This window comes from Pedobacter miscanthi (assembly GCF_003315595.1).
In the GTDB taxonomy this organism is placed as follows: Bacteria; Bacteroidota; Bacteroidia; order Sphingobacteriales; family Sphingobacteriaceae; genus Pedobacter; species Pedobacter miscanthi.
The window spans coordinates 1-98,938 of the sequence record NZ_QNQU01000024.1; the positions used below are offsets into that span (position 1 = coordinate 1).

At 38.9% G+C, this 98,938-nt stretch carries 81 protein-coding genes, 1 other RNA gene and 2 riboswitches; of the genes, 33 read left to right on the forward strand and 49 right to left on the reverse strand.

Features of this window, described 5'->3' with window-relative positions; genetic code table 11:
- The 3 genes from DRW42_RS29115 to ffs all read right to left on the reverse strand — a co-directional run.
- Positions 1-275, reverse strand: a 275-nt coding sequence (locus tag DRW42_RS29115; RefSeq protein ID WP_208643615.1) for a hypothetical protein, incomplete at its 3' end; no start/stop codon positions are given.
- A 91-nt stretch (positions 276-366) separates the two neighbouring features.
- Complete coding sequence (gene fsa / locus DRW42_RS22560) at positions 367-1,026, reverse strand: fructose-6-phosphate aldolase (protein WP_086546195.1); 660 nt, start codon at positions 1,024-1,026, stop codon at positions 367-369.
- A 93-nt stretch (positions 1,027-1,119) separates the two neighbouring features.
- Positions 1,120-1,219: signal recognition particle sRNA small type (gene ffs, locus DRW42_RS22565), an RNA gene on the reverse strand.
- Between the two features lie 421 nt (positions 1,220-1,640).
- Between ffs and gltB the strand changes: the two genes are divergently transcribed.
- Entirely contained in the window at positions 1,641-6,140 is a 4,500-nt protein-coding gene (gene gltB / locus DRW42_RS22570; protein ID WP_113951137.1) for a glutamate synthase large subunit, read from the forward strand.
- Between the two features lie 3 nt (positions 6,141-6,143).
- The gene (locus DRW42_RS22575; RefSeq protein ID WP_113951138.1) at positions 6,144-7,610 is read left to right on the forward strand and encodes a glutamate synthase subunit beta; all 1,467 of its coding nucleotides are present in this window, start codon (positions 6,144-6,146) and stop codon (positions 7,608-7,610) included.
- Positions 7,611-8,251: 641 nt separating this feature from the next.
- Here DRW42_RS22575 and DRW42_RS22580 read toward each other — a convergent pair.
- Positions 8,252-10,369 carry an FUSC family protein gene (locus tag DRW42_RS22580; RefSeq protein ID WP_244215353.1) on the reverse strand — a complete coding sequence of 706 codons (2,118 nt, stop codon included), beginning with the start codon at positions 10,367-10,369 and terminating at the stop codon, positions 8,252-8,254.
- A 783-nt stretch (positions 10,370-11,152) separates the two neighbouring features.
- On the opposite strand from DRW42_RS22580, the gene DRW42_RS22585 reads away from it, so the two are divergent.
- The 3 genes from DRW42_RS22585 to DRW42_RS22595 all read left to right on the forward strand — a co-directional run bounded on the left by DRW42_RS22585 (position 11,153) and on the right by DRW42_RS22595 (position 13,074).
- On the forward strand, positions 11,153-11,374 hold the full coding sequence (locus DRW42_RS22585) for a hypothetical protein (RefSeq protein ID WP_113951140.1): 222 nt from the start codon (positions 11,153-11,155) through the stop codon (positions 11,372-11,374).
- A complete protein-coding gene (locus DRW42_RS22590) occupies positions 11,374-11,655 on the forward strand; it encodes a type II toxin-antitoxin system YafQ family toxin (RefSeq protein ID WP_113951141.1) in 282 nt (93 codons plus the stop codon). Before DRW42_RS22585 ends, DRW42_RS22590 begins: the two co-directional genes overlap by 1 nt.
- A 66-nt stretch (positions 11,656-11,721) precedes the next feature.
- Complete coding sequence (locus DRW42_RS22595) at positions 11,722-13,074, forward strand: PhoH family protein (RefSeq protein ID WP_113951142.1); 1,353 nt, start codon at positions 11,722-11,724, stop codon at positions 13,072-13,074.
- 248 nt (positions 13,075-13,322) lie between these two features.
- Here the strand turns inward: DRW42_RS22595 and DRW42_RS22600 are convergent, their stop codons facing one another.
- Positions 13,323-15,617, reverse strand: coding sequence for a M60 family metallopeptidase (locus tag DRW42_RS22600; protein WP_113951143.1), 2,295 nt, complete (start codon positions 15,615-15,617; stop codon positions 13,323-13,325).
- A 109-nt stretch (positions 15,618-15,726) separates the two neighbouring features.
- Positions 15,727-16,938 carry a TCR/Tet family MFS transporter gene (locus tag DRW42_RS22605; RefSeq protein ID WP_113951144.1) on the reverse strand — a complete coding sequence of 404 codons (1,212 nt, stop codon included), beginning with the start codon at positions 16,936-16,938 and terminating at the stop codon, positions 15,727-15,729.
- A gap of 477 nt (positions 16,939-17,415) precedes the next feature.
- Between DRW42_RS22605 and gyrA the strand changes: the two genes are divergently transcribed.
- From gyrA to DRW42_RS22625, 4 genes are all read left to right on the forward strand, one after another.
- A complete protein-coding gene (gene gyrA / locus DRW42_RS22610; RefSeq protein WP_113951145.1) occupies positions 17,416-20,007 on the forward strand; it encodes a DNA gyrase subunit A in 2,592 nt (863 codons plus the stop codon).
- A 26-nt stretch (positions 20,008-20,033) separates the two neighbouring features.
- A complete protein-coding gene (locus DRW42_RS22615) occupies positions 20,034-21,122 on the forward strand; it encodes a tetratricopeptide repeat protein (RefSeq protein ID WP_113951146.1) in 1,089 nt (362 codons plus the stop codon).
- A gap of 100 nt (positions 21,123-21,222) precedes the next feature.
- Entirely contained in the window at positions 21,223-22,368 is a 1,146-nt protein-coding gene (locus tag DRW42_RS22620) for a tetratricopeptide repeat protein (protein ID WP_113951147.1), read from the forward strand.
- A 114-nt stretch (positions 22,369-22,482) separates the two neighbouring features.
- Positions 22,483-23,181, forward strand: a complete 699-nt coding sequence (locus DRW42_RS22625) for an endonuclease V (protein WP_113951148.1) — start codon at positions 22,483-22,485, stop codon at positions 23,179-23,181.
- Positions 23,182-23,315: 134 nt separating this feature from the next.
- Here the strand turns inward: DRW42_RS22625 and hemF are convergent, their stop codons facing one another.
- From hemF to DRW42_RS22645, 3 genes are all read right to left on the reverse strand, one after another.
- Positions 23,316-24,209, reverse strand: a complete 894-nt coding sequence (gene hemF, locus DRW42_RS22630; protein ID WP_113951149.1) for an oxygen-dependent coproporphyrinogen oxidase — start codon at positions 24,207-24,209, stop codon at positions 23,316-23,318.
- Positions 24,210-24,339: 130 nt separating this feature from the next.
- Positions 24,340-25,569, reverse strand: coding sequence for an MFS transporter (locus tag DRW42_RS22635; RefSeq protein WP_113951150.1), 1,230 nt, complete (start codon positions 25,567-25,569; stop codon positions 24,340-24,342).
- 435 nt (positions 25,570-26,004) lie between these two features.
- Positions 26,005-26,313: a phosphoribosylpyrophosphate synthetase gene (locus DRW42_RS22645; RefSeq protein ID WP_113951152.1), complete on the reverse strand. Its 309-nt coding sequence runs from the start codon at positions 26,311-26,313 to the stop codon at positions 26,005-26,007.
- A gap of 78 nt (positions 26,314-26,391) precedes the next feature.
- On the opposite strand from DRW42_RS22645, the gene DRW42_RS22650 reads away from it, so the two are divergent.
- From DRW42_RS22650 to DRW42_RS22660, 3 genes are all read left to right on the forward strand, one after another.
- On the forward strand, positions 26,392-26,877 hold the full coding sequence (locus DRW42_RS22650; protein WP_113951153.1) for a DUF4442 domain-containing protein: 486 nt from the start codon (positions 26,392-26,394) through the stop codon (positions 26,875-26,877).
- A gap of 9 nt (positions 26,878-26,886) precedes the next feature.
- Positions 26,887-27,516, forward strand: a complete 630-nt coding sequence (locus DRW42_RS22655) for an AlbA family DNA-binding domain-containing protein (RefSeq protein ID WP_113951154.1) — start codon at positions 26,887-26,889, stop codon at positions 27,514-27,516.
- A 179-nt stretch (positions 27,517-27,695) separates the two neighbouring features.
- Positions 27,696-29,066, forward strand: coding sequence for an MATE family efflux transporter (locus DRW42_RS22660; RefSeq protein WP_113951155.1), 1,371 nt, complete (start codon positions 27,696-27,698; stop codon positions 29,064-29,066).
- Positions 29,067-29,258: 192 nt separating this feature from the next.
- On the opposite strand, the gene DRW42_RS22665 is transcribed toward DRW42_RS22660, so the two are convergent.
- The 8 genes from DRW42_RS22665 to DRW42_RS22700 all read right to left on the reverse strand — a co-directional run bounded on the left by DRW42_RS22665 (position 29,259) and on the right by DRW42_RS22700 (position 35,527).
- Positions 29,259-29,993: a hypothetical protein gene (locus DRW42_RS22665; RefSeq protein ID WP_113951156.1), complete on the reverse strand. Its 735-nt coding sequence runs from the start codon at positions 29,991-29,993 to the stop codon at positions 29,259-29,261.
- Between the two features lie 38 nt (positions 29,994-30,031).
- Complete coding sequence (locus DRW42_RS22670) at positions 30,032-30,715, reverse strand: pseudouridine synthase (RefSeq protein ID WP_113951157.1); 684 nt, start codon at positions 30,713-30,715, stop codon at positions 30,032-30,034.
- Between the two features lie 42 nt (positions 30,716-30,757).
- Positions 30,758-31,660 (reverse strand): histone deacetylase family protein, encoded by a 903-nt coding sequence (locus tag DRW42_RS22675; protein WP_113951158.1) that lies wholly within the window; start codon positions 31,658-31,660, stop codon positions 30,758-30,760.
- On the reverse strand, positions 31,660-32,520 hold the full coding sequence (locus DRW42_RS22680; RefSeq protein ID WP_113951159.1) for a bestrophin family protein: 861 nt from the start codon (positions 32,518-32,520) through the stop codon (positions 31,660-31,662). Before DRW42_RS22680 ends, DRW42_RS22675 begins: the two co-directional genes overlap by 1 nt.
- Positions 32,517-33,821 (reverse strand): kynureninase, encoded by a 1,305-nt coding sequence (gene kynU / locus DRW42_RS22685; RefSeq protein ID WP_113951160.1) that lies wholly within the window; start codon positions 33,819-33,821, stop codon positions 32,517-32,519. Before kynU ends, DRW42_RS22680 begins: the two co-directional genes overlap by 4 nt.
- Positions 33,822-33,886: 65 nt before the next feature.
- Complete coding sequence (locus DRW42_RS22690; RefSeq protein WP_113951161.1) at positions 33,887-34,375, reverse strand: pyridoxamine 5'-phosphate oxidase family protein; 489 nt, start codon at positions 34,373-34,375, stop codon at positions 33,887-33,889.
- Positions 34,376-34,429: 54 nt separating this feature from the next.
- Positions 34,430-35,035, reverse strand: coding sequence for a DNA-3-methyladenine glycosylase (locus DRW42_RS22695; RefSeq protein ID WP_113951162.1), 606 nt, complete (start codon positions 35,033-35,035; stop codon positions 34,430-34,432).
- Positions 35,036-35,047: 12 nt separating this feature from the next.
- Positions 35,048-35,527 carry a GAF domain-containing protein gene (locus DRW42_RS22700; protein ID WP_113951212.1) on the reverse strand — a complete coding sequence of 160 codons (480 nt, stop codon included), beginning with the start codon at positions 35,525-35,527 and terminating at the stop codon, positions 35,048-35,050.
- Positions 35,528-35,655: 128 nt separating this feature from the next.
- On the opposite strand from DRW42_RS22700, the gene DRW42_RS22705 reads away from it, so the two are divergent.
- Positions 35,656-36,354 carry a DUF3291 domain-containing protein gene (locus DRW42_RS22705; protein ID WP_113951163.1) on the forward strand — a complete coding sequence of 233 codons (699 nt, stop codon included), beginning with the start codon at positions 35,656-35,658 and terminating at the stop codon, positions 36,352-36,354.
- A gap of 10 nt (positions 36,355-36,364) precedes the next feature.
- Positions 36,365-36,616, forward strand: coding sequence for a hypothetical protein (locus DRW42_RS22710; RefSeq protein ID WP_113951213.1), 252 nt, complete (start codon positions 36,365-36,367; stop codon positions 36,614-36,616).
- A 791-nt stretch (positions 36,617-37,407) separates the two neighbouring features.
- On the opposite strand, the gene DRW42_RS22715 is transcribed toward DRW42_RS22710, so the two are convergent.
- From DRW42_RS22715 to DRW42_RS22780, 14 genes are all read right to left on the reverse strand, one after another.
- Complete coding sequence (locus tag DRW42_RS22715; protein WP_113951214.1) at positions 37,408-37,737, reverse strand: Dabb family protein; 330 nt, start codon at positions 37,735-37,737, stop codon at positions 37,408-37,410.
- 95 nt (positions 37,738-37,832) lie between these two features.
- Positions 37,833-38,339, reverse strand: coding sequence for a YMGG-like glycine zipper-containing protein (locus tag DRW42_RS22720; RefSeq protein WP_113951164.1), 507 nt, complete (start codon positions 38,337-38,339; stop codon positions 37,833-37,835).
- A gap of 130 nt (positions 38,340-38,469) precedes the next feature.
- Positions 38,470-39,195 carry a Dph6-related ATP pyrophosphatase gene (locus tag DRW42_RS22725; protein ID WP_113951165.1) on the reverse strand — a complete coding sequence of 242 codons (726 nt, stop codon included), beginning with the start codon at positions 39,193-39,195 and terminating at the stop codon, positions 38,470-38,472.
- Entirely contained in the window at positions 39,185-39,877 is a 693-nt protein-coding gene (locus DRW42_RS22730) for an SIR2 family NAD-dependent protein deacylase (protein WP_113951166.1), read from the reverse strand. Before DRW42_RS22730 ends, DRW42_RS22725 begins: the two co-directional genes overlap by 11 nt.
- Positions 39,877-40,467, reverse strand: coding sequence for a hypothetical protein (locus DRW42_RS22735; protein WP_113951167.1), 591 nt, complete (start codon positions 40,465-40,467; stop codon positions 39,877-39,879). The genes DRW42_RS22730 and DRW42_RS22735 overlap by 1 nt, the downstream gene beginning before the upstream one ends.
- Positions 40,468-40,469: 2 nt before the next feature.
- Positions 40,470-41,405: an ABC transporter substrate-binding protein gene (locus tag DRW42_RS22740; RefSeq protein WP_113951168.1), complete on the reverse strand. Its 936-nt coding sequence runs from the start codon at positions 41,403-41,405 to the stop codon at positions 40,470-40,472.
- A 338-nt stretch (positions 41,406-41,743) separates the two neighbouring features.
- Complete coding sequence (locus DRW42_RS22745; protein WP_113951169.1) at positions 41,744-42,334, reverse strand: DUF6580 family putative transport protein; 591 nt, start codon at positions 42,332-42,334, stop codon at positions 41,744-41,746.
- A gap of 40 nt (positions 42,335-42,374) precedes the next feature.
- A complete protein-coding gene (locus DRW42_RS22750) occupies positions 42,375-44,243 on the reverse strand; it encodes a TonB-dependent receptor plug domain-containing protein (RefSeq protein WP_113951170.1) in 1,869 nt (622 codons plus the stop codon).
- Between the two features lie 98 nt (positions 44,244-44,341).
- A riboswitch (cobalamin riboswitch) is annotated at positions 44,342-44,535 on the reverse strand.
- Positions 44,536-45,779: 1,244 nt separating this feature from the next.
- On the reverse strand, positions 45,780-46,886 hold the full coding sequence (locus tag DRW42_RS22755; RefSeq protein WP_113951171.1) for a DUF5074 domain-containing protein: 1,107 nt from the start codon (positions 46,884-46,886) through the stop codon (positions 45,780-45,782).
- A gap of 9 nt (positions 46,887-46,895) precedes the next feature.
- A complete protein-coding gene (locus DRW42_RS22760) occupies positions 46,896-47,828 on the reverse strand; it encodes a PKD domain-containing protein (RefSeq protein WP_113951172.1) in 933 nt (310 codons plus the stop codon).
- Positions 47,829-47,880: 52 nt separating this feature from the next.
- A complete protein-coding gene (locus DRW42_RS22765; protein WP_113951173.1) occupies positions 47,881-49,014 on the reverse strand; it encodes a PKD domain-containing protein in 1,134 nt (377 codons plus the stop codon).
- Between the two features lie 26 nt (positions 49,015-49,040).
- Complete coding sequence (locus DRW42_RS22770; protein WP_113951174.1) at positions 49,041-50,162, reverse strand: YncE family protein; 1,122 nt, start codon at positions 50,160-50,162, stop codon at positions 49,041-49,043.
- Positions 50,163-50,181: 19 nt separating this feature from the next.
- On the reverse strand, positions 50,182-51,321 hold the full coding sequence (locus DRW42_RS22775) for a YncE family protein (RefSeq protein ID WP_113951175.1): 1,140 nt from the start codon (positions 51,319-51,321) through the stop codon (positions 50,182-50,184).
- Positions 51,318-53,357: a TonB-dependent receptor plug domain-containing protein gene (locus DRW42_RS22780; RefSeq protein ID WP_113951176.1), complete on the reverse strand. Its 2,040-nt coding sequence runs from the start codon at positions 53,355-53,357 to the stop codon at positions 51,318-51,320. The genes DRW42_RS22775 and DRW42_RS22780 overlap by 4 nt, the downstream gene beginning before the upstream one ends.
- A 96-nt stretch (positions 53,358-53,453) precedes the next feature.
- A riboswitch (cobalamin riboswitch) is annotated at positions 53,454-53,649 on the reverse strand.
- An 84-nt stretch (positions 53,650-53,733) separates the two neighbouring features.
- Here DRW42_RS22780 and DRW42_RS22785 point away from each other — a divergent pair.
- Positions 53,734-54,981: a serine hydrolase gene (locus DRW42_RS22785; protein ID WP_113951177.1), complete on the forward strand. Its 1,248-nt coding sequence runs from the start codon at positions 53,734-53,736 to the stop codon at positions 54,979-54,981.
- A gap of 105 nt (positions 54,982-55,086) precedes the next feature.
- Entirely contained in the window at positions 55,087-56,490 is a 1,404-nt protein-coding gene (locus tag DRW42_RS22790) for a sigma-54-dependent transcriptional regulator (protein WP_113951178.1), read from the forward strand.
- A gap of 68 nt (positions 56,491-56,558) precedes the next feature.
- On the opposite strand, the gene DRW42_RS22795 is transcribed toward DRW42_RS22790, so the two are convergent.
- The 6 genes from DRW42_RS22795 to DRW42_RS22820 form a co-directional block, all read right to left on the reverse strand.
- Positions 56,559-58,349: a chloride channel protein gene (locus DRW42_RS22795; protein WP_113951179.1), complete on the reverse strand. Its 1,791-nt coding sequence runs from the start codon at positions 58,347-58,349 to the stop codon at positions 56,559-56,561.
- 75 nt (positions 58,350-58,424) lie between these two features.
- Positions 58,425-59,147, reverse strand: coding sequence for an RluA family pseudouridine synthase (locus DRW42_RS22800; protein ID WP_113951180.1), 723 nt, complete (start codon positions 59,145-59,147; stop codon positions 58,425-58,427).
- Between the two features lie 188 nt (positions 59,148-59,335).
- Positions 59,336-60,025 (reverse strand): response regulator transcription factor, encoded by a 690-nt coding sequence (locus DRW42_RS22805; protein ID WP_113951181.1) that lies wholly within the window; start codon positions 60,023-60,025, stop codon positions 59,336-59,338.
- Between the two features lie 103 nt (positions 60,026-60,128).
- A complete protein-coding gene (locus DRW42_RS22810) occupies positions 60,129-61,241 on the reverse strand; it encodes a TlpA disulfide reductase family protein (RefSeq protein WP_113951182.1) in 1,113 nt (370 codons plus the stop codon).
- Positions 61,241-62,704 (reverse strand): Asp-tRNA(Asn)/Glu-tRNA(Gln) amidotransferase subunit GatB, encoded by a 1,464-nt coding sequence (gene gatB, locus DRW42_RS22815; RefSeq protein ID WP_113951183.1) that lies wholly within the window; start codon positions 62,702-62,704, stop codon positions 61,241-61,243. The genes DRW42_RS22810 and gatB overlap by 1 nt, the downstream gene beginning before the upstream one ends.
- A 96-nt stretch (positions 62,705-62,800) precedes the next feature.
- A complete protein-coding gene (locus tag DRW42_RS22820; RefSeq protein WP_113951184.1) occupies positions 62,801-63,988 on the reverse strand; it encodes an ATP-binding protein in 1,188 nt (395 codons plus the stop codon).
- Between the two features lie 319 nt (positions 63,989-64,307).
- Between DRW42_RS22820 and DRW42_RS22825 the strand changes: the two genes are divergently transcribed.
- Both DRW42_RS22825 and DRW42_RS22830 read left to right on the forward strand, forming a co-directional pair.
- Positions 64,308-64,895 (forward strand): hypothetical protein, encoded by a 588-nt coding sequence (locus DRW42_RS22825; protein ID WP_113951185.1) that lies wholly within the window; start codon positions 64,308-64,310, stop codon positions 64,893-64,895.
- A 125-nt stretch (positions 64,896-65,020) separates the two neighbouring features.
- Positions 65,021-65,521 carry a hypothetical protein gene (locus tag DRW42_RS22830; protein WP_113951186.1) on the forward strand — a complete coding sequence of 167 codons (501 nt, stop codon included), beginning with the start codon at positions 65,021-65,023 and terminating at the stop codon, positions 65,519-65,521.
- An 83-nt stretch (positions 65,522-65,604) separates the two neighbouring features.
- Here DRW42_RS22830 and alaS read toward each other — a convergent pair whose 3' ends face one another.
- Entirely contained in the window at positions 65,605-68,223 is a 2,619-nt protein-coding gene (gene alaS / locus DRW42_RS22835; RefSeq protein ID WP_113951187.1) for an alanine--tRNA ligase, read from the reverse strand.
- 116 nt (positions 68,224-68,339) lie between these two features.
- Here alaS and DRW42_RS22840 point away from each other — a divergent pair, with 116 nt between their 5' ends.
- The 7 genes from DRW42_RS22840 to DRW42_RS22865 all read left to right on the forward strand — a co-directional run bounded on the left by DRW42_RS22840 (position 68,340) and on the right by DRW42_RS22865 (position 76,840).
- On the forward strand, positions 68,340-68,675 hold the full coding sequence (locus DRW42_RS22840) for a MerR family transcriptional regulator (RefSeq protein ID WP_113951188.1): 336 nt from the start codon (positions 68,340-68,342) through the stop codon (positions 68,673-68,675).
- 147 nt (positions 68,676-68,822) lie between these two features.
- Complete coding sequence (locus DRW42_RS28870) at positions 68,823-68,978, forward strand: hypothetical protein (protein ID WP_158544385.1); 156 nt, start codon at positions 68,823-68,825, stop codon at positions 68,976-68,978.
- A complete protein-coding gene (locus tag DRW42_RS22845; protein ID WP_113951189.1) occupies positions 68,968-70,998 on the forward strand; it encodes a helix-hairpin-helix domain-containing protein in 2,031 nt (676 codons plus the stop codon). The genes DRW42_RS28870 and DRW42_RS22845 overlap by 11 nt, the downstream gene beginning before the upstream one ends.
- A 117-nt stretch (positions 70,999-71,115) precedes the next feature.
- Complete coding sequence (locus DRW42_RS22850; RefSeq protein ID WP_158544386.1) at positions 71,116-73,089, forward strand: ComEC/Rec2 family competence protein; 1,974 nt, start codon at positions 71,116-71,118, stop codon at positions 73,087-73,089.
- A gap of 1 nt (position 73,090) precedes the next feature.
- Complete coding sequence (locus DRW42_RS22855; RefSeq protein WP_113951191.1) at positions 73,091-73,867, forward strand: enoyl-CoA hydratase/isomerase family protein; 777 nt, start codon at positions 73,091-73,093, stop codon at positions 73,865-73,867.
- Positions 73,868-73,890: 23 nt separating this feature from the next.
- Positions 73,891-74,574: a DUF4412 domain-containing protein gene (locus tag DRW42_RS22860; protein WP_113951192.1), complete on the forward strand. Its 684-nt coding sequence runs from the start codon at positions 73,891-73,893 to the stop codon at positions 74,572-74,574.
- A 97-nt stretch (positions 74,575-74,671) separates the two neighbouring features.
- Positions 74,672-76,840 (forward strand): S9 family peptidase, encoded by a 2,169-nt coding sequence (locus tag DRW42_RS22865; RefSeq protein ID WP_113951193.1) that lies wholly within the window; start codon positions 74,672-74,674, stop codon positions 76,838-76,840.
- A gap of 33 nt (positions 76,841-76,873) precedes the next feature.
- Here DRW42_RS22865 and DRW42_RS22870 read toward each other — a convergent pair whose 3' ends face one another.
- Entirely contained in the window at positions 76,874-77,584 is a 711-nt protein-coding gene (locus DRW42_RS22870; protein WP_113951194.1) for a DUF3307 domain-containing protein, read from the reverse strand.
- Positions 77,584-78,195 carry a SatD family protein gene (locus DRW42_RS22875; RefSeq protein ID WP_113951195.1) on the reverse strand — a complete coding sequence of 204 codons (612 nt, stop codon included), beginning with the start codon at positions 78,193-78,195 and terminating at the stop codon, positions 77,584-77,586. The genes DRW42_RS22870 and DRW42_RS22875 overlap by 1 nt, the downstream gene beginning before the upstream one ends.
- Positions 78,196-78,350: 155 nt before the next feature.
- Between DRW42_RS22875 and DRW42_RS22880 the strand changes: the two genes are divergently transcribed.
- From DRW42_RS22880 to pdeM, 4 genes are all read left to right on the forward strand, one after another.
- Positions 78,351-79,379: a ligase-associated DNA damage response exonuclease gene (locus DRW42_RS22880; RefSeq protein WP_113951196.1), complete on the forward strand. Its 1,029-nt coding sequence runs from the start codon at positions 78,351-78,353 to the stop codon at positions 79,377-79,379.
- A 2-nt stretch (positions 79,380-79,381) separates the two neighbouring features.
- Positions 79,382-80,971, forward strand: coding sequence for an ATP-dependent DNA ligase (locus DRW42_RS22885; RefSeq protein WP_113951197.1), 1,590 nt, complete (start codon positions 79,382-79,384; stop codon positions 80,969-80,971).
- Positions 80,972-81,059: 88 nt separating this feature from the next.
- Complete coding sequence (locus tag DRW42_RS22890; protein ID WP_113951198.1) at positions 81,060-83,534, forward strand: ligase-associated DNA damage response DEXH box helicase; 2,475 nt, start codon at positions 81,060-81,062, stop codon at positions 83,532-83,534.
- A 73-nt stretch (positions 83,535-83,607) separates the two neighbouring features.
- Positions 83,608-84,246, forward strand: coding sequence for a ligase-associated DNA damage response endonuclease PdeM (pdeM, locus tag DRW42_RS22895; RefSeq protein ID WP_113951199.1), 639 nt, complete (start codon positions 83,608-83,610; stop codon positions 84,244-84,246).
- Positions 84,247-84,248: 2 nt separating this feature from the next.
- Here pdeM and trxA read toward each other — a convergent pair whose 3' ends face one another.
- The 5 genes from trxA to DRW42_RS22920 form a co-directional block, all read right to left on the reverse strand.
- Complete coding sequence (trxA, locus tag DRW42_RS22900) at positions 84,249-84,545, reverse strand: thioredoxin (RefSeq protein ID WP_113951200.1); 297 nt, start codon at positions 84,543-84,545, stop codon at positions 84,249-84,251.
- Between the two features lie 111 nt (positions 84,546-84,656).
- On the reverse strand, positions 84,657-85,271 hold the full coding sequence (locus DRW42_RS22905; RefSeq protein WP_113951201.1) for a hypothetical protein: 615 nt from the start codon (positions 85,269-85,271) through the stop codon (positions 84,657-84,659).
- A 71-nt stretch (positions 85,272-85,342) separates the two neighbouring features.
- A complete protein-coding gene (locus DRW42_RS22910; RefSeq protein WP_113951202.1) occupies positions 85,343-86,695 on the reverse strand; it encodes a dihydrolipoamide acetyltransferase family protein in 1,353 nt (450 codons plus the stop codon).
- A gap of 56 nt (positions 86,696-86,751) precedes the next feature.
- Positions 86,752-87,996, reverse strand: coding sequence for a competence/damage-inducible protein A (locus DRW42_RS22915; RefSeq protein ID WP_113951203.1), 1,245 nt, complete (start codon positions 87,994-87,996; stop codon positions 86,752-86,754).
- A gap of 4 nt (positions 87,997-88,000) precedes the next feature.
- Complete coding sequence (locus DRW42_RS22920; RefSeq protein WP_244215354.1) at positions 88,001-90,571, reverse strand: putative LPS assembly protein LptD; 2,571 nt, start codon at positions 90,569-90,571, stop codon at positions 88,001-88,003.
- Between the two features lie 164 nt (positions 90,572-90,735).
- Here DRW42_RS22920 and DRW42_RS22925 point away from each other — a divergent pair, with 164 nt between their 5' ends.
- The 3 genes from DRW42_RS22925 to DRW42_RS22935 all read left to right on the forward strand — a co-directional run bounded on the left by DRW42_RS22925 (position 90,736) and on the right by DRW42_RS22935 (position 93,515).
- Entirely contained in the window at positions 90,736-91,599 is an 864-nt protein-coding gene (locus DRW42_RS22925) for an N-acetylmuramoyl-L-alanine amidase family protein (RefSeq protein ID WP_113951215.1), read from the forward strand.
- Between the two features lie 10 nt (positions 91,600-91,609).
- The gene (locus DRW42_RS22930) at positions 91,610-92,386 is read left to right on the forward strand and encodes an N-acetylmuramoyl-L-alanine amidase family protein (protein WP_113951205.1); all 777 of its coding nucleotides are present in this window, start codon (positions 91,610-91,612) and stop codon (positions 92,384-92,386) included.
- Positions 92,387-92,561: 175 nt separating this feature from the next.
- Positions 92,562-93,515: an MlaD family protein gene (locus DRW42_RS22935; RefSeq protein ID WP_113951206.1), complete on the forward strand. Its 954-nt coding sequence runs from the start codon at positions 92,562-92,564 to the stop codon at positions 93,513-93,515.
- Positions 93,516-94,411: 896 nt separating this feature from the next.
- Here the strand turns inward: DRW42_RS22935 and DRW42_RS22940 are convergent.
- The 4 genes from DRW42_RS22940 to DRW42_RS22955 form a co-directional block, all read right to left on the reverse strand.
- A complete protein-coding gene (locus DRW42_RS22940) occupies positions 94,412-95,317 on the reverse strand; it encodes a ribonuclease Z (RefSeq protein ID WP_113951207.1) in 906 nt (301 codons plus the stop codon).
- A gap of 70 nt (positions 95,318-95,387) precedes the next feature.
- The gene (locus DRW42_RS22945) at positions 95,388-95,765 is read right to left on the reverse strand and encodes an STAS domain-containing protein (RefSeq protein WP_113951208.1); all 378 of its coding nucleotides are present in this window, start codon (positions 95,763-95,765) and stop codon (positions 95,388-95,390) included.
- Positions 95,766-95,809: 44 nt separating this feature from the next.
- Positions 95,810-96,754 carry a phosphoribosylaminoimidazolesuccinocarboxamide synthase gene (locus DRW42_RS22950; RefSeq protein ID WP_113951209.1) on the reverse strand — a complete coding sequence of 315 codons (945 nt, stop codon included), beginning with the start codon at positions 96,752-96,754 and terminating at the stop codon, positions 95,810-95,812.
- Between the two features lie 184 nt (positions 96,755-96,938).
- Complete coding sequence (locus DRW42_RS22955; RefSeq protein ID WP_113951210.1) at positions 96,939-97,898, reverse strand: PhoH family protein; 960 nt, start codon at positions 97,896-97,898, stop codon at positions 96,939-96,941.
- A gap of 103 nt (positions 97,899-98,001) precedes the next feature.
- On the opposite strand from DRW42_RS22955, the gene DRW42_RS22960 reads away from it, so the two are divergent.
- Positions 98,002-98,781 carry an SAM hydrolase/SAM-dependent halogenase family protein gene (locus DRW42_RS22960; RefSeq protein WP_113951211.1) on the forward strand — a complete coding sequence of 260 codons (780 nt, stop codon included), beginning with the start codon at positions 98,002-98,004 and terminating at the stop codon, positions 98,779-98,781.
- The last annotated feature ends 157 nt before the right edge of the window (positions 98,782-98,938 follow it).

Genomic DNA, 98,938 nt, shown 5'->3' on the forward strand with positions numbered 1-98,938 from the left:
CGGAAAATGTATGATGAATGAGGTATCTGCAATTTGCCCATCATCCATTTTACATCCAACATTATCCATAAAACACAGCCACTGCCACCTAGACCTGATTGAAATGGCATTCCGGTATCACTAACTATTGGTTTGCACTGAACAACCACCGGAATATAATGTAAAGCAGGACTGTTGTAACCGATAAGCACTGTAACTGCTCTCCAAAAAAAATGGAAAATGTGAAAGGGAAAACGACAGATGCAGCCTGCGACTTGCCCATCATCCATTTCCATGATGCTCCATCTTCCGTAAAACAAAAAATCCTAAGTCTTAAACGGGAAACCCGACTCAAGACTTAGGACTAAAGACTCTCGACTTTAAATATTACTTACCCGCTGCCTTAGCATGATCTGCTAAGAAAGTAGCCAAACCGCTATCGGTTAAAGGATGTTTCAATAATCCAACAATTGCAGCCAAAGGAGCAGTGATTACATCAGCACCCAATTTAGCACAGTTTACAATGTGTAATGGTCCGCGGATTGATGCAGCTAAGATCTGTGTTTCGTAACCGTAATTATCGAAAATAGTTCTGATATCTTCGATCAATACCAAACCATCACTCGAAATATCATCTAAACGACCTAAAAACGGAGAAACATAAGTAGCTCCGGCTTTTGCAGCCAGTAAAGCCTGTCCGGCAGAGAAAATTAAAGTACAGTTGGTTTTGATTCCTTTTGATGAAAAATATTTAATGGCTTTAACACCATCTTTAATCATCGGAACTTTAACCACAATTTTAGGGTTTAAAGCAGCTAAAGCTTCACCTTCCTTAACAATCTCGTCGAAAGTGGTCGAAATTACTTCTGCACTTACGTTATCATCAACGATATCGCAGATTGCTTTATAGTGGTTAATTACATTTTCATCGCCGGTAATACCTTCTTTAGCCATTAAGCTAGGGTTGGTGGTTACACCATCTAAAATGCCAAGATCTTGCGCCTCTTTGATTTGATCAAGATTTGCTGTGTCAATAAAAAATTTCATGCTTATAAATTCTTAAAATGATTATTAGGTTCTGTTGCTAGAACCCCTGAAGAATTTAATATCCCCCCTTCAGGGGGTTAGGGGGTAAAAAAAAAAGGGCAAGCACCTTCTATCGCACCGCTACAACCTTCTACCCTTGCTATGTTCCCATCCTGGGGGAGTTCAAAGGGAGCTGGTCGTAAAAGACTTGCCCGGCCACAAAGGTAGAAAAAGAAGTTGTTTCACAAAACCCAATTATCTATTTTTTTTGTCATTTAAGCTATGTTGCTGATTAGTAAATTAATAAATTTTAATTGTGTATTTTTAGAAAGGTAAAAAATCATTAAATAATCTCAACACCTGCCAAAACATTCATTTATAAACAAATAATTCATATATAAATGAATAAATAAAACGTTTTAGCCTTAATTTTGATTAAAAAAGCCTCATTATTGTACGATATTACCATTACGGATTTAATAATTAATAATATATTTATTTAAAAATATTTTAATTTTAACACTTTAAATTACATAAGAACTAAAATTTTTCCAAAAAACATATCAACTCTGTAATTTTAAATTTGTTTTTCGTATCTTAGTGTTTCCTATACACTAACAACTAACGAGCAAAGAATGGAACCAAACAGTGGATTGTACGATGCGCAATTTGAACACGATGCCTGCGGTATTGGGTTCGTTGCACATGTGAAAGGGCGAAAATCGCATCAAATCATCTCTGATGCACTTACTATTTTAGAAAACCTGGATCATAGAGGGGCAAGCGGGGCAGAACCGAATACCGGCGATGGTGCAGGTATCATGATTCAGATTCCGCACGAATTTTTTTATGACGAATGTTTAAAAGCTGGCTTTAGCTTACCAGAAACCAATAATTATGGTGTTGGTATGTTATTTATGCCAAAGGATATCAGATCCAGGGAAGAGTGCAGAGAATTGATTTACCGCGCTGCCGAAAAATTAGGCCTTGAAATATTAGGTTTCAGAAAGGTTGATGTGGACACCACCGATATCGGTAGCATGGCCCTTTCGGTTGAACCGGAAATTGAGCAGGTATTTATTGCCCGCCCTTATGCAGTGGCGCCTGGTGCCGATTTCGAACGCAAACTCTACATTTTCAAAAACTACCTGATTAAACTGATTGTGAATACCGTTCACGGCGGTAAAGATTTTTATATCGTTTCGCTTTCTGCGCAAACCATTATATATAAAGGTCAGCTTACTTCATTACAGGTACGTACATATTTTAACGACCTTACCGATAAACGCGTGGTTTCTGCGCTGGGTTTGGTACACTCACGTTTCGCAACCAATACTTTCCCGTCATGGAGATTGGCCCAGCCATTCCGCTTTATTGCGCACAATGGTGAAATCAATACCTTACAGGGAAATTTAAACTGGTTCAGGGCAGGTGTTAAATCTTTTGCCTCGGCATATTTTACACCAGAAGAACTGGATATGTTATTGCCGGTAATCGACGAAACGAACTCTGATTCTGGCTGTCTGGATAACGTAATCGAATTATTGCTTCATGCAGGCCGAACTTTGCCTCACGTATTGATGATGCTGGTTCCGGAAGCATGGGATGGTAACGAAGATATGGATCCTGTTAAAAAAGCTTTCTACGAATTCCACGCTACTTTAATGGAGCCCTGGGATGGACCTGCAGCCATTGCTTTTACCGACGGTAAATTAATCGGTGCAACTTTAGATCGTAACGGACTGCGTCCTTCGCGTTATGCCATAACTTCTGATGACCGCGTAATTATGGGCTCTGAAGCTGGTGCATTAGCCATTGATCAGAGTACGGTGATCGAAAAAGGCCGTTTAACCCCGGGCAAAATGTTTGTAGTGGATATGGAGCAGGGCAGAATCATCAGCGACAACGAAATTAAACAACAGGTTTGTGGCAAAAGTCCTTATGCCGACTGGATCAACCAATACCAGATCCGTTTGGAAGAACTGCCTGAGCCACGTGTAATGTTCACAGGCCTGTCAGAAGAATCTATTTTTAAATACCAGCAGGTTTTTGGTTACAGCAGGGAAGATGTAGATCTTTTGCTTAAACCAATGGCCATCGAAGCCAAAGAGCCAATCGGTTCAATGGGTACTGATACCCCTCTAGCTATATTATCAAAACGTCCTCAACATTTATCTTCTTATTTTAAACAGTTATTTGCACAGGTAACCAACCCGCCAATTGATCCGATCCGCGAGAAAGTGGTGATGAGTTTGGCCAGTTTTATGGGCAGCATGGGTAACCTGCTAGATGAAACACCAAAACAGGCGCACTGTGTAGCCATCAAACACCCGATTTTAACCAATCAGGAACTCGAAAAATTAAGAAGTATTGATACCGGGGTTTTCCAGGCAAAAACTTTACAGACTTATTTCAGGGCTAATGGTAAACCTGGTGCTATGGCAAAAGCTTTAGACCGTTTGTGCCGTTATGCCGTTGATGCTGTTGAGGATGGTTTCCAGGTAATTGTATTAACAGATAGGGCAATCGACTCTGAACACGCTGCAATGCCTTCGTTATTGGCTGTTTCGGCAGTACATCATCACTTAATCCGCAAAGGTTACCGTGGTGCAGTAGGTATTGTAATCGAAGCAGGTGATATCTGGGAAGTACATCACTTTGCCACTTTATTAGGCTTCGGTGTTACCGCAATCAATCCTTATCTGGCTTTAGAAACCATTAACGGTTTCCAGGCAGAATCGGGTTTATCAGCAGAGCAGTTAACCAAAAACTACATCTATGCGGTAAATAGTGGTTTGCTTAAAATTTTCTCTAAAATGGGAATCTCAACCCTGCAATCATATCAGGGTGCGCAGATTTTCGAAATTTTAGGTCTGAACAAAAAAGTGGTGAATACCTATTTCACAGGTGCGGTTTCGCGTATTGGTGGTTTAGGTTTGGATGAAATTGCAAAGGAAACCTTAATTAAACATCACCGCAGTTTTGGTCCGTTAACACAGACAGAAAACTTATTGCCTGCCGGAGGAACTTACAAATTCCGTCGTAAAGGTGAAGCGCATCTGTTTAATCCGCAAACCATTCACTTATTGCAGAATGCTACGCGTAAAAACGATTACAACATTTTTAAACAATACTCTAAACTGGTTAATGAGCAAACACAACAGGCTTATACCATCCGTGGATTATTTGAATTTAATTATAGCCGTCCGTCTGTTCCTTTAAATGAGGTAGAATCTACCGAGGCAATCTTAAAAAGATTTGCAACAGGGGCAATGTCGTTTGGTTCCATTTCGCATGAGGCACACTCAACCCTGGCCATTGCCATGAACCGCATTGGCGGAAAAAGCAATACCGGAGAGGGTGGTGAAGACGAGATGCGTTATACTAAACTGCCAAACGGCGATAGTATGCGCTCGGCCATTAAACAGGTAGCTTCTGCACGTTTTGGTGTAACCAGTTACTATTTAACCAATGCCGACGAGTTACAGATTAAAATGGCCCAAGGTGCTAAACCAGGAGAAGGTGGCCAGTTACCAGGGCATAAAGTAGACGACTGGATTGCAAAAGTGCGTCACTCTACACCAGGTGTGGGTTTAATTTCTCCGCCACCTCACCACGATATTTATTCGATCGAGGATTTGGCCCAGTTAATTTACGACCTTAAAAATGCCAACCGTTCAGCCAGGATCAATGTGAAGTTGGTTTCAAAAGCAGGCGTGGGTACCATTGCTGCAGGTGTGGCTAAAGCACACGCTGATGTAATTCTGGTATCTGGTTTTGATGGTGGTACAGGAGCTTCTCCATTAACCTCTATTCAACATGCCGGTTTACCTTGGGAACTTGGTTTGGCAGAGGCACACCAGACTTTGGTGAAAAACAAATTGCGTAACCGTATCGTTCTTCAAACTGATGGCCAGCTAAAAACTGGTCGGGATATCGCTATCGCAGCTTTATTAGGTGCTGAAGAATGGGGCGTTGCTACTGCAGCTTTAGTAACATCCGGCTGTATCATGATGCGTAAATGCCATTTAAATACTTGTCCGGTAGGTGTGGCTACGCAAGATCCGGAATTAAGGAAATTATTTACCGGTGATGCTGATCACGTAGTAAACCTATTTCATTTCCTTGCTGAAGAATTGCGTGAGATTATGGCTGAATTAGGTTTCAGAACCATCCACGAAATGATAGGTCAGGCAGATATCTTAAAAGTACGCGAATTGCCAGCTGAAGACTGGAAATTACAACACCTTGATTTATCAGGTATTTTATTTAAAGCAGAAGAAAATGGTCTTCCTTTATTTAATACAGAAAGTCAGGATCATGGTTTAGATCACGTTTTAGATCATAAATTAATTGCGGCAGCACAACCTGCTATTGACAACAACGAACCTGTTTTTGCAAGTTTCGAAGTTAAAAATACCGACCGTGCACTGGGTACCATGTTATCAAACGAGATTTCGAAAGTACATTTGGGTGCGGGTTTACCTCCGGATACCATCAACTTTAAATTTGTGGGTTCGGCCGGACAAAGTTTCGGGGCCTTTAATACGCGTGGTGTAACCTTATCGTTAGAAGGTGAAGCCAATGACTATGTGGGTAAAGGATTATCGGGAGCAAGATTGGCCATTTATCCTTTTGCAAACTCAACTTTTATCCCTGAACAGAATATTATTATCGGTAACGTAGCACTTTATGGTGCAACTTCTGGTGAGTTATTTGCCCGAGGTAAGGCTGGTGAGCGTTTCGCAGTACGTAACTCCGGAGCAACTGCGGTTGTAGAAGGTGTGGGCGATCACGGTTGCGAATACATGACAGGTGGCGAAGTGCTGATCCTTGGCGATACCGGAAGCAATTTTGCGGCAGGTATGAGTGGTGGTGTGGCCTGGATTTATGATGCCAACAAAACTTTTGCACGCAAGTGTAATAAAGAAATGGTTGATCTGGATCCGCTACAGGCTGAAGATGAAGAGCGTATTTTAGCTTTACTTAAAACGCATATCCGCTTAACGGATAGTAAAGTAGCTGAGTTCATTTTAAGCGATTGGAAAACACAATCCGCTCATTTTGTAAAAGTATTCCCTAAAGAATACAAAGCAGTTTTAAGCAAAAGTAATCAACAAGTAAAAACACACTAAGCCATGGGAAAAGTAACAGGATTTCAGGAATACGATAGAGTTGCGCCCACAAGAGAAGAGGCTGCAACGCGTGTAAAACATTATGGGGAATTTTTAAATGAATTGCCCGCAACAGAATTAAACAACCAAGCTGCCCGCTGTATGGATTGTGGCGTACCTTTCTGTCAATCAGGTTGTCCGCTGGGCAATGTGATCCCCGAATTTAACGACGCCGTTTATCAGGGAAAATGGGAATTAGCTGCAAATATTTTATTAAGTACTAATAACTTCCCCGAGTTTACGGGCAGGATCTGTCCGGCACCATGCGAATCTGCATGTGTATTGGGCATTAACCGTCCTCCGGTTTCTATCGAAGAGATCGAAAAGCACATCATCGAAATTGCTTTCGAAAAAGGTTTTATCAAAGCAAAAGCACCATTAATCAGAACCGGAAAAAAAGTAGCCGTAATTGGTTCAGGTCCGGCAGGTTTAGCGGCTGCTGCTCAATTAAATAAAGTAGGGCATGAAGTTACCGTTTTCGAACGTGATGATGCTCCCGGAGGCTTATTGAGATATGGTATTCCTGATTTTAAACTACAGAAAAATGTAGTGGATAGGCGTATCGATTTAATGAAAGAAGAAGGCATTATTTTTAAATGCAATGCCAATGTTGGCGAGAATGTAGAAATCGGTACTTTATTAAGGGATTTCAGTGCAATTGTACTGGCTGGAGGTTCTACTATTCCACGCGATTTACCAATAGACGGTCGTGCTGCCAAAGGTGTTCATTTTGCAATGGATTTCTTAAAGCAACAGAATAAACGTGTTGCCAACAGAGCCGTTGAAGTGGAAGATATTTTGGCTACAGGTAAAAATGTAATTGTAATCGGTGGTGGTGATACCGGATCAGACTGTATTGGTACTTCTAACCGTCATGGTGCGAAATCGGTTACACAATTTGAAATTATGCCAATGCCACCACAGGCACGCAATGAACACATGCCATGGCCAAATTACCCGATGTTGCTTAAAAATACTTCATCACATGAAGAAGGTGCACAAAGGGCATGGTCGGTAAATACCAAAAACTTTATTGCTGATGAAAATGGAAAACTTAAAGCATTAAAAGTAGTTGATGTAGAATGGGAAATCGACGCAAACGGACGTCCGGTTACTTTTAAAGAAGTTGCTGGTACCGAAAGGGATCTTCCTTGCGAACTGGTACTTTTAGCAATGGGTTTCTTACATCCGCAAAAAGAAGGATTAATTGAGAAGTTGGGCGTGGAGCTGGATAACCGCGGAAATGTTAAAGCTTCTGAACATACTTATCAAACCAATATTGCAAAGATTTTTGCTGCAGGTGATGTACGCCGCGGACAATCGTTAGTGGTTTGGGCGATTTCAGAAGGTAGGGAAGCTGCCCGCAAGGTGGATGAATACCTGATGGGTGCCACTCAGCTGACATCAAAAGATGCAGTTGCTTACGCTTAAATAAGTTTACAGTTCTATATTTTTAGGGTCGTGGTGTTAAGCCACGACCTTTTTTGGTTTAAAAAGTCTGTCATCACTCGTGCATTCCGTCATCCTTCCCGCGTTCCGTCATCCTGAATTTATTTCAGGATCCATCATGCTAAGATAAACAGCTATTTTAAGCAATCTAACACTCGTCTTAGCGTCCCGCTAAGACTTACTTCATCATCATTGTTTTTAGCCACAGAGACACTGAAAACACGGAGAGTCGAAGTTAAAATGAGAACTAAATCCGTCATCCTGAATTTATTTCAGGATCCATCATGCTAAGATAAATAGCTATTTTTAAGCAATCTAATACTCGTCTTGGCGTCGCGCTAAGACCTAGTCATTCGTTTTTTTGCCACGTAGACACAGAAACACAGAGGAATTATTACAAAAAGGATCCTGAAATAAATCCGATAGCTATCGGATCAGGATGACGACTTCCTAAAAAAAGCCGTCATTTCGATCGCAACGCAACCTGTACCGATTTTTTATCGGTAGTGAAGTGGATAGATCGACCTCGAGATAGATTTAGCTTCGCTGAGCACTATGTGGTTTTCGACTTCGTTGCACTCCGCTCGAAATGACGATCATCTTGATAGAGGTATCGAATCGGACTAAAGCTTAATCTTTACCGATAACTTATAAATATCATAAGCTACCTTCTGAATCAGGTCAAATTGTTCTGGCACTAAATCTTCGCCTTTTTTAATGGCTAAACCTGTATCGTTAAGCCTGATTAATGGAACATTATCTATGGTGCTTGTTCCCTGTACCAGGTTTTCGATTGCCGTATCCAATAAATAATTGGTGTTATTCGCAATTGGTTTTAATGCATCAAAACTTTCAAAAATAAATTCATGCTCTTTATTGTACAGCGAAAGTGTGGCCACATAAGAAGACAGTAAATGGCTCAACGCCGTAAACTGGTGCACTTCTTTAATAAATAACTGTTTGCTTTTGGGTTCGGAGAACATGCGCTGGAATAACGAAGCTAAATTTGCGGTACTTACATAAACTTCTTTACGGGCAAGTTTATATTCAGTGCGATTATAGTTTTTTTCAAAATATAGTTTAATTACCTGTTCATAATATGCCTTATTTGCTTTCAGGATATCGAGCATAGCCTCTTTCAGTTTCTCGTGCTCCCAGGTTGGAAATAGTGAATAGCTTGCCAACAAAGCAATTCCGGAGCCGATAAAAGTATCATAAATCCTTTCGCGTGCCAGGGCGATAGATCCCATACCCAGAAAATCAAAAAGGATCAGGATGTAGGGGGTCATAAAAAGTACACTTACTACGTAATTTTTCCTTTGGAAACTATAACAACCGATCATACAGATCAATAGAATAACAAAAAGTGTATTTTTATCATCAATATAAGTTACCACGCCCATACCAATAAATGCACCTATGGTAGTGCCGATTAAACGCTGGTAATTACGCTCTTTGGTTAAACTAAAACCTGGTTTTGAAATCACCAGAATGGTTAGCAAGATCCAGTAACTGTGCGAAAAATTGAGGAGCTGCGATACCACAAAACCCAAAAGCATCACCACAGTAACCCTTAGCGAATGCCTGAAAGTTGATGAACTGTAAGTTAAATTCTCAGTAAATAATTTAAAATCGAATTTCTGCCGGGTAATAAATTTCTCGGTATCTACTTCAGCCTGGCGAATATCTTTACTGTTCCTCACCTTAAAATAACTGAAAATGGTTTTCACCCTGGCCAGTATATTCTCAATATTGACCTCAATGTTTTTCAGCGCAATAATTCCCAACGTATTATATTCCTGATTTTGATTGTTTTTCTCCAGGTTATTGATTTTAATTTTCAAACGCTCGATTTCGATTAGCAAACGTTTCGAAACCACAGGCGTTCCACCACTTTTTAAAGCAAAAGCAATATCATCAAGGGCATAAGAAATCCGTTTAATCGCCATTTCATAATCCGATAAAATGCCTGCTTTATCAAACTGATCGTGAAGCTGCTGGTAATTGTAATAGGTAGACATTACCTGCTCAAACAGGTCTACCATATCCACAAACACCAATAAAAGAAAACGGCCCTCCGGTGTAGAATCCCTAACAATTTCGCGTGTCCTGAACAATAATTCCCTTACCGCATCCTGCTTTTCGTGAACAGAGACCTGAAGCTGTAATAGATCGGAATAGGTTTTATCATAATTATTGTTCTGGTGGTAAAACTTCGCTTTCTCGCGTAGAAACTCTGCAACTTCTATGATCGAATCACTCAGTGATTGCTGTACCAGGCGGAAGGGACGTAAACGGTAAACAAAATAACTCAAACCGGTGTACCAAAGGCTTCCTGCAAGTACCATAACGGCATGTAGCAATACTTCCTGCCATGGCCTGATGTCATCAATACTTAATACCATGATTAACAGCACTGCAGTACCTACGGATGCTGCCCTAATGCCATATATGTAAAACATCGAAAAAACAAAGCTCGATATGGCAAGTAAAAAGCCGATAAAATAATGGCTTTTATTGGTTAAACCGGTTAGTATGGAAAAGGTAAAGATTAAAGCTGTAGTAATTAGCATGGCATTTCTGCGGTGCACCATTGGGCCTGGGCTATCTACCACGCTCACACATAAAGCTCCCAGCGATAAGGTCATCCCGTACTTTAGCATACCGAATTGCGCAAGAATTAGAGAGGGGAGCAGCACACCAATGGTAATACGGAGACCGTCGGCAAAATACGTACTCAATAAAAAGTCTTGTATATTCCTTATGGGTTGCCTGATCTGCATGTTACAAAAATAACATAATAGAGAAGTTTTTTGTTGTGATTAAAATTAAGTTTTTTGTTTTTTTTAAACTTTTAAGCAGAAATCCGTTAAACGATTGGTTAATAAAACTATAGCAAATGTTTATAAGTAGAAGTGGCTACAATGTTAATAACATTACTAAAAGTGAACATTGATGCTAAAAACGATGGTCTAAACGAATTAATGTGTTGATAAACAGCAATTTTAGGTTAATAACTTTGTTTATAAAAACGTTAACTTTTCTCTTGACAAATGAAGCTATTCGCATTAAATTAGATCATATCAAATACGAAGTACTTTGAATTCTGACAAAACAATCCAAAAGAGATAAAAAACCGAAAGGGAAATTATTTCGGTTTTGTTTACAGGGAAAACGATTGATTTCAGAAAGGGTTAAACCGAGTAAGAATATACATCTCCACCGCAAGGTTGGAAGATAAGAAAATCGAACAGACCCAAACAGAGCTTATGGAAAACTCAGAAGTTTACGGACGGAAGAGTTGGAAATAAATTTTCACGGATCGCAAAAGTTGCAAAACCTAACGAAAACGGAAAAATCAAAGTAACAAGAATTAGGTGCTTTAAAATACAATTACGGTTGTTTTTAAAGTTAAAACGGGGAACTTAATCGAAAGAAGAAAGTCCCCGTTTTTATTTTGACCAAAATTTTCAACTCCCATAAAATATATAAAAAATGTATATTTGTATATAATTACATTTATCATGGAAAGCTTTGTAATACACATACCTACTAAAAAAGCCGGTTTAGTTAAGGAGCTTTTAAAGGAACTTGGGGTTACTTTTGATAAAGTGGACACGGATTTAGGGAATTGTAATAAAAATCATGTCCCAAATGCGGAAACCATAAAGGCAATGAACGAAGTTAAAGAGGGTAAGGGAGTCAAATTTGCTAGTGCCGACGATTTATTTGCCAGTATCAAGTAATGTATCAGATTGTTGCTTCCAACAAATTCCTTAAAGATTTAAAGTTGCTCAAGAAAAGGTCGTTAAAAGATTTTGCATTGCTGCAAGATATTGTAACTATATTAACTGAAAAAGGCCACCTTGGGTTAAGCAAAAAACATCATCCTCATAAATTAACGGGAAATTTCAGCGGTTACTGGGAATGTCACGTAAAGCCGGATTTACTGTTAATCTGGGATGAAAATGATGCAATAAAGTTAATAGAGTTAATCCGTACTGGTACCCACTCAGATTTATTTTAGACATTCAGGCCAAAAAAGAATAGCCAATTCTTCTGCTAATTATCCCTAAAATATTAAATTTACCAAATGGCCACAAAAGGTAAATCAATCTCCAATCTGTCAAAAAAGATCTTCGTTTTAGATACCTCGGTTATTTTATACGATCATGATGCGGTAAATAACTTTCATGAACACGATGTTGCCATCCCGATTCAGGTTTTAGAAGAATTAGACAATTTTAAAAGCGGCAATGATACACGTAATTTTGAAGCCAGGAGTTTTATCCGACTGATTGATGAAACCTCTAAACAAAAACTGATCAGCGACTGGATTTCATTAAAAAGCCCTGATTCGGGTAAATTCAGAGTGGTATTGAACGAAAAGCCATTAAGGGTTGATGCCGAAGAAGTGTATGGAAAAGGCAAAACGGACCACAAAATTTTAAATGCTGCATTAAGTTTAAAAGAAGAACATCCCGACAAAAAAGTAGTGCTGGTATCAAAAGATATCTGCCTTCGGTTAAAAGCAAAAGCGCTTAACTTAAATGCCGAAGATTACGAAACCGGTAAAATTAAAAACGTAGATGAACTTTACGCCGGAAAAACCGAAATCGCGAATTTTCCTGTTGAAATTATTGAAAAAGTAAAAAAAGAAACTTTTATTGATACAACTGAACTTACATTACCACCGAAAAATGGTAACCATTTCTATGTGCTTAAAAATAAAAGAAAAACAGCCAATGTATTTTACAATAACAGCCTGAAAACCATTTCTTCTGTTTCTACAGACGCGATTTTTAAAATCAAACCAAAAAACATCGAACAGGCTTTTGCCATTCATGCGCTTTTGGATCCTGAAATTAAACTGGTAAGCATACAAGGTAACGCCGGAACCGGAAAAACCTTGCTGGCGCTGGCCAGTGCTTTGGAGCAGCGCAAAAACTTCAGGCAGATTTACGTAACCCGGCCGATTGTTTCGTTAAGCAATAAGGATATCGGTTTCCTTCCTGGAGACGCAAAAGCGAAAACGGATCCGTTTATGGCCCCGATATGGGATAACCTCCGCTTTATTAAAGAACAGTTTATAGGCGATGATAAGATGTCGGAAAAAATTGACGAACTCATCAATACCGAGAAAATTGCCATAGCACCACTGGCTTTTATCCGCGGGAGAACCCTCACCAAAATCTTCTTTATCATTGATGAAGCCCAAAATCTTACACCACACGAAGTTAAAACCATTATTTCGAGGGCAGGAGAGCACACTAAAATTGTATTTACAGGCGATATTTACCAGATTGACACGCCATACCTCGATTCAGAAAGCAATGGGTTGTCGTATTTAATCGAAAACGCTAAAAATCATCCTTTGTATGCACACATTACGCTTCAGAAAGGAGAGCGGAGTGAGCTGGCCAATTTGGCTAATGAATTATTATAAGGGATTTCTATTTCCTACAACAAGTCGTCATTGCGAGAAGGCTTTTTCAGCCGACGAAGCAATCTTTCTTGCAGAAATCGCCAGCAGGAAAGATTGCTTCATAGTAGCTCCTTACAATAACGAGTTTTCGATTGTAGTCTTTCAATAGTAACGGACCGGTTAGCTATCAGGTATAACGAAATCGAAAAGCATGTAGTGCTCAGTGAAGTTAAATCTCTCATTTCACTGCGCTTCAGTCGAGATGACGATCATTTTTTAGGTTTAAACTCCTCCAATTCTTCTGGCAACCACACCGGATATTGTTTTGCCTTTTGTTTTGCTTCTACAGAAACCGGTAATTTCCAGATATCGAAAAAAGTTCCCAAATCTGACTTTGTAGCCATACAAATAGTATTAAACCATAGATCAATTTTTTGTTCGTTTGTTTTAGGGTAATCGCTTTTTGGCAGGTCTGCGTAAGTTTTATTCGCAGCTTTGATGGCATTCCAGCCAAACTGTTCAATAATTTCGATATACATGCTCAATGCTATCCAGGGATCCTTTTTAAACTTATCATAGCTCGGACTCATTCGCATATAATTTTTAATATTCTTGATTACGCCTTCTTTGCTCGGAATATTATCCTTATTCTGATATTTTTCGAGGTGTAGTACCTCTTCATAAACATACATGCTGTACAGGTTTACGGTAACTTCACGCAAACCATCAAAATCGAGTTCGAAAAATTGGTGGCGGTGGCCAAGTTCATGAAAAGTACCCCACGAACCTTTAATCTCAAGCGAGTCGGTATTCAGCATCACCCTGCAATAATCATCATCATCCGGACCTACAATTTTATTCGGCAAAGCAAATAATGCCCCGGCCATAACCTGCTGATCCAAAATAATCCGTTCTGTATGCACTCTTTTTCTGTCGATTATTCTTAAGTCGGCATCAGCATCCATCACCTTATCATAAAACCGCATAAGGGCCTCTGGATCTTTTAACTCCCGGATCCGGTAAGACGGCACCGTGAGGATGATATTATCTGTTGCCAGTTCGGCCCAAGGCGCAGGGTAATTTTTAATGTTATTGTTCCATTCATTATTGCTGGTTTCTCCTAATTTGAAATAAGGTGCATTTACAGCCCCGGAAACTTTAAGTTCAATCGATTTTAATGTTGTGCTGTCTGAAATATTGATCAAAAGCAGACCGCCATAAGGAGAAAAAACATCAGTAGTATCTTTCGTCAGTTCAAATGTCTTAGTCAGGTTTACACCAATCCGTGTTAAAAAATCCAGGTGATCAATCAGGTTATCATCGTGCACACCGATCTGAACCTTTAACTTTTGTGACAGATATTTTTTATCGATAATCACCTTTACTTTTTCGCCGGCAGGAACGTACAAACCCATGGTATGCGGCCTGTAATATGGTGAAGGCATGTCGTTTAAGCCTTGTTTACCTACTTTTACAGGCACCACCACGTTTTTGGTAATCCGCTCCGCACTATCGGGTACTTTACCAGGGAAAAGCTCATAACCGGCAGCTTTTCTTTTATAACCCAGTTCGTTATCTTCCCTTTTGCCGGACAATTTTTCGGCCAAACGGTAAGCTGTTTTTTTCTCATTGGTAGAAATATCCAAAGGATGGGCTTTTGAGGGCACCCATACCGTATCTGGAATATGATAGAAGGCTTTGATCTTTGCGATTAATAGAGATTTCAATCCATTAGTTTCACAAACAAGATCGAGTGTTGGATTGATATAAAACGCTGAAATATAGTAAGATTTAACATCATTTACCTGATTTGAAGCATAGGACTTTAAGGTATTAATATGCAGATAATCAGGAATAGAATCGGTGTAGGCTTGATTATACTTTTTATTGGGATAGAAGATGGCATTTGCATTAAAAATACCTGCTTTGATCAGCAAATCGTTGATTTTAAGGGTTAGGTTTCCTGATTTTGACTTATCCCATGATTTTAGGAGCGATACATAAGGCGATCCAAAAACAAGCGTACCTCCGTTTTTTACGAAAGCAGTTACTTTATCTACCTCCGCCTGATCTTTAAGATCATCCGCTATAAATAAGGTTCCTGCACTGGTTTTTTTATTAAGTTTTTCCAAAAATTCCGCTTTTATTTTTTCGGACTTAAAAAAATCAATAAGATCTTTGCCTGCTGGGCCATAAACCGCAACTTTACCTTTTGGATTTAAATTACGGGCATTTAGCAAAAGCTGTTTAACCGCCGTGTTTTTGAATAGATTTTTTCCAAAATAACTGTTGGAGCCAAAGGCAACAACATTCCCCTTGCCATATTTTGAAGCAAATATGATGGTACCCTTTAACTGTATTTCAGGAGCAATATCAGCTATTGCAATAATTTCAGGACTTTCATTTGTAGTATAAAACAGTGAAATGGCATCGGTAGTATCAGTAAGCGGAATCTGTCCTACATTATTCAACAGAACCTTTTTTAAAGGTTGCTGAGCAAATAACGGATAAACAGAAAGCAATAACAGACAGCAAAGAGCCGAAAGAACTTTGAGATTGAACATAGGTAAAGGGCGATTAGATTTTTATTAAAGTAAATAAATTAATCGCACATTATCCCAGCCTACTAAAAGGATTAACCAATTTTAACACTTGGCAGGAGCAGGGCAAACATTAATGGTATTTCCTTAACGACCTTAGGGCAATAAATAACCCAATCAACGTTAACACAGCGCTCAATATAAACGGCGCCCCGGGAAAATAAACAGGCGCTTTACCTTCGATAAAATAAGCAAAGATGTGTGTCATTACCCATGGTGCGAAGATGGCAGCCAAACTCTGTAAACCCGTTAAAACACCCTGCATTTCGCCCTGTGCGTTTGCCGGAATCTGGTTCGAAATTAAACCCTGCATGGCTGGTCCGCCGATACCCGCCAAACCATAAGGAAGCATAAAAGCAAACATCATCCAGCCTTTTGTAGCAAAGGCAAAAGCTACAAAACCAACTACGTATAAGATTAACCCGAAATAAACGGCTTTTTTATCGCCGATTTTTGGTAAAATAATCCTGATCAATCCTCCCTGAACTATACCTATAACCAAACCCACAAAACCTAATGAGTAACCTACCCATGATGCATCCCAGTTGAATTTCTCCATGGTATAAAACGTCCAGTTTGACTGAACCGAGTGACTGGCAAAGTACAACAGGAATAAGGTAACCATTAAGCCCAACAAAGCCGGGTATTTTCCGATACTACGCAACGAACCGATGGGATTTGCCCTTTTCCAGTCAAAAGCCCTGCGTTTTTCTACCGGTAAAGATTCGGGCAATATAAAATACCCATATAACCAGTTAATCAATGACAATCCTGCGGCCACCATAAAAGGAACCCGCGTACCAAAATGACTAAAGGCACCACCTAAAACCGGACCTAAAATAAACCCCACGCCAAAAGCGGCCCCAACCAAACCGAAATTCTGTGCTCTTTTCTCAGGTGCTGATACATCGGCAATATAAGCCTGCGCGGTGGTAAAACTGGCGCCGGTAATTCCTGCGATAATCCGCCCTACAAATAACCAGATAATAGAGGGGGCAAAGGCCAGAAAAATATAATCGATGCCTAAACCGAAAAGTGAACTCAACAGAACGGGCCTTCTACCGTACCTATCGCTCAATGCACCAATAATTGGCGAAAATATAAACTGAACGGATGCATAAGCAAGTGTGAGCCAGCCACCATATTCTGCTGCCAAACCAAAACCGCCACCGGTAAAATCCTGAATGAGTTTTGGTAAAACCGGAATGATGATCCCAAAACCTGTAAAATCGATCAGGAGGGTGACCATAATAAAACTCATTGCAGATTTTTTTTCGTTTGCCATTATCTATAAGGTTGGAAAACAAAAGTATCAGAATTACTTAAGTTCTACAAACCTCGCAGTTTTTTGAACGGCGCAGCCCTCAATGAGGCCATTAAAGATAAATATACAACACAGAATTAAACCTACGAGGTTTTAAATTAGTGTTAAATACAGATCCTTTGTTTATAAACCTGATATAGCGAAAAGCCCGCATCCCGATTTTTCATCGGGGAGGACTTGCAGCGGTAGCAGGACTGCTGCCCGCCATTAACACAGAACCCTACATTTCCAAAAAAACATACCATTCCAATTTATCAGTACCGTAGCGGAATGCGTTAAACTGGCCTTCAGCAAATTAAAACCGCACCGGGAATAAAAAACCTATAACAAAGGTCAAAACTTTTCCACAATGCCTTAATTCGGCATAATTTTGTTAAATTCGCAAGGTTATAGTAATACCTTTTTTAATATCGTTTTAAGTAACGAGAATAATAATTTATGGCAGAAGATTTAGAGAATCAACAGAACGACAAAATCATTCAAATTAACATAGAAGAGCAGATGAAATCGGCCTACATTGATTATTCAATGTCGGTAATCGTATCAAGGGCTTTGCCTGATGTACGCGATGGATTAAAACCAGTACACCGCCGTGTGCTCTACGGCATGTTGGGTTTGGGTGTTACCAGTGGTAAGCCTTATAAAAAATCAGCCCGTATTGTGGGTGAGGTTTTAGGTAAATATCACCCACATGGTGATGCATCTGTATATTTTACCATGGTGCGTATGGCCCAGGACTGGAGTTTGCGTTATCCAATGGTAGACGGGCAGGGAAACTTTGGCCACATTGATGGCGATTCGCCGGCTGCAATGCGTTATACCGAGGCACGTTTTAGTAAACTTGCCGAAGAAATGGTTGCTGATATCAATAAAGATACAGTTGATTTTCAATTAAACTTTGATGATACCGAGCAGGAGCCAACAGTATTACCTGCAAAAATACCTAACCTTTTAGTTAACGGTTCTTCGGGTATTGCGGTAGGTATGGCCACTAATATGGCCCCACACAATTTAACAGAAGTAATTGATGGTGTGGTAAATTATATCGACAACAGGGATATTACCATCGAGGAATTAATGAAGTTTGTAAAAGCTCCCGATTTCCCTACAGGTGGTATTATTTATGGTTATACAGGCGTTAAAGAAGCTTTCGAAACCGGCCGCGGACGTATTGTAATGCGTGCAAAAGCAGAAATCGAGAACCTTAAAGAGCGTGAGGTAATTATTGTTACCGAAATCCCATACCAGGTTAACAAAGCACAGATGATTGAGCGTACGGCTGAATTAGTGGGCGAGAAAAAACTGGAAGGTATTTCGAATATTAAAGATGAATCGAATAAAGATGGTATCCGTATCGTTTACGAAATTAAACGTGATGCAAATGCTTCTATCGTTTTAAACAACCTTTATAAATACACGGCCTTACAAACATCATTCAGTGTAAATAACATTGCATTGGTTAAAGGACGTCCGCAAATGCTGAATCTTAAAGATTTAATCGTGCACTTCGTGGATCACCGCCATGACGTGATTGTTCGCCGTACCAAATATGAACTGGCAGAAGCAGAAAAACGTGCACACATTTTAGAAGGTTATTTAATTGCACTGGATCATTTAGATGAGGTAATTAAATTAATCCGTGCTTCCGAAACACCTGAAGAGGCCCGTTTGGGATTGATGGAAAACTTCAATCTGAGCGATTTACAGGCACGTGCCATTCTGGATATGACGCTTCGTCGTTTAACAGGACTAGAGCGTGATAAGATCAAGGAAGAATATGCCGAGTTGATGAAAACCATCGAATATTTGAAATCTGTTTTGGCTGACGAAGGATTAAGGATGCAGATTATTAAAGATGAGCTGGAAGAAGTGAAACAGAAATTCGGGGATGAACGTAAAACCACCATTGTTCATTCGGCTGAAGATATGAGCATGGAAGATTTCATCGATGATGAAGAAGTTGTAATCACTATTTCGCACGAAGGATATGTTAAACGTACGCCTGCAAGCGAATTTAAAGCGCAGGGAAGGGGTGGAAAAGGATCGAAAGGCAGTACCTCAAGAAATGAAGATTTTATTGAGCACATGCTGGTTGCCACCAACCACAATTATATGCTGTTCTTTACCGAAGCCGGAAGGTGTTTCTGGTTAAGGGTATACGAAATTCCTGAAGGTTCGCGAACCAGTAAGGGAAGGGCTATTCAGAACATCATCAATATTCCGAAAGAAGAGAAAATCAAAGCCTACATTAAGGTTAAAAACCTTAAAGACCAGGAATACTTAGAGAACAATTTTATTATCATGTGTACTAAAAAAGGTACCATCAAAAAAACTTCTCTGGAGGCTTATTCACGTCCGCGTGTAAATGGTATCAATGCCATTAACATTAACGAGGGAGATATTTTATTAGAAGCCTGTTTAACTAACGGACAAAGCGAAATTGTAATGGCCTTACGCTCAGGCAGGGCTATCCGTTTCAACGAAAGTACAGTTCGCCCGATGGGTAGAACAGCTACCGGTGTACGCGGTGTTAGGCTTGCTCACGATCAGGATGAAGTTGTTGGCATGATTGCTGTTAACAATCCTGAAGTTACCGTGTTGGTGGTATCAGAAAAAGGTTACGGAAAACGTACCGATATTGAAGATTACCGCGTAACCAACCGTGGCGGAAAAGGGGTAAAAACCATTAACGTTACTGAAAAAACAGGACAATTGGTTTCCATTAAAGACGTTACTGATAGCGAAGATCTGATGATCATTAACCGTTCAGGTATTGTAATCAGGATTCCGGTATCGGCTTTAAGGGTAATGGGACGTGCCACACAGGGCGTTCGTTTGATCTCGTTAAAAGGTGATGATGAAATTGCATCAGTAACCAAAATCGATCACGAAGAAGACGAAGAGGAAACAGTTGATTTAACAGATGTAGTAGTTACAGATGGTGAAGAAATAGAAGCAGATACTACTCCGGAAGCTGATGATACTGAAGAAGAAGGCGAATCAGATAACGAAACGGAAGAAGAAAATTAACTAAAATAAAGATTAGAATAAAAATTATGAAAAGAGTATTTCTAAGTATATTTCTAGCAGGTGCGGTAAGCGCTGCTTTTGCTCAGAAAAGTGAAGTTACCGCGGCTAAAAACGACTGGGGTTTGTTCCAGCTAACTTCTTCAAGCGCAACCACACCGTTGGCAAAAAAGCTCGAATCGTTGGCAAAAGGTCTGGCCCATACTGATAAAGCCATTGCTGATGAGAAATCGAAAGTAATGCCTGAAGCATGGTCTTATCGCGCTTTATTTGCATCTTCTGCAGCTATTTTAGATTCAACCAGCACCGCAAATGCTGATGCAAACCTTAAAATTGCCCAGGATGCCATTGCTGAAGCTAAAAAACTGGATACTAAAGGCAGCGAAAAAGACAACATCAATTTAGCTGAAACCAATGTAATTAACGCAGTTAGAAACGGTGGTGTAATTGCTTATAACAAAAAGGATTACAAAACTGCTTACGAGAAATTCGTTGCAGCAACTGTGATCAATCCTCAGGATACATCAATGTATTTAAATGCTGGTATTGCAGCAAGAAACATCGAAAATTATCCGGATATGATTACCCAGTTCAAAAAAGTAATTTCTTTAAATTCACCACAATCTAAAGATTTATATTCTGAGATTATCAATGCGGCTTTGAGCAAACAAAAGGATACTACAGCTGCGTTGGCCGTGATCAAAGAAGCTACTGCCAAATTCCCTGAAAATACCGACTGGATCAAAACTGAAACCCAGATTTATATTGATAGGGGTGATGCCGCAAAATCGGAGCAAATGTTAACTGCTTTAGCTGCAAAAGAGCCAAACAATCCTAATTACCAGGTTTTATTGGGAAATATCTATTTCAGTCAGGCTTTAAAATTACAGAACGACAGAAACAAGATCGATGCTAAAAAAGTAAAAGAATTTAACGAAGTAACTGCTAAAATGAATGCTTTGTTGGATAAATCGCTTCCTTATTATAAAAAAGCTTTAGAAGTTGATGCAAAAAATCAAGGTGCACTAGAAACTTTAAAAACCATTTACGGTTTCAGAAACGACACCAAAAACTACGAGGATATAAAGAAACGTTTAGAGGCTTTGCCTAAACAATAATAACCCGTAGATCTAAAAAAAGAGCCCTGAAATTTCGGGGCTCTTTTTTTTATGTTTATTTTTATGGTTTATTACGGTTTTACCTCATTACATCATTTATATGCAGAACTGCCTTAAACTATCATTAACCGCTTTAATTTTTGTCTCTTTTAACGCTGTGGCCCAAAAAAGCCAGATCCTGATTGCCAGAAATGCCGTAGGCAAGTTACAAGCCTCAATTGCCAATAAAGAAGATGAGAAAAAGCAGTTGTCTATTATTACAGAAGGCTTAAAATCAATAGAATCTGCAGAAAAAGACAATAAAACAAAAAACTGGACAGAAACCTGGTCGATAAAATCATACCTCACGTCATTCGCATCGCTTACTGATACGGATCCGAATAACGCCAATAAGTTTTACGATAGTGCAGTAGAGGCGGTGGCCAAAGCAAAATCTTTAGACCGTTACAATGATAATGGCGGGATGATCAAGGCCTCGAGCCATAATATCCTGATAAAAAAGCAGGAGAAAGGCAACGAATCATTTTTCAACAACGAATTCAAAGAAGCATTTGCTTACCTGAAAGAAGTTTCGGATAATTTTCCTGCTGATACCACGCTAGCTTTGAATACGGCAATTTGTGCATTAAATATCCAATCTTACGACGAATCTCTAACTTACTTTAAGCGCGCCAAAGATAACGGAATCAAAAATCCATCAGTTTTTCAAAAAATGGCGCAAATGTATGTGGTGAAATCAGAAAATGAAACTGCAATCAGAACACTGGAAGATGGTTTGGTTTTAAATCCGTTTAACCGTTTTTTAACAAATGATTACATTAATCTTTTGCTGGATACCGAAAATTACAGCAAAGCCCAGGGATTGATTGAAAATAATTTAAAAGTTGAGAAAGGAAATAAACTGCTTTATTTTTTATACGGTTACCTGCAGCAGGTTGGCGGAAATAATTCTACAGCAATTTTAGCCTACGACAAAGCGCTGTCTACCGATCAGAATTATTTTGATGCATTATACCAACTGAGTTTAGCTTACATCAATACGGCCAACGAAACTTTGCGCAAAAGCGATGCAGACAAAACTGAAAAATATAAAGGTTTAATTAACCGTGCACAATTTGCTTTACAGCGTGCCAATGAAATTAATCCGAACGATAAAAAAACGGTACAGCTGCTGATCGATATCTACAACAAAAAAGGCGCAACCAACAAGGTACAGGAACTTAACCGAAAACTTCAGGAATTATAATTTAAGCATATCATTGAGAGGATAGGATAGTATTAGAGAAAACAACTTAACATAATATTAATTATAAGACAAATATATTAAAACAATTCTCTACCTTAATTTGTCATAAATCCTATGTACGATCATTACAGTTTCGAAGATGCTACGGCTTATCAGATAGAACTCGCCAAACAAATAAAGTTTCAGCCACTGGATAAAATTGAAAGCATTGCCGGTGCAGATATCTCTTTCAATAAAGATAGTTCTACCATGTATGCCGGAATTGTGATATTAAGTTATCCCGGTATGGTTTTGAAATCTTTTGCTTTAGCCACCTACGAAACAAATTTCCCATATAAACCCGGATTTTTAGGTTTTAAAGAAGTGCCGGCTTTATTAAAAGTTTGGGAACTCATTAATAATAAACCTGATGTTGTAGTGCTTGACGGGAATGGAATTCTGCATCCACGTCGTATGGGCGTTGCTTCGCATTTTGGAATTTTAGCCCATCAGTCAACTATTGGCTGTGCGAAAAGCCTTTTATATGGCGAAAACCATGTTCCGGAAAATAAGAAATTCAGCTTTACCGAAATCAATAGTCATGGCGAAATACTGGGTTTTGCTTTGCGTACAAAGATCAATTGCGCGCCGGTTTATGCATCTGCTGGTCATTTAATTACAGCAGAACAAAGCCTTGATATTCTTAAAAATTGTGTAGGAAACTACCGTATTCCTGAACCCACTCGCATGGCACACAACATTGTCAATGATTTTAGGATTGGCAAATTAAAAGCAGGTTTTCATGAAGTACAGGCACCGCTGACTTTGTTTTGATTCCTCAAGAATTAACCGTCATTTCGAGCGAAGCACAACGAAGTCGGGATCCATGTGAGTGCTCAGCAAAGCTAAATCTGTATCGAGATAGATCTCTCCATTACACTGCGTTCCAGTCGAGATGACGAAAATTACTAAATCCAGTTAATCCCTTTTTTAAGCAACTGAACACTTTTATACTCTTCCGAACCTTCTTCAGGCTGAACATTGTAACCCCAGTTGGCCTGTGGTGGCAAACTCATTAAAATAGATTCGATCCGGCCATTGGTTTCCAGTCCGAATTTTGTTCCCGAATCGTACACCAGGTTAAATTCAACATAACGGCTACGGCGCTGATATTGCCATTCCTTATGTGCTTCGGTAAATTCTTTATCACGGTTACGGTCAATCAGTTCTGAATAAATTGGTAAAAATGTTTCACCGATATTGATAGAGAAATCCAAAATCTGCTCCCATGATAAATTGGTGTTTTCAGGTTTTAAGCGATCGTAAAAAATACCACCGATACCACGGGTTTCTTCACGGTGTTTGATGAAAAAATAATCATCCGCATGTGCTTTAAATTTTGGGTAGAAATCACTGCTGAAATCATCACAAGCCTGTTTTAATTTATGGTGAAAAAAACGGGCATCGTTTTCAAACACATAGTGCGGTGTTAAATCGATACCGCCACCAAACCAGCGTGTTTCTTCATTAAGCTCAAAATAGCGGATATTCATGTGGATAATCGGAACCAAAGGATGATTTGGATGGATTACAATAGAAACACCGGTTGCAAAAAAATCATCTTCAGTTACTTTAAAAGCCTTTTTTACGGCTTCAGGTAATTTTCCATGTACCGCAGAAAAGTTTACTCCGCCTTTTTCAATAATGCCTCCGTTTTGCATAATCCGCGTACGGCCGCCTCCCCCACCATCTCTTTGCCAAAGTTCTTCTTCAAATTTTCCTTTGCCATCGGCAATTTCCAATCCACGGCAGATTTCATCCTGAATCTGCTTATATCGCTCTGCTACTTCTTCTTTAAACATGACGGCTCTTTCTAATTCCATACAAATTTAAAGCTATTAAAGCAGCAAAGCTGATTTATATTGATATAGTACATTTTATTGACATTGGTGTTAGTGAAAAGCCCCTAGTCTTCAGGCTGAAGTCCTAAAATTAATTCTCTAAATAATTAAGGTCTTTATTAAAACTTTCTTTCAAATAAGACACCGAAATCATGGCAATTACCGTTACTATGCCCATTACAATGAAACCGGCTGACACAATATTGTAACGGTGTACAAAAAACTCAAAAACAAGTGTGATCGGGATTAAAGCGCCACGCACGAAATTTGGTGCCGTGGTGGTTACTGTTGAGCGGATATTCGTACCAAACTGCTCGGCAGCAATAGTTACAAATGTAGCCCAGTAACCAACTGCAAAACCCATAAACAAACAAATAAGAATAAAAGTGCTTTCGGTTAAACCTGTACTCGTTAAATAAACAATTACGGTAATAACCGATAAACTTTGAAAAATAAGAACCGTTTTTTTACGTGACTTTAAAACCTGCGCCAAGAAACCGCATACCACATCGCCAATGGCAATACCAAAATAGGTATACATAATTCCGGTACCTGCATTTAATAAATCTTTTGCGCCGAGTGCTTTACCGATTTCGGGCGATTGGGTAACCAAAATTCCTACAATAAACCAAAGCGGAAGTCCTAAACAAATACAGGCTAAATATTTTAAAAATCGCTTACGATCAGAAAAAAGCATAATGAAATTACCCTTAGATACTTCTTTACTTTGCTCAGCATGTTTAAACATACCCGATTCGAAAGTTCCCACACGCAAAAGTAACAGCAATAATCCCATGCCACCACCTACAAAATAAGAAGTTTGCCAGGTAAAATGTTTTCCGATTGTAGCTGCAGCTGCCGCACCTAATAAACCTATTCCGGCCACCACCATCGTGCCGTAGCCGCGTTTTTCTTTATCCATGGTTTCGGTAACCAGTGTAATCCCTGCGCCCAGCTCTCCTGCCAAACCAATACCTGCAATAAACCTGATAATGGCATAAGTGTGTACATCGGTAGCAAAACCGTTGGCAATATTGGCTAACGAATACATTAATATTGAGCCGAACAATACCTTGATACGGCCAAATTTATCACCGATGATGCCCCAAAGCAAGCCTCCAAGCAACAAACCAAACATTTGCATATTAATTACATACTCGCCTTCGGTACGCATGTGATCTGCAGAAACACCGATATCGGTAAAACTTTTTACCCTTACAACAGAAAATAAAACGAGATCGTAAATGTCGACGAAATAGCCTAGTGCGGCTAGAATGACTAAGAAAATGACGCTACGGTTAGCTTTTGCCTTGTTGTCCATTTAATTTATTTGGTTTAAGCGCTGAAAGTACGCAATAACACAAATATTTAAAATAGATTTTAAAAATAAAAGCCACCCTATATTTAGAGTGGCTTTTAAGAATCTACATAGGTGGATTCTTTTTTGTAGTATCAGGCGGCATCTTGGTTGTGGTATCAGGCATCTTTTTAGATGTTGTATCCATTGGCGCCGTTGTGGTCGAATCCGTCTTCGTACTGTCTGAAGAGCCAGCCATATTTTTTGACGAATTGCATGCTGATGTGGCTATCATAAGAGAGCCTGCAAAAGCAAGACTTAAGATTATTTTTTTCATAGTTTTTATTGTTATCTATCAAACTAACAACCTTTTAATCATTTGGTTTTATTTTTTTATTTAAACCATGTATTTTTTATTTTATGAATCTGATTATTAGCGATTTGCATACATGAAATACCTTATTCATGATGGATTTTCAATTTGTTTAACAACTCTGGCGACACATTTTCTGCATAAACGCCATAGCCATCAACAAGAACACCTTTTAAATTGCCTACGTTTGATGAAATCGCATAAACCACCGAACTATCAGCCGGGTCAGTCATCCCCTCGAAACGATAAACTTCTTCAATCTCAAATTCTTCAGGCATCAGGAACAGATCGATAGATTTGCATTCCAACCCCTCTGCGGTTAAATTGAAATCTAAATTGTAGCCTCGACGATCTAAATCTGTTAAAGCGCCGCTAATTGTATCGTAAACATGCATTACCTAATTTACGGAAATATTATAAAACAACAGGGCCAAAACTTTAAAAGGTGATAAAACTTTCTGATATTAGTAAATATGATTATTTCTCAAAACACCCTGAAATGGGTAATGCGCTTTTACCCTCCTTTGTTTTTCCAGCGCATTTGGGTTCAGAAATTTGAAAATGAATTTAAAAGCTGTACAGTTAAACTAAGTAAGAGTTTCCTGAATAAAAATTACAATGGTTCTATTTTCGGCGGTACCATTTACGCCGCAACCGATCCTTTTTATGCCTTATTATTTGATCAGCTAATGCAACGCCGTGGTTTCACAGTACGTGTATGGTTAAAAAGTGCCTCTATACAATATTTAAAACCCGGACGTTCTACTTTATATTTCACCATAACAGTTACTGATGAGATGTTAAATGAGGCCGAACATGCTTTAAAAACCATTGGAAAGTTTGTAAAAGCCTATCCGATGGAGATTACCAACAAAAACGGTGAGCTTTGTGCTACCGTAATGAATGAAGTATATATCCGAAACCTGCACCAGGGCGAAACACCCAGGGTTGCTTACTAATTTAAGATTATGCCGAGTATTAAGAGTTTAATTTTGCAGGGTGAGGGTGTGATGCTCGATTTTAAAAAAACCATTACCAGTACCGAAAAAATAGCTAAAAGTTTGGTTGCTTTTGCCAATAATAAAGGTGGAAAACTGCTAATTGGTGTAGCTGACGATGGCTCAATTAAAGGGGTAAAATCAGAAGAAGAAGAAAAATATATGATTTTAACTTCGGCACATCAGTTTTGTAAACCTGCTATTGAACCTTATTTTGAAGAAATTTATGTTGATGATAAATTGGTTTTGGTGGTTAACATCCCGGAAAGCGACACCAAACCACATTATGCCCTCGATGACCAGAAAAAATGGTGGGCTTATATCCGCATTGATGATAAAAGTGTGTTGGCCAGCAGGATTATCCTCGAAGTACTAAAACAGGAATATAAAAATGACGGGGTGCTTATCTCCTATTCTGATAACGAAAAAAAACTCCTCGAATACCTGGAGCAGAATGAAAAAATTACCTTAAAAGAATTTAGTAAACTGCTCCGCAGTTCTTACAGGAAAGCCCAAAAAGTATTGGTGAATTTAATTTTAACCAATGTAATTAAATCGCACACTACCGAAAAGGAAGAGTATTTTACAGCAGTGAGGTAGTTCCCTGGATATCTGTCAACTCTGAATTCGTTTCAGGGCCTAAACAAATGAATTTCTTTTACAATAGATGCTGATCCCGATGAATCGGGACAGCATGACGATCGCGTATATTAAAATCGAACATTAACTTTTCTACATCCCTGTTTTTTGAGCTTTAAAAACCCGACCTTTGCAAACCTATGTTTTCTAAAATTTACACCAGATATAAACCTTATTACAAAGAAAACCTTCATTTGGCACTGCCAATTGTGGGTTCGCAGGTTGGGCATACACTGGTACACATGGCCGATAGTATTATTGTGGGCCACTTTACCGATACCATTCAACTGGCAGCTGTTTCGCTGGTAAACAGTATTTTTATGCTCATTTTGGTAATCGGCCTGGGTATTTCTTACGGTTTAACACCATTGATTGCTCAGGAAAACGGTCGCCAGAATTATGATGAATGCGGAAAACTCCTGTCGAACAGTTTAATTATCAATATCTGTGTAGGTGTATTCCTGTACATACTGGTTCAGTTGGGGATATTTTTTGTAATCGATCACCTCGAGCAAACACCAGAAGTGGTGCGTTATGCCAAACCTTATCTTAATCTTTTATCGGTTTCCATTATTCCATTATTAATTTTTCAGACGTTTAAGCAGTTTGCTGAAGGTTTGGGCTTTACCAAACAGGCTATGTTTGTTTCGATCTGGGGAAATGCACTTAACATTATCCTGGGGATTATTTTTGTAAAGGGAATGTTCGGCCTCAAATCGATGGGTGTGAGCGGCGTGGGTTTAAGTACCCTGATAGACAGGATCCTGATGGCTACCGTAATGTCGTTTTACGTATTGCGTTCGCAACATTTCAAAAAATACCTGATCAGTTTTAAAGCTACATTCTTTGATAAACTGAGGGCCATTAAAATTGCAAAGATCGGAATGCCTGTTGCCATGCAATATTCTTTCGAAATCAGTGCTTTTAGCGGCGCTGCTGTTTTGATTGGCACCATTGGAGCGGTAGAACAGGCCGCGCACCAGATTGCAATAAGCCTGGCAGCCATAACCTACATGATTGCTAGTGGTGTGGCCTCTGCGGCCACCATTAAAACCGGGAATAATTTTGGCAAAAATAATTTCGATGATCTTCGTAAATCGGCCATTGCCAGTTATCATGTGATCTTGCTATTTATGTCGTGTACAGCGGTTATTTTTGTACTGGCGAACAATATTATGCCATTTATCTATACCGAAGATCTGGCCGTAATCCCAATTGCTGCTAAATTATTAATTATTGCAGGATTTTTTCAGCTATTTGATGGCACACAAGTAGTTGGATTAGGCGTTTTGCGTGGTATGGGCGATGTCAATATCCCTACCCTTATTACCTTTCTGGCTTACTGGGTAGTTGGTATTCCTATCGGTTATTTATTAGGCTTCCATTTGGGTTTAGGCGTTAACGGGATCTGGTATGGATTAACGTTAGGTTTGTTAACAGCCTCGATCCTATTATTTATGCGTTTTCAGAATAAGACAAGGAGCTTGAAAAAAGCGCAATCTTCGCCATAAAGAGGCCTTCATTTCGACCGAAGTGGAGAAATCTGTTGTTATAAAAAGTGTCGTCATCTCGACTGAAACGCAGTGAAATGGAGAGATCTATCTCGAAACAGATTTAGCTACGCTGAGCACTTAAGTGGTTCTCGGCTGTACACTCCCGCTCGAAATGACGATAACCCTGAGGATAGAATGACGAAAAACTAGTTACTTCCCTCCCACATTAACCACCACACCAATGGTGAAGATAGAATTGCCAGCAGACATGTATTTGCGTTTTTTTAAGCCAATATTACTGCTGGTGGTATATTGCAGCTGAAAGGTTTTACTGAGCGCCATACGGGTAAAAAACACAGGTTCAAAGAATATATTATCCTCTTTAGGCTGTACCACACCATTTATAAAGAAACGGTCCATTTTGATATGGCTGATTCTTAAAGCAGTTCCATAATTAATTGGAAAATCAGTCCCGAATAAATGAAGGTTGTTTTTCTTTTTCGAACTGTAATTCACCTGCAGAAATGTTTTCCTGTAATCTACATCCTGCACCTCATTACTAATAAGGATATCATCCTTAAAATCTCGAAGGGTAATATCACTCCAACCCTTACCTACACCTGCATAAACTTCTATAATCCGGTTATTTTCAGGTCCGAAGGTATCAAAGTAGCCTCCACCAATCTCAATTAATTTATGTCCGAAGTCTTTGGTTTTCCTTTCGCTGTTCATCCTCGAACCGCTAAAAAGCAGTCCAACATGATCTGAAACGGCGTAGGCACCATTCACGCTGGCATTGCCTTTTAAAGAAATGTGTGCGCCCCCGCTAAATTCGCCTTGTTTGCTTAACATGGGCGTATTAGGTACGTTTGGCATATAAACAGAAGAACAACTGGCTGCAAAAAGCGCTAAAACTGGGAGTGTAAATCGTAGGTATTTAATCATAGATGCTATATAAACAGATTTTGAGGATAAAAATTGTGCTAATGTTCCATTTTCATGAAATCCATTACCCTTTTAAATTCATCATGTAAACCGGCTTTTAAATGTATTTTTTCATTTGTAACTGGATGGATAAACCCAAGTTCGGAGGCGTGCAGCAACATCGTGGTCATATCCCACTGCTCCTTGAAGAATTTGTTCTGCTTATTACAGCCATGTGTACGATCGCCGATGATGGGATGAAGGATATGACTGAAATGCCTCCTTAACTGGTGCATTCTGCCCGTTTTTGGTGTAGCCTCAACCAGCGAATATCTTGAAGTTGGATGTTTGCCAAATGCCACCTCAACTTCTGCCCTCTGTAAGGTTCGGAAAGAAGTAAAAGCATCCTGCATGGTTCCGTTTTCTTTGGCCAATGGATAATCGATATCCATTGCATCAGGTGTAAAACCCCGTAAAATTGCAAGGTATTTTTTATCCGTTTCAGCATTCATAAACTGCTGATGCATAGCAATTTCAGATACTTTATCAAAAGCAAATAATAAAACACCACTAGTCTTTCTATCGAGCCTATGCACCGGACTAACATGTTTTCCCACCTGATCCCTAAGCATTTGTAATGCAAATTCAGTGGCATCCCTGGCAATCGACGACTGGTGCACCAAAAGACCATGCGGTTTGTTAATTGCAACTAAATGCTCATCCTGGTAAATTATCTCCAACATATTGCCGCGAAGATAAGGATATTATGTTTTTAGAGGAATTGCCTACGCAAATAAATCAAAAGCAAGGCGAAAAGTATTGCAATGGGCATCTACAATATCTTTGATATCAACGGAATAGCCACCACCCATACTTACCTGAAGTGGCAAATTTTTATCTTTACAGGCTTGAAGTACCATTCTGTCGCGTTCTTTGCAGGCCGCTTTACTTAATGCCAGCTTACCTAATTTATCTGTAGAAAGCACATCAACCCCGGAAAGGTAGAATACAAAATCCGGTTTTGACCGCTCGAATGCCTTTTTCAAATTGGTATTTAAAGTTGACAAATAAGCTTCATCCTCCAGGCCATCATCCAATGGAATATCCAAACTTGAATTTTCCTTTCTAAAAGGGAAATTTTTATCACCATGCATTGAAAAAGTGAAAACCCTAGGTTCTTTCTGAAAGATTTCGGCAGTTCCATTTCCCTGATGAACATCTAAATCAACAATTAAGATGCGTTTTGCTAAATTATTGTTTAACAGATAATTAGTCGCAATAGCCTGATCATTTAATAAGCAAAAACCTTCTCCCCAGTTACTGCCTGCGTGATGGGTTCCACCAGCCACATTAAAAGCAATGCCATTAGTCATAGCGAAATGCGCGCCGTTAATGGTGCCCTGCGCAATCCTTAATTCGCGCTCTACCAATTGTGCATCGAGGGGAAAACCAATACGCCGCTGATCTTTGGCTGAAAGGCTTAAATCCTTTAATTGTTTCCAGTAATCTTTCTGATGCGTGAGCAATACAATTTCTTCACTTACCGGTTCGGGATTAAATAAATTATCCTGTTCAATGGTACCTTCGTGCAAAAGTTGCCCAGGGATCAACTCATACTTGATCATCGGGAAGCGATGACCTTCGGGCAATGGATGCGCATATATGGGATGCCAGGCAATCTTAATCATTAGCCTAAAATCTCTCCTACATGTTTTTCAATATTGGTACAGATCTGATCAACAGGAAGATCATTTGCATCATAACCAAACGGATTTTCTATTTCTTCAGCTATCAGCTCTAAACTCGCTAATACATAGAGGATAAAGGGAACGATGGGCACTACAAAATAACCCAGACTGAACACCCAGCCAAATGGCAAAGTAACCACATAAATAAAGATAAATTTTTTAATAAATGCGCTGTAAGAAAAAGGGATCGGCGTATTTTTAATTCTTTCGCAAGCGCCACAAATATCGGTAAACTGATTAAAATCGTTGGAAAGAACGATAAATTGTTCCTGCGAGATCTGCCCTTTCTTTAGCAAACCGTAAAACCTGTTAATCAGGCTTCCTGCAATCTGGTTGGGGATGTGTTTTCCTTCTTCAACTTCGATTAAAAGACTGTTTTTGCCAAAATACAGTTTCTCGCGCAGGTGTTCTTTTAAGGCAAAAGCATATTTAGGAATGCCGTACTCGAAAAAACGAACATCTTCTTCATCCAGTTTAAGCGCTTTAATTTTCATGGCCAGGTTACGGCTTACATTGGTTAGGGAACCTAAAAGTTTTCTTCCTTCCCACCACCTGTCGTAAGCGGTGTTGGTTCTGAACACCAACAACAACGATAAAACAAAGCCCAGTAAACTGTGCATCATCCCCACATTGGTTACATAACTGCTTTTTGAAAGCTGAAAGAAATTCAGTTCGGCAAAAGCTACCATGCCCGAAAAAGCCGCCACTGCAAGCATTAAAGGCCAGAGTTTTCTAAAAGTATCGCTCTTGTGGATATGAAAAATAAAAGTACTCCAGTTTTTAGGATTATAGTTGATCATATTGATTGCGTTTTTTGTAAAATATCTTTACTCACTTTTAAAAGTGCCTGTCCGGTGAGGTAAACATCTTCATAAGAATTATAAAGTGGTACCGCACTTAAACGGATTACATCAGGTTCGCGCCAGTCGCCAAGGATATGGTTCGCCATTAAACCATCAAAAATCCGCTTGCCATGATGTTGCGCGATAATGGAAAGCTGAGCCCCGCGATCTTCCTGATTTTTAGGAGTGATGATTTTATACTGCCCCACTCCTAAACTTTTATTTACTTCATTTATAATAAATTCAAGATATTGAGTTAAAGTAATACTTTTAATCCTTAAGGGCTCAATAAAACCGGCTTGTTCGAAAATCTGAAGCGATGCGTGGTACAAAGCCATCGGCATTACCTGCGTACAGCTTACCTGCCAGCCATCAGCTCCACCCTCGGCAATAAAGCCTTTTTCCATTTTAAAACGCTTGCTTTCCTGATAGCCCCACCATCCGGCAAAGCGGTTTAAATCGGTATTACCAAAATGTTTTTCGTGTACAAATATTCCGCTAATGCCTCCAGGACCAGAATTCTGATATTTATACGAGCACCAGCAGGCAAAATCAACACCCCAATCGTGAAGTTTAACAGGCACATTTCCCGCTGCGTGTGCAAGATCCCAGCCAACTATAGCACCAATTTCGTGTCCGGCTTTGGTAATGGTTTTCATATCGTACCATTGGCCCGTGTAATAATTAATTCCACCAAACAATACCAATGCAATTTCCCCCGCATTTTCTTTGATCTGAGATACGATATCTTCCGTACGGAGTATTTCCTCGCCTTCTCTGGGAAAAACCTCTATAATCGCTTCTTTTAAATCGAAACCATGAAACTTTACCTGGCTTTCTATAGCATACTGATCTGACGGGAATGCACCACCCTCCATGATGATTTTAAAACGTTTTCCTTTCGGCTGGTAAAAACTCACCATCAACAGGTGCAAATTTATGGTCAGGGTATTCATCGGACAAACCTCTGCCGGCGATGCACCAACTATCGGAGCCATTAGCTTTTTAAGCGCTTTATGATAGAACATCCAGGGTTCTTCTCCGTCAAACCAACCCTCTACTGCAAAGTTTGCCCAGTTATCAAGTTGCTTTTTTAAAACTTCACCTGCTGCTTTAGGTTGCAACCCTAAAGAATTACCACACAGATAAATATAATCTTTACCGTTGTGATTTGGAAATAAAAACTGTGATCTGAAATGGCGAAGCTGATCAGCCTCATCCAGTGCTTTGGCAAATGAAAGGGTATTTTCGAAATTCATTGCGTCAATATTACAAAAAAAGCAGGTATTGTTTCCAATCCTGCTTTTCAATTTGCTATATTTTGTTAAAATTTCATGGTATCGTGTTTACCTAAATCAGGTGTATCGCCGGTAACCACAGCCTTTAACATACTGAACAGCACCACTATTTTCGAAGAGGATGCATCCCAGTACTCTGCTTCTTCAGGCGTAACTTTTATCAGGATTAATCTCGGATCTTCAATTCCATCAGGGAACCAGGCCTTAATAAAAGGCGAAAAATAAGCTTCCTTGCGTACTTTATCGTCTACAAGTTCAGCCTTACCCTTAACGGTTAAATAGGTATTTTTAGATGGATCGCTGTAGGCCAGCAACACATTATTTTCTTTTGAAATTTCTTTGGATTTTGGCGAATACTCGTTGGTGTAAAACCATAAACTGCCGTCGTCTTCTATTTTGGCAGTCCCCATCGGCCTGCTTCCAAACTCATCACCTGAAGAAAATGTAGTAAACATACAAGTACGCACACTTTCTGCCATTTCTTTAAGGATTGCTATATTTTTCTCGTTTTTCATGATTTTTTAGTATATGAATGAAAAACAGGAAGAAGGCTAAAAGGTTTTCATGAATTAAACCTTATTTGGCTTACTGACGTATTTATTACCTTTTACAAAAAAACGCCATGGCAGTAATGCATGCTCCTTGGCATAAGCAATCCCTACCCGTGGTGTAGCCGCAATATCTTCTTCCTTATATTGAATTCCGTGATCCTCAATCCAGATTTCCTCCCCAGTAAGATATTTGGTATTAAATGTCCTGTCGATCCCTAAAGCTTTAGCAGCAGAACCTGGTCCGGCAGAGATAGCACCTTTAGTATAGGGCATATTTCTTCTTTCTTCCATGATCTCGATACCTACCAGCGGCTCAATACCCCTGATTAATACTGCATGGGGATCGTTTTCGACCGAGGTAACAACATTAAAAAGGTTATGCATGCCATAACAGAGATAAACATAAGAAATTCCGCCAGGGCCGTACATAATTTCGGTACGGTTGGTGCGGCGGCCGCCATAAGCATGCGAAGCTTTATCTTTGATCCCGAAATAGGCTTCCGTTTCAACAATGATACCGGCAGTGATTTCATCACCTATTTTAGTATACAACACCTTACCCAGCAGATCTTTGGCAAGACCAACTACATCCTCATTGAGGTAATATTCGGGTTTTAATTTCAATACCGATGTAAATTATCTATTTAATAAAATAGCTATAACCTGCTCTAAATAAACCTGATCCGTATTATCAAATTTATCCAGAACTTCACTATCCACATCAAGCACACCGATCACTTCACCATTTACTATCAAAGGCAAAACAATCTCTGATTTTGAGGCCGATGCACAGGCAATATGTCCGGGAAATTCTTCCACATCAGGAACAATAATGGTCTTCGCTTCTGCCCACGATGTTCCGCAAACCCCTTTGCCTTTTTTAATCCTCGTACAGGCAACAGGCCCCTGGAAAGGACCAAGCACGAGTTCGTCCTGTTTAACAAGGTAAAAACCTACCCAAAACCAGTTAAACTGTTCTTTAAGTGCTGCAGCAACATTGGCGAGATTGGCGATAAAATCTGTTTCACCATAAAGCAGGGCTTCAATCTGCGGAATGATCGACTGATATTGCTCCTCTTTGGTGCTATTGCGGGTTATAATTAAATCTTCTGCCATTTTATTTTTCTGTAAACCAAAGTTAATCATGATTTATGAGATGTAATGCTGATTTGCTTTTAATGACGAAAATTTGAATGATAAGCTATGTTTAAAATCCTTAGTTTTGGCAAATTAACCATTACACAATGATTGTCGCTTTAACCATTACCAAATTCCGCGGTATCACCATTCCTTTTGCATTTATAGGGATGGCGGTTTTAAGGATTCCTTTATGGTTAAATAAACGCTGCAGATTCTGGAAATTAATGGGCAGCGGAAAAGGTGCCCAGGTAGATTTAGCCCCGGATTTTAAACACTGGGCAGTACTAACCACCTGGGAAAACCAGCAGGATTGCGATACTTTTTATCAAAATTCATTCGTGATAAAATGGTTCAATTTCTTTGGAACAGAAAGCTTTACCATCTTATTAAATCCTTTATCAAGCCATGGGTTATGGTCTAAAAAAGAACCATTTAAGATTGAAAAATCACATAAAAATCATACTGGGAAAGTCGCGGTAATTACCAGGGCTGCGATCAGATTTAACAAACTTAAAGAGTTTAAACAGAACATTAAAAGAGCTGCAGATGCCATGCGTAATGCACCTGGTTTTATCCTGTCGGCTGGCATTGGCGAAAATCCATTTTTCGACCAGGCTACATTTTCAATATGGGAGGATGCAGAAAGCATGAAAGCTTATGCGTACAAATCTTTCGATCATTCAGACATAATTAAACTAACCAGGGAACGCGAATGGTACAAAGAAGAACTATTTGCCCGTTTTGAAATTATAGACAGCTGGGGAACGCTAAATGGCGCTTCAATTAACAATACAAACGAATAAACACAATAACATGAGAGTAGTAGCAGAACTTCCGCACCCGGAGTGTAAGATCACCATTTTTTCGATGAACCAAAAATTCATCATCAAATTTGAACAGGGCACTTTTGAGCAGAGTTATAAATTAGCCGAACTCGACCTGAGTGGAGGAGGCGTAAATGATGTATTCGAAATACTGGATGAAGAATTTATCCAAACGGTTATAGAAAAATTTAAAGTGATGCGTGCAGACTTCACTGCGGCTTATAAGAGGCATCAATATTAGAAATAAGGAATATAACTTATTGATATATAGAATATTTTATATTGTATCAGAATTATATTCTGAATTTTATGCAATTTTAAAATAATAAAACAATAGACAGAAAGAGTATTTATTCAGATGGAACACATTAACCATCTGATATAAAGAATTTTAATGATGTTGACAAAATATAATTCTGAGTATTGATTTTGCCAAATAAATGGGAGGTTTGTTAGTTTATTGGTCATTTTCCGTTGGTTTATTAATTAGCGAAGCGCAGGTGACAATGCTCAAATTCAAAACGTCATCTCGACTAAAAGCAGTGGAATGCCCGCCTGCTTCGGGCAGGGAGAGATCTATTCTTAAAGTTTAAATTATATAGATTTCTCTGCTACGGTCGAAATGACGGATTGCGGGAAGATTCCGTGCTGCGCCCAGGATGACAGAAAAAGAAAGATGCGCAAAAATAAATCTGTGTTTATCTGTACGCATCTGTGGTTAATATAATAAAGAGACCCTGACACAAGTTCAAGGGTGGCGCCACTCCTTAATTACAACCTGAAATAGATTTCTCCACTCCCGTCGAAATGACGGATTGCGGGAAGATTCCGTGTTGCGCTCAGGATGACAGAAAAAGAAAGATGCGCAAAAATAATTCTGTGTTTATCTGTGCGCATCTGTTGTTAAATATAATAAAGAGACCCTGAAACAAAGTCAGGGTGACGGCACTCCTTAATTACAACCTGAAATAGATTTCTCCACTACGGTCGAAATGACGGATTTCGCAAAGGAGTCGAAATGACGGAATGAGGTTATAAAATAACCGTATCGTGCACCACTACCCTGTACCAGTTCTTAGAGAACTTTTCTACCGCATCTAAATGGGTTTTATCTTCCTGGTAGGCATTATGATCAGCGATATTTGCAAAAGTAATGGTAAGCGAGTAGGTAAAAGAATTATCGGTAACCGGGCGCACCGGTGTATTTGCTGCCAAACCATAACTCAATGTTTTGATATATTTAATTGGTTTCAGGCTTTCGAAAAAGTTGGCAAATTCTGCGATTTCTGCTTTAGTTAACTGTGGTTTTAACCAGAACATTACAAAATGCTGGATCTGGCCTTTATCTGCGGTATCGGTCATGGGTTCTTTTTTTGCTAAATATATTAAACCTTTTTTATCGGGCATAAAAAAAGTCCCGATATAAACCGGGACTTTCAATGTATATTTAAACTTTATTAGTTTTTAGGTTGTACACGACCAGATTTTCTGTCTTCGCCTCTACCGATCAAATAACCGCCACCGGCTCCAACTAAACCACCGATAATGGCACCTCTACCTTTTTTCTTATCGATTAAAGCACCACCTACAGCACCACCAACACCACCAATTACAGCACCTTTGGCAGCATCACTCCAACCTTTTTTCTTAGCAGTTGGCTGGGTACCACCATAAGCACCGCTTGAACTACCACCAGAACCTGAACTTGCATAAGATCTTGACGATGCTGCCCCTGCTCTTCTGGCTGCTGCCAACTCGGCCTGGTGTTTAGCTTCTTTTTCCTGTTCTATTTTCGCCGCTGCAGCTTTATTAAAGCTATCTAACCTTAAGCTATCTTTTACAGCTTTAATGGCCAATTGTTTTTCTGCTTCTTGTTGTTTTAAAGCAGCTTCTTCTTTTGCTTTGTTATTACATGCAAACAAAACAGAAGTACTTAATGCGATTACTACCAATATCTTTTTCATGACTTTAAATTTTTAATGTTCTTATTTAGCTACCTAACCTTGCCAAAAAGATTTCATTTTGGGATGTGCGATTTAGTTAATTATAACTACTAAAGAAAAAATGATGCCAAAATGTTTTGAAAATGAAAAATTATGGCAATAAATCGTTATACCAGAATCCGGAAAGTACTGTAGATGAACAGGGTGAATCCTCATTTGCGTCGATTTTAGCTGGCGCATTGTATGTACGGAATACCCGTTCTCCGATGGTGAATGGTATTTTATTCCTGAAAATTGGCCCCTCAAACGCAAAGGTATGAAACTCTCCGTTTTCACCACAGGGATCGATTTCTGCGGGTAGATTATTGATTAAATCCTGACTGATTACTTTTCCACAAATGTTTTCCAAATTTTGCTGAACACAAACTATGACGGTTTTATAGCCCATATTTAAAAAATCACCGATTAATTGACTGGTATCCTTCTGCCATAACGGGAAAATGGCCTGGAGACCGATTTCGGCAAGTTTGTTTTCCCGGTATAAACGGAGGTCTTCCAGAAAAATATCTCCAAAAATAGAATGGGTAATGCCTTCTTGTTTAAATTTAGTAAGATGCATTTTCATGGTGCTGTCGTAAGTTTCCATATCGGGCATTTCACCCAAACGGATCTGGTACAACGGAATGCCAATACTCTCGGCCTGTTTAATCAACAAAGCTTCCCTTACGCCGTGCATGGAAACGCGGTTATACTTTTCAGTAACCGTTGTAATCAGGTATCGGATTTCTAAAGTCGGATCCTGCAAGGCATAATGGAGTGCCAGCGTACTGTCTTTACCCCCGCTCCAGTTAAAAATGCAGATCTTTTTATCGGGCATTGGCTAAAATTGCTTTAAGTTCTGCCATGCCTTCTACCGCATTTTTTTCGATGTTGATGACGTTTTTATAACGTTTTACATCAGGTGTTTTTGGATCGATAATGTACTTATCTACAACTGATGGAACAAAATCGATTAATCCTGCTGCGGGATAAACAGCCAGTGAAGTACCGATCAGTACAAATATATCTGCCTGTTTGCACAGTATGGCGGCCACTTCAATCATGGGAACGGCTTCGCCAAACCATACCACATGCGGCCGCAATTGCGAACCCAACTCGCACAGTTCGCCCATTTTAATTTCTGAACCCTCAATTGGATAGGTTAAATTTGACCTTAAATCAGATTGCGACCTGGTAATTACACCATGAAGGTGGGTAACTTTGCTAGAACCTGCTCTTTCGTGCAGGTCGTCGATATTTTGGGTGATGATTTCGACATCAAAATCCTTTTCGAGTTCGGCGAGGATCTGATGTGCCTGGTTAGGTTGTGCAGCCAAAACCTGTTTTCTTCTTTCGTTATAAAACTCCTGTACCAGTTCAGGGTTTCTTTCCCAGGCTTCGGGTGTGGCCACATCGTAAACGTTATAACCTTCCCATAGTCCATCAGAATCCCTAAATGTTTTTAACCCACTTTCGGCACTGATCCCTGCTCCTGTTAAAACAATCAGCTTTGATTTCATTATTTTAAATTTTTAATCCCTGCCAGCCTGAAAAGCCTGGCAAGAAGTTCGTATTTCCCAAAACAGGTATCCCATAACGTTGGACCATGCGTACCCTTGTAACTCCTGCTTACCCAAACATTGTATCCAGTTCCTGAGAAACAGATATTCAACGCAGCTATTGGTTTATTATTTTCGTCGAGATAAACAATTGCATTTTCCGGAATACTGCAATCGAAAACCAAAATTTTTAACGGTGTGCCCTTATATTTATAGTTAAATAGTGTTTTATTTAACGAGTCGATCTCTGAACTGGAAAGAAAATATTTTTCTTTGATTACATCATCATCCAGAAATCCGTTTTTTAAATAAGGCGTTTGGTTGGCAGGATTAGTATTATTAAAAGATATGTACAGAATTTTCCTGGCATATTTATAAAAATCCGTTTTTCTGATGCGTTCATAATCAGTAGCTTTTCCATCATGTGATTTTATGACACATTTACAGGCTTCTATATATTCGGCAACAGCAGAATCTGTATATTTTTTATCTTGCGCATTGCCATAAAAATAAACGAAAATACAAGTGAGCGTTAAAAAGAGACACTTCATATTTAAGATTGATAATGTTTTATGGTATCAAGTTTTATGAACTTTTTCGCAATGTTTTCATCTGCTTTAAAAATCTCCGGATGGAACATGCAAGCCAAAGCTTCTATACCTTCTACCAAAGTGCCAACGCTTGGCTGTGTAAACATATCAAAGTCGGCAATGTACACCTGATTATTTTTTACAGCTTCAAGGCTATCCCAACCAGGTTTTGAAGTTAATAACTCCATTTCTTCCAGACTTCTCTGTTGATCAAAACCACATGGTGCAATTACCAGTACCTCGGGATTGTATTTCTGGATTTTATCCCATTGGTTAACAATAGAATCTCCGGCAGGGTTCGATAACATGTCTACTCCACCTGCGGCGGCAATCTGAAAGGGAATCCAGTGTCCACAATTATAAATGGGTTCGATCCATTCCATCAGCATCACGCGCTTTAAAGGAGCGCGGTTTGCCCTTAACTGATCTAAAATATGATCTGTTTTTCTTTGTAAACCAGCCAGGTAATTTAAAGCCACTTCTTCTTTTCCCAAAGCCCTGGCAATGGTGATGGCGCATTCAAAAACATCCTGAAGGTTATTCGGCGATAAAGGAACCAGCGTTGGTTGTTTGCTCAACTTCATTACCGCAGTTTCGGTACATACGGTATCGATATTGCATACTTCGCAGATATCCTGTGTGAAAACGACGTCAGGCGAAATGCTTTCTAAAAGTGCATCATCAACCCAGTACAAACTTTTACCCTGTGCTTTGGAAGCCGAAAATATCCGGTCGATTTCGATACTCGAATAGTTTTTACCTTCGAGTATACAGCGTACCACTTTTGGCTGATCTGCAGCTTCTTTGGGGCATTCGAATGTTACGCCATACAGGTATTCCTGCAGGCCCATATCGTAGATCATTTTGGTTGCGGCTGGTAAAAAGGAAACGACTTTCATTTGATGGAAAATGTAAAAGGTAAAATGTAATTGATGTTCTAAGTTAAAAAAAATCCTTTTCTGAATAGCTTAAAAAAGGGTTTTTATTTATTTTCAAGTGGTGTAATATCGATGTATTCAATTCTTTTTTAACCAAGTAAGGCATTTAAGGATCATATAAGCTTACGTGCTCCTATATTCAGTGGCAAATTAACAGCTAAGTCTTTATTTTTTATGACCACCTTAGACTCCTTAGCTCACCTGAGTTTTTAGAAGCCATAAAAAATCCCCTTTTGAATTTAATCAAAAGAGGATTTCTGTTTATTTTTCTGGTCGATAGTGAGCCACCAACCAGGTATTTATAATTTTTGTGTTTGCAGTTTTAATACCGGGTATTTTGCTTTCAAGATTTCGAAAGCGCCGAAAAGCAATGCACCGTAGATTACTGTTCCTTCGAGGAACCTGATTTCGAATGGAATTGCTTTTACCAAACAAGCCCAAAAACCTGCTAAATCCTGGGTATAAGCCGGGTTATTATACCAAACACCAATATCGCTCACAATCCAGTGGATTAAAACAATAGTCAAAGTTGAGGCCAGTAAACTTATCACATTTACTTTTTTAAGCAACAATCTTCCTGCTAATACCATTAATGCAAAAGCAATATAAGTCCAGTACCAGCCTTCGTATAAAAAACCGCTGCTGTACTTACTGAATATGGTAATCGATAAAATGAAATCGCTTAAAAACAAACTTAATAAAGGAAAGGCGAATGCTTTAAGATGATCTTTAAAATATGCTCCACCAAATAAGGCTACTGCTCCTATCGATGAGAAATTGGCAAACTTTAATTCATCAGAGTTGAATGTTACCAGCAAACGGAAGCCCGTAATTGCGAGAATCATCAGCAACAAAATTAAAGTGCGTGGATTGAATTTTAAATGAGACATTTTATTTTGGTTAATATGTATACTGCAAAGTTAAATTTTATTAGTGTATATTAAAAATAACGCCGGTATTAAAGTTAAAGCCTGGCGTACTGTAGCCAATAATTTCGCTATACTTTTCGTTCAGGATGTTTTTGGCGTCAAAAAATATCTTTACGCGTTTTTTTGCCAATGCATATTCGGCATAAGCACTCAACAGTTTATATGATGGTAAAAGCTCATCGATAGATTTGGTGGTGAAGTAAGTATCGTAGCGGTTTCCGAAATAACGGAAGTTAGCGCTCACATATAAATTTTTCGTTGCCTGTGCACCTGCATTAAGGCCAAAAGTGTGCTTTGGTCTGCGGATTAAATAATTGGTGGTTCCGGTATTCCCTTCTACATAAGCATAGTAACCGTTAATGTTAAATACACTAAACTTTGCTGCGGGTTCTACTTCAAAACCTTTAAATTTCTGGCTAGCCTGGTTGATGTAGCCTGTAGTATAAACAATGGCGTCAGTTAAATCGCGTTTGAAAGCAGCTACGCGTAACGTAAACGCTTCATCAGCAATATTTAAGTTTACACCGGCTTCATAATTTTGCGATTTTTCAGGTTTCAAATCCAGATTGGCACCATATTGACCAAACAACATATTCAAAGTAGGAATTTTGAATGCAGTAGAAACTGTTCCAAATAATTTCACTTCTTTGATGATATTGATGCTGGGGGTAACGGAGTAAGTATAGTTTTCGCCATATTGATCATGTTTATTATAACGTCCGCCAACTTCGAGATTAAAAACACTTAAATCATGTAAGAACAATGATCCGTAAGCGGCGAAAATATTGGTAGTAGGATTTTTAGTATCGGTAATCAATTTCATTTTTCTATTATCAATACCCACCAATAAGTCCAGTTTATTGCCCAGTTTCTGGTTGTAAAATAAATCGACCACATTAAGTTTACCGAAGTTTAAAAATTTACTTTCGAAACCTGCATAACTGGAGTTTACATCATTCGAGTTACTCTCGTGGCTATAGTTAAGTGTTATTTTACCGGTATTGAATTTATATTCTGAGTTAAAACCTGCACTAAACTGTTTTAAAATAGAATTATTGCTTGGTAAGCCATCAGTAAACGCACCTTCATCTATTTTATAATCGCCATAGAAATAACGCAGGAACGGATTAACGGAAAAATGTTTATCTAGTTTGATTCCGAAATTAGCATTTAAACCATCGGTTTTAAAGCCGTCTTTGTCAAATGCAGCGGTACTACCGGCAGGATTAGCAGCTTCAGAAATTCCATCAGTTTTAAAATGGGTATAATTGATATTGTAAGAAAAACCTTCAACACCGCCATTTAAGCCAATGGTTCCTTTATAAGTTTCGTAAGTACCGGCACTGGCCACGCCATAAATGGTATTGCCTTTTGGTCCGCCTTTTTTGGTTACAATGTTGATTACACCAGCAACAGCATCCGATCCGTAAATGGTAGACTGACCACCTTTTAAAATTTCGATATGATCGATCTGATCGATCGTAAACAGGCGTAAATCGAATGTACCACTCACACTCGCCGGATCATTCTGTACAATACCATCAATTAATACCAATGTATAACCACTGCCCGATCCCCTGAAAAAAATACTTTTATCTTTCCCCTGGTTACTGTTTCCACCGCTGATGATGATACCAGCCTGCTCGTTCAATAAATCGGGCAATGATTTACCATTGCTGCGCTCCAGTACTTCGCGACTGATAATGGTAACCACTTTACCTGTTTGTGATTGTTTCTGATCGTTCTTGGTTGCAGAAATTACAACATCTTTGAGTTGTAAACTGTCCTGGTTTTGAGCATTAGCCAGCTGGCTAATCATTAACTGTGCTAAGCCAAGGCCTGCTACAGTTAGCATACTTTTTTTGTTCATTTGATTGTGAGTTTTGCCCACAGCCAACAGATTAGAAAAGGAAATGAAAATACGAACAACGTTAATATCTCAATCCTAGCTTCAATCCCCGAAAGCTATGAAATTAAACGCTAAAGGCAGGTCTTCTGACTTGCTCCCGGTTTTCTGTCTTCCCACCCGGCAGTTAATCGGGCAGTGACTTATAGATTGAAAAACGTTACAGAGCTTACAGCTGCGGGACAGTTACAGATTTACACTGTATTCCCTTTTAATCCCGGATGTAAAACCGGGAACCAAAAGCAGCGCAAATGTAATAAAAAGAGTGGAGAGTTAAAGACACAGCAAAGAGTGCCGCCTTTGTACTTAAAAACATCATGATTTAAGCCCGGAGCTCAATCGCTACACCTAAAAGCATCATGATTTAAGCTTAGCTCCTAATCATTAGCATCCGGAGCTCAATCGCTGCACCTAAATGCATCATGATTTAAGCTTAGCTCCTAATCATTAGCATCCGGAGCTCAATCGCTGCACCTAAATGCATCATGATTTAAGCTTAGCTCCTAATCATTAGCACCCGGAGCTCAATCGTTGCACCTAAAAGCGTCATGATTTAAGCTTAGCCCCTAATCATTAGCGTCCGGAGCTCAATCGTTGCACCTAAAAGCATCATGATTTAAACTTAGCCCCTAATCATTAGCGCCCGGAGCTCAATCGTTGTACCTAAAAGCATCATGATTTAAGCTTAGCTCCTAATCGTTAGCGCCCGGAGCTCAATCGTTGCACCTAAAAGCATTATGATTTAAGCTTAACTCCTAATCATTAGCGCCAGGTGCTCAATCGTTGCACCTAAAAGCATCATGATTTAAGCTTAGCTCCTAATCATTAGCGCCCGGAGCTCAATCGTTGCACCTAAAAGCACGGGCTGTTCAATAAATTGTGATTGATTAAATCAATGGCGAGCGTTTGGGAAACGGGGCAGCTATCTTCTGTGTTCTCTGTGCTTCCGTGGCAAAAATTAAATTGGGTATAAGTAATCGGGATAGCGGAAAGTGTGTATTGAAGAGCAGAATAATTTAGGTATTTTCAAATTCGCACATTGTAAAAAGATGGAAATCAGTTTTTTAATTTGAAAATGGAAATCAGTAACGTTTCGGAAACAGCAGTCCCGTTGTCCGCTGTAGCTCCGATGAAAAATCGGAGGCTGCCGCTACTACCGGGTTTATAAATGAGGGCTTGTTGTAAATCAAACTTCATAAAAAAGGCCTGCAATGATGATAATCGGGATAGCAGAAAGTGTGTATTGAAGAGCAGAATAGTTTAGGTATTTTCAAATTCGCACATTGTAAAAAGATGAAAATCAGTTTTTTTAATTTGAAAATGGACATCAGTAACGCTTCGGGAACAGCAGTCCCGTTATCCGCTGTAGCTCCGATGAAAAATCGGAGGCTGCCGCTACTACCGGGTTTATAAATGAGGGCTTGTCGTAAATCAAACTTCATAAAAAAGGCCTGCAATGATGATTTTGCAGACCTTTAACATTTGAGGCATTATAATATTTTAATGGAAGATGGCTAAATCGTTAAAAAATATCTTTGTAAAATCGGTGGTCACTCCGTCGCCACCATACTTAATTCTTTTAACCAAGGCACCGGTTGATGCATTATAAATCAGCAAATAGTTCACTGTTGAAGCCGCACCATATCCTTGAATGCCGTTTACCACAATATAATCTTTGTTTTTATCATAACGGATAGCACCGTAAACCATAAATGGGTCTTCGGCAATGGTAATAAAAGGTTGTGCCAATGATGCTGCATTTCCATCTACATATTTATAAATCGCTTTGCCTGAATGATAGAAAACGGCATTTTCTTTTGTTGATGCAGTAATGCGGGTTGGTGCATCCAATCCAAATGTTCCTACTGCCACAGGTAATGCAATACCAGCAGTATCTAAATTATTATCAATCGCAACTAAACGACTGCCGGTTGATGCCCAAATTTTCCCGTTCGGCGTTTGTGCAAACCCACGGCTAATATTAGAGAAACTCTTAACCAGCGAATAATTATTGGCTGATACAATTTTGGCTCCATTGCTTTGTAAAAGGTATACATAATCGCCTTTTTTCCACATGTCGCCGGTATTTAGAGCACCAACAGAAGTTAGTTTATTTTGCACAGCAAGTGTATTTAGGTCGATCTGATAAACGCCATCATTTGCACTTACCAGGCCCCTGTTTCCATCAACCTGTAAAATGCTTCTCCAGTTGCTGGCCTCCTGTACATATCTCGCCTCTTCTTTTAAGGTGTACTCGTTTATCTTTACAATCGGTCCGTTTACCTTGCACATTAAATAAATGCTTCCGTTAATAACTGAAGCAAATTGCAGTGTACTGGTTTTGGCAGCATTTGATAATATTTTACCCGAATTTTCCTTTTCATAAGCCCTGGTATTCAGTGTATCTTCCCCATAACGGTAAAAACTTATAGCGCCCGGGTTTTGTCCATAAGAACCTTCGCCGATTACAAAAAAGCCATTTTCGTATTTGCCAACAACAGGATCTACCTGCAGGTTATCTTCTACACTGTCTTTTTTACAAGAGTACAGGCCTGTTGTAAGAAATAATGCGCCTACTAAAATTTGCTTTAAGTTAAATTGTTTCATATTGTGTATTTATTTTTTTAAAAGTTTAAGATCAACTGCTCCACCAAACTCAGTTGAAATTTCGCCCAGGTAACGCGATCGTTCATTATCATTATCGGGACTAAAAGGATTTCCATTGCTATTTTGTCCGGTGTATACCTTTACAAAATCGATCGATGTAAGGCTTACTTTTTTACCGGCTGCATCAACCGCCCAATCGATATCGAAAGTATTGTAGCCTCTTCCCAGCGATTCCTGCAAAGCAATGTACTCGCTCGATCCATTGTCTGAATAGCCAAAGGCAAAAGGTTTGTTCGTGATGATATCTCCAGGCACAAGGGTGTTTTTAAGCAATGTACCTGTAAAAGAAATTTCGTTCGTAGTTGCCCACGGTGGAAAGTAATCCTGTGTATGAAACTGATTCCTAAGCACTAGCCCCTCTTTACCCTGATTATCTGTCCAGCGCACATCATCCGTTATTTTTGCAGGTTTGTAATAAGTGATCTTGTAGTTCTTGATGGTTGTTGCGGCATTGTATTCACTTCCGGCAAGTTCATACCAAACATCATCAGGCAGGCCGTTTTTGTTTACATCCTGCATAACGCACACAATGCCTGGTTCAGAGAATTCCATATCTGCGCCAATTAACGGATTGCCATAAATACCCAGGTCGGCACCAGCGGCATTGCTAACACTGTGATCGAAACCAAATACGATGAAACCGCCATAAGCACCAAGCGAAACCAGGCCATTGCCGGCACTGCCAATAAGAATATCGGTTTTAACAAGGTCGTTGGTAAATTGACCTGGTGCTTGTTTAAATTCGTATATTTTATTTAAATAAGGCGATTGGGGAACAGCAGGTTTTTCTCCCTCGCCTTCTTTCTCAACTGCACTATCCTTTTTACAAGAAAAAAGCACTGCCGACAAAAGCATTATTGCCGTAATAAATTTTGTTTTCATATTAAGATTATTGAAAAAAGAGCGTTAATTCAGTATAATCTTTTTTTTATAACTATTTAATACCTAAGTCCATGGCACCTTTAACCTCGGTTGATATTTCGCCCAGAAGTGTATTTCCTTTTTCGCGCTGACCGGTATAAACCTTTACAAAATCGATGGTATTTAAGGCGATTTTCTTTCCGTTTTTATCAACGGCCCAATCCAAATCAAAGCTGTTGTATCTTTTAGTGGCATAATCATCATCGGCAGACCAGCTGTCGGTATAACCCCATGGAAATGCACTGTTAATGAAAATACTGCCGTTTTTGCCCCAGCTGGATGGCAATAAAGTTCCTTTGAAGGTTAACTTTTCCTGGTTAGGTGCAAATTCGGGATAGTAATTATGCTTGTGGAAGTTATTTACATCGTAAGTTCCGCTATTGCCCTGGTTATCCGTCCAGCTTACATTGGCAAAACCTTTAGGGTTGGTATAAGTGATTTCGTAATTTTTTATAGTTAATGGGTTGTTGTATTCGCTGCCAGCCAGTTCATACCACTCATCATCTGGTTTACCATTACCGTTCACATCCTGGCTCACCATTACAATGCCAGGCTCGGCCCATGGTGTTGTGCCGCCAATCGGATTTCCATAAATGGCTAAATCAGCACCAGCATTATTCACTACAGAGTGGTCGAAACCGAAAATAACATAGCCTCCGAATCCACCCAAACTAACAAGCCCGGTTTGAGATACATCGCCAATAATTTTTTGTGCACCGGCTAGGTTTCCCAAACTTTCGTTAACAAACTGGCCCGGTCCTGGCAGGTAATCGAAAACAGTGGTAATAAATTTGGTACTGTTAGGGCCTATAGCCACCACCGGAACAGGAACGCTTACCGTATATTTGTGAGAGAACGAGCCGGCACTATTACTTGCGGTATATTCGATTACATAAGTACCGGCGGTGGCCGGAGTAAAGTCGAAATTATAAGCGGTGCTTACTATTTTACCATCCAGTTTCCATTGGTGATTAAAACCAACACCGTTATTTGTTCCGGCGGCAAAAGCAATTTTTGTATTTACTTTCGATGTCATGTTTTCTCCTTTAATAAAGAGGTTAACATCAGGGGCAACTTCATTGTCTTTTTTACAACTGTAGATCAATGTTGTAATGCTGAGCATTAATATCAGGTAACTTTTTTTCATTTGTTATTATTATATATGATTGAAATTTATTCGTATTTATATGTATAGTTAAATACAGCATGCTGAGGCAGCACGCCGGTTGCAAAACTGAATTTTACTTTACCATCTGTACCTACACAATAAGCAGTGCCTGCAGTACCGTTATAACTGTTGGCATCGGCAACCATTACATCTTTACTGAATGGATTTATTGTTAAGCCATAAATAATGTTTATCGTATGGCCATCGGTGATTAAACTTGAACCCATTGCGCCACTAACCGTATTTAAGGCTTTGATATCAGGATTGGTGTAAATATCTTTCGATACATAAGCTGCAGAACCGTTGACCGCAATAGCGCCAAGATCATAATCATAAGAAGCTGTTTTAGTATCGCTTACACTGCTGATCCTATCCAGCGACGGATTGTTTTTGATGATATAATCATTCCAGCATACCACAAATAAATCGCCGTTATCTGCCGCCTGTATCCTTACCGGATTATTGTTTACGGTAATATCTTTTATTTTGGTAAAAGTGGCTAAGTCGATTACTGATATCTTGTTTTTCGCGCCGTTCTGATAGTAAGGATGTGATGAATTGCATACATATAACTTTCCGTTGGCTACCGCCAGTTGCTCCAATCCTTCTGAAAGCATAATTTCTCCATCTATAGCCATCGATGCGGTATCGATACGGCTCACTTTTCCGTCATAACGCGAAACGTAGGCTTTATCTTTAAAAAATGCCACGAACCTTGGGATATAACCATCAGTTGCCGAATTAAACGGAATCCTCTTTAATGATCTGCAGGTTTTGATATCGATGATATCTAAAAAAGACTGCCTGCTACCCTGAATACCTGCCACAACACAGTACATTTTGCTGCCATATTGTTCTAAATCGTTTGCTGTTTCTCCTAGTGATACATTGTTTACCTGCTTGTAATAATCGGCAACAGTTGTTTTTGTAGCAATATCATAGTATGATATAACACTGTTGTTATTGCCCATCAATCCTTCGCAAAGCATGTAAACACCATTAGTGCTACTTATAACCAGTTGTTTTTCGGCTATTTCGGTGTGGTCTTTTTTACAGGCTGTTATGATACCTATGCAAAGCATCATAGCAATAACTGCTTTTCTTTTTAATTGTAAATGTGTTTTCATTATATATTGGATTTGGTTATCAGTATACAAATGCAAAATGTGCAGGGATGTCGCCTGTTATTACAGACCATTTCTTTTTTCCACTGCTATCGAAACAGTAAAGCGTGCCGGGGGTAACATAATCTTTGGCATCGCTCACATAAACATCTTTGGTTAGAGGGTCTACGATAATTCCATAAGGGATTTTAACCTGCACATCTGTACCATCTGTAATGAATTTTTTGTTCATCAGTGTTTCGTCTTTTATATTAATCATCGAATAGGTAATGGTATTCTTCTGCTGGATATAACTCCACTCTGTGGCATAGATATAAGCTATGTCATCATCAATCCAGATGTTGCTGGCGGCAATGTCGAATGTTTTTTTAATCTGATCGGTTTTGGTATCGATTACAAAAAGTTTAGAAGGGATATTATAGTAGTCACCCCTTGAGGTTACATAAAGATCGCCGTAACGGTCGGCCTTTAGCCTGTCGAGGTTAATAGCTACATCGATACGCTTGCTTTCGGTAAAAGAATTAAGGTCGATAACGGATACCGTTCTTTCATAATTAGGCGGACTATAACCACCAGAGTTTGCGATGTAAAGTTTTTCGCCTACGATAGCCATTTCTTCCGGTTGCCTGCCTACTTCAACCTTGCGCTGTACCTGAAGGCTAACCGTATCTATTTCTGAAATATTTCCATTAGGCGCATTAGGATCGCCAACTTTACCCAGGTATGCACTTACATAAGCCTTACCGTTATGAAAGGTTACATAACGGCAATTGGTGATATCAATCTGTTTGATTTTTTTTGCCGTTTTTACATCCAGTATTTCGAGTTTATTAGAAACATTCACAACCACATACATTTTTGATCCATAAATACCAATATCATTTCCCACATCACCAAGTCCCTTCACTACTTCAGGATTGGCCTGGTTGTAAATATTACGTCTGTATGTACCCGCCCGTAAATCCACATAATCAAGCGAAGCCTTATTCATGTTCATATTCCCCTCATTAAGCACATATAATCCTTTTACTATGCCCGAAGGGTTGGGCGGAAATGCGGTTTCGCCTTGTTCGGGTATAACTGTCGGCGCTTTTCTGCATGAGCCAAATAAAATTGCTATTATGCCTATCAGCAGTATTTGGTACTTATTATTTATTCTCATATCGTATAATTAAACTTGAAACGGTAGAACCTCATCGGCATCGGGAAATTGGCGATTATCCAGCGGGCCTGATTAAAAATATTGTTGATCTCTAAATTGATTTTGGCTTTTCTTCCGAACAGATCCAGGTGATAACCCAAACCCACATCGTGCGTATACCATGGATCCATGCGGTTATATACAGCGCTTTGACTGGTACTGATCTGGTTATAACGTTCGCCTGCATAGATGTAACTGTAGTTCAGTTCAAACTTTTTCCAGTCGGCCCCTAAAATCAGCGATCCGGAATGAAGCGGTATATAAGGAATATTATATGGATATATATCTCCTTCGGTAACATCTCTTGCTTGCTGGTAGGAATAACTGAGGCCTGCATTTAATGACAGCTGAGCAGCTATTGCCCAGGCCGACTGTATATTTACCTCAGCCCCTTTTACCGCTACCTTACCGATGTTATACATCGTCCACCGGTATAAATTAGAGCTTGGTATGGCTACAATTTTATCTTTAACCTGGTTGTAATATAGATCGGCCTGAATAGAAATGGAAGTTAGTGCAGTATTTAGTGGCTGAATATTGTAAGTTGCACCAAAATCATACTGATTGGTAAACTCAGGGCGTAAAAGCGAATTCCCAATAAAGGTATAATACAGATCGTTAAATGTTGGCAGCCTGAAAATATTTTTATAAAAGGCCCTCAGCATAAAATCTTTACTGCCAAACGGATAATAACCGGCCATCACCGTAGGCGTAAATTCCTGTTTATTGCCGGCACTGGTATATTCTCTTACTTTATCAAACACAAAAGTGCCCAGTAGTGATGCCTGTAAATTAAAATTATCCAGCTTAAATTCTGATGCAAGGGCAGCCAGTACGGTTTGCCTGGTTGGATAGGGAAAGCGGTATAAATTTGCGTTGAGTTTGTTCCATTGATAATCAGCTGAAAAGGATACATTCCAAACCGGTAAAATGCGATAGCGGTTTGCTGCGGAGGCATAAATTTCCTGTTGATGGTAGCGGTTATCTAAAAAACCATCGAGTGTTACAAAATCAGGATCAAGGTAACGCATGTAATCATTGGCATACTTTGCGTTGATCATCAAAGCATAACCTTTACTTTCAGCCGTTTCGAAATGCCCCTGAACAAAAATATTCCTGTCCCACTGCCGTTGTGTAAAATCGTATTTATTGGAAACAACGGCTCCGGGTAATCCCCGCTCTGATGAATAACCGTATGCTTTTAATGTCCAGCTGGCGCTATCTTTCAGCGTACCATTTAAACCGGCTTCAATCCTATAGGCATTCAGGTCGGTATTGGTTCGCACAATTGTGGTGTCGAAAGTGCCGTTTCGCTCCCGGTACCTGTACTGCCCATCAGCGTTTACCCATTCGGTACTGAGCGAAACAGATGTCCTATCCAATATTTTCTGTTCGTATAAAAAAGACGGATTAACCAAACCAAACGAACCTGCTTTAAGCCCTAAACGGATATTGGATGAACGACCATCTGCAAATTGCGGTTTCCTGGTTTGCAAATAAATTGTACTGGTAGCTGAAAATGATTTGGCCGGCTGGAATATATTCGCTTTCTGACCATTGTACAACGCCACTTCTTCCATGTTATCCAGCGAAAACCTGCCAAGATCCACCTGTCCGTTTTGCGCATTGCCCATCTGTATACCATCATAAAAAACGCTGGTTTGGTTGGTGCCCATACTTCGCACGTTAACGGTTTTCAGTCCGCCGATACCACCATAATCTTTCAGCTGAACCCCACTGAAATAACGGAGTGCATCGGCAACCGAAAAACTATTGAGCCGTTGTAGTGCCTCACCGCTGATTACCTGGGTCGGTGTTGAAGAAGTATTTCTTACCGATGCTTTTTTGCCGCTTACCTTTACCTCATGCAAAAGCCTGACTTTGGCGGTATCAATCTGCGCCAGCGAAATATTTGGCAAAATAATACCAATACCCAATGCGGATGCAAAAGCAACATAAAACCGGATGTTTAATAAAACACCTATAATTTTAATCATTTTGATTGTGAGTTTAACCCACAGCCAACAGATGGAAAAGAAATGAAATACGAAAAAATACGTTTACCTCACTCCTAGCTTCAATCCCCGAAAGCTATGAAATATAATGCTAAGGCAGGTCTTCTGACTTACTCCCGGCTTTCCGGCCTTCCCATCCCGACGTATCGGAACAGTGGCAGATTGATTGGAAATCCGTTAAGGAGCTTACAGCTGCGGGACAGTTACAGATTTACACTGTATTCCCTTTTAATTCCGGGTGTAAAACCGGAAACCAAAAGCAGTGCAAAGGTAACAAAATTAGACAACATGTAAAATGGATGATGGAAAACGGTCTTTTTAATGGAAAAGCCTAAATTAGGAATCAAAATTTTCAATTATGAAAAGGATTTTAACTATTGCATTATCGCTGATGATTTTATCTGTTATGGCACAAAAAACCGATACCATTTTCTTAAAGAAATTGATGGAAGCCAAACCTGATCTTTTTTCAACAGTGCTCAGCCATCCGGATCACAACCAGGTGCAGATTCTTTATACCCAGATTAACCGCGATGCTAAGAATCAACCAACATTTAAAACCTTCAGCTATAATTTAGATCCGCACCATTATTTTTACCCTGCCAGTACGGTTAAGCTTGCTGCGGTAATTTTCGCTTTAGAAAAGGTAAACCGACTAAAAAACACAGGGCTGAGTGCTAAAAGTACAATGATTACTGATAGTGCATATAAAGGACAGAACAAAGTTTTGAAAGATACGAGTGCTAAAAGCGGCCTGCCATCTATTGAACATTATGTTAAAAAAATACTGCTCACCAGCGATAACGACGCCTTTAACCGCTTATTCGAATTTATCGGTCGTGCCGAGATTAACGAGAAGCTAAAAGCAAACGGATTAAACAATAGCCGTATTTTAAACCGTTTGGCCATTGGCGATGCCGGCGAATCAGCCAAACATACCAATCCGATTAAATTTTATAATGGCGATAAATTGGTGTATGATCAACCGGCTCAATACGATCCAAAAGAATATGAACTGCAGTTAACTAACCTGGTGATGGGTAAAGGTTATATGGATAGTACCGATAAATTGGTAAATAAACCTTTTAGTTTGGCCGGAAAAAATGCCTTTGCCATTAATGATCAGCAAAAATTGATGCAGAAACTGATTTTCCCGGAAGCATTTCCTGCTAATAAAAGATTTAACCTAACTCCGGAAGACTATAAATTGATTTACACCTACATGAGCAAATACCCAACGGAAAGCGATTTTCCAAAATATGATCCGAAAGAATTTTGGGCTGCCTATGCCAAAATGCTTTATTATGGCCGCGAACAGGTAACGCCAGATCCAAATATCAGGATCTTTAATAAATATGGCGACAGTTATGGTTACATTATCGACAACTCCTATTTCGTTGATTTTAAAAATGGAATAGAATATTTTCTCACGGCAGTGGTGCAAAGCAATGAAGATGGTATTTTCAATGATAATAAATATGAATACGAAACCGTTTGCTTTCCTTTTATGAAAAACCTGGGCAGAACCATTTATGAGCTGGAACTGCAAAGAAACAAAAAACATAAACCAGATTTCAGTAAATTCAAAATCGATTATAATCCTTAAAACCTTTCGCTTAATTGATGGTTTATAGCCTATAAATTGTATAAAAAACTATACATTAATTAAAAAATAATATATTCGCATTTCAAATAGAAGAATACATCTCTAATGGCTAAATTATTAATAATTGACGATGAGCGTGCGATAAGGAGTACCTTACGCGAAATCCTGGAGTATGAAAATTACGATGTAGAAGATATCGATAACGGTATTGATGGCCTCGAAATGATCAAAAAAGGAAATTTCGATTTGGTTCTCTGCGATATCAAGATGAACAAAATGGATGGTATGGAAGTGCTCGAACAGGCACAGATCATCAAACCCGACCTTCCTTTCATTATGATTTCAGGTCATGGAACAGTTGAAACCGCCATCGAAGCCAGTAAAAAAGGCGCTTTCGATTTTATTTCGAAACCACCTGATTTAAACCGTCTACTGATCACTGTACGTAATGGTTTAGACCGTGGAAATTTAGTTACCGAAACCAAGGTTTTAAAACGTAAAGCCAGTAAAACCCGCGAAATTTTAGGAGAATCGGAAAGTATCTCTAAAATTAAAGAAACCATTGAGCGTGTAGCCCCAACCGAAGCCCGTGTATTGATTACCGGTGCAAACGGTAGCGGTAAGGAATTGGTAGCCCGCTGGTTGCACGAAAAATCGAACCGCGCTGATAGTCCGTTAATCGAAGTGAATTGTGCCGCAATTCCTTCTGAATTAATTGAAAGTGAGCTGTTTGGACACGAAAAAGGTTCATTTACGTCTGCTGTTAAACAACGTATCGGTAAATTTGAACTTGCAAATGGGGGTACCTTATTTCTGGATGAGATTGGCGATATGAGCTTATCGGCCCAGGCAAAAGTTTTACGCGCCTTACAGGAACATAAAATCTCACGCGTAGGCGGCGAAAAGGAAATTGAAGTAAATGTTCGTGTTTTAGCAGCTACAAATAAAGATTTATTAAAAGAAATAGAAGATGGTAATTTCCGTATGGATTTGTACCACCGATTAAACGTAATCAACATCCACGTTCCGCATTTAACAGAAAGAACCGACGATATCCCGGTAATTGCACAGAACTTTTTAGAAAGTATTTGCAGTGATTACGGCATGCCGGTAAAGAAAATTAATGATGGTGGTATGGCAGCATTACAGGCTTTACCGTGGACAGGTAACGTGCGTGAGCTACACAATATGATTGAGCGTTTAATTATTTTAAGTGATAAGGTAATTACCGAAAATGATGTGCGTGCTTTTGCAAACCCTGGCGGCGGAACCAATATTGGTGCTGCAACAAGCACACAAATTGCCGGTGCTGGAGGTTCAGCTTTAACTTCATCATTCGATTCGTTCAATAATTTCCAGGATTATAAAGACCATGCAGAACGTGAATTTATCAAATTTAAACTGGAAAAAAATAACTGGAATGTATCAAAAACAGCTGATGAGATTGATATTCAAAGAAGTCACTTGTACAGTAAAATAGAGAAATTCGGCTTAAAAAGAGCGGAATAGCATTATAGCAAAGAAGTCAAGTTTTAAAAACTTGACTTCTTTTTTATGTTGCAACATTCCAACCCTTCTTATCCCATATAATCATTTTGCCTCATCAGCAAAGCCCTGTATTTGTTAAAAATTGCCGTTTTAGATACAAAACCCAGGTATTGGTTCTGAGTTGTTAATACTGGTAAAATCCAAACATTATCCTGTTCCATTTTCTCTAATACTAACTTCAGATCATCATTTTCACCAATTGTGTTAGGGGCAGGCTGTACCAGATATGATGCTTGCAAATGATCTTTATCCGGATTTTTAATCATTTCATTAAACAGCTCCTCGATGTAAATAATTCCTTTAAAATCTCCTACTTCATCAGTTACAGCTATAACGTTTTTATGCGATTGCATAATTTCATTCATTTTGATTGAAAGCAGATCATCCATCTGCAACTGCGGATAACTTTTCTCAATCAGGTATTTCAACTTCATCTGGTTTAAAACCGTAGTATCCTTATCCTCGTGCGATAACAATTCGCCCTTATCAGCCAGTGCTTTGGTATAAATAGAATGTTTTTGCGAACTGCGGTTAATGGCGTAAGAAATCGCTGTGGTAATCATCAGCGGAACCATTAAAATATATCCCCCTGTAATTTCGGCGATAAGAAAAATACCCGTTAATGGCGCATGCATAATGGAACCTAAGGCGGCCGCCATGCCAGCTACAATAAAATTGGATACATTTAACTGTGCCATACCCGATAGGTTTACCACATAGGCAAAAATAAACCCGATTAAACCACCCATAATCAAACTTGGGGCAAATGTACCACCATTACCACCTGCACCTAAAGTAACCAGTGTAGCAATCGATTTCATAAAAATAGTAACCACAGTAAACAATATCACGACAGCTGAAATAGAGCTGTAATCCGCAAAAATACTGTTATTGATCACAGTGTGATAATCACCTTTTAGCAAGCCTTTTATGGTAATGTATCCTTCGCCATAAAGTGTTGGGAACAGAAATACCAATGCGCCGAGCATCAGGCCACCCACAATCACTTTTGTGTAAGGATGTTTTATTTTATAGAACAATCCTTTAACGACATAGTTAGCTTTTGTAAAGTAAATGGAAAATAAACCAATAAAACAGGCTAAAATTACGTAGTAGAACAAGGCGTTCACTTTCCAACCTTCTGTAACCAGAAAGAAAAGCTGTTGGGTATAAAATAGCCTGGCTACTACAGCGGCCGTTGCCGCAGATAATAATAATGGAATAAAGGCCGGGATGGTAAATTCGGGTAATAGAATTTCGATTGCAAAAACGATGCCTGCCACCGGACTATTAAATGCTCCTGCAATACCTGCGGCGGCTCCACAAGCCACCAGCATGGTAATTTCGCGGTAGGATAATCCCAGTAAACGACCAAGATTGGATCCGATTGCCGATCCGCTGGTGACTATGGGCGCCTCTAAACCGGTAGATCCACCAAAACCAACTGTAACGGCTGCGGTAATAATCTGCGAATAAATATTGTGTGCCTCAACCTTACTCGATTTTTTTGAAATGGCATAAAGCAAGGGCGTTAAGCCTGTTTCGAATTTCGTTTTACGGATAAAATATTTAATATACAATACCGTTAAAAAAATCCCGATCATTGGAAAAATAAAATACAGGTAATATTTGTATTTCCAATGCCAATCTGATTGAAGAAACTCTTCGATGTGGTGGGTTAAACTTTTTAAAGCGGCAGCCGCCAATCCGGCTAAAACACCAACAATTACGGCAAGGATAATTAAGAAATTACGGTTTGATATTTTAGATTTACGGTACTGATTAATCTTATCAAGGTAATTTACAAATCTGATGTACATGCTATTGTTTTTTAACAGAGGGCGATGCCCAAAAGTAACAAAAACAAGCCGGAGAAGCCAACTTAAAGACTTCTTTTATGCATCAAATTTATCCAATAACTTAATCAGGGTTGCAAAATCTTTCGGGTATGGTGCATCGATCACAATATCCTGATCGTTCAATCCTTTGAAAACCAAATGACGGGCGTGTAAAGCAAAACGTTTCATAATCGGTTGCTCCTCTTCACCTTTGGTTAATTTATACCCCCTCTTAATCGAAGAAAGAAAAACAGGTTTACCTTTATACATATCATCACCTACAATAGCGGCCCGTTGTGTGGCCAGGTGGATCCGGATCTGGTGCATTCTACCTGTGATCGGCTTGCACTCTACCAAAGTATAATGTTTGTAGTATTTTAAAGAGTTGAATATCGTTTCGGCCCTTTTACCTTCAGTCCTATCGATGGTTACATTTTTATTACCATCGTTTAAAATTGGCAGGTCAACCGTTAAATCATCAAAAATAACATGGCCATCTACCACAGCGTGGTAAGTTTTATTCACCTTTCTTCTTTCGAACTGCATAGATGCATGGCGGTACCCCTCAGGGTTTTTCGCAATAATCAGAGCTCCCGAAGTTTCCTTATCCAAACGGTGACAAACCTGTGCATCATCGCTATATTGTTTGGCTAAACGCAATACATTGGTTTCTCCTGATCCACCACGTTCATCGAGCGAGGCTAAAAACGGAGGTTTGTTGATAACAATAAAATCGTTGTCTTCGAAAAGAATAAGGTCTTTAAAATTTGGAAACTTCAAACTGTGTGTAATTAATGAAGCGCAAAAATACGATTTTATTTTTTATTGATTCAGAAATTAACCACAGATAAAAAGGACGAACACAGATAACGTTTAGCATTTGGTACGTTGGTACATAAAAAAACACAGATTAAACCTCAGAAAAAAATCTGTGTTAATCTGTGTATATCTGTGGTAAGAATATTTCTTTAAGAAAGCTCGAACTTATAGCCCACACCTTTTACAGTAGAAACATAAGTTTCGCCTAATTTTTCCCTTAATTTACGGATGTGAACATCAATAGTCCTGTTGGTTACCACTACCGAATCTTCCCAGATATTTTTAAGGATCGATTCGCGGGTATAAACCTTTCCGGGTTTTGAAGCCAGTAAATACAATAGCTCAAATTCCTTTTTGGCCAGTACTACTTTGTTACCTCCCTGGAAAACCAGGTAAGCTTCGCGATCGATTACCAGATCTCCGATTTCAAGTTTATTTTCTGATACTTCTTCAGTTCCGGCATTTCTCCTTAATATCGCATTAATGCGGCTTACCAAAGCACGTGGTTTAATTGGTTTTGCGATATAATCATCGGCACCAACATTAAAACCTGCAATTTCAGAATACTCTTCGCTTCTGGCCGTTAAGAAAACCATAAAAGTATTCTTAAATTCAGGGATTGCCCTCATTAAGCGGCAAGCTTCAATCCCATCCATTTTAGGCATCATAATATCCAGGATGATCAAATCCGGATGAACCTTTTTCGCTACAGTAATTCCCTCCTGGCCATTGGTCGCTGTGAAAACCTGATAACCCTCTTTCTTCAGGTTATATTCAATAAGCTCCAGAATATCTGGTTCATCATCAACAATTAATATTTTCTGACCTGCGTTGTTCATAGTTAAATATTTGTTACGAAAGTAGTGTCTATGATGCAATATTTAGTTAAGCCTAAGTTAAGAAATTGTTAATTACTTAAATTAGTTTAACATGGAATTTGTTTTAACGTAACGTTTTGCCTAAAAAGGCATCCAATTCATCACCACGCAGGTTTTTAGCTACAATTTTTCCGGCAGGATCAACCAGGTAAGAAGTAGGAATTGCCTGAACCTGATATTTTTTTACCGTTTCACCATTAAAATCCTTCAATTCCGAAACATGCGTCCAGCTTAATCCATCTGCCTTTACCGCACCTAACCATGCTGCTTTGTCTGTATCTAAAGAAATACCAATGATATCGAAGTTTTTGCTTTTATATTTATTGTAAACTTTAACTACATTCGGATTTTCCTGACGACAAGGCTGGCACCATGAAGCCCAGAAATCAATTAAAACATATTTACCTTTATAATCTGATAAGCTAACAGGTTTATTGTCTGCCGTGTTGATGGTAAATGCCGGCGCAATCTGCCCTACCTGAACAGTTTTTAATAACGCCATTTGTTTTACAAAAGCATCAACCGTAGGATTACCCTTAATTTCTTCTTTAACTTCATCAGCAAACTGAACCAGTTCGGCTTCAAATTCCTGAGGACTCAAAGTGCTCATCGCATAAAAACTTGCAAGTGTTCCTTTGTTATCTTTTGCAAATTTAAGGATTTGCGTGTTTAACTGATTAATATAAGATTCGTACTGTGGTTTCATCGATTCTAGAACCGCGGCCCTGTTTTGTGGCTGTGTTGCTACCTTTGCTTCAAAATCAGCCTGTAGTTTTTCAACCTGTTTCGCAAAGTTATTTCTGATACCATTTAGTTCTGATAATTTATCTACTTCATTTGCACCGGAAATTTTATAAGCCATGGTTTTATCTGCTATATCAGCTTCCAGTTTAATTTCATCACCGTTTTTTGCAATCAGCATAAACTCATGATTACCTAACGATACCCTGAAAAAATCTACTGAAGGTGTTTTACGGATAAATTTAAATTCGCCTTTTTCTGATAAATTAGTCGAATCAATTGCAACCATACTGTTATTCTGCATGCCATATAAAAACACTTTCTTTTCCGTTCCCGGATTTTGGAAAGTTCCGTCAATGGTAAAGCTATCTTTTGGTTTACATGCAGTGAAGGCAACCGCGATCAGCATGATCAGGCTCAATTGTTTTAGTCTCATTATTTCAGTTTTTCAAGTATTAATTCATTTAATTTTTTAGCATCGGCTTTACCTTTGGCCAATTTCATTACATCGCCAACAAACAAACCTAAAACGCCTTTTTTACCTTTCTTGTACGCTTCTACCTGTTGTGGATATTTATTTAACACTTCATCAATAAAACTGCTTAATTCGTCTCCATTTTCAGAAATAAGTAGATTTAATGATTGCGCAAGTTTGGTAACATCTGCATTATCCTGTTCCTCTAATGCAGGCAATAATTGCTGAATTGCAATTTGTTGTGTAATTTTTTTATCATCAACCAGATTAATAGTTTCAGCCAGCTGTGAAGGTTTTACTTTAAATTCAGTTATGGTGATTCCTTTTTCATTTAAAACCGCCCTGATCGGGCCTATTAACCAATTAATAAGGCTTTTTTTATTCTTAACAACTGCAACTGCAGCGTTAAAATAATTTAACAGATCTAAATCTTCTGCAAAAAGGGCCGCATCTGCCTTGTTAATACCAAATTCTGCGATCATTTGCTGCGAAATCTCGTTTGGCAAAGGTGGCATCAAAGATTTGATCTCTGCCAACCAATCATCCGAAATATAAATTGGCTGCAAATCCGGATCAGAAAAATAACGGTAATCATTTGCTTCTTCTTTGGTACGCATCGGAGAAGTAGTGCCTTTATCGGCATCAAAATTCAAAGTGCTCTGGATAATCCTTCCACCATTAACAATCACTTCTACCTGACGGCCAAATTCGAAATCCATAGCCCTACGTACGTTACGCATGGAATTCAGGTTCTTTACTTCACAACGTGTCCCGAATTCGGTACTGCCTTGCTTGCGGATCGATATATTGGCATCACATCGCAAACTCCCCTCTTCCATATTGCCATCACTCACATTTAAATGCCTCACCAGTTTCCTGATTTCGCTTAATAACACCGAAGCTTCTTCCGAACTGCGGATATCGGGCTCGGTTACAATTTCGATTAAAGGTACCCCGGCACGGTTTAAATCCACCAAAGAATAATGATCATCCTGATCGTGGATGCTTTTACCTGCATCTTCTTCTAGGTGGATACGGTTAATGCCAATCTTTTTTGTGGAACCATCAGCAAGCTGAAGCTCCAGAAAACCGTTTACACATATTGGTTGATTATCCTGTGTAATCTGATATCCTTTAGGTAGATCGGCATAAAAATAGTTTTTCCTGTCGAAGTGATTAACCTGATTGATCGTGCAGTTTAAAGCCAAACCGATACGAATGGCTTTTGCCACTACTTCTTTATTAAGCTTTGGCAATGCACCAGGCAAAGCCAATGAAACTGTTGATATATTCTGATTAGGCAAAGCCCCGAAAGATGCACTATCAGCCGAAAATATTTTGGTATTTGTATTTAACTGAACATGGATTTCCAGTCCTGAAACGAGTTCGAAAGCAGTTTGGGGGCTTGTTTCTTGTAAAGGCATTTAAAGCTTCGTGTATTGTTATAAATTTATTCGCCACAGATTATTTTACCTGTGGCGAATATTATGTTTCAAATATAGTTATTATTTACGCTTTCGTTAAAAAAGGCTCGAAGGAGAAATCCTTAAAAATTCCTGCCATGGTAAGCCGCCTGCACCAACCATAAGCATTTTATCAGGCTTATAAGTTTTGTTAAACGCATCCATGCCTGAAGTTTTGCTCACCATTCCGGCACTTTTAACTTCCAAACCGATTACTTTGCCTCTTTTCTCTAAAATAAAATCTACTTCATCGTTTCTATGTCTCCAGTAAAATACACTGTAACCTTCTACAAAAGAGTGATTTAAAAGATGTGCACCGATTGATGATTCGACCATTCTACCCCACTCTGCAGGATTTTTTCTAATTTCCCCAAAAAACTCATTCCTTTGGGCGCTTACCAGTGCATTATTATGCACCTGAAATTTCGGGCTGGATGATCGTTTCCGAATGATATCAGCAGCATACTTTTCAATGCCTCCCAACAGGCCGGCAGTATCCATCAATTGTAAATAATGTGACAGTGTTGTGGTATTCCCGGCGTCAGAAAGCTGTCCTAAAACCTTGGTGAAAGATAAAATCTGACCTGTATATAAACAACCCAACTCAAACAAACGTTTCATTAATGCAGGCTTATCAACACGGGTAAGCATTAAAATATCTTTCGAAATACTGGTCTCGATCAAGGCATTGGATACATAATTTTTCCAGCGCTCCTCATCATTAATTAAATCGGCAGAACCGGGATAACCACCAAACCATACGTATTGCTCAGCTGTAAAACCGAAGGCAGCTTCCATTTCCGTAAAACTCCAATGCCCTAGATAAGTTAGTTCAAATCTTCCGGCTAATGATTCTGTTAAACCTTGCTGAATCAACAACCTTGATGAGCCTAGCAAAATTACCTTAATATTTACACCATTGCGCATATCCTCGTCCCAAAGCCGCTTTACAATCTCACTCCAATTGTCTATTTTTTGGATCTCGTCAATAATCAGAACATATCCATCAACCCCAGGTTCTTTAAGCTGTTCCCTGGTATTGTACCATATCACTTCAATCCATGTCCGGTCTGAGGCAACAACAGCATCAGCCGATTCAAATATGCAAGGCAGATTAATTTTTTTAATTAACTGACTAATCAATGTAGTTTTACCTATCTGCCTTGGCCCAACAAGTACCTGGATAAACCTTTTTGGTTCATTCATCACCTTTATAAGTTTCTGTAAATAAGATCGTTGGTACATGTTTTACAATTTACTCAATAACATGAGTAAATTTACTCAATAAGATAAGTAATTACAAATCTTGTCGGATTTATTTCGTTTGAAATATAATTTGAATTTAGATAAGCCCCATATTTTAAATAAAAAATTATCATACAAATTACTGAAAATCAAATAATTATAGTGTAATTTACAATTTACTCAATGTAATGAGTAAAATTACTCAATAGTTTTATTAATCGTTAAAGAATGTTAAATATTGGGTATTGAATTAAACTCTAGCATCAATATTTAATCTGTTTAGATAATTATAACACACAAAAAATTTAATTAAAAACGTATGAAAAAGTTAATGTTAATTACCGCAGTTATGATGGTTTCATTACTCGGTATAAATCATGCAAATGCGCAGGTTAGCTTAAATATTAATATTGGTTCGCAACCAGTTTGGGGACCTACAGGCTATGATCATGTAGATTATTATTACTTCCCTGATATTGATGCTTACTATTACGTACCTTCTGGTCAATACATTTATTCGAATGGTGGCCGATGGGTTTGGGTAAATTCATTACCAGGCCAATATGCAAATTTTGATCTGTATCGCGCTTATAAAGTAGTGATCAATGAACCGAGGCCATATTTACGCAACAATATTTATGTAGCACGGTATAGCAAATATAAAAACTATGGTGGCCGCCAGGCAGTAATAAGAGATAGCCGTGATGCCAAATACTATGTTGTAAAGGGACATCCTAACTACAACCAGAAAACTACAGTTGTAGTGCGGAATAATAATCGCCCTGCACGTATCACAGAAAGAAGAGTTACAAGACCGGCTCAAAATAACCGTCCACAGCGGAACGACAACAGAAATAACCGTCCTGAAAGAAATCCTGGTGAAGGACACGGCAACGGTCGTCATTAAAATTAATATTTAGTTGTGAATAAGGGAGCTTCGAAAGGAGTTCCCTTTTTTCATATATCTGTTACAATAGAAGTTTTGGCACAGCGTTTGAATTACTGAAGTACACACAAATAAAATAGATTATTATGAAAAAGTTATTTATCATTTCCGCGATTTTAGGTATCGTGGCTTTAACATCTAATCAATCTAACGCTCAGGTAAGTATTAACGTAAATATTGGTGCACAACCTGCATGGGTTCCGGTGGGGTATCAAAACGTAAATTATTATTATCTCCCCGAAGTACAATCTTATTATTATGTTCCGCAAAGACAATTTGTTTATCTGAGCGGAAACAGGTGGACAAGATCACGTTATTTGCCAGCAAGATACAGAGGATACGATTTACACCATGGAAGAAAGATTGTAGTTTACGGCAATAGCCCATACCGCAATTACAATACACACAGGGTAACTTATGTTAGCCACAATAACTATTATCGTTCATCTTATGGAGGTGGCAGCAGGATCAGATATAATTCGCCAAGAAATAACTATAGATCTTACCGTCCAGGAAATGGACACCATGAAGGAAGAGGAAATTTTATTTCAAGAGGCCATGGAGGTGGAAGACACGGCAGACATTAAAATAAAAAGAGGCTTTAGGGCCTCTTTTTTATTTTACATAGCGTCACCCTGAATTTATTTCAGGGTCTATTTCATTATTTATATTAATGATGCGGAATAAAACTTTCTGCTTTCTCCAGAACAGCATTTAAACCAGCGGGGTTTTTACCACCCGCGGTTGCATAAAAAGGCTGTCCACCACCACCACCCTGGATTTCTTTACCCAGCTCGCGGACGATATTAGAAGCATTTAAACCTTTTTTAACCAAATGATCAGAAAGCATTACAGTAATACCCGGTTTACCGTCAATTTCAGTTGTAAATACAAGGAATAGGTTATCGATCATATCTTTTAAAGAGAAAGCAAGATTCTTAACTGCATCTGCACTTTGTAAATCGATGTGTTTTGCAATCAGGTTTATGCCGTTAATTCCCCTTACATGATGTACAATTTCATGTTTTAAAGTATTTACACGCTCTATGGTCGATTTCTCAATTTCCTTTTTAAGTTTTGCATTTTCATCCAGCAAAGCCTGAACAGAAGCTGATAAATCTTTGCTTCCGTTTAATAATGCTTTTAAATGTCCGAGTTCTTTTCTTTGATCCAGGAAAAACTGCTCTGCTTTATCCGCTGTAATGGCTTCGATACGACGCACACCTGCAGCTACAGCACTTTCTGAAACAATTTTGAAAGAACCGATCTGTCCGGTTGCTTTTACGTGTGTACCACCACAAAGTTCTTTCGAGAAATGATCATCAAAGGTAATCATGCGGACAAAATCTCCATATTTTTCACCAAATAAAGCGGTTACACCACTTTCGATAGCATCCTGGTAAGGAACATTTCTTTGCTCCTTTAATTTAATATTCTGGCGGATTTTCTGATTTACAATTACTTCAATCTGTGCCAGTTCCTCATCGGTCACCTTCGCAAAGTGAGAAAAATCGAAACGCAGGTAATCAGCATTTACCAATGAACCTTTTTGATTAACATGTTTTCCTAAAACCTGTTTTAATGCAGCATGTAGTAAGTGTGTTGCCGAGTGATTATCTTCGGTCAAAATACGTTTATCTTCATCAACAACAGCCCAGAATTTGCCTTCCAGATTATCAGGTAATATATCTGTAAAATGAACGGTTAGTCCATTTTCCTTTTTGGTATCGGTAATATCAACCCAAAACTGACGGCTATGATCCTCTAAACGACCGGTATCTCCTACCTGACCACCACTTTCTGCATAAAAAGGCGTTTGACGAAGTACAATCTGATATTGCTCTTTGCCTTTGGCTTTAACTCTACGGTATTTTAAAATCTCGGTTTCAATTTCCAGATCATCATAACCTACAAATTCGCTCTGATCTTCTGTATTTACAACAATCCAATCGCCTGTATCAATCGCAGTTGCGGCACGGCTATCGTCTTTTTGTTTTTTTAGAGCTTGCTCATAACCTTTCAGGTCAACAGTCCAGCCTTTTTCCCTTGCCATTAACTCGGTTAAATCGATAGGAAAACCAAAAGTATCGGATAATTCGAAAGCAAAAGTACCTTCTACTACATTATTTGAAGCCTGATATTTCTCAAAACGCTGAATTCCTGTAGACAAGGTTCTTAAAAAAGAAACTTCTTCTTCTAAAACCACTTTTTGTACAAAATCCTGCTGTGAAATCAGATCATCAAAAACTCCTTTAAACTGATCGGCCAATAAAGGAACCAACTGGCTTAAAAACGGCTCTTTAAAGTTTAAGAAAGTGTATGCATAACGTACTGCACGGCGTAAAATCCTGCGGATTACATAACCAGCCTTGTTATTTGATGGTAATTGCCCATCGGCAATTACAAATGAAATCGCACGGATATGATCGGCCATTACGCGCATGGCAATGTCAGTTTTCTCATCAGCACCATATTTAATTCCTGCTTTTTCAGAAATAAACTGGATCATCGGCTGAAAAACATCCGTATCGTAATTTGAAGTTTTTTCCTGTAACACACGTACCAAACGTTCAAAACCCATTCCGGTATCTACATGTTTGGCTGGTAAACTTTGCAACGAACCATCTTTTAAACGATTAAACTGCATAAATACGTTGTTCCAGATTTCGATAACCTGTGGGTGATCAGCGTTTACCAGTGTAGCGCCATCAACTAAAGCTTTTTCTTCGTCGGTACGGCAATCCACATGGATTTCGGAACAAGGTCCGCACGGTCCGGTATCGCCCATCTCCCAAAAATTATCTTTTTTGTTTCCCGGTAAAATATGGCTTTCATCCACGTATTGTTTCCAGAGATCGTATGCTTCCTGGTCTTTTTCCAGACCTTCTTTTTCATCACCTTCGAAATAGGTTACATATAATTTATCTTTCGGGATTTTATAAATCTCGGTTAATAATTCCCAGCTCCAGGCAATGGCTTCTTTTTTAAAGTAATCGCCAAAGCTCCAGTTACCCAGCATTTCGAACATGGTGTGGTGGTAAGTATCGATACCTACTTCTTCCAGATCGTTGTGTTTACCAGAAACGCGTAAACAACGCTGGGTATCGGCAACACGAGAATATTTTATGGCGGCCTCTCCTAAGAACAAATCTTTAAATTGGTTCATACCCGCATTGGTAAACATCAATGTGGGGTCGTTTTTAACCACAATCGGTGCGGAAGGAACAACACGGTGTTGTTTCGATTCAAAAAAACTAAGGAATGCCTGTCTAATCTCTTTTGCTGTCATTTCAATATTATTGGAGGCAACAAAATTAAAATTTTATTGCGTTAATAAGGAAAAATCGAGCTACATTTGAATACTTTAATTAATCGATATAAAACACTCATAATCAAGCATAAGTTATGCCGTATAAAGAAAGAGACATTAATAAAATGTATTATACTATGGGCGAGGTGACTGAAATGTTTAATGTAAACGCATCTCAGATCCGTTTTTACGAAAAAGAATTCGATATCCTTCAGCCTAAGAAAAACAAAAAAGGCAACCGCTTATTTACTCCTGAAGACATAGAAAATCTCAAAATCATCTTTAATCTTGTTGATGAAAAAGGTTTTACTTTAAAAGGCGCTAAAGAATACTTAAAGAACAATAAATCGGATGTAAAAGAAAATCAAAAAATTATTGATTCTTTAGAAAAATTAAAAGGTTTTTTGGTAAATCTGGCCGAAGAACTTTAAAAAACTCATTCCCACATTACAAATCGCATTAAAATCATACAAAAAAGTATTTTATAGAATATTATTTGTGTAGTTTTTAAAATATATTCCTATATTAGTACTAAATCAACTATTACCCTATTTTTTTAATTGGCTTAATCTACGCTTATGAAAATATGGTATCTGCTGTTGATTGGTTTTTCCTTCAACTATTTTTCTCTCCAGAATAACCTGCTGACCAGTTTTAAACTGACCCGCAATGGCTGCACAGCCATTACCGAAATTTTGTTCTTAACCTCTAATCCTTTTGCACATGCGTATTAGGATGATTATTGCTTTTGTGATGATGGGATTCATTGCAAATGCGCAAGAGAACAATGAAACGGAAATAGATATCCGCGATATCCTGGAAAGTGTTACAGAAAGTCTTCCTGATGATTACGACATGACTGAACTGGTTGATGTGCTAATGAGGTACCGGAAACATCCTATCGACCTAAATCATACCACGCCGGAAGAATTAAAGAGCCTGGTTTTTCTATCACCACTACAGATCAGTAACTTTTTTTCTTATCTTAAAGAAAACGGCCAAATTGTAGATCCTCTGGAGCTGCAGAGTATTGATGGTTTCGATGTTAAAACCATCGAAAATTTATTGCCTTTCGTGGCGGTGAATGTCCAGCCGGAATTTCAGCAGCTAAATTTCAGGAACATTTTTACGCTTGGTGAGAACGACCTGATGATGCGATTTGCACAGGGTTTAGAAAAACAAAAAGGATTTACAGATTTACCAGGAAACAGGTATTTGGGTACGCCTGAAAAATTTCAGACACGCTACAGGTATAATTATAGTACCATACTTTCAGCAGGCATTACTCTGGATAAAGATGCCGGCGAAAAATTTTTCAGCAAACCCTTCGATTTTTATTCAGGTAATGTAGCCTTATTTAAATTGGGCAGGATTAAAAAACTGGTCGTTGGGGACTATACCTTACAATTTGGGCAGGGCTTAACATTATGGTCGGGCTTTTCTTTTGGTAAAGGACCGGATGTAACCAGTGTAGCTAAAAAGGATCTGGGATTACGACCCTATAATTCTACCAACGAATATTCATTTTTCAGAGGGGCTTCAGCAACGGTTACGCTGCTCAAAAATATCGACATTACACCTTTTATTTCTCTCAGAAAGCTGGATGCGAGTCAAAAAAACGACAAAGACGGTAATCTGGTCCAATCTACCATTAACCAAACAGGATTACATCGAACACCTTCGGAAATAAAAAATAAAAATGTTTTAACACAGCAGTTGTTTGGTGCAACTATTCAATACACACAAAATGAGTTTAGTGTAGGCGCAATCGCCTATCAGAGTAATTATAGCAACAGCTTTGTTGTGCAGAGCGCTGCTTACGACCGATATAGTTTCACTGGCAAATCGCTAACCAATCTCGGTCTGTTTTACAATTACACCTACAAAAATATTTACCTATATGGCGAAGCCGCCAAAGGTTTAGGTGGTGGTTTTGCATACATCAATGGCGTATTGGTTAGTTTATCAAAAGCAGTTTCTGCAGCCTTAACTTATCGCGATTACGCTAAAGATTACCATAGTTTTTTTAACCAGGCTGTCGCAGAATCAACTGAAGCTGTAAATGAAAAGGGATTATATGCAGGTTTAAATGTTAATCCCAGTAAACGATGGGCTTTCTCTTTCTATGGCGATTATTTTCGTTTTCCATGGCTGAAATACCGTGTTGATGAACCATCAAAAGGTTACGAGCTTTTGGCACAGGCAGTTTACACACCAAGCAAAACCTTTAAAATTCTGGCCAGGTTTAAAATAGAGCAGAAACAACAGAACACTGATTTGGATGTACCGGTAAACTTTTTAGATGATGTAAAAAGAGCCGGTTACCGGGTAGAAATGAACTGGCAGTTAAATAAAAGCTGGAGTTTGCAGAACCGTGCAGAGTTTTCGCAATTTAAAAAGGGGGTTGCAGATAAGGAGTTTGGCTACCTCGTGTATCAGGACGTAGATTATTCGCCCATGTTTTCTCGCATTACCGGCAATATAAGAGTCGCATATTTTAATACACCCAGTTATAACAGCAGGATTTACGCTTATGAAGATGATGTATTGTACAGTTTTAGCTTTGGAATGTATAGCGGTAAAGGTTACAGAACCTATTTAAATCTGAAGTACAATCTGGCGAAAAAACTAAATATATGGATGCGCTATGGCTTGTTTATTTACAGGAATGTAGAAACTGTTGGTACTTATCTGGATGAAATTAAGGGCAATAAAAAATCGGAGATTAAAGTTCAGGTACGTTATCAATTTTAAGAAATGTTTAAGGCTGAATATGTTTTTGCGAGGATTTTATTCCCTTTTATGATCGGAATAGGAATTTTTTATTTTTTTCCCTCAAAAATACACCTGCATTTTTTAACAATTATACTTTTGCTCATATTTTTAAGCATTTTAACGATTAATATTACTTACAAAAAGCTAAATATATATCGTTACAAAGGAATTATCGGGTTTTTACTGTTTTTATTTTTCTTCAATCTTGGCGGATTACTTTGTTTACTGAACAACGAAACACTTAAAGATGGTTACTTCGCAAATGGTAACTGTATTTATTTAAAGATTTGGGTTAAAGACGAACCTCAGCAAAGCGGCAACATACTGCGTTTTAAGGGGCAGGTAATTTCGGGTTATCAGGAGGATAAACAGGTTAAATTATCAGGACAAATACTTCTCGCGCTCAAATTAGATAACTTAAAACCACTTAAACTAAAATATGGCGATGAAATTATTATTTCTGCCAAATACACAGCAGTTGAACCACCATATAATCCCGCCGAATTTGATTTTAAAGCCTGGTTGGCCCATCAGAATGTTTATCACCAAGCTTTTGTTGATCAAAACCATCTGATTAAAACAAATAACAACGTTGGAAATACCATTATCAAGCATGCCCTTAACTTAAGGAAGGAACAGATAGAAAAATACCGGAAACTGATTAAAAGTGATGAGGCGTTTGCTGTGGCTTCTACCTTAATATTAGGCTATCGAGCCGATTTAAGTAAAGAAACCCTTTCGGCTTATAGTAAAACAGGAACAATACATGCATTATCCGTATCCGGAGCACACGTTGCGATTATTTATGTAGTGCTGGATTTTTTTCTGGCGTTTCTGAATAGGAAACGTGGCCTGAAAATTTTAAAACTCGTGTTAATATGTACATTGATCTGGGGATATGCACTATTAACCGGATTATCTCCTTCCGTTGTGCGTTCGGCTATTATGATCAGTATTTTAATTACAGCAAAAGTGTTAACTAAAAATACGAATAGCTATAATATTCTGGCTTTTTCAGCATTTTGCCAGCTGGTTTACGATCCTTTTTTAATCTGGGATGTTGGGTTCCAACTTTCCTACCTGGCTGTTTTCGGACTAATTTGCCTCCAGCCAAAAATTTATAATATACTGTACGTTAGGCACAAATGGCCAGATAAATTATGGAGTTTTATCTCTATGTCGCTGGCCGCGCAAATCGTTACTTTTCCTTTAAGTATCTATTATTTTCACCAATTTCCGCTTTACTTTTTATTTGGAAACCTGTTTATCACCGTTCCCTTAGTGCTTATGATGTATCTGGGAATAGCCATTTTAGTGCCATGGCTTAGTTTTTTGGCACCGGTTTTCGAATGGATCATCAATTTTACCAATTCGACATTAAAATGGATTGCTGACCTGCCTTATGCCACCTTTTCTTCAATATGGATCAATCTGCCCGAATTTATATTGTTGAGTTTAGCGCTGGGTTTATTTATCTACGGGCTGGCAAATTTCAATAAACGTTTTATTTTTTCATCACTCGCTGTTTTTATTGGTTATCAGGTATTGATTGTTTGTGATGATTTAAACACCTACCACCAGCAAAAGGTGATTTTCTTTTCACTCAGAAAAAATTATGCCGCGGCATTTATCAACGGACGCGAAAGTATTCTTGTTACCGATTTAACCGCTACAGATAAAAGTTACGATTTCTTTGTAAAGCCTGCATTATCGCAATTACAGATTGAAAAAATTTCTTTTCTGAATTTAAAACAAGATACAATTGTTAAGGATTTCATTTTAAAGAACAATCAGATTGTATTTCACCACTACAAAATATTGCTGATTGATGAACGCTTGAATTATAAGTCATTACGGGGAAATGGTCAATTCTCAAGTCTCTGGATCAATGGAAATACAAAATTTAAGTTAACAGCATTAGATCCTGCTATTAACTACAAAACTGTACTTATTGATGCCACTAACAGGGATTATAAGATTGAAAACTTTAAAAAAGTTGTAAATAATAATTATTTGGATGTTCATATTTTAAAGAAAAATAAAGCATATTTGGTGCAACTAACCCAATAACATGGAAAATCTGGTTTTATATCAGGTTGCAGAACGGATTGCAACCATAACTATTAACCGACCTGAAAAAAGAAATGCCCTAAATCCTCAACTTATATCGGCATTAACAACAGCATTTATCCGCGCATCAGAAGATGATCTGGTAAAAGTAGTGGTGTTAAATGCAAACGGTGATTCATTTAGCGCCGGTGCCGATTTAGGCTACCTGCAACAGTTACAACACAATACTTTTGAAGAAAATGTTGCAGATTCCAATCGTTTAAAAAAACTTTTCACCACCATTTATTATTTGCCCAAGGTGGTTATTGCACAGGTAGAAGGTCATGCTATTGCCGGTGGCTGTGGTTTGGCTACCATCTGCGATATTGTGTTTGCAACGCCCGAAAGCAATTTTGGTTATACAGAAGTGAAGATAGGTTTCGTGCCAGCTATTGTTTCATGCTTTTTAAAACAAAAGGTAAGCGAATCTGTGGCAAAAGAAATCCTGCTGACCGGAAAAACCTTTTCAGCTGAACAGGCATTGAAATATAATCTCATAAATTTTGTAACAAATTCATCCGAAATCCATCAAATAGTAAGAGAATTTGCATTAAGTTTGTGCAACGGAAGTTCTGAAAATTCGTTAATGATTACAAAACAACTGATTACGCAGACGAATAATCCGTTGTTGGAAAAATGCCTGGAAACTGCGGTACAGATCAATGCCCGCGTACGGGAAAGTGAAGATTTTAAAAAAGGGATCTCTTCATTTTTAAACAAAGAAAAAATTAATTGGTAAAAAACTAAACTGAAATAAAAAACATGTTCAAATCAATCAAAACAAGCGTAGTCGCTTTAATTTTAGTAAGCAGCGCGATTATCGCCCACGCACAGAAAAAAATAACTGAAGGTACCATTACCTATGGCTTAGCGTATAAATTAACAGAGGAACAAAAAGCAGCAATGGGCGGACAGGAACCACCTGCAGAGCTGAAAGTAAAATTTAACAACGGTTTAACCAAAATCGAAATGGAGCAAGGTCCTGCGTTGATCGGTATTGTTTCTGACAACAATGAAAGAACAGGCTTGCTTTTAATCGATGTACCAGTTGCTCAAAAACAGTTTGCGGTAAAACAAACTAAAGCTGATATCGAAAAAGCAATGGGTGCCATTCCTAAATATTCTGATTTCAAAGCTACAGGCGAAAAACAGACTATTGGTGGTTTCAGTGCAGAAAAATATACTTATAAAGATGATAAAGGTACATCATTAGAGTTATGGGCAACAAAAGATATTGAATTACCTAACGTGGGTTCTCAAAACTATTTTCCTGGTTTAGCTGCTTTCCCTGTAAAATATACATTGGTTCAAAGGGGTGTAGAAACCACTACAACGTTAAAATCGGTTGCCGAAGGTAAAGTTGGCGCAATCTCTAAAGAACTACCAACAGGTTACGAAGTTGTAACCATGGAAGATTTAGCAAAAATGCAGGGCGGTGGTGAATAATTAACCAATTTCTGCTAATTAATGGCTTTTTAACTGCCGGCTTTTTACTTAAATTAGCCCAAAAGTTAAAAAGCTTTTTTTATGCCCAAAATTATATATGATTAAAAACTTATTATTCAGATTATCAGTTACCTGCATGGCATTATGCACGCTAATTGATGCAAAAGCCCAAAATATCAACTGGGCAAAAGATGGCAATTCCTATTATCAGAATGCAAGCGGCGAAATTGTTTCGATAACCCTCCCTAAAAACGACCGGAAAACCATTATATCAAGAACGTTATTAACACCTGCCGGAAGGGATAATGCCATTGCTGTAAGAAGTTTCCAGTTATCGGATGATGGCACCAAAGCATTGATTTACACCAACAGTAAAAAAGTTTGGCGTTACGATACGCGTGGTGATTACTGGCTGGCAGATTTAACAGCCAACAAGATTACTCAGATCGGAAAGGATAAACCTGCATCATCTTTAATGTTTGCCAAACTATCACCTGATGGAAGTAAAGTAGCCTACGTAAGCAAACACAATTTATATGTAGAAAATATTGATGGCTCGAATTCTAAAGCTTTAACCACTGATGGTACCGATCGCCTGATTAACGGTACTTTCGATTGGGTTTACGAAGAAGAATTCGATTGTCGTGATGGTTTTAGGTGGAGTCCGGATGGAAAATCTATTGCTTATTGGCAGATTGATGCAAGCAAGATCAAAAACTTTTTGATGATCAATAATACCGATTCGATTTATCCTTATACCATTCCTGTAGAATATCCAAAAGTTGGCGAAAACCCTTCTGTTTGTAAAGTTGGCGTGGTTGATATTAACACTGCAAAAACAAACTGGTTAAACGTTCCGGGTGATAATATCCAGCATTACATTCCACGTATGCAATGGGTACCGAACAGCAATAATATTATTTTGCAGCAACTTAACCGCGAACAAAACGAAAGCAAGGTATTCATCTGCAATGCTGCTACCGGTGATGCAAAAGCTGTTTATACCGAAAAAGCAAAAGCCTGGATCGATGCACAGGACGAATGGAAATGGCTTAACGATAATAAAGAATTTACCATTGTATCAGATAAAGATGGCTGGAACCACCTTTACAGAATCAGTATTGATGGGAAAAAAGAAACTTTGGTTACAAAAGGCAATTATGATGTAATTGATGTAAAATTGATCGACGTAAAAAACAACACCGTTTATTTCCTTGCATCACCAACAAACGCCACACAGAAATATCTTTTTAAAGCAAAACTGGATGGAAAAGGGAAATTAGAACAGGTTACCCCTTCTATCCTGCCCGGAACGCATAATTACGACATTTCTCCTAGCGCAACCTTTGCCCGTCATACTTACAACAGTTCTATCGTTAGGCCGATTACCGAGTGGATGAACTTTACAACAGGCAATCCGTTAACCATGGATGGAAGTGTTACCACGCAATTATCGAAACAGGAAGCTACTAAAAACAAGGTAGAATTTTTCAAGGTTACAACCGAAGATGGCATTGAAATGGACGGCTGGATGAAAAAACCGGATAATTTTAACCCTGCTAAAAAATATCCTGTTGTGTTTTATGTTTATGGTGAACCTGCTTCGCCAACGGCATCAGATACTTATGGGGCCGGAAGGAACTTTTTATATGCCGGTGATTTGGCTAAAGATGGCTACATCTATGTTTCTATGGATAACAGGGGCGCACCTGTTCCAAAAGGCAGTGCATGGCGTAAAAGTATTTATAAAAATATTGGCGTAATCAATATCCGTGACCAGGCCATGGCTGCTAAAAAATTATTGGCCACCAATACTTTTATGGATAAAGACCGTGTAGCGGTTTGGGGCTGGAGCGGTGGTGGTTCATCTACTTTAAACCTGATGTTCCAATATCCTGAAATTTATAAAACAGGTATTGCCATTGCAGCGGTTGGTAACCAGTTAACTTACGATAATGTTTATCAGGAACGTTATATGGGTACGCCATTTCCAAGCAAAGAAGCTTATGTAAAGGGCTCTCCTATTACTTATGCCAAAAACCTAAAAGGTAATTTATTGTACATACATGGTACTGGCGATGATAACGTTCATTATCAAAATGCCGAAATGCTGATTAACGAACTGATTAAAAACAGAAAGGTTTTTCAATTGATGAGTTATCCTAACCGTACGCACAGCATTAACGAAGGTGAAGGCACAAGCGAGCATTTATCGTTAACCTACACCAAATTTTTAAAAGAAAACTGCCCTCCGGGAGCAAGATAGAAAATTTTAAAAGCAGCTTTCGGGCTGCTTTTTTTATGCAATAAACTTTTGTATAAGCATAGCGGTTACAATGGCAATCCCAAAGCTTAACAAAGTTCCGATCAGTACATATTCTGTTAATTTGAGATCGTGTTTTTCTTTTAGGTCGCCAAACCTGAATATCGATTTTGCTGCAAGTAAAAATCCCACGGCCTCAAAATGATTGGTAAGGATAAACAGAAAAATCAATATCCGTTCTAATATCCCGATGTATTTACCCGCATTTTCAAGTGATTTTGGACTATCGGGCTGGTTATCGGGAATCCATTTAGCAATGATCACCTTCATAATAATTGATGTAGGCATACTTAAAAACAAAGCCCCTGAAACTAATATCCAGGTATGGGCATCATTCAAAAAGCTTATATCCAAACTTCCTTTATAGAAAAGATGCCAAACCGCCACAATCGAAGCAAAATGTAAAATCTGATCAATAAAGAACAGTATACGGGCATTTTTATTGGTCTGAAAGATCGATTTTAACGCGTCGATACACAAATGGATCAAACCTATTGTTAAAGCTATTTTCCAGACATCAAAACTTAAAAAAACAAGAAATATCAAAGCCACGTGCACGGCCACATGCAGGTATAGTTTGGTTGATTTCAACTTTTTTCTTTCCTTATCTTTTACCCAGGCGTTGGGTTGTAAAAAGAAATCTCCAATTAAATGGGCAATAATAAGTTTGATTAAATAGATGTCCATTATTTTAAGATCGTTTGGTTCAATTTTTTACGGTATAGCTTATCCATTTCAATAATTTCGTTGTAATGTGCACGTTTCAGCGCTTCGCTTACAGAAGATTGAGTTCTGCCTGAAATAGCTGCCAGTTCGCTTTGCAGCAGGTTTTCATTTTCGAAGGCAAGCTTTACCATTTCTGCAGCTACTACTCCCCAGCTATCCATGGCAATTAACGATAGCTTAATTACCACATTAATTTCTTCATCAAAATCAGCTGAATCTGTTTTAACGGCCAAATTGCTTTTAACCTGTTTCAAACTATCAAAGGCTGCCCCCGAGTGAATAAATGCATCTCCACTTGATTCTGAAAGCTTTTTCCTTTTATTTTTAATACTTCCTATGCCAATCCCCATCCTTACATCGGCAGGTTTATTTACCCTGATGCATGCTTTTAAATAAGCTGCAACCTTTATTGCATTTTCAGGTTCAACTTCTACCTGAAAACTATCCCCGCGAAAGATTTCCCACTTACCATGTTGCCCTGCAACCACTTTTAAAGCAGCTTTTAAGCTTAACAGCCAACTGTCTTTAATCTTTCTTGAGCCTACAATATCACCGGTTATAATACAAATCATATTACAATATCGAACTTATTATTCACATTACAAAAATAATATCGGCTAATTAGCCGATATTTCAGTTTATCGGGTAATTAGCCGATATTTAAGATTATCGGGTAATTAGCCGATATTAAATTAAAACTAATCTATAAATTTATTGTTTAGTAGCTATGGCATTAATCGAATTTACCAAAAGAGGCATTTACTGTAAACAGGGCAATTTTTATATAGATCCCTGGTGGCCTGTAGATTATGCCGTAACCACACACGGGCATAGCGATCATGTACGTTTTGGAAATAAATATTATCTCTGCCATACTTTAACCAAACCCATCATTAAACGTAGGATAAGCGAAGATTTAAATGTAGAAACACTCGAATATGGAGAAAGCATCAACCGTAATGGTGTAAATATCTCGTTTTTCCCTGCAGGGCATATTATTGGCTCTGCACAGGTGCGCTTGGAATATAAAGGTGAAGTTTGTGTGATCTCAGGTGATTATAAAATTGAAGATGACGGCATTACCGTACCTTTTGAGCCTGTAAAATGCCATTCTTTTGTTTCCGAAAGTACTTTTGGCTTGCCGGTTTACAAATGGCAGAAACAGGAAGTAGTTTTCAACGGGATCAGGAGCTGGGTAAATGATAATATCAATCAACAGAAAACCAGCGTATTAATTGCCTATAGTTTGGGCAAAGCACAGCGTTTGATTAAAAACCTGGCCGGCGATATTCCTATTTATGTACATAACAGCATTGCCAACCTGAACGAAGTAATTATAGGAGCTGGTGTAAACCTTCCTGAAACCATCAGGATTACCCCCGAAATCACTAAAGATGAATTACAGAAAGGCATTGTAATTGTGCCACCTGCAATGCGCGATAGCCGCTGGATCAAGAATTTATCCCACCCTGTTACCGGGATATGCTCTGGCTGGATGCAGGTAAGGGCGCACCGCCGCTGGCAAAGCGCTGATGCGGGTTTTGCATTGAGCGATCATGCCGACTGGCCAGGCTTAATGGAAGCCATTAGTGCCACCGGCGCCGAAAAAGTTTATGTTACCCATGGCTTTACAGCTGCCTTTAGCCGTTTTTTAAATGATGAAGGCATAGAAGCAGCAGAAGTGCTCACCAAGTTTGGCCAGGAAGACGACGAAGAAAACAAGGTGGATTTAGCCGAGCAAAACGAAAATAAATAAATATGAAACGTTTTGCCAAACTGATCCAGCAGCTCGAACTGAGCAATAAAACCAACGATAAAATTGCGGCTTTGGTTGATTATTTTAACTATGCCGACGATAAAGACAAAGTATGGGTAATTGCCTTATTTACTGGTAAAAAGCCCAAAAGACCAATTAAATCGGCTTTGTTAAAATATTGGGCGATTGACATTACCGAAACACCCGAATGGTTATTTGCCGAAAGTTACTCCAATGTGGGCGATTTAAGCGAAACCATTGCGCTGTTATTGCCCCCGGCAGCGCATACATCAGATTTTCAATTACATACATGGATCGAAGAACTGCACGATCTGGAAGGTAAAACTGATGAAACCAAAAAGGAATTTATCTTAAATGCCTGGAATAAACTCGAAACCCAGGAGCGTTTCATTTTTAACAAACTGATTTCAGGAAATTTCAGGATCGGTGTTTCCAATAAAATGCTGGTCAATGCACTGGCCAAACAAAGCAGCTTGGATAGTGCACAGATTATGCACAGCATTATGGGAAAGTGGAATCCCTACGAAATTACCTTTCATGAGCTGGTTAATGGCATCCACGTAAATACCGATAATTCATGGCCTTACCCCTTTTGCCTTGCTTATGCTTTAGAACAGGAACCCGAAAAACTGGGCGATATTTCTGAATGGCAGGCCGAATGGAAATGGGATGGCATTCGCGGGCAGATTGTAAAACGTAACGGCGAGCTTTTTATCTGGAGCCGTGGCGAAGAACTGGTTACAGAACAATTTCCAGAACTGCATTTTATGATCGATGTATTGCCCGATGGCGTGGTTCTGGATGGCGAAATCTTAGCGGTACAGGATAAACAGGTTTTATCATTCAGTACCCTGCAGCAACGTTTAAACCGTAAAACAATTAATAAAAAGCAACTTGAGGATGCGCCCATAGGATTTTTTGTTTACGATATTTTAGAGTACGAAGCAAAAGATTTCAGAGAGGAACCATTAAGTGAAAGAAGAAAAATACTCGAACAATTAATTGGTGATTTAGACGAAAGCCCGGTGATGATTTCTCCGGTAATTAATTGCAGTACCTGGGAAGAGCTGGCTGCATTAAGACAAACTTCGCGGTCGATCAACAGCGAAGGAATTATGCTCAAGAAATTAAGCTCCCATTACCATAGCGGCAGAAAACGCGGAGACTGGTGGAAATGGAAAATCAATCCATACACTGTTGATGCGGTAATGATCTACGCACAAAAAGGAAGTGGCAGAAGGGCCAATTTCTTTACCGACTACACTTTTGCTGTTCGCGACGGAGAAAACCTCGTAACCATTGCAAAAGCCTATTCGGGCTTAACCGATAAAGAGATCAAAGAAGTAAACAGTTTTGTAACCCGCAATGCGATTGAAAAATTCGGGCCGGTGCGTACGGTAAAACCTGAACTCGTTTTCGAAATTGCTTTTGAAGGAATTGCCGAAAGTAAACGGCACAAAGCAGGTTTAGCTTTACGTTTTCCGCGTATATTGCGGTGGCGAAAAGATAAAAAAGCAGATGAAATTAATACTTTGGAAGATTTAAGGCAGCTGCTGCAATCTACTTTGTAATACGCCATGATCTGTGTTACCACAGACCATCATACTTTAAACCTCCCAGGTTTTAAAAACCTATGAGGTTTATAATAAAATTTAAAAAATGGACCAAACCAAAACCAAAGGTTATAAAAAGATAAAAAGCTGGCTAAAAACCAATAAACGCAGGCCTTTCCAGTTTCAGGAAGATGCCTGGCAATATTATCTTAATGGCTACAGCGGTTTGGTAAATGCACCAACGGGTTTTGGAAAAACATTTTCACTTTTCTTAGCAGTGGTAATCGAAGCTTTAAATGCATCTGAAACGAACAATAAAAAAGCAAAAGACCGTTTACAGCTGATCTGGATCACCCCGCTCCGCTCTTTAGCAAAAGATATTGCCAGGGCTATGCGAGAAACTTTACTGGAGCTGGAACTCGATTGGCATGTTGGTGTACGGAATGGCGATACCTCGCAGGCAGAAAAAGTACAGCAGAAAAAATCAATGCCCGAAATTTTACTGATCACTCCTGAAAGTTTGCATTTGTTACTGGCGCAAAAGGGATCTTCAACTTTGTTCAGAAACCTTAAATGCATCGTGGCCGACGAATGGCATGAACTTTTGGGTAGTAAACGGGGAGTTTTGGTTGAATTAGCAGTTTCGCGCATCAAAGGCCTGCAAAAATTAGAGAAAAAACAGTTTTTAAGGATCTGGGGAATATCGGCCACCATAGGCAATATCGAAGAGGCGCTAGATGTTCTCGAACCAAACCTGGAAGCCAAACGAATTATTGTTAAAGCTGATCTGGAAAAGAAAATTGTAATCAAATCCATTTTACCTGATGATATTGAAACCTTACCCTGGGCTGGCCATTTAGGCTTAAAACTGGCTTATAAACTTTTGCCAATTATCGAGAAAAGCAAAACCACCTTAATTTTTATCAATACCCGCGGGCAATCGGAGATGTGGTACCAGCATCTGCTGAATATTGAACCCGAACTGGCCGGACGTATTGCCATACACCATGGATCGATAGATTTTGAACTCCGCAACTGGATTGAAGATGCTTTACACACCGGGCAACTCAAAGCAGTAATTGCTACTTCATCGTTAGATTTGGGTGTAGATTTTAAACCAGTTGATACCGTTGTACAGGTGGGTTCGCCTAAGGGTGTCGCCAGGTTTTTACAACGTGCAGGACGATCGGGTCACTCCCCTCACGAAACCTCCAAAATATATTTCCTGCCTACCCATGCACTCGAACTGGTAGAAGCTGCTGCCATTAAAGAAGCCGCTAAAACCAATAATATAGAAAGCCGTGAACCTTTTATTATGGTATTCGATACTTTGGTGCAATACCTGGTTACTTTGGCTATAGGCGACGGATTTGATGATAAAATCATCTACGAAGAAATCAAAAATACCCACGCGTTTAAACTTATTCTTCCTGAAGAATGGAACTGGGTAATGCAGTTTATCACTTCAGGAGGCGACAGTTTAAGCGCCTATACCGAATTTAAAAAGGTAGTGAAAGAAGACGGGCTTTGGAAAGTAAAAAGCCGGCAACTGGCCATGCGGCACCGATTGCACATCGGCACCATTGTGAGTGATGCCATGCTGAAAGTGAAGTTTATTTCTGGCGGTTATATCGGCATGGTGGAAGAATATTTCGTTACCCGATTAAAAGCGGGCGATAATTTTCGCCTGGCCGGAAGGGTTTTAGAGTTTATCCAGGTAAAAGACATGACCGTTGTAGTACGGGTAAGCAAACAAAAAAATGCCATTTCGCCCAGCTGGAATGGTGGCCGACTTCCTTTATCATCCAATCTGGGTTCGGTACTGCGGAAAAAATACAACGAAGCTTTGGATAAAACGCATCAGGATGAAGAACTGGATTGTGTATACCCTTTGTTTTTATTGCAGGAAAAACGTTCGCATGTACCTCAAAACGATGAATTATTAATTGAACTCATCAACAATAAAGAAGGTTTCCATTTATTCGCCTACCCTTTCGAAGGTCGTTTGGTACACGAAGTTTTGGCCGCTTTGGTTGCCTACCGTTTGAGCAAGTTACTGCCGATTAGTTTTTCTATTGCCATGAACGACTATGGTTTCGAGCTGTTGAGCGAAACCGAAATCCCGATGGATGAATCGATTGCTTATGAAGTGTTCTCCCCTAAAAATTTAACAGAAGATATTACGTTAAGTATTAATTCAACGGAAATGGCGAGACGGAAATTTCGGGACATTGCCTGTATTTCTGGATTAGTTTTTCAGGGCTATCCGGGAAAATACGTGGCAAACAAACATCTCCAGTCATCAGCAGGTTTGTTTTTTAATGTTTTTAGCGATTACGACAAACATAATTTACTTTTGCGGCAAGCTTACGATGAAGTATTTTATCAGCAACTGGAGGAACCCCGGTTGGCAGCAGCATTAGAACGTATTCAGCAAGGAGCCATTGTAATTACCAATCCGAAAAGTTTTACGCCACTATCTTTTCCGATTAAGGTTGATAGTTTGCGTGAGAATATGAGCTCGGAAGAACTGGAACAACGGATTGCACGGATGAAAGCGGAATCAGAGAAAATTAAATAGATACATGATCTTGTGGCCGGTCGGAAATTAAAAAATCCTCCGACAAGCACAGGATGACATTAGCATAAAATAAATGACCATTACAAGCCAGGGAGAAGAACTGATTTTAGATAAGGAAAGGGCTTTATATTTACCCAAACATCAACTTTTAGCAATTAGCGATCTGCATTTGGGCAAATCGGCGCATTTCCGTCAGGCAGGTTTACAGGTACCGGCTACGATTGCGCAGACCGATTTACAGCGTTTAAGTTTATTGATCAAACAATACAATCCTAGAATGTTGCTGATTAATGGCGACATGTTTCACCATGGTTTGAACACAGATATTGAAGAATTTGCTGAATGGCGTAAAAATTACGAGCAACTGGATTTTTTATTGATAAAGGGTAACCACGACAGGCTTTCTGATGCTAATTACGCAGCAATGGATATCGACATACATGAGCCAAGCTTTTGTTTAGGTCCATTTTGTTTTATCCACGATGCACCAAATTGTACCGAAGAAGAATTATACCCAATCAGTGGACATATCCACCCGGGAGTTACCATTGTAGGAAAAGCAAAACAGCGGTTAAAATTTCCCTGCTTTTATTTTGGCAAAGATTATGCAGTATTGCCCGCTTTCAGCTTATTTACCGGGCTCTATAATATTTATCCCAAAGCAAGCGAGCGCATATTTGCAGTTACGCCAAAAGTCGTAGTAGAGGTTTAGAATTAAGCATGGGCATCAATCATCTGTTTCAACTGCGATGCCTGTAAAACACCACTTTGTCTCCATACCTGTATTCCTTTTTTGAAAAGAACCAGGGTAGGTACACTTTGTACATTAAATGAAACAGCAGCTGGCTGGTTTTTGTCAATATCAACTTTGATAATCGAAACAGAATCACCTACCTGCGATTTTAACTGCTCCAAAATCGGTTTCATCATTTTACACGGTCCGCACCACTCTGCAAAAAAATCAACCAGTACAGGTTTATCGCCATTAATTAAATCTGAAAACTTAGCCATGATATTTGTCTTTATTTAGAAACAAAGGTAGAAGGGATTGGTTTTTAACGAGAGAAGTCAAGTTTTAAAAACTTGACTTCTCTGACATATATTTTCGAAATAACAATATAATTAAGCGCTTACCGACAGTTCTGCGGCTAAAGCAGTAACCCAGTTATCAAATAAAGCTTTTTCGATTTTAATTACTTCTGCAGCATGGTTTTCCCAATCATCAGAAAAGCTCACCAGCTGGTTCATCATTTCTTCCAGATGGCCTTCTTCTTCCAGAATGATTGATTTCACATTTACCTTGCTCTTCGCCTCATCTAAAACGGCCTGGTAAATTGGATACAATTCATCAGCACGTACTTCAATCGCGTAGGTAACAAATAAATAGGCGGCAAATTTTAAGTCGTAGCCCGAAAGATTAAACTCTGCTTTTAAGTAACGGCAAACCGCAATATCCAAAGCATGTAAATAATATTTGGTATGATTTGGTGAAAGTAACTCGGCATTTGTATAGGTTTTACATAACGACTCATCAACTTTCGAAATCTGCTTTTTTAAATAGTAGGCATGACGGTGTTCTTCTGCCGCATGTTTAAGGATAATCAGGTTTACATTTTCTTTATGCTCAGAAGCTGAAATCTTTTTTGCACCTGCATTTTCCATGTAAGACAACGTATTTAACCATTTGGCATGCAATACGTTATCAGAAACTATCGATTTTAAATTTGAAGCTAACATTCTTAATTGTTAAACTGGTAAATTGTTGGCTTACACCAACTGAAAACTTTTAACTGAAAACTGTGAACTAACTAAATATCCCTGTTCAGGTCCCAGCTTTCTAAATAATCGGCCACCCTGCGTACAAACATACCGCCTAATGAACCATCTACTACCCTATGATCGTAAGATAAAGAAAGGAACATCATGTGCCTGATCGCAATTACATCACCATGTTCGGTTTCTAAAACAGCTGGTTTCTTTTTAATGGCACCAACAGCTAAAATAGCTACCTGTGGCTGATTGATGATCGGTGTACCCATTACGTTCCCGAAGCTACCTACATTGGTTAAAGTAAAGGTTCCACCCTGTGTTTCGTCGGGTTTTAATTTAGAATTTCTTGCTCTTGTGGCCAAATCATTAACGGCTTTGGTTAAGCCAACAAGGTTAAGCTGATCGGCATTTCTGATTACAGGAACAATTAAATTTCCACTTGGCAAGGCAGCTGCCATACCGATATTGATATTTCCTTTTTTGATGATCTGCGTTCCATTAACCGAAACATTAATCATCGGGAAATCTTTTATAGCTTTTGCAACAGCCTCTACAAAAATTGGCGTAAAGGTTATTTTTTCATTTTCGCGTTTCTCGAAACTGTTTTTCACTTTATTGCGCCATAAAACCATGTTGGTTACGTCGGCTTCTACAAATGAAGTTACATGTGGCGAGGTGGTTTTACTCATTACCATGTGGTCGGCAATCAGTTTACGCATCCTGTCCATCTCAATAATTTCGTCGGCACCGCTTACACTGGTTGTAGATGGTTTATTTGTAGTCGATATTTCAGGAGCTGCAGTATTTTTGGAAGCCACCGTTTCATTAATAACCGGTTGTGGCGGTGTGATCGTAATCGTTGCTACCTTCAGTCCACCATTTTTATTGGAGATATAATTCAATAAATCATCTTTGTTTAAACGTCCATCAGCCCCCGATCCTTTAATCGAATCTAATTCTGCCAGCGGAATATTTTCCTGTGCTGCAATGCTTTTTACCAAAGGAGAATAAAAGCGTTCAGACGCTGTAAAATCAGGCGCTACGGTTATATTTTCAGCTGGAAGCTGTTCAATGCCAGGAATGGTTTCTACCTTTTCTTCTACTGCTTTTGCTTCGGTAACAGGGGTTTCTATTTTCGGACTATCCCCGCCTTCAGTTTCTATAATCGCAATTACATCGCCAACCTGGGCAACTTCATCTTCCTTAAATAACTGCTTTACCAATTTACCTGCTACGGGCGAAGGAACTTCAGAATCTACCTTATCGGTAGCGATTTCCAGGATAGTATCGTCTAAATCGATCGCATCACCCGGTTGTTTTACCCATTTAATCACCGTTGCTTCCGCAACACTTTCACCCATTTTTGGTAACAATAGTTCGTATTGAGCCATATTAAATTACAGTATTTTATATTGGTAACGCTACAAAAATACAGTTTTTATTCTTTCTAAACTGTTTCTTTAAGTAGATTTAATAGCATGGTTAGTGCCGATGCTGCCGAACGTTCGATGTTCTGGATGCGTTTGTTACTGAAATTAAACACCTTAGCTACGGTTTTATGTTTGGAAGAAATTGCAATCCATACCGTACCTACCGGTTTATCTTCCGTTCCGCCATCCGGACCGGCGATGCCGCTAACCGCAATGGAATAATCGGTTTTAAAGTTTTTTATGGCACCCTCGGCCATTTCTGTAACGGTTTGCTCGCTCACCGCGCCAAAAGTAATTAGTGTGCTTTCTTTTACGCCCAGAATGGATTCTTTGAGTTCGTAAGCATAAGCCACTGCCCCGCCCCAATATACTGAAGAACAACCGGGGTGTTGAGTAATTAAATGCGCAATATAGCCACCTGTACAGCTTTCGGCAGTGGAGAGGGTTAAGCCCTTCTCTTTCATGATATTCAGGATGGCTTTTTCCAAGGCAATATCCTCATCAATCACCACAAATTTGTTCACCTTTGCAATAATCTGTTTGGCGTAAACTTCCACTTCTGCCTTTAAATCTGCTTCGTTATCACCTTTGGCCGACAAGCGCAAACGCACCTGACCCAGTTTTGGCAGATAAGCGAGTTTGATATGTGCTGGCAGGCTATCTTCAATTTCTTCAATTTCTTTTGCCAGAAAAGATTCGCCGATATTTGCAGTAAGGATGGTTTTATGCACGATAGATGGTAGCTTAAACCGTTGCGTAATCCTCGGCAGAATTTCATCATCCATCAAATACATCATTTCGTAAGGTACACCTGGCATGGAAACAAAAATCCTGTCATTTTGCTCAAACCACATGCAGGGTGCGGTACCGTTTTTATTTACAATCACCTCGCAGCCATCAGGCACATCAGCCTGCTGAATATTGACATCCAGCAATGGACGATTGTATTTCTCAAAAATCTGACGAACCATTTCCAGGGCTCCTGCATCATTGCGGAAACCCATGTTAAAATATTTCGCCAGCGTTTTTTTGGTGATATCATCTTTGGTTGGACCTAAACCACCGGTAATCAAGATAATATCAGCACGTTTTTCGGCCTGTGCCAGGGCTTCGAGAATATGCTGTTCATCGTCAGAAACTGAGGTAATCTGTTTCACGGAAACGCCGATCAGATTTAACTGTTTGGCCATCCAGGCAGAATTCGTATCAACGATCTGGCCAATGAGAATTTCATCGCCAATGGTAATAATTTCGGCTAGCATAATTTTATCGGTATGTGCTGTAAAAACCTTGTCTTTTGCTCAATTTCAAATCCTGCAATATTGATGCCTTAACCTTAATTGTTAATGTATAACTTTTGTAAAGACCAAAAGGAACCCAGGTTACATTCATGTCCCAGCAATGCAAATCGCGGTAAATACCCAGATTCATAGGGGTTAAACCATTGTTTTTAAAATCGTAACCCGATTGAAAGGTAACTTTCCATTTTGGCGTTAAGTTAACATCGCCATTAAATGTTAATGTGTTCGACAGATTGGTTGTGTTTCCGTCATTGGTATATTGAAAACTATAGGCAAACGAGAAATTCCATGGAATATTGAAATCAACAAATGCATTAGGATCGCGGCTAATGGCTGCCAGTTGTTCTGATTGAATATCGGTTAAACCTTTTTTATTGGCAGCGTCGCCAAGTTTATCGTTCGCTTCGTTTTTACGTTTTAAAGCTTCTGGATTTAAGCTATAATCGAATGAGAAACCAAAATTGGTTAAGCGTGGCAGAAATTTACCTGCCTGCCAGAAATAACGGTCTTGCCTGATCCGTAACGAAGATCCCGGGATGGTATCGGCAGTAAGTGCATAGGGATCCAATGTTCCGTTATAATTGATACCCAGTTTATCCGTAAACTGCGAACGGCCACTAAAACCGATAGTCGACAGCTTATAACTGGTAGCAAGAAAATTATAGGAACCATTAAAACTCAAACCCTGGATAATTGGGATTTTCTTTGAGCCGGTTCCGGTTGTGTCGTTTTTGTTCCTTACCTTTAATTCGACCGTGTTATCTAAACCAAATCCAATAGATGCATTGGGCCCGCCAAACGAGCCCGGCTGCGCCATACCATCAAAAATAGAATACTTTAATGGCACCCCGGTAATTACAATTGGCCTTCCGTTCTGGTCTATTGCAGGTCGGTAAGGTCCTGCTCCTGCTTTTGTAAAATCAGGTGAATAAGAAAACGACACGTTTGGAGTCATTACATGCCTTAATGCCTGTATTTTTCCCTGTGGATTAAAATCTTTTCTTCCGTATATTTTGGTTGATAAACTGGTTGATAGACTATAACTACCAGCTCTTTTAAAACCACTTACTGTGTCTTCCCTAAAACTGTAGGTATTGTCGGCATAACTGGTATACCTCCTGTTAACACTCTGGAAATTCCAAACCTCATTGTAGGTACCGCCCAAACTAAAGTTAAGGTATTTCAAAGCTGTAAACGACATATTTACAGGAATACTATGCGAAAAACCACTTCTTAAACGCTTTAAACCATCATTCTGGAAAAGCAAACTATCAAAAGTATCAATCCGGTTTGTTCCCTGTAAACTGTAGCCTACCGTAATTTTCTGATACCATTTCTGCTCTCCAACTGATGTTTTAGAACTAAAAGGGTTAAATGTTGGCACGTTGAAAGTTAATTCTGGTAACCTTAACGATATTGCCCTGGTGCTCAAAGTCTGATCACTTGATGCAGCCAAAGAGAAGTTCATCCCGTTCGAATAAGCTTTCGCATAACTCACACTACTACTGGTTGAGTTGGTTGCTATGGTATTAATATCGTATGATGCTCCGGCAGCTGTATTTTTATAATAACCTTTTCTTCCTGTTGATACCAACCGCACACTTGCGCTAAAGGTGGTTCCGGGATTGGCGTTGGCATTTTGGCTATGACTCCAGTTGATGCTAAAGTTTTTGGTCGGGTTTGCAAATGCTTCCGTACCCTCTAATCCATCTTTAAAACTGGCATAAGATACATTGATGTTACCGCTGTATTTGTACCTTTTGGTGTAATTACTCAATACACTCGTTTCGTAAGAGCCATTGGTATAAATAGACCCCATTAACTTGGCATCCCAATAATCGTTCAAACCGAGGTAGTATCCACCATTCTGTAAGAAAAACCCTCTTGTGGCATCTTCACCTGGTGTTGGCAAAATTACCCCAGAGGTACGTTTATTCTGTTTTGGAAAAAATGCAAAGGGAAGCCCCAAAAAGGTTGGAATATCTTCAATAATCATGTAAACCGGACCTGTAATAATCTGTTTTTCGGTTACTACGCCCTTAGAAATCATCAACCCAAAGTGTGGATGTGGCAAATTACAGGTGCTGTACATCACATTTTTAATGTGCAGCTCGTCATCTATCTGTTTTTTACTTTGCCCACCGGAGAAAAACCCACCCTCCTGCTCGGAGAAAACGCCATAAACTTTAGCTTTGGTGGTTTCTGAATTGTAAAATATTGAATCGGCGATGGCAGTACCATCATTGCCTGATTTAAAAATCGGTCTGCCCGTATACCTTCCTGTTTTTGGATCTTTTAAACCTTTTGCGAAAATAGTATTCAGCTTTTGATTGTATTCGATGTAATTCGCATCTAATTCAAAATCGCCATAGATAACCCTTGCATTTCCGTAGAGATAAACAATATTTTTATCGGCGCTCATTTTTACAGAGTCGTCTGCTTTGTACTCCACTTTCTGGTCGAGACTGCTATTATTTTTGCCGGTCTTTTTAACCGTATCCTTTTTAGTTGTATCCTGTTTGATGATCTGTTGCAATGAAAATCGCGAAAATGCGTTAGCTTTACCAACAACAAGTGTTAATAAAATGACAGAAATTAGTAAAATAGAGCTCTTAAGAAGTTTCAAATTCGTGTTTGAATGTTATTTTTGCACAAATGTTTAATCAAAAACGTTCAAAATTAGTGAAAAATATACCATTGATGTATCTTAAATCCATTTTAACCTTTATTATTTATTTAGTATTATCCAACACTGTTGATAATCAGGTCTTTGCACAGGAATATAAAATTAAAACAATTGTAATTGATGCTGGTCACGGAGGCAAAGACGGCGCTACACATGGGGTCTATTCTAAAGAAAAAGATGTTGCCCTTAGAACAGCTTTAAACCTTGGAAAGGCGCTCCAGGACAGTTTGAAAGACATTAAAGTAATCTATACCAGACAAACCGACGTTTTTATTCCATTATACGAACGCATTAACATCGCCAATAATGCAAAAGCGGATTTATTTATCTCCATCCACTTAAATGACATGCCTGTCCGTGTTTCGCGGGTGGTTGATTATTATAAAAAAGTGCGTGGACGGAAAGTTCCGGTTTACAGAACGGTAACTTCAAAAAGTACTTCTACGCGGGGAACAGAGACTTTTGTTTCGGGTACCGGCCGTTTGGGAGAACAGGATGAGGTAATCAAAAGGGAAAACGCCTCGATGTTCCTGGAAGATAACTACCAGAAAAACTATGAGGGTTTTATTGCCAATACACCCGAAAATGATATTATGTTATCTTTAATGAAACAAACCAATAGGGATAGGAGTTTAAAGTTTGCTTCCCTGTTACAGCAAGAGTATGTAAATGCAGGCCGTACCAACCGCGGTGTGCAGGAAAAAAGCCTTGCAGTATTAGCAAGGGCGGCAATGCCGGCAGTTTTAACTGAAATTGGTTTTGTGAGTAATCCTGAAGACGAAGACTATATGAACTCAGAAGAAGGACAAAATGAGATTGTAACAGGTATTATCAGGGCAATTAAAAATTACAAGCGTATAGCCGAAACATCATTTTAAAAACTTATAAATGAAGATCAAACTTCTGATAACCATATTTCTCTTTTCCATTTTTGCCATAAACCAAACTTTTGCCCAGGGTTATAAAATTAAAACCATCGTAATCGATCCCGGTCACGGAGGCAGAAAACCCGGCGCTTCGGGCAATTATTCGAAAGAAAAAGATATTGCGTTAAAAGTTGCATTAAAGCTGGGCGAACTGATTAAAGATGAGCTACCCGATATTAAAGTGATCTTTACCCGTAAAACAGATGTTGATGTTGACCTTTACCGCCGTGCAGAAATAGCGAATGATGCCAATGCCGATCTTTTTATTTCGGTACACTGCAATTCCATGCCGCCTGGCAATAAACATATAAAAGGCGTTGAAACCCTGGTGGCCGGATCGCATCGCCTCAAAGAGCAGGATGCCGCCATCCGTGAAAATGCCGATATTAAACTGGAGAAGAACTATAAAAGCAAATACGATGGTTACGATCCGAACAACCCGAGCAGTTTTATCCTCTTTTCCTTACTAAAAAATGCCTTCCGCGATAAAAGCATTAAATTCGCCAAAATGATTCAGAACAGCTATATCAGCAGGGATGAAAGATTAAGTCGTGGCGTTAAAGAACAGGGCGTTTTGGTACTACAGCGTTGTGGTATGCCCGCTGTGTTAACTGAGGTTGGTTTTATCTCCAATACAGACGAAGAAAAATATATTAATTCGCAAAAAGGCCAGAATGAAATTGCCAATTCTATTCTGGAAGCAATAAAAACATATAAAAAAAATATTGAAGTTAAATAAGTGGCATTATAAATGATAGTTATTTTAACTTTGCAGAAAATATTAAACATACACCAAACAAAACAATTGATGTAGGCTTTGTGTATTTATAAAGTTTAACATTACAAAAAAGAAATTACGCTCAGGCAAGTTTTAATAAACGGTTAAAACCTGCAGCCACTAAATAAAAACACTTATGAAGATTAAGAACGAAACCAAAGTAGGTATTTTAGCCGCATTTGCCATTGCTTTACTCATTATTGGATATAACTTTTTAAAAGGAAACTCTATTTTTTCGAACGAAACAACCTTATTCGCGAGATACTCAAGGGTTGACGGTTTAACGGTTTCGAAACCCATACTGATTAATGGTTACCAGATTGGCCGTGTTGCAAAACTACAGTTAGAACCGGGAGGAACCATTCTGGCTACTTTAAACATTAACAGCAAGTACGAAATTCCCGAAAACAGTATTGCACGTTTAGAGGGTACCGACCTTTTGGGCAGTAAAGCAATTGTAATGTCGTTAGGTAACTCTAAAAAAATGGCTGAAGATGGTTTTATCTTAAATGGCAATGTAGAAAAGGGATTGATGGAGCAGGTTCAGCCGATACAAAAGAAAGCTGAATTGATTATTGGTAAAATGGATTCTATTTTAAGCAGTGTAAATTCTATCCTGAATCCTAACTTCCAGAAAAACGTTGATAAGAGTTTCAACAGTATTGCAGGTACATTGGCCTCGTTAGAAACTACCTCTAAAAAAGTTGATGGTTTGGTTGGTTCTGAAAGCGTGCGTATTCAGTCTATTTTGAAAAATGTAGAAGGTATTACCGCAAACCTGAATAATAATAACCAAAAAATCACTGATATTCTAGCCAACATCAATACAGTAACCGATAAGTTCGCAGCAGCCAACTTTAAAGAAACATTGGATAATGCAAACAATGCTATTGCCGATCTTCAAAGCGTAATCTCGGGGATTAAAAATGGAAAAGGCAGTTTAGGTTTATTATTGAATGATGATAAGATGTATCAGAATTTAAACAATGCTTCTAAAAACCTGGATGAATTAATGATCGATTTAAAAGCAAATCCAAAACGTTACGTACACTTCTCAGTATTTGGAGGCGGAAACAAAAAAGATAAGTAATCAATTTTTATAAAGTCGAAAGCCCTGCAGTTTTTAATTGCGGGGCTTTTTTGTATTAATTTTTAGCCACGGAAACACAGATTATCACGGATACTTTCTTTTAACGCATGCTATACCTCACGTCGTCATCTCGACCTACACTTCAGGTCGTCATCTCGACCGTAGCGGAGAGATCTATCTCGAGGCAGATTTAGCTTCGCTGAGCACTTACGTGGTTCTAGGCTACGCTATACTTCGCTAGAAATGACGTCGATTATCTGTTAGCCACGGATGCACGGATTAACACGGATACTTTCTTTTAAAGAATGTTATACCTCACGTCGTCATCTCGACCATAGCGGAGAGATCTATCTCGAGGCAGATTTAGCTTCGCTGAGCACTTACGTGGTTCTCGGCTACGCTATACTTCGCTAGAAATGACGTCGATTATCTGTTAGCCACGGATGCACGGATTAACACGGATACTTTCTTTTAAAGAATGCTATACCTCACGTCGTCATCTCGACTGAAGCGCAGCGAAATGGAGAGATCTATCTCGAGGCAGATTTAGCTTCGCTGAGCACTTACGTGGTTCTAGGCTACGCTATACTTCGCTCGAAATGATGTGGAAGAATTGAAACACAGACTAACTCAGAATATCTCTTGCTGATTTATCATCCTGAGCGTAGTCGAAGGATCTTTAACGGGGGAGCTTTTTCAGCCACGAAGACACAGATTAACACGAAATACTCTCCTCCTGTTGTCATCCTGAGCGCAGTCGAAGGATCTTTATTCTGGCGTTAGCACCTCGCTAAGCCCATAGCAAAAACAAATACTATCGTTTAAAATATAGAATGTCGTAGCGCGACGCTACTACTAGAAAGTAGACCCTGAAATAAATTCAGGGTGACGATTAATTAAAGCGAAAAAGTTCTTCCTTCAACCGCTAAATCTGTATTCTCGAAAACTGATTGCGCTTCTTCCAGAAGCATCTGCAGCGTTTTATAACGTGAAGAAAAATGCCCGATGAGTAATTTCTTTGCTCCCACAATTTTAGCTACTTCTCCTGCCTGTAAGGCGGTTGTATGGTGGGTTTCATTTGCCCTATCCAAAAGATCGTGCATAAAAGTAGCTTCGTGGTAAAGCGTATCGCAGCCATTGATGGTAGAAAAATACCTTTCGTCGAATAAAGTATCCGAGCAATAAGCGTAACTGCGTGGTGCATCCGCTTCAATGGTATAATCGGCACTGCGTAAAACATCGCCGTTGGGAAGTTCTACATCAACACCTTTTTTTAATGCGGTATAATAAGCCATAGGTACTTCATCAGCCTTTTCTTTAATCAGCTTGCGCTGTCTTTTCTTTTGCTGAAAAATAAAACCTGTGGTTGGAATGCGGTGGTTTAAAACGATGGTTTTTACAATAAGATCGCTGTTTTCGAAAATCTGGGTAGATTGGTCTGCTTCGATCGGAAAAAATTCAATTGGATATCTTAAAACGGTATCGGAATATTTAAACTGGATTTCAAGAATTTCGAGTAAAGGTTTCGGACCAAAAATCTGCATGGGTTTTATCCTGCCGTTTAAATGCAAGCTCGACAACAACCCGATCAGGCCAAAATAATGATCGCCATGTAAGTGACTGATAAAAATATAGTCAATCCGTGCTGCTTTAAGGTTAAATTTAGTGAGTTGCTGTTGTGTACCTTCGCCGCAATCGATCAAATAATATTTTTCGTTACAATTTAAAAGCTGTGCCGATGGATTCCTGTTAAATACAGGTGTTGCAGAACTGCTTCCCAAAATAGTAACCTCAAACTTCATCATGATCAGATATAAAAAGCCCCGTAGATTTTTAGAAACTACGAGGCCCGTAATGTTATTAAATAATATGTTATTTAGCGCCTCTAAACTCTTTTTCCAACTCTTCCATGAAGATGAAATCTGTTGCTTCGTCTAATGTATTAACAAACGTTACAGACTGAAATATGTTTGATAATTCGATAATTGATGCCAGTTCATCATTAATTCCGGTTACAATAAATAATCCGCCAGCTGATTTGCATAGCCTGTCGCCAACCAGCAAACAGCTTAAATCCTGCGCATCGTTACACTCGGTAACCTGGCTTAAATCAACAATGATGTTCTGAAAGCCCTCTGCATTAAGTAAATAGAATTCTGATTTTAAGCCCGGGGCATTATCATTTGTAAACTTAGGTTCTTCTAACTTTAAGCTTACATATTTATCGTGTTTATCTACTGAAAATTTCATCTCTCTATCTTTAATTCTACTAATGTAGAAATTTCTTTCGAATTTTATAAAGTTTCCAAAGCCTTTACAACATTGCTTTCGATACGGTTTGATATCGCATCAGCATCAGCTTTGATAAAAGTCTCGCCAACAATATGTTCGTAGAGTTCGATATAACGGTCGGATATAGAATTTACAATTTCAGGTGTCATTTCGGGTACCACCTGACCGTCTTTTCCCTGAAAACCATTTTCAATCAGCCATTTCCTCACAAACTCTTTGGAAAGCTGTTTCTGAGGCTCATTATTATCCTGACGTTCCTGATAACCTTCGGCATAAAAATAACGGGAAGAATCTGGCGTATGGATTTCATCAATCAGGTAAATCATACCATCAGCTTTACCAAATTCATATTTCGTATCAACTAAAATCAATCCGCTTTTAGCTGCAATTTCGGTACCGCGTTGGTAAAGTGCGTAAGTATATTCTTCTAATTTTTCGTAATCGGTTAAAGAAACAATGCCTTTGGCCAGAATATCCTCTCTTGAGATATCTTCATCATGACCAACCGAAGCCTTAGTGGTTGGGGTAATGATGGGTTGAGGTAATTTATCATTTTCTTTCAATCCTTCGGGCAAAGCAACACCACAAACCGAGCGTTTACCGGCACTGTACTCGCGCCATGCATGACCAGCCAAGTAACCTCTGATCACCATTTCTACTTTAAACGGCTCGCAGATACGGCCAATGGTAACCATTGGATCTGGCACAGCCAAAACCCAGTTAGGCACGATATCCTGCGTAGCCGCCAAAAATTTAGCCGCAATCTGGTTTAATACCTGCCCTTTAAATGGAATTGCCTCCGGTAATACTACATCGAACGCAGAAATACGGTCAGATACTACCATTACCATCGATTGATCGGCAATTGTATACACATCGCGTACTTTACCTTTGTAAAAATTACTTTGATTCGGGAAATTGAAATGAGTTTCTTTTAGTGCTTTCATGAGGCGGTAAAAATAGGAAAAAAGATGGAAAGTCCGAAGACCGGGGTCGGAAGTCAGAAGATATAATTTATTAAAAAACCCAAAATAATAATGTCAAATGTATGATATAAGACGGATGATGGTTTTCGAGGACTTTGATATCTTGTACTACATTTTCCATCACCCATCTTCCATTTTACGCAACCTATTGAATATCTCCGTAAGCTTTCAGGATATCTTTTACCAGTTTATGGCGAACTACATCTTCGCCGCTAAGGTAAATAATATCGATCCCTTTAATGTCTTCCAAAATCCTTAACCCATTAAATAAACCCGACATCTGTTTTTTAGGTAAATCTACCTGAGTAACATCGCCGGTAACAATAAATTTTGCCGTTGGTCCCATACGGGTTAAAAACATTTTTAACTGCATATCGGTGGCGTTTTGGGCCTCATCGAGGATCACAAAACAGTTATCTAAAGTACGGCCACGCATAAAAGCCAATGGTGCAATTTCGATGGTGCGGTTTTCGATATAGAATTTTAATTTTTCAGCAGGAATCATATCATCCAGCGCATCGTAAAGCGGGCGTAAATACGGATCAATTTTTTCTTTTAAATCTCCCGGAAGGAAACCCAGGTTCTCCCCTGCTTCAACAGCCGGACGGGTTAAAATAATCCGCTTAATTTCTTTATTTTTCAATGCCCTTACCGCTAAGGCTACAGCCGTATACGTTTTACCCGTTCCGGCAGGACCAATAGCAAAAAGAATATCATTTTTAGCAATACTGCTTACCATTTTGCGCTGGTTTGCCGTTCTTGCTTTTACCAATAATCCGTTTGTACCAAAAACAATCACTTCTCCGCCACCTCCGGTTGGTTGTTCGGCATCTTTTTTTGCAACACCTGCTGCCTTTGCCCCCAATATGGTTTCTACATCGTTATTGGTTAGTGAGCTATATTTTTCGAGGTGGGCAATCAGCTGGTTAAACTTCTCCTCGAAAGCCTTAAGTTCCTGTTCATCACCGAGAACCTTAACATCACTTCCTCTCGCCACCAGTTTTAACTTCGCGAAAGCACCTTTAATCATTTCGTAATTCTCGTTGTTCGGCCCCCAAAAGTGAGCAGGATTTACGGTATCCAGAGTTAATTTTAATTCGTTCAAACTGTAGTATTTTAAAAAGTTATCGGGGTATATTAATTAAAATTTGAATATTTGCAGACGCTTAGGCCTGTACACAAGAATAAGCAATAATAATGAATTTTTAATGGGGATAATTACTTTAACAACAGATTTAGGTTCGAAAGATTTTTATCAGAGTGCTCTTAAAGGTAGTCTGCTGAGTCTTATGCCTAATGTTAATTTAGTTGATATTACCCACGAGGTTCCCTCGTTTAATATTTCGTATGCAGCCTTTGTTCTAAAAAACGCTTACCCCTACTTTCCTAAGAATACAGTACACCTCATCGGTATCGATTCGGTTTATAGCGAAAACACCAAATACATTGCCGTAAAACACCGCGATCATTATTTTGTAGGTGCTGATAATGGAATTTTTTCGCTTCTTTTTGATGATATACCGGAAGATGTAGTAGAATTGAACATTATGCAGGATTTAAAATACCTGCACTTCCCATTGGTTGATATTTTTGTTAAAGCAGCAACACACCTGGCAAAGGGCGGTAAATTGAAAGATATTGGTTTACCTGTAGCGGAGATTGAACAAAAGATGCTTTTGCACCCTGTAATTGAGCCAAATGTAATCCGCGGAAGTGTGGTGTATATCGATACCTTTTGCAATGTAATTACCAATATTACCAAAGATCTTTTCACCAGAATCCAAAAGAACCGCGACTTTACCTTGCACTTTAGAAAAAGTGAAACCATTACCCAATTGAGCTGGCATTATAACGAAGTGCAGGAAGGCGAAAAACTTTGCCTCTTCGGCATCAGCAACCACCTAGAAATTGCCATTAACAAAGGAAAAGCCAGTGGCTTATTGGGTTTACATCTGGGTGATATTGTGCGGGTGGAGTTTCATTCTTAAAAGCGAAAAGACTAAAGCGGAAAGACTAAAGGAGAAAACCGTCATTTCGAGCGGAGTGCAACGAAGTCGAGAACCACGAAGTGCTCAGCGAAGCTAAATCTATCAAGGCAGATCTCTCCCTGCCCGAAGCAGGCGGGCGTTCCATTGCGTTTCTTCC

Excerpts from the sequence above, each read along its gene's own strand:
- fsa (WP_086546195.1), bottom strand. The coding sequence starts at position 1,026 with ATGAAATTTTTTATTGACACAGCAAATCTTGATCAAATCAAAGAGGCG.
- gltB (WP_113951137.1), top strand. The coding sequence starts at position 1,641 with ATGGAACCAAACAGTGGATTGTACGATGCGCAATTTGAACACGATGCC.
- DRW42_RS22575 (WP_113951138.1), top strand. The coding sequence starts at position 6,144 with ATGGGAAAAGTAACAGGATTTCAGGAATACGATAGAGTTGCGCCCACA.
- DRW42_RS22585 (WP_113951140.1), top strand. The coding sequence starts at position 11,153 with ATGGAAAGCTTTGTAATACACATACCTACTAAAAAAGCCGGTTTAGTT.
- DRW42_RS22590 (WP_113951141.1), top strand. The coding sequence starts at position 11,374 with ATGTATCAGATTGTTGCTTCCAACAAATTCCTTAAAGATTTAAAGTTG.
- DRW42_RS22595 (WP_113951142.1), top strand. The coding sequence starts at position 11,722 with ATGGCCACAAAAGGTAAATCAATCTCCAATCTGTCAAAAAAGATCTTC.
- DRW42_RS22600 (WP_113951143.1), bottom strand. The coding sequence starts at position 15,617 with ATGTTCAATCTCAAAGTTCTTTCGGCTCTTTGCTGTCTGTTATTGCTT.
- DRW42_RS22605 (WP_113951144.1), bottom strand. The coding sequence starts at position 16,938 with ATGGCAAACGAAAAAAAATCTGCAATGAGTTTTATTATGGTCACCCTC.
- gyrA (WP_113951145.1), top strand. The coding sequence starts at position 17,416 with ATGGCAGAAGATTTAGAGAATCAACAGAACGACAAAATCATTCAAATT.
- DRW42_RS22615 (WP_113951146.1), top strand. The coding sequence starts at position 20,034 with ATGAAAAGAGTATTTCTAAGTATATTTCTAGCAGGTGCGGTAAGCGCT.
- DRW42_RS22620 (WP_113951147.1), top strand. The coding sequence starts at position 21,223 with ATGCAGAACTGCCTTAAACTATCATTAACCGCTTTAATTTTTGTCTCT.
- DRW42_RS22625 (WP_113951148.1), top strand. The coding sequence starts at position 22,483 with ATGTACGATCATTACAGTTTCGAAGATGCTACGGCTTATCAGATAGAA.
- hemF (WP_113951149.1), bottom strand. The coding sequence starts at position 24,209 with ATGTTTAAAGAAGAAGTAGCAGAGCGATATAAGCAGATTCAGGATGAA.
- DRW42_RS22635 (WP_113951150.1), bottom strand. The coding sequence starts at position 25,569 with ATGGACAACAAGGCAAAAGCTAACCGTAGCGTCATTTTCTTAGTCATT.
- DRW42_RS22645 (WP_113951152.1), bottom strand. The coding sequence starts at position 26,313 with ATGCATGTTTACGATACAATTAGCGGCGCTTTAACAGATTTAGATCGT.
- DRW42_RS22650 (WP_113951153.1), top strand. The coding sequence starts at position 26,392 with ATGATTATTTCTCAAAACACCCTGAAATGGGTAATGCGCTTTTACCCT.
- DRW42_RS22655 (WP_113951154.1), top strand. The coding sequence starts at position 26,887 with ATGCCGAGTATTAAGAGTTTAATTTTGCAGGGTGAGGGTGTGATGCTC.
- DRW42_RS22660 (WP_113951155.1), top strand. The coding sequence starts at position 27,696 with ATGTTTTCTAAAATTTACACCAGATATAAACCTTATTACAAAGAAAAC.
- DRW42_RS22665 (WP_113951156.1), bottom strand. The coding sequence starts at position 29,993 with ATGATTAAATACCTACGATTTACACTCCCAGTTTTAGCGCTTTTTGCA.
- DRW42_RS22670 (WP_113951157.1), bottom strand. The coding sequence starts at position 30,715 with ATGTTGGAGATAATTTACCAGGATGAGCATTTAGTTGCAATTAACAAA.
- DRW42_RS22675 (WP_113951158.1), bottom strand. The coding sequence starts at position 31,660 with ATGATTAAGATTGCCTGGCATCCCATATATGCGCATCCATTGCCCGAA.
- DRW42_RS22680 (WP_113951159.1), bottom strand. The coding sequence starts at position 32,520 with ATGATCAACTATAATCCTAAAAACTGGAGTACTTTTATTTTTCATATC.
- kynU (WP_113951160.1), bottom strand. The coding sequence starts at position 33,821 with ATGAATTTCGAAAATACCCTTTCATTTGCCAAAGCACTGGATGAGGCT.
- DRW42_RS22690 (WP_113951161.1), bottom strand. The coding sequence starts at position 34,375 with ATGAAAAACGAGAAAAATATAGCAATCCTTAAAGAAATGGCAGAAAGT.
- DRW42_RS22700 (WP_113951212.1), bottom strand. The coding sequence starts at position 35,527 with ATGGCAGAAGATTTAATTATAACCCGCAATAGCACCAAAGAGGAGCAA.
- DRW42_RS22705 (WP_113951163.1), top strand. The coding sequence starts at position 35,656 with ATGATTGTCGCTTTAACCATTACCAAATTCCGCGGTATCACCATTCCT.
- DRW42_RS22710 (WP_113951213.1), top strand. The coding sequence starts at position 36,365 with ATGAGAGTAGTAGCAGAACTTCCGCACCCGGAGTGTAAGATCACCATT.
- DRW42_RS22715 (WP_113951214.1), bottom strand. The coding sequence starts at position 37,737 with ATGACCGATACCGCAGATAAAGGCCAGATCCAGCATTTTGTAATGTTC.
- DRW42_RS22720 (WP_113951164.1), bottom strand. The coding sequence starts at position 38,339 with ATGAAAAAGATATTGGTAGTAATCGCATTAAGTACTTCTGTTTTGTTT.
- DRW42_RS22725 (WP_113951165.1), bottom strand. The coding sequence starts at position 39,195 with ATGCCCGATAAAAAGATCTGCATTTTTAACTGGAGCGGGGGTAAAGAC.
- DRW42_RS22730 (WP_113951166.1), bottom strand. The coding sequence starts at position 39,877 with ATGAAATCAAAGCTGATTGTTTTAACAGGAGCAGGGATCAGTGCCGAA.
- DRW42_RS22735 (WP_113951167.1), bottom strand. The coding sequence starts at position 40,467 with ATGAAGTGTCTCTTTTTAACGCTCACTTGTATTTTCGTTTATTTTTAT.
- DRW42_RS22740 (WP_113951168.1), bottom strand. The coding sequence starts at position 41,405 with ATGAAAGTCGTTTCCTTTTTACCAGCCGCAACCAAAATGATCTACGAT.
- DRW42_RS22745 (WP_113951169.1), bottom strand. The coding sequence starts at position 42,334 with ATGTCTCATTTAAAATTCAATCCACGCACTTTAATTTTGTTGCTGATG.
- DRW42_RS22750 (WP_113951170.1), bottom strand. The coding sequence starts at position 44,243 with ATGAACAAAAAAAGTATGCTAACTGTAGCAGGCCTTGGCTTAGCACAG.
- DRW42_RS22755 (WP_113951171.1), bottom strand. The coding sequence starts at position 46,886 with ATGAAACAATTTAACTTAAAGCAAATTTTAGTAGGCGCATTATTTCTT.
- DRW42_RS22760 (WP_113951172.1), bottom strand. The coding sequence starts at position 47,828 with ATGAAAACAAAATTTATTACGGCAATAATGCTTTTGTCGGCAGTGCTT.
- DRW42_RS22765 (WP_113951173.1), bottom strand. The coding sequence starts at position 49,014 with ATGAAAAAAAGTTACCTGATATTAATGCTCAGCATTACAACATTGATC.
- DRW42_RS22770 (WP_113951174.1), bottom strand. The coding sequence starts at position 50,162 with ATGAAAACACATTTACAATTAAAAAGAAAAGCAGTTATTGCTATGATG.
- DRW42_RS22775 (WP_113951175.1), bottom strand. The coding sequence starts at position 51,321 with ATGAGAATAAATAATAAGTACCAAATACTGCTGATAGGCATAATAGCA.
- DRW42_RS22780 (WP_113951176.1), bottom strand. The coding sequence starts at position 53,357 with ATGATTAAAATTATAGGTGTTTTATTAAACATCCGGTTTTATGTTGCT.
- DRW42_RS22785 (WP_113951177.1), top strand. The coding sequence starts at position 53,734 with ATGAAAAGGATTTTAACTATTGCATTATCGCTGATGATTTTATCTGTT.
- DRW42_RS22790 (WP_113951178.1), top strand. The coding sequence starts at position 55,087 with ATGGCTAAATTATTAATAATTGACGATGAGCGTGCGATAAGGAGTACC.
- DRW42_RS22795 (WP_113951179.1), bottom strand. The coding sequence starts at position 58,349 with ATGTACATCAGATTTGTAAATTACCTTGATAAGATTAATCAGTACCGT.
- DRW42_RS22805 (WP_113951181.1), bottom strand. The coding sequence starts at position 60,025 with ATGAACAACGCAGGTCAGAAAATATTAATTGTTGATGATGAACCAGAT.
- DRW42_RS22810 (WP_113951182.1), bottom strand. The coding sequence starts at position 61,241 with ATGAGACTAAAACAATTGAGCCTGATCATGCTGATCGCGGTTGCCTTC.
- gatB (WP_113951183.1), bottom strand. The coding sequence starts at position 62,704 with ATGCCTTTACAAGAAACAAGCCCCCAAACTGCTTTCGAACTCGTTTCA.
- DRW42_RS22820 (WP_113951184.1), bottom strand. The coding sequence starts at position 63,988 with ATGTACCAACGATCTTATTTACAGAAACTTATAAAGGTGATGAATGAA.
- DRW42_RS22825 (WP_113951185.1), top strand. The coding sequence starts at position 64,308 with ATGAAAAAGTTAATGTTAATTACCGCAGTTATGATGGTTTCATTACTC.
- DRW42_RS22830 (WP_113951186.1), top strand. The coding sequence starts at position 65,021 with ATGAAAAAGTTATTTATCATTTCCGCGATTTTAGGTATCGTGGCTTTA.
- alaS (WP_113951187.1), bottom strand. The coding sequence starts at position 68,223 with ATGACAGCAAAAGAGATTAGACAGGCATTCCTTAGTTTTTTTGAATCG.
- DRW42_RS22840 (WP_113951188.1), top strand. The coding sequence starts at position 68,340 with ATGCCGTATAAAGAAAGAGACATTAATAAAATGTATTATACTATGGGC.
- DRW42_RS28870 (WP_158544385.1), top strand. The coding sequence starts at position 68,823 with ATGAAAATATGGTATCTGCTGTTGATTGGTTTTTCCTTCAACTATTTT.
- DRW42_RS22845 (WP_113951189.1), top strand. The coding sequence starts at position 68,968 with ATGCGTATTAGGATGATTATTGCTTTTGTGATGATGGGATTCATTGCA.
- DRW42_RS22855 (WP_113951191.1), top strand. The coding sequence starts at position 73,091 with ATGGAAAATCTGGTTTTATATCAGGTTGCAGAACGGATTGCAACCATA.
- DRW42_RS22860 (WP_113951192.1), top strand. The coding sequence starts at position 73,891 with ATGTTCAAATCAATCAAAACAAGCGTAGTCGCTTTAATTTTAGTAAGC.
- DRW42_RS22865 (WP_113951193.1), top strand. The coding sequence starts at position 74,672 with ATGATTAAAAACTTATTATTCAGATTATCAGTTACCTGCATGGCATTA.
- DRW42_RS22870 (WP_113951194.1), bottom strand. The coding sequence starts at position 77,584 with ATGGACATCTATTTAATCAAACTTATTATTGCCCATTTAATTGGAGAT.
- DRW42_RS22875 (WP_113951195.1), bottom strand. The coding sequence starts at position 78,195 with ATGATTTGTATTATAACCGGTGATATTGTAGGCTCAAGAAAGATTAAA.
- DRW42_RS22880 (WP_113951196.1), top strand. The coding sequence starts at position 78,351 with ATGGCATTAATCGAATTTACCAAAAGAGGCATTTACTGTAAACAGGGC.
- DRW42_RS22885 (WP_113951197.1), top strand. The coding sequence starts at position 79,382 with ATGAAACGTTTTGCCAAACTGATCCAGCAGCTCGAACTGAGCAATAAA.
- DRW42_RS22890 (WP_113951198.1), top strand. The coding sequence starts at position 81,060 with ATGGACCAAACCAAAACCAAAGGTTATAAAAAGATAAAAAGCTGGCTA.
- pdeM (WP_113951199.1), top strand. The coding sequence starts at position 83,608 with ATGACCATTACAAGCCAGGGAGAAGAACTGATTTTAGATAAGGAAAGG.
- trxA (WP_113951200.1), bottom strand. The coding sequence starts at position 84,545 with ATGGCTAAGTTTTCAGATTTAATTAATGGCGATAAACCTGTACTGGTT.
- DRW42_RS22905 (WP_113951201.1), bottom strand. The coding sequence starts at position 85,271 with ATGTTAGCTTCAAATTTAAAATCGATAGTTTCTGATAACGTATTGCAT.
- DRW42_RS22910 (WP_113951202.1), bottom strand. The coding sequence starts at position 86,695 with ATGGCTCAATACGAACTATTGTTACCAAAAATGGGTGAAAGTGTTGCG.
- DRW42_RS22915 (WP_113951203.1), bottom strand. The coding sequence starts at position 87,996 with ATGCTAGCCGAAATTATTACCATTGGCGATGAAATTCTCATTGGCCAG.
- DRW42_RS22925 (WP_113951215.1), top strand. The coding sequence starts at position 90,736 with ATGTATCTTAAATCCATTTTAACCTTTATTATTTATTTAGTATTATCC.
- DRW42_RS22930 (WP_113951205.1), top strand. The coding sequence starts at position 91,610 with ATGAAGATCAAACTTCTGATAACCATATTTCTCTTTTCCATTTTTGCC.
- DRW42_RS22935 (WP_113951206.1), top strand. The coding sequence starts at position 92,562 with ATGAAGATTAAGAACGAAACCAAAGTAGGTATTTTAGCCGCATTTGCC.
- DRW42_RS22940 (WP_113951207.1), bottom strand. The coding sequence starts at position 95,317 with ATGAAGTTTGAGGTTACTATTTTGGGAAGCAGTTCTGCAACACCTGTA.
- DRW42_RS22945 (WP_113951208.1), bottom strand. The coding sequence starts at position 95,765 with ATGAAATTTTCAGTAGATAAACACGATAAATATGTAAGCTTAAAGTTA.
- DRW42_RS22950 (WP_113951209.1), bottom strand. The coding sequence starts at position 96,754 with ATGAAAGCACTAAAAGAAACTCATTTCAATTTCCCGAATCAAAGTAAT.
- DRW42_RS22960 (WP_113951211.1), top strand. The coding sequence starts at position 98,002 with ATGGGGATAATTACTTTAACAACAGATTTAGGTTCGAAAGATTTTTAT.